This window comes from Fundidesulfovibrio magnetotacticus (genome assembly GCF_013019105.1).
Lineage (GTDB): Bacteria > Desulfobacterota > Desulfovibrionia > Desulfovibrionales > Desulfovibrionaceae > Fundidesulfovibrio > Fundidesulfovibrio magnetotacticus.
Genome location: NZ_BLTE01000002.1, coordinates 225,960 through 310,495 on the forward strand (window position 1 = coordinate 225,960; position 84,536 = coordinate 310,495).

The window sequence follows — 84,536 nt, forward strand, 5'->3', positions numbered from 1 at the left end:
CTGGTCCGCCAGGGCGCGGACGCCCTCGCGCGCGGCCTGAGTCTGGAGATACGGTTCGTGGGGGCGCAGGGCGTACTCGGCGGCGGCGCACTCAAGATGGCGGGCCAGGATGGCCGGGTTGTCGGGGTTGACCACGGCGTCCTCGGGGGGCCGGTCGAAGAAATCCTCGGGGTGGCGCATGAAGTACTGGTCCAGGGCGTCCTCGCCCGCCACCAGGATCACGGCGGACTCGCCCCCGCCGCGCCCCACGCGCCCGCCGCGCTGCCAGGTGGACATTACCGTGCCCGGGTAGCCCGCCAGGATGCACAGGTCCAGGCCGCCGATGTCGATGCCCAGCTCCAGGGCCGAGGTGGAGATGACGGCCAGCAGGTCGCCCGAGGCCATGCGGGCCTCGATGTCCCGGCGCTCCTCGGGCAGGAAGCCGGAGCGGTAGGCGCTGATACGCGGGGCCATGGCCCCGGCCTTCTCGGCAGCCCACAGGGCCACCAGCTCGGTCATCTTGCGCGACTGGCAATAGACGATGGTGCGCAAGCCCCTCGCCAGGGCGGCCTTGAGGAGCATTATGGCCGTGCGCGCCGCGCCCTCCAGGGGGTTGACGAAGAGCACGTGCCGCCTGCCCGTTGGCGCGCCCGAGCGCGAGACCACCTCCACGGGCAGTCCCGAGAGGGCCTGGGCCAGCTCGCCGGGGTTGCCGATGGTGGCCGAGGAGAACAGGTGCGCGGGGCGCGCGCCGAAGCGCTCGCAGACGCGGCCCAGGCGGCGCAGCACGTGGGCCATGTGGGAGCCCATGACGCCCCGGTAGGCGTGCATTTCGTCCACCACCACGAAGTTGAGCCCGGCCAGGAAGGTGGTCCAGGTCTCGTGGTGGGGCAGGATGGCCAGATGGAGCATCTCGGGGTTGGTGATGAGCACGTGGGGCGGGTCCAGGCGGAGCTTGCGCCGGGCGTATGCGGTGGTGTCGCCGTCGTAGACCGCCGCGCGGGGCCTGGCCGAGGCGGGCAGGCTTCCGGTGAGGCGCTCGAAGGCCTTGAGCTGGTCCTGGGCCAGGGCCTTGAGGGGGAAGACGAAGAGCGCGCGGGAGGAGGGATCGGCCAGGAAGCGTTCCAGCACGGGCAGGGAGTACGTGAGGGTCTTGCCCGAAGCCGTGGGCGTGGCCGAGGCCACGTTGCGCCCGCCCAGGGCCAGGGAACAGGCCAGGGCCTGATGGCTGTAGAGGCGCGCGATGCCCCGCGCGGCCAGGATCTCGCGCAGGGCCGGGGAGAAGGGGCGCACGGGCTCGCCGTATTCGGCCGGGGCGGGCTCCAGCGTGCGGTGGCAGCAGATGCGGTCCTTGAGACGCTCGGAGGCCTTGAGGGCCGCCACGTACTCGGCCACGCCGCCGGGAATCACGGGGTCGCCGGGAAGGCCGTGACCCAGAACGCGCGGCTGCCGTCGCCCTGGCTCCCGGAGCGTTCGGTGTAGAGCCGGGCCTTGCCCGCCAGGGCGACGCGCAGGAAGAAGCGGGAGGCGCTGGCCTCGCGCACGCGCCGGTCGAGCACGCTGAAGGTTTCATAGCCCTCGGGGCGCTCCAGGGCCTCGCCCGTGCGGCGCAGCAGGGGCTCCCAGGCCTGTCCGTCCAGGGAGAAGTCCACGCCCAGTGCCGATTCCGCGCCGCGCTCCAGGCGCGCGGGCAGGCGGACCTCCACGCGGCCCACGGGGCCCTGCGCGGCGCACTCCAGCACCAGTTCCCCCTGGCGGGCCTGCACGGCCCCCAGCCAGTCGATGGCCACCGAGCCCTCGGCCATGCTCTCCAGGCCCCGGGAGGAGACCGCCCACACATGGAGCGCCGCGCCGGGCTCCGCCTTCACTGCCCCGCCCGGGGCCACGGCCAGCCGCGCGCCCTGGGGCCGGGCCATGGCGTCCATGGGGTCGCCCGGGGCCACGGCCAGCAGGGGCGCGCCCTCGGGGGTGGCCGCCAGGCGCAGCCTGTCGGCCACGGCCAGGGCCACGAGCTGGTTGCCCTCGGGGGAGCAGTGGCCGTCGCGCGGGGTCAGGTAGGGGTGCACGCCCCGCACGAAGAGCGAGCGCCGGAAGGGTTCGAGCATGTCCACGGCGGGCAGGCCCATGGCGTTCACGGCCGGGGCCAGCTCCTGGCGGGCGGCGTAGAGGCGGCCCTCCACCTCCATCAGGTCCGGCACGGCCAGGAAGACGAGCCTGGCCCCGAAGTGCTCCGTGAAGCGGCGCATGCCCTCCAGGGCCGCGCGGTAGGCGCTCCAGACGCGGGCCAGCTCCTGCCCGGAGGCGGGGCCGAGGATGTCCCGGGCGTTTTCGCTGCGGGCCTTCTCGTAGTCCGTGGCCTTGAAGCGGAAGGGGTCGAGCCCGGGGTTGGTCTTGTGCTCGCCGCTGGTCATCTGGGGGGGGCTGCTCACGGCCCTGGCCCCGGTGCGGAAGAGGAAGCCGATGTTGGCCGCCGCCTGGTAGACCCGCGACCAGGAGAACCAGCGCGAGAGGAGCCCCCGGGCGGTGTAGACCGGATCGTTGGCCAGGCCCTCGCGGAAAAGCACGTCGCGGGTGTGGTCGTGGATGTCGTTGGGGAAGAACTGGAGCACCACCACGTCGGGCATGAGGGCCGCGCCTTTCGTGAGGTAGTAGTCCATGGCGTCGAGGATGCCGAAGATGGGGATGCCGGCGTTGACCACCTCGAACTTCTGGCCCGGGTAGCGGCGTTCCAGCTCGCGGCGCAGCAGTTCGGGGTAGGTGTGCTCGTCGTCCACGCCGTAGCCGTAGGTGAAGGAGTCGCCCAGGCAGAGCACGCGCAGCACGCCCTCGGGCTTGGACGAGGAGTAGTCCGCCAGGCCCCGGGAGCCCTGGTTGTTGGCCGTTACGCGGTAGGGCAGCGCGGGGACGGTGCGGTCCACCACGCGCAGGTGGGGCTCCAGGTCGCCGTGCACGCCCGCGAAGTAGCGGGGCACGGCCGCGCCGGAGGGCACGCGGCCGGTGAGGCGCAGAACGCCCTCCGCGCCCGCGAAGCAGAGCGCCGTGAACGCCAGAAGGTAGAAGCCGTACCAGACGGGACGCATGGTCGGACTAGTGCCCCGCGATGTTGTACTTCTTGAGCTTGTACTGCAGCAGGCTCTTGGAGACGCCCAGCATCTCGGCGGCCTTCACCTGCACGAAGTCGACCCGGGCCAGGGCGCGGCGCACCAGGGCGGCCTCGATGCGCTCCAGGGTCTCGCCCAGGTTGATCTGCACGGGCAGGAGGTCCACGGCGGACTTGTACTGCGTCTCCTCGTCGCGCACCTCGGCAGGCAGCTCCTCCACGCCGATGAGTTCTCCCGAGGCCAGCACCACGCAGCGCTCCACCACGTTCTGGAGCTGGCGCACGTTGCCGGGCCACTCGTAGCCCGTGAGGGCGTCCACGGCCTCGGTGGCGAAACCCTGGACGTTCTTGGCGTTCTCCTCGGCGTATTTGCGCAGGAAGTGGACGGCCAGCAGGGGCACGTCCTCGCGGCGTTCGCGCAGGGCGGGCATTTGTATGGAGACCACGTTGAGGCGGTAGAAGAGGTCTTCCCGGAAGGTTCCGGCCTTCACGGCCTCGGTGAGGTTTTTGTTGGTGGCGGCCACCACGCGGATGTCCGCCTCCACGGTCTGCGTCCCGCCCACGCGCTCGAAGGAGCGCTCCTGGAGCACGCGCAGGAGCTTCACCTGGATGTCGGCGGAGAGTTCGCCGATCTCGTCGAGGAAGAGCGTGCCTCCCTGGGCGGCCTCGAAGCGGCCCCTGCGCTTGGCCACGGCCCCGGTGAAGGAGCCCTTCTCGTGGCCGAAGAGTTCGCTCTCCAGGATGCCCGGGTTCAGGGCCATGCAGTTCACGGAGACGAAGGGCTGGTCCTTGCGGGGCGAGGCGAAGTGGATGGCCTTGGCGATGAGCTCCTTGCCCGTGCCCGACTCGCCCGTGATGAGCACCGTGGAGCGAGAGGGCGCGGCGCGCTCCACCAGCTCCAGCACCTGGCCCATGGCCTTGGAGCGCCCGATGATCTGGTGCACGGCGAAGCGTTCTTCCAGGGTCTGGCGCAGGAGGATGTTCTCGCGCTGGGCGCGGGCGAACTGGGCGGCCTTGCCCACGGTGAGCAGCAGCTCGTCGTTGGAGAAGGGCTTGGTGACGTAGTCGAAGGCCCCCACGCGCATGGCCTCCACCGCGCCCTCGATGGAGCCGAAGGCGGTCATGATGATCACGGGCACGTGGGGGTAGGAGCGCTTCACGCGCTCCAGCACTTCCTGGCCGGTCACCTTGGGCATCTTCATGTCCGTGATGACCACGTCCACCTCGGATTCCTCAAGGTAGGCCAGGCCCATCTCCGGGTCGTCCAGGGCGGTGACGGCGTAGCCGGCGTCGGCCAGGAGGGCTTCGAGGATGAGCAGGTAGTTGCGCTCGTCGTCGAGGATGAGGACTTGGGTTGCCATGGCCCGGAGATACTAGGGCCTGGGGAAGAGGATGTCCACCCTGGCCCCGCCCTCGGGGTTGTCGCCCAGGCGCAGCTCGGCCCCGTGGCTGCGCAGGATGCTGGCGGTGATGGCCAGGCCCAGGCCCGTTCCCTGGGGCTTGGTGGTGAAGAAGGGGTCCAGGAGCTTGTCGCGGATGGCGGGGGGGATGCCCGGCCCCGTGTCCGTGACGCGCAGGCGGATGCGCCCGCCCTCCTCGCCGGACTCCACCACGATCTGGCCGCGCAGGGTTTCGGGGCCGTCGCCTTCCGGGTTCTGGGCGCAGGCCTGTCCGGGCTCCTGGGCCATGGCCTCCAGGGCGTTGGCCAGGATGTTGTAGAGGGCGCGGTAGAGCAGGTCCTTGTCGCCGGGCACCATGACGCCGGGCTCGCAGGCGCGCACCACCTCCACGCCCTGGGCGCGGCACTTCTGCTCCAGAAAGGCCAGGCACTGGTCGAGCACGGCGCAGAGGTCCACGGGTTCGAGCTTGAGGGCCTTGGGCCGGGCGTAGTCCAGGAAGTCGCCCACGGTCTTGGAGAGGCGCACGGCCTCCTCGTGGATGGCGGCCAGGATCTTGGCGGTGAGGGGGTCCTTGTCCTTGGCGCGCGCCAGCAGCAGCTCGGAACTGGAGCGGATGATGCCCAGGGGGTTGCGGATCTCGTGGGCGATGCCCGCCACCATGCGGCCCATGCTCACGAGCTTCTCGTTCTGCAGGGCCTCGCGTTCGTACTCCTCCTTTTCGCGCATGCGCTGGGCGCCCAGGCGGTCGGCGCGGTGGATGAGCATGCGCAGCACGAAGAAGAGCACCAGGGAGGAGCCCAGGGCCGAGAGGGTGATCAGGCGCTGGAAGGTGACGAGCTTGCGGTAGTCGGCGGTGATGTCCAGGGTGAACTCCAGCCCGCCGATGACGCCCTCCACCTCCACGAGGCTGCCGCCGGGGGCCTCCCCTGGCGAGGGGGGCTCGCCCTGCTCCTGGGCCTGCTCCTGGCCCTGGGCGGGCGGCTGGTCGGCCACGGGCACGAAGCCCTTGATGCGCAGCGGCCCGCGCGTGCGCATCACCACGGAGTTGGGCGCGATCTCCGCCGAGAAGAAGGCCCCCAGCGCGCCGGTCTGGTAGATGAACTCGTAGGCGTACTTCTCCTGGTCCATGGCCTGGGCCAGGGCCTCTCCGCCCAGGCCCTCGCGGCCCAGGAGGGCGCGGTCCTGGGCGTAGACCACCACGCCCGAGAGGTCGTAGAGGCGCACGTCGCGGGCCGGGGACTCGTCCATGGCCCCTTTGATCACCTCGTCCAGGCGCTTGTACTGCTCAGGGTTGGAGAGGTCCGGGCGGCCGAACACCCAGAAGTTGGGAATGTAGAAGCGTTTGGACACCGCCGCGTTGAGCGTGGCGGCCAGGAGCTGCGCGAAGTCGTGCTGCTTTTCCAGGAGCACGTCGCGGGCCTGGTTGGCCAGGAAGAGCGAGAGGAAGAGGCTCGAAAGCAGCGTGAGCGCGAGCGTGCCCCAGGAGACGAACTTGAGCAGCCCGAAGGAAGCGCCCGGGCGGCCGCCCTGGGCTGCGTCAGCGGGCGTCACGGGGCCTCGCGGAGGGGATGGCGCGGTCCCGGGGCGTGGCCCGGCGTCGCCGCGAAAGCCCCCGGCGGGCCGCATGGCCCGCCGGGGACGGCGCATCGTGCTGGGTCGGAAAGGCCACGCTCCCTAGAACCCCGTGGTCCGGCGCTGGGCCGAGAGGAACTGGGCCAGATCGGCCTTTTCCTTGGCCAGGCCGTCGGCCCCGAGGCGGGCCTTGGCCAGGCGCTTGCCCAGCTCCACGGCGGGCTGGTCCAGGGGGTCGATGGAGAGCAGCCACCCGGTGAAGAGGGTGGAGAGCTCCAGGAGGGCCATGAGGCGGCCGCACTCGTGCTCGGTGCAGCTAGCGAGGCTGGCCTCCACCAGGGGGATGCCGCGCTGGGTCATGGCCATGCGCGAGCCAAGGGCCTCGGCCGGGAGCAGCTCGCCAAGCATCTTGCCGCGCAGGAAGCCGAACTCGGCGGGGAGGTCGTCGGGGAAGGCCGTGCCGGGGTCTTCCTCGCGGCTGGTGATGAACAGGCAGCCCTTGTCGCGAGGGCCGTCCAGGAACATCTGCTGCAGGGAGTGCTGGTCGGTGACGCCCACGGCGGGCAGGGGCATGGAGCCCTTGCCTTCCTTGCCCAGGCTTTCGGCCCAGAGCTGGCCGAACCAGGCCCCCAGGGTGGCCAGGCGCGGCACGTAGCAGAAGAAGATGAGCTGGGTGAAGCCCGAATCGATGATGGACCAGTTCCAGCAGGCCAGCTCCCAGGCGGGGTGCGCGGCGAGGATCTTGGGCGAGAGGATGGTCTCGGTGAGGGGCTTGGTGACGGAGAGCGCGCCCTCCACCAGGGCCTCGCAGTCGATGCCCAGGAAGGCGGCAGGGATGAGCCCCACGGCCGAAAGCACCGAGTAGCGCCCGCCCATGTAGGTGGGCACGGGCAGGGTGGTGAAGCCGTGGCGCGCCGACTCCTTGCGGAAGAAGCCGTCCTCGCCGGTGACCATGATCAGGTGGTCCTTCCAGGAGTCGCCCAGGGCTTCCCTGAGCCAGCGGCAGGCCAGGAAGTACTGGCTGGCGGTCTCGATGGTGCCGCCGGACTTGCTCACGGCCACCACCACGGTCTCGGCGGGGTCGAGCTTGGTGAAGTAGGCCATGAGCGAGCCCGAGTCCACGTTGTCGGCGATCCAGAGCCAGGGTCCCTGGTGTCCGGGCAGGTCCTGGCCCGGGGCGAAGGCCTTCTGGAGGGCGCGCGCGCCCAGGGCGGAGCCGCCGATGCCCAGGAGCAGCATGTGCTTGAAGCCCTTCAGGCGCGGGGCCAGGGCGGCCAGGTCGCGCTTGAGGGCGGGCCAGTGGGGCAGGTTGATGAAGGGCAGCCTGCCGCCTTCCGGCCCGGAGAGGTCGGCGGCGAGGCGTTCCACGAAGGCCCCCAGCCGGGCCTGTCCGGCGCTGGGGGAGACCTTTTCGGGGTAGGCGCTGGTCCAGTCGAGCACGTTGTCGGACATGCGGGGGCTCCTTGTCGGTTCGTGTGGGTCCGCCTTGGCGGGCGGACGCTTCGGGCGTCGTACCACCCTTGGGCGAAGATGTCTCGCCCGGCGCGTTACCCTTTGAGCACTTTGCCCACGGCCTCCAGGGCCTTGAGCAGCGTCTCGTCGGAGACGGCGTAGGAGAAGCGCAGGCAGCGGTCGTCGCCGAAGGCGGAGCCGGGCACCAGGGCCACCAGGGCCTCTTCCAGGATGCGCTTGCAGAGGCTGGCCGAGTCCGGGGTCTGGGCGTTGAAGCGCGCGCTCACGTCGGGGAAGAGGTAGAACGCGCCGCCGGGGTTGGGGCACTTCACGCCCTCCCAGGAGGAGACGATCTCCATGGCCAGGTTGCGGCGGCGCTCGAAGCCCTGGCGCATCTGCTCCACGCAGTCGAAGCTGCCGGTGAGCGCGGCCACGGCCCCCTTCTGGGCGAAGGAGCACACGTTGGACGTGGACTGCCCCTGGATCTTGGACTGGGCCTTGATCAGATCCGGGTGGGCCACGCAGTAGCCGATGCGCCAGCCCGTCATGGCGAAGCTCTTGGCCAGGCCGTTGACCACGGCCACCTTTTCGGGGTGGCGCTCCCACCAGTGCACCACGGAGAGGCGCTCGGCGGGCGGGTAGACCAGCTGGTCGTAGATTTCGTCGGAGATCACGAAGATGCCGCGCCCCACGGCCCATTCCATGATGGCGTCCAGCTGGGCCTTGGAGTAGCAGCAGCCGGTGGGGTTGGAGGGCGAGTTGAGCACCAGCGCGCGGGTGAGCGGCGTGCGGGCCTTCTCCAGGGCCTCCACGGAGACGAGGAAGTCGTCCTCGGGCTCGGTGGGCACGGCCACGGGCTCGCCGCCCGCCAGGAGCACCATGTCGGGGTAGCTCACCCAGTAGGGGGCGGGGATGAGCACCTGCTCGCCGGGGTTGAGCAGCGCCGTGAAAAGATTGTAGAGCACCTGCTTGCCGCCGTTGGAGACGATGACGGCCTCGCGCGGCGGGGTGACGCCGTAAAAACGCCCGAAGTAGCCGCCCACGGCGTCGCGCAGCTCGGGGATGCCGGGCACGGGGGTGTAGCGGGTGAAGTTGTCGTCCAGGGCCTGCCGGGCGGCCTGTTTGACGTGCTCGGGCGTGGGGGAGTCGGGCTCGCCCACGGCCAGGCTGATCACTGGCTTGCCCTGGGCCTTGAGTTCCTGGGCCTTGGCGTTGATGGCCAACGTCGCCGACGGCTGGATGCGGGAGAGCTTCAGGGAAATGCGCATGAGGGTCTCGCTGCTGGTTGGATGTGACGGGCGCGGGATGCCTTCGGGACAGTAGAGAAAAAAATGGAAACAGTAAATTCTTCGGCGCATCCCGGCCCCGTTCTCCTGCCGCTTTCCGGTCCGGCGCGGGTGGCCCGGCTCGTGGGGCGCAGGGCGCGCTTCCTCATGGACCTTGAAGACGGCGCGGGGGAACGCTTCACCGCCCACACCAACAACACCGGGACCATGCTGGGGCTTCTGCGCCCCGGCGCGCAGGTGCTCGCCACGCGGCGCGACACGCCCGGGCGCAAGCTGCCCTGGAGCGTGGAGGCCGTGCGGCCGGGCGCTTTCTGGGTGGGCGTGGACACCTCCGTGCCCACCCGGGCGCTGCGGGCCGCCTGGGCGGCCGGGCTTCTGCCCGAGACGGCCGGATACGAGACCTTCAAGGCGGAGCCGCGCTTCGAGGGCGGCCGCCTGGACGCCCTGCTGGAAGGACCGGCCGGGCCGCTCTGGGTGGAAACCAAGAACGTGACCCTGGTGGAGGACTGCCAGGCCCAGTTCCCGGACGCGCCCTCCGAGCGCGCCCGCAAGCACCTGACGGAGCTTTCGCGCCTGGCCCGCAAGGGGGAGCGCGCGGCGCTCTTCTTCTGCGTGCAGCGCCCGGACGCGCGGTGCTTCGGCCCGGCCTGGGCCGTGGACGAGGCCTACGGCCGGGAGTTCCACCAGGCCCTGGAGGCCGGCGTGGAGGCCTGGGCGTACGTTCTGGACGTGGGGGAGGACGGGTATCGCCTGGGCGGAAGGCTGGCGGTGGGGGGCGCGCCCTAGCCCTCGGCCTCGTGGTGCTCGCCGGGCTCGCCCTTCCTGAGCTTCTCCCCGTACTTCACCCGGGCCTCCCAGACCTTGTGGCCCACGCGCCGCCCCAGGTCGGCCTGGCGCGCCTTGAGGAGGGCCTCGGCGGCCTCGCGGTTGCCCTGGGACTTGAGCAACGTGGCGCTCTCCAGGTCTCGCAGGTATTTGGCGCACTCGTGCACCAGCCCCGTCAGGTCCAGTTCGTCGAGTTCCGCCGGGACGCGGACGCTTCGCACGCGGCGTTGCATGGCTTGCTCCTCCGTTGGATGAATCGTATTACGATACGTCACGCGAAAGGGCAAGGATTCCAGGACGCGCGCACCCCGCCGGGCCTTGCCCACCCCGCGCCATCAATGATACCGCCTGCAGAGGAGACGCGATGGCCCTGACACGCAACGACAAGCTGCTCATTCTGGGCGCGGTGATCCTGGCCGCCGTGGTGGTTGGCGGACTCGCCTGGTGGCGCGCCTCCTCCCAGGAGGCCCCCGCGCCCGTGCAGGAGGCGGCCCCGGCGCAACCTGCCCCGGCCCCCCAGCCCCAGGAGCCCCCCGCGCCCGAGCGCAAGGTGGCCTTGCCGCCCCAGGCCCCGGCCCCCGTGGTGGCCCCCCTGACCCCGCCCGCCGCGCCGGACAGATCCCTGGACACCATCTTCGCGGAGAAGCCCCAGCCCGAGCCGGAGCCTCTCCCGGCGCTTCTTCCGCCGCCGCCCCCGCCGCCTCCGGCCGAGCCCCCCAAGGCCCAGCCGGAACCGGCTCCCAAGCCCGAAATGCCCGCCGAGCGCCGCGCGAGGCAGGCCCTGGAGCGCAAGGCTCAGGCCGACGCCAAACAGGCCGAGGCCTCGGCCCGCAAGTCCCGCGAGGAAACCCTGCGCCGCGCCCAGGAAGAGTTGCGCAAGGCCGAGACCGACCTCAAGCGCGCCCAGGAGCGCCTGAAAAAGGAACAGGACAAGGCCCGCCCCGCCCAGCAGGGCCAGGCCCAGGAACCCCAGGCCCAGCAGACCCCGCCCCAGCCCGCTCCGGCGGCCCCCCAGGCCCCGGCCGCGCCCCAGGCCCAGCAGCAGGCCCCGGCCAAGGCCCCCGAGGCCAAGCCCAAACCCGAGCCCGAACGCCGCGTGGTGGACAAGCTTTCCGTGTTCGAGTCGCCCGAGGAGATCGTCTTCACCCTGCACGGCGCGCACACCCAGGCCAAGGCCGAGGCCATGCTCCTGGGAACGCCCTCCCGGCTGGTGATCGACCTGCCGGGACAATGGACCTACCAGCGCCCCGAAAAGCCCGCGGGCGGCCAGGTGCAGGCCATCCGCCTGGGCAGGCACCCGGACAAGCTGCGCATCGTCCTCGACCTGGCCCACCCGCCCAAGGGCGGCAAACGCCCTGCCGTGGAGAAAACCGCCGACGGCCTGACCATCAGGCTGGGCAAAGGACCCAACGGAGGAACGCCTTGAACAAGACGGCCCCCCTGCTCATTCTCGCGCTGGCCCTGACCCTCTGGGCCGCGGACGCCCCGGCCCTCCAGGAGCGCACGCTCACCGACGAGCCCACCGTGGAGAAGCCCCAGGCCCCGGCGCTCAAGGACCCCGCGCCCGCGCCCAAATCCGCGCCCGCGCCTGCCCCGGCCCCCGAGGCCAAGCCCGCGGCGGACGGCAAATCCCCCTTCAACTCCCAGGCCCCGGCCGTGGAGAAATACCCGCCCCCGCCCGCCTCCTACGGCAAGGGCTCCGGCGGCGCTCCCGGCGGCACCTGGACCCCCGGCGGCCAGCCTCCGGCCGCCGAGACCCCGGCCGAGCCCCCCGCTTCGGGCCAGGGCTCCGGGAGCCGCATCTTCGACATGCCCGAGGCCCGGCAGGTGACCACCTACTCCCGCAAGGAGGTGGACGAGCAGGTCATGGGCTTCTTCGAGGGCGGGGCCAGGGGCCTGGCCGACCTGATCTCCCGGGCCTTCGAGAAATACGGCGAGCCCACGGGCTTCATCAAAGGCAGCGAGGGCGCCGGCGCGCTGGTGGTGGGCTTCCGCTACGGCGAGGGCTGGCTCTACCTCAAGAACGGCCAGAAGGCCTACGTCTACTGGCAGAGCCCCTCCGTGGGGCTGGACCTGGGCGTCAACGCCTCCAAGGTGTTCTGCATGGTCTACGGCATGACCAGCGTCGACCAGATCTACCAACGATTCCCCAGCGTGGACGGCAGCGCCTACGTGGTGGGCGGCTTCGGCATGAACTACCAGCGCTCCTCCCCGGTGGTGCTGGCCCCCATCCGCTTCGGCGTGGGGCTGCGCCTGGGGGCCAACCTGGGCTACATGCACTTCACCAAGGAACGCACCATCAACCCGTTCTGATCCCCCGGCGGCGCGGCCCCTGTCGCGCCGCCGCCCCCCTGCCCGCCCCGAGCGGGCGCTCAGGACAGCAGGAACTCAAGCGTCATGATCGGCAAGGTAATCAAGGTGCTGGTCGTCACCGGCTTGCCGGACAGGGCCAGGGAACTGGCCGATGTGCTGCGGCGCGCGGGGGCCCCACTCCCGGCAACGGCCGCTAACCTCCAAGAGGCCCTGGACCGCGTGCTGCGCGACCCGCCCGGCGTGGCGCTCCTCGACCTCGACGATCCCTCCCTCGACGCCGCCCAGGCCTGCCGCGCCCTCAAGAACGGCCCGGGGATTGCCGTGGTGTGCGCCACGGCCCGCACCGACGCCCAGGCCCTGCGCGCCCTGGCCCAGGCCGATCCCGACGGGACGCTCCTCCTGCCCCAGGACCCCCGGCACACCCGCGCCGTGCTGGAGCTGGCCATCCTGCGCCACGCCGCCCCGCCCGGCCCCCCGTGCGACCCCGCCCCCCTGGAGGACGCCCTGCGCCGCCTCTCCCGCGAGATGAAGGAGCGCCGACGCGCCGAGGAGGCCCTGCGCCAGGCCGAGGAGCGCTACCGCACCATCGCCGACTTCACCCACGACTGGGAGTACTGGCAGTTCCCCGACGGCTCCCTGGCCTACGTCTCCCCCTCCTGCGAGCACATCACCGGCCGCTCGCCGGGGGCCTTCATGGCCAACCCGTCGCTGCTGGAAGCCATCATCCTGGAGGAAGATCTCCCCTCCTGGTACGCCCACCGCGACCACGTGCGCGCCGACCAGTCCTGCGGCAGGGCGCGCTTCCGCATCCGCCACGCGGACGGCTCCGTGCGCTGGATCGGACACGTCTGCCAGCCCGTCACCGGCAAGGACGGCCGCTTCGCGGGCACCAGGGCGAGCAACCGCGACATCACCCCCGAGGTGCGCGCCCTGGAGGAACTGCGCCGCCTGGAGGCCTGGCACAGGCTGCTCCTGGAAGCGCTGCCCGCCCCCATCTCGGTCACCACGCGCGAGGAGGGGAACGTCCTCTACATGAACCGCGCCTGCCGAGACCTCCTGGCTGTCCCCGCGCCGGACGCGAACCTCCGCATGTCGGTGAACTTCTACAAGAACCCCGAGGACCGCGCGGAACTCATCGCCACCCTGGAGCGCCACGGCAGCGTACGCCGCGAGGTGGAGATGGTCTCGGGCGACGGGCGCGTCTTCTGGGCGCTCATCTCGGCCGTGTTTTTGGATTACGGGGCCACGCGCGCCGTGTTCGCCGTCCTGCTCGACGACACCGAGCGCCGTCTGGCCCAAGAGGGCCTGCGCGAATCGCGCGACATCTTCTCCACGTTCATGGACCAGATCCCCGCCGTGGTCTTCCTCCAGGACCAGGACACCCGCGCGCAATTCATCAACCGCCACTTCCGCGACATGCTGGGCCCCGAGACGGACTGGAACGGCAAGACGCCCCAGGAGCTCTTCCCCGGCGAACTCGGCGAGGCCATGGCCCGCGACACCCGCGAAGCCCTGGCCGGCCGGGTGGTCGTTCGCGACGAACGCATCGGCGGCCGCGCCGGCGCCTCCCTGTGGCGCACCACCAAGTTCCCCATACTGCGCGAGGGCAAGGCCCCCCTTGCGGGCGGACTGGCCTGGGACGTGAGCGAACCCGCCGCCCTGAGCACCCTCGGCCGCGCCGTCAACCAGGCCGTCACCCTGGATGAGACCGCTCGGACAGCTGTGGAATCCGTGGCCGAACTGCTCAGCATGGACCTCGCCGTGCTCTACCTCCTGGACGGAGACCTGCTCCAGGCCCAGGCCCTCCAGACCAGCCTGCCCGGCTACTCCGATCCGGCCGCCTTGACCCACGCCCTCGGCGACTGCCTCTGCGGCCAGGCCGCCCAGGAACGCCACTCCCTCTTCTCGCGCGACATCCACGGCGACCGGCGCTTCACCCGCAAAGCCTGCACGCGCGGAGGGATCACCTCCTTCGCGGCCCTGCCCCTCTGGGTGGGCAGCGAACTCATAGGCGTGCTGGGCCTGGGCAGCGTGCGCCCACGCGACATGGAGGCCCGGGCCGAGCACCTGGAGTCCATGGCCTACGTGGTCTCTCTGGGCGTGCACAAGGCCCGGCTCTACGAAGAAGTGGCCCGCCAGGCCCGCGACCTGGACCTCAAGGTGGCCGAACGCACCGAGGAACTGCGCGTCACCAACCGCCAGCTGGAGCTTTACTCGGCGCGCGCCCAGGAGCTGGCCGCGCGCTCCGCCGCGGCAAGCCGCGCCAAAAGCGAATTCCTGGCCAAAATGAGCCACGAAATCCGCACCCCCATGAACGCAGTGGTGAACATGACCCGCCTCGTGCTCGATTCACCGCTCTCCCCCGAACAGCGCGAACGCCTGGACATGGTGGACCGCGCCTCCCATCACCTGCTGGGCATCATCGACGACATCCTCGACTTCTCCCGCATCGAGGCCGGGCACCTGATTCTGGCCAGCGAGCCCTTCGAGACCGCCCCGCTGCTGCACGCCTGCCTGGAGCCCTTCGAGCGCCAGGCCGCCCAGAAGGGCGTGTCCCTGGACGTCCGGCTGCACCCGGAGCTCCCCCGCGCGGCCAAGGGCGACCCGGGCCGCCTGCGCCAGATCCTCACCAACCTGGTGGGCAACGCCGTGAAATTCACCGCCTCGGGCAGCGTGACCCTCTCGGCCGAGGCCTGCCCCCTGCCCGGCGGCGACGATTTCGAGCTGCGCGCGCGGGTGACCGACACGGGCATCGGCATCTCCCCGGAGCTGCAGGAGCGCATCTTCGACCTCTTCCGCCAGGCCGACGACTCCACCAGCCGCAAACACGGCGGCACGGGCCTCGGACTCTCCATCGCGCGCCAGCTTGCGGAGATGATGGGCGGGAGCGTGTCCGTGCGCAGCGAGGAGGGCCGGGGCAGCGAGTTCACCGTGCGCCTGCCGCTGGGCGTCTGCGGCCCGGGCGAGAGGACCGTCCCCGCCACTGCGTCGCGGAAGGCCCTGCGCCCCCTGCCGCGACTGCGCGTCCTGGTGGTGGAGGACAACGAAGAGAACAAGAAGGTGGCCAAGGCCCTGCTGGAGAAACTGGGCCAGCGCACGGACATCGCCGGAGGCGGCGTCGAGGCCCTGGAGCGCCTGCGCCGCGAACCCTTCGACGTGGTGTTCATGGACGTTGAAATGCCCGGCATGGACGGACTGGAGGCCACACGGCGCATCCGCGCCGGGGAGGCCGGAGAGCCCGCGGCGGGCGTGCGCATCCTGGCCATGACGGCCCACGCCGTCTCGGGCTACCGGGAGATGTGTCTCGAAGCGGGCATGGACGGCTACCTCACCAAGCCCCTGGACCTCTCCCGGCTGGAGCAGGCCCTTGCCCAGGCGGCCGCCGCGCAGGGGCGGCGGACGTCCGGCCCGGCTCCGGAGCAGCCCGCGCAACCGATCCCGGAACCTGTCTCGCACGCGCCCCTGCCGGAAGCCGCCTTCGCACGGCTCCCAACCCTTGACCGCCAGGAGGCCCTGAGCCGCCTGGAGGACGAAGACCTCTTCCGGGAGGTGGCCCAGGTGCTGGTGGACGGCTTCGCGGAGCGGCTGGCCGCTCTGCGCGACCACCTCTCCTGCGGCCGCTCGACGGAGCTGGCCCTGGCGGCCCACGCCCTGAAGGGCGCGCTGGCCACCGTGGGCGCGGCGCGCTCGGCGGACCTTGCGCGGAGACTGGAGGAGGCCGCGCGGGGCAACACGCTGGAACAGGCCCCCTTTCTGGTCGAGGAGCTGGCCCAAGACTTCAAGGCTCTGTGCAGGCAGCTCGCGCCGGACGGCGTGAAAGCGCCCTGAAGTGCACTTTTCGCGTCGGCCTCTGAAAAAGTAGTTGCCAAGAGTCCGTGAAGAGGCTAATTGCTCACTTCCTCGTGCCGAGGTAGCTCAGTTGGTAGAGCAGGGGACTGAAAATCCCCGTGTCGGGGGTTCAACTCCCTCCCTCGGCACCACGAACATCAGGGGCTTGCGGGTTACACCGCGAGCCCCTTTCTCTTTGGGAGGCAATTTCCTCCCCGCCCTCTTTGCGCTTCGCGGCCCGCAAGACCCCCGGCAGGGTCAGGCAGGGACGCCTTGCAGGCCTACCGCTCCTTGCTGACGAAGCGCTCGTACATCTCCTTGCCTTTGTAGCCGTCGAAGTCCACGCGCACGAAATGATTGGTCTTGCCGCGCGACTGGCCGCGCAGGAGGCGGACCCCGGCGATGAGAACGATCAGGGCCAGGGCCACGAGCAGGAATGTCAGGATGTCGGGCATGGACTGATCGTATCAGGCCCGGGCCGGAAACGAAAGAAACTCCTCGCCGCGCCCCTGCCGCCGACGCACCCTGCCGCGTCCACGGCGGCAATTGCCGACGCACACATCGAAACCAAACGTCCGACACGGCAAGGTCGCCAGGATGCCGTGAGCCGACCGCTTCCGCCCGCACCCTCCCTTCAGGCCCGAGTGACAGTTTCCGTCCCTGTCGCCGCCGCGACGCGCTCCCACCAGCCAATTTTAACATAATTGTAAACCTTTCGTTTGACAGACGGCCAGGGGCGGGCGTAATCGGATATCAACAGCCCGAAACGCGCAGCGGCGGAGCCATTCCATGCGGATTGAAACAACAACAGACCGGAATTGCAGCACATCGTCATTTTTGACGATTGTGTGAAAGACAGCTCCGCCACCCGTCACAGAGTCCCACCCGTCAACGGCTCCAACCTCAAGGAAGGCTCCAATGCTCGCAACCGTCCGCTCCCTGGCGCTCTTGATGTTCCTGGTCCTCGCCCTCGCCCCGGCCGCCAAGTCCGCCGAACTGCTGGTCTACACCGCCCTGGAGGACGACCAGATCCCCGTCTACATCAAGAGCTTCAAGGAGAAATATCCCGACATCCAGCTGAAGTTCGTCCGCGACTCCACGGGCGTGGTCATCGCCAAGCTCCTGGCCGAAAAGGACAACCCCCAGGCCGACCTCGTGTGGGGCACCGCCGCCACCGGGCTCATCCTCCTGGAAGAGGCGGGGCTCCTGGAACCCTACGCCCCCAAGGGCCTGGAGCGCATCACGCCCCGCTTCAGGGACTCCAAGCCCGTGCCCTCCTGGGTGGCCAACGACATCTTCGAGACCGGCTTCTGCGTCAACGAGATGGAGCTTCAGGCCAAGAAGCTGCCCACGCCCAAGAGCTACCAGGACCTGATCAAGCCCGAATACAAGGGCCAGATCGTCATGCCCAACCCCGCCTCGTCGGGCACCGGCTACCTCACCGTCGCGGGCCTCATCTTCCTGCTCGGCGAGGAAAAAGGCTGGGCCTACCTGGACAAGCTCCACGACAACATCGCCATGTACACCCACTCGGGCTCCAAGCCCTGCAAGATGGCCGGCACCGGCGAGATCCCCATCGGCATCACCTTCGGCTACCGGGGCATCATGCAGAAGCGCAAGGGCGAGCCCGTGACCACCGTGTTCCCGGCCGAAGGCTCGGGCTGGGACTGCGAAGCCAACGCCCTCATCAAGAAGGCCGCCATGAAGCCCGAGGCCAAGCTGTTCCTGGACTGGGCCATCTCCGACCCGGCCATGCAGGAATACGCCAAGAGCTACCCCATCCTGGCCGCCAAGGACGTGCCGGGCCTCAAGCTGCCCGAAGGCTACCCCGCCGACCCGCTCAAGCAGCTCATCAACCTGGAAATGTCCTGGGCCGCCAAGAACCGCGCCAGGATCCTGGCGGAGTGGGAAAAGCGCTACGCCACCAAGTCCGAAGCCAAATAGCATCCCTTCAGCCGACCCGGGGCGCCCCGCGCCCCGGGAAAGGGCCACCCATGCGCACCCAAGAGAACCCTGCCTCCCCCGGCGTCCACCTGGAAGTGTGGGGCGTCAGCAAAAGCTACGGCCCGTTCACGGCCCTCAAGGAGATCAGCTTCAGCGTGGCCAGGGGCGAGATGGTCTGCCTGCTCGGGCCCTCGGGCTGCGGGAAAACCACGGCCCTGCGCATCATCGCCGGCCTTGAGGAGCTGGACTCCGGGCGCGTGTTCCTGGGCGGAGCGGACGTGACCGAGCTGCCCGTTTCGCAGCGCAACGTCGGCATCGTGTTCCAGTCCTACGCGCTCTTCCCCAACCTCTCGGTGGGCGACAACGTGGCCTACGGCCTGGTGAACAAGAGGCTGGCCAGGCGCGAAATCCGCCTGCGCGTGACGGAGCTGCTGGACCTGGTGGGCCTGCCCGGGCTGGAGTCCAAGTATCCGGCCCAGCTCTCGGGCGGCCAGCAGCAGCGCGTGGCCCTGGCGCGGGCCATGGCCCTCTCCCCGGACGTGCTCCTGCTGGACGAGCCCCTCTCGGCCCTGGACGCCAAGGTGCGCGCCCACCTGCGCGCCGAGATCAAGCGCCTGCAGCGTGAGTTCGGCGTCACCTCCATCCTCGTCACCCACGACCAGGAAGAGGCCATGACCATGGCCGACCGCATCCTGCTCATGGACCACGGGCGCATCGTGCAGAACGCCACGCCCGGGGAGCTCTACGACAGCCCGGCCACCCCCTTCGCCGCCGGGTTCCTGGGGACCATGAACTTCCTGCCCGTGGAGCGCGGCCCCCGGGAGGACACCGCCCGGCTGGGGAAGTGGGTCATGTCCCTGCCGGAGCGCGCCTGGCCCGACGCCCCGGCCGCCCTGGCCGCCATCCGGCCCGAGGACGTGGCCCTGGAGGAGACCGCCGGGGCCTTCGCGCCGGAGCCCAACGTGCTGGACGCACGGGTGGACTTCATGGAATTTCGCGGCGCCCTCTACCGCCTGAGCCTGCGCCTCGACGGCGTGGCGGGGGAGGGCGTGCTGCTCCATGCCGACGTCACGGCGCGCCAGGCCCGCCGCATGGGCCTTTCCGAGGGGATGGCCGTGCGGGCCTGCCTGCCCCTGGCGCGCCTGCGCGTCTTCCCGGCCGACCATGCCCCCGAGGCGAAGGACGCCGCATGAGCGGACCTTCCATCGCCCCGCTCCAGGCCCGGCACGTCCCGTCCCCGGCCGGATCGGCCCTGGCCGCGGCGCTGGCCGGGCGCGGCGTCAAGACCCTGTGCATCGTCGCGGTCCTGCTCTGGCTCACCGTCACGGTGGCGCTGCCCCTGGCGGGCCTGCTGGGCAAGAGCCTCTACGACCAGAAAGGGAACTTCACCGGGCTGGCCAACTTCCTGCGCTTCTTTTCCGAGCCGGCGCTGTTCTCCTCGCTCACCCACAGCCTGTGGGTCTCGACGATCACCACCCTGGCGGCCGTCCCCCTGGGCTTTCTCTACGCCTGGAGCCTGAACCGGACCACCATGCGCGGCAAGAAGTTCTTCCGCGCGCTGGCCATGGCCCCCCTGCTGGCCCCCACGCTGATGCACGGCATCGTGCTCATCTATTTGTTCGGCCGCAAGGGCCTGGTCACCACGGGGTTCTTCGGGGCCATCCCCGGCTGGGACATCGGGCTCTACGGCTCCACGGGCATCGTCATCGCCGAGGCCCTCTACGCCTTCCCGCCCTGCTTCCTCATCCTCTCCACGGCGCTTTCCCTCACGGACGCCAGGCTCTACGAGGCCGCCCGGGCCCTGGGGGCCTCCAGGTGGCGCATCTTCACCACCGTCACCCTCCCCGGCGTGAAATACGGCCTCATCAGCGCCGTGTTCGTGAGCTTCGTCTCCAGCTTCACGGACTTCGGAGCCCCCAAGGTGGTGGGGGGTTCCTACAACGTGCTGGCCACCGACATCTACAAGCACGTCATCGGCCAGCAGAACTTCGTCATGGGGGCCACCGTCAGCGTCATCCTGCTCATCCCCACCGCCCTCGCCTTCCTGGCCGACCACATCGTGCAGCGCCGCCAGTCCACGGCCATGGCCTCCAAGGCCGTGCCCTACCAGCCCAAGCCCAACGCGGGCCGCGACGGGCTGGCCATGACCGTGTGCTGCCTGCTGGGCTCTGTGTTCATCATCTACCTGCTCACGGGGCTCTATGCCTCCCTGGTGAAGGTCTGGCCCTACAAGCTCTCGCTCACCCTTGCCCACTTCGATTTCGAGGCCACGGCGGGAGGCGGCTACCGCGCCTTCCACAACAGCCTGAAGATGTCCGCCTGGTCGGCGCTGCTGGGCACGGCAACGGCCTTCTTCACCGGCTACGTCCTGGAAAAGTTCAAGGAATGCCCGCGATTGCGCCAGGTCTGCTCCGTGCTCTCGCTGCTTCCCATGGCGCTGCCGGGCCTCGTGATCGGCCTGGCGTACATCTTCTTCTTCAACGCCCCGGGCTGGGATTTCCACGGCCTGCGCATCCCCAATCCGTTCACCTTCCTCTACGGCACCATGGGCCTGCTGGTGCTCTCCAACCTGATCTATTTCCATACGGTGTCCTTCCTCACGGCGCGCACGGCCCTCAAGCAGCTCGACAGCGAGTACGAGGCCGTCTCGGAGTCGCTCAGCGTCCCCTTCACCCGGCTCCTGCGCACCGTGACCTTCCCCGTGTGCCTCCCGGCCGTGCTCGAGATCGGCTACTATTTCTTCGTGCGCTCCATGACGACGCTCTCGGCCGTCATCTTCCTCTACAGCGCGGACCTGCCGCTGGCGGCCGTGGCCGTGGCCAACATGGACGACGCGGGCGACACCGCGGCGGCCCTGGCCATGTGCGTGGTGATCGTGGCCACAAACCTCGCCGTGCGCATCCTCTACGGGGCGTGCACGGCGGGCCTGCAACGCCGGGCCAGGGCCTGGCAAACCCGTTGAGCAAAAGGATTTCCCATGGCGATCAATCCCCTGAAGTACGTCAAGGCCGTCGTGCTGGACTGGGCCGGAACCGTGGTGGACCACGGCTGCATCGGCCCGGTGGCCGTGTTCGTGGAAGTGTTCAAGCGCCACGGCGTGGACGTCACCGTGGCCCACGCCCGCAAGCCCATGGGCCTGATGAAGAAGGACCACGTGCGCTCCATGACCCGGGACCCTGAAGTGGCCGCACTCTGGCGCGCCGCCCACGGCCGCGACCCCGACGAGGCCGACGTGGACGCCATGTACCTGCTCACCGAGCCCCTCATGGTGGAATGCATCGCCCGCCATGCCGACATCATCCCGGGCGCGCTGGACGCCGTGGCCGCCTTCCGCGCCATGGGGCTCAAGGTGGGCTCCACCACGGGCTACACCCGCCCCATGATGGACGTGATGACCGTGGAGGCCGCGAAAAAGGGCTACGTTCCAGACACCATGGTCTGCTCCTCGGACACGCCCGCCGGACGCCCCACCCCCTTCATGTGCTACCAGGCCGCCCTGAACCTCGGGGTCTTCCCCTTCTGGGAGATGGTCAAGATCGGCGACACCGAGTCCGACGTGGCCGAGGGCAAGAACGCCGGCATGTGGACCATCGGGCTCTCCACCAGCGGCAACGAGATGGGCCTGACCGAGGCCGAGCTGGCCGCCCTGGACCCGGCCGAAAAGGCCGCGCGCCAGGAGGCCGTGACCAAGCGGCTCCTGGCGGTCGGCGCGCATTACGTGGTCCCCTCCCTGGCCGATTGCCCGCCCCTGCTGGCCGAGATCGACGCCCGCCTCGCCCGAGGCGAACGCCCCAGCTGCAAGGCTTGACCCATGGAACCACCCCTTCCGGCCGCCCCCCCGCCGGGCGAGGGCGACGTGAACACCTCGGAAAGGCGCGCCGCCTGGCGGGCGGGCCTTTCCGAGGCCGCCCGGGCGCTCCTGGACCGCGATGAGCGCGTGTTCCTCAGGCAGTCGCTCTCCACCCCGTGCCTGGACGCCCTCTCCGGCTGCGAAGGCTCCACGCTGACCACCCTGGACGGCCGGACCCTGCTGGACTTCCACGGCAACTCCCTGCACCAGGCCGGGCACGCCCATCCCGCCGTGCTGGAGGCCATCCGCCGCCAGCTGGACGACATGGCCTTCTGCCCGCGCCGCTTCACCAACGAACCAGCCGTGCGCCTGGCCGAGGCCCTGGTGGAGCGGGCCCCGGGGAAACTCGGCAAGCTCCTCTTCGCGCCGGGGGGCACGCTGGCCGTGGGCATGGCCCTGAAAATCGCGCGGGTGGCCACCGGGCGGTTCAAGACCGTCTCCATGTGGGACTCCTTCCACGGCGCGTCCCTGGACGCCTGCTCCGTGGGCGGCGAGGCCCTCTTCCGCTCCGGCATCGGCCCGCTCTTGCCCGGCACGGCCCACGTGCCCCCGCCCGACCCCTACCGCTGCGTGCTGGCCCCCGGGGACGGCGGCTGCGAAAGCTGCGGCCTGGCCTGCGCCCGCTACCTGGACTACGTGCTGGAAAAGGAAGGCGACGTGGCCGCCGTGATCGCGGAACCGCTGCGCTGCACCACGGTGAACGTGCCGCCCCCGGGCTACTGGCCCGCCGTGCGCGCGGCCTGCGACCGCCACGGGGCGCTGCTCATCCTGGACGAGACCGCCACCTGCCTGGGCCGCACCGGGCGGCTTTTCGCCTGCGAACACTTCGGGGCCGACCCCGACATCCTGGTGCTGGGCAAGGGCCTGGGGGGCGGTGTGATGCCCCTGGCCGCCGTGCTGGCCGATCCGGCCCTGGACAGGGCGGGGCATCTGGCCCTGGGGCACTACACCCACGAGAAGAACCCCACGGCCTGCGCCGCCGGACTGGCCATGCTGGAGGTCATCGAGTCAGAGGGCCTGGTCGCACGCTCCCGCCGCCTGGGGGAGATGGCCCTGGCCCGCCTCGAGGGCATGGCCCGGCGCTTCCCCCTGGTGGGGCAGGTCCGGGGCCTGGGGCTCTCCCTCGCCGTGGAGCTCGTCACGGACCGCGCCACCCGCGCCAAGGCCTCGGACCAGGCGGACGCCGCGCTCTACCGCTGTCTGGAACGCGGGCTGAGCTTCAAGACCAGCCACGGCAACGTGCTCACCCTCACGCCGCCGCTCACCATCGCCGAAACCGACCTGGACCGCGCCCTCGACATCGTGGAGGACGCCCTGGCCCGCGTCAGCTGACCCCAAGGAGCACACCATGGACCTCTCCTGCTATCCCGACAATCCCTACATCCTCCTCACGCCCGGGCCGCTTTCCACCTCCAAGGCCGTCAAGGCGGCCATGCTGCGCGACTGGTGCACCTGGGACCTGGACTACAACTCCATCGTCCAGGACCTGCGCGCCCGCCTCTGCGCCCTGGCCTGCCCGGGACAGGCCTTCACCGCCGTGCTCATGCAGGGCAGCGGCACCTTCTGCGTGGAGTCCTGCGTGGGCACGCTGGTCCCGCGCGACGGCGCGCTCATGGTGCTGGCCAACGGGGCCTACGGACAGCGCATCGGCAAGATCGCCAACGTCCTGGGCATCCCCCTGGTGCTCGAGGACTTCGGCGAGACCGCCCCGGTGGACCCCGCCCGCGTGGAGGCACTGCTGGCCCGGCACCCGGAAGTGACCCACGTGGCCGTGGTCCACTGCGAGACCACCACGGGCATGCTCAACCCCATCGAGGCCATCGGCAAGGCGGTCAAGGACGCGGGGCGCACCTACATCGTGGACGCCATGAGCAGCTTCGGGGGCATCCCCATCGACGTGGACGCCATCGGGGCCGACGCGCTCATCTCCAGCGCCAACAAGTGCATCCAGGGCGTGCCGGGCTTCGGCTTCGTGCTGGTGCGCCGCGAGGTGATCGAGGCCTGCGCGGGCCGGGCGCGCTCCTTGAGCCTGGACCTGTACGACCAGTGGAAGGGCATGGAGCAGGGCGGCGGCAAGTGGCGCTTCACCTCGCCCACCCACGTGGTGCGCGCCTTCGTGGCCGCCATGGACGAACTCGACGCCGAGGGGGGCGTGGCCAAGCGCTTCGAGCGCTATTCCACCAACCAGCGCGTCCTCGTGGACGGCATGGAGAAGCTGGGCTTCAAGACGCTCCTGCCGCGCAAGTGGCAGTCGCCCATCATCACCTCCTTCATAAGCCCCGACCACCCGGACTACGCCTTCAAGACGTTCTACGACAAGCTCAAGACGAAAGGCTTCGTGGTCTATCCCGGCAAGGTGACCGACGCGGTGGACACCTTCCGCATCGGCAACATCGGCGAGGTCTATCCTGCCGACATCGAGCGCCTGCTCGACGCGGTGAAAGAGTCCATGTACTGGCAGGGCTAGGAGGCCCGGGTATGCGCGGGATCACTTTGGGAGGCCGCCGCCACGCCTTCGCGGACCTGCGCGAGGTGATGGCCAAGGCCACGCCGCACCGCTCGGGCGACGTCCTGGCGGGCGTCGCGGCCGCCAGCGACGAGGAGCGCGCCGCCGCGCGCTTCGTGCTGTCCGACACGCCCCTGACGGACTTCCTGGAAGAGCCCCTGGTGCCCTACGAGGCCGACGAGGTGACCCGGCTCATCCTGGACAGCCACGACAAGGCGGCCTTCGAGCCCGTGAAGAACCTGAGCGTGGGCCAGCTGCGCGAGCTGCTGCTCTCCGACGCGGCCGATCAGGGCTTCCTGAAGGCCCTCGCGCCCGGCCTCACCCCGGAGATGGCGGCCGCCGCCTCCAAGATCATGCGCAACCAGGACCTCATCCTGGCCAGCTCCCGCATGGCCAACACGGCGGCCTTCCGCTCCACCGTGGGGCTGCCCGGCACGCTCTGCGCCCGCCTCCAGCCCAACCACCCCGCCGACGACCCCCGGGGGGTGATGGCCTCGGTGATCGACGGCCTGGCGCTGGGCAGCGGCGACGCCTGCATCGGCATCAACCCGGCCACGGACAACCTGCCCACCGTGCGCCTGCTCCTGGAATGCCTGGACGAGGTGCGAGCCCGCTACGCCATCCCCACCCAGACCTGCGTGCTTACCCACATCACCAACACCCTCCGGGCCATGGAGGCCGGAGCCCCGGTGGATCTGGTGTTCCAGTCCGTGGGGGGGACCCAGGGCGTCAACGAGAGCTTCGGCGTGAGCCTGGCCCTGCTGGAGGAGGGCCGCCAGGCCGCGCTCTCCCTGAACCGGGGCGAGATCGGGCGCAACGTGATGTATTTCGAGACCGGACAGGGCAGCGCCCTCTCCGCCGGGGCGCACCACGGCGTGGACCAGCAGACCCTGGAGGCCAGGGCCTACGCCGTGGCGCGCGCCTTCGACCCGCTGCTGGTGAACACCGTGGTGGGCTTCATCGGCCCGGAATACCTCCACGACGGCGGCCAGATCATCCGCGCCGGGCTGGAGGACCTCTTCTGCGGCAAGCTCCTGGGCCTGCCCATGGGCGTGGACGTCTGCTACACCAACCACGCCGAGGCCGACCAGGACGACATGGACGTGCTGCTCACCCTGCTGGGCGCGGCAGGATGCGCCTACATCATGGGCGTCCCCGGTGCCGACGACGTGATGCTGGGCTACCAGTCCACCTCCTTCCACGACGCGCTGTACGTGCGCAGGCTCCTGAACCTCAGGCCCGCCCCGGAGTTCGAGCGCTGGCTCGTGTCCATGGGCCTGTTCGACGCCTCCCTGCGACCCAGGAGCCTCTCCGTGAACGATCTTCCCCTGGAGCTGCCGCGATGACCGCCGAAACGCCGCCCCCGCCCGCAAGGTCCGGCGGCGACCCCGCCGCGCCCACCTCGCCCCTTCTCGGATTGCGCGCCTTCACCATGGCCCGCGTGGCCCTGGGGCGCGCCGGTGTGAGCCTGACCACCGCAGACCATCTGCGCTTCACCCTGGACCACGCCCGGGCCCGCGACGCCGTGCACGCGCCCCTGGACCTCCCGGCCCTGCGCTGCTCCCTGGAGCGCCTGGGCCTGGACCAGCTGGCCCTGGCCAGCCGCGCGCGCGACCGCCGCGAGTTCCTCCTGCGCCCGGACCTGGGCAGGCTGCTGGACGAAGAGTCCCTGGCGCTGCTGGCAAGCCTGCCTCCCGGCCCGAAACGGCCCGATCTCGTGCTGGCCCTCTCCGAAGGGCTTTCGGCGGTGGCGCTGGAGCGCCAGGCCCTGCCCTTCCTGGAGCGCTTCCTGCCCCTGGCGCGCTCGCGGGGGTGGGCCGTGGCCCCGCTGTGCCACGTGGCGCAGGGACGCGTGGCCGTGGGCGACGACGTGGGCGAAGCCCTGGGAGCGCGGGCCGTGGCCGTGCTCATCGGCGAACGCCCCGGGCTCTCCTCGCCGGACTCCATGGGGGTCTACCTGACCTACGCGCCCCGTCGCGGACTCACCGACGCCGCCCGCAACTGCATTTCCAACATACGCCCCGACGGCCTCCCTCATGCCCGCGCCGCCATGACCCTGGACCACCTGCTGGCCAAGGCCTTGGCCCTGGGGTTCTCCGGCGTGGACCTCAAGGACGACCTGGCCCTGGACGGCCCTGCCCCGCGCAATGCCCTTCCCGGAGCCGGAAGGGCGCTTCCCCCGGACGCCCCTGGAGACGCCACCGGGTGACCGGTTCCGTCGCCGGGCTGGTGCTCCTTTCGGCGGTGCTCCATGTGCTGTGGAACACCCTGGTGAAGACCTCCGGGGACAAGCTCTCCTTCGCCTGGCTGACCAACGTGCTGGGCATGCTCTTCCTGGGCGTGCCCTTCGCGTGGCTGCGCATGGCGGATCCGGGCTTTCTGGGGCCGGAGGTTCTGGGCTGGGCGGCCGTGTCCGGCGTGATGCAGGCCTTCTACGTGGTCCTGCTTTTCGCGGCCTACGACCACGCGGACCTTTCGGTGGTCTATCCCGTGTGCCGGGGCCTGGCCCCCTTGCTGGTGATGCTCCTGGCCGGACGGCTCACGGGAGACGCCACGGGGCCGCTCCAGGCCGTCGGCGTGGCCCTGGTGGCGGCGGGCACCGCTGCCGTGGGCGCGGCCAGCCGCGACAAGGCCACGGGGCGGCTCACCTGGCTCGGCCTGGCGCTTTCGGTGCTCACGGCCTTCGGCACGGCGGGCTATTCCCTGGCGGACCGCCGGGGCATGAGCCTGTCGCCCGGCCCCGGCGCGGTGGAGTTCCTGTTCGTGTCCTACGTGGTGCTGTGCGTGCTGCTCACGGCGTATTGCGCGTGGAGGCGGCCCGGCCTTGCCGGAATGTTCTCCCAGTGGAAGGAGAACAGGCGGGGCGTGCTGCTGGTGTCCGCGCTGATGACGCTCTCCTACGTGTGCATCGTGGCGGCCCTGGGTACGGGCAACGTGGTGTTGGTAACGGCCGGACGCAACGTGGGCATCCTGCTCGCCACGCTGGCCGGTGGCCTGCTCCTGCACGAGCGCGTCTCGCGCGGGCGCGCAGCCGGGTCCGTCGTCATCTTCGCGGGGCTCGCCCTGCTGGTCCTGGGGTAGGCCGCCTCCGGCCCAGCCGGGCCGCCACTCCGCATTTTTTCGGTAGTCGCCCGCGTTGTGGCGCACGGAGCCCTTCGGGTATCCCGAAGATGCGGCCCCATGCCGCATGAACGCGAGGAGGCGCAACCGTATGCTCGGCGGGAAAGACGGTGGGACGGCCCGGCTGATCGGCATCGAACACGACGGGGAATGGATCGGGGCCTACGTGGAAAGCGAAAAGGGCTACGCGCTCATCCGGGTGGACGCGGGCGGCGGGCGCAGGTTCCAGCACATCTGGAACGCGCAGTGCTTCAGCGAGCGCGACGCCTTCGCCTCCATGATCGCCAAGTTCGCTCCCAACGCCCGCCTGCTGGAAACCGCCCTGCCCCTGCAAAGCCTGGACGGCCACTACCTCTGGGAACTCCTGCGCGCCTGGGCCGACGACCTCACGCCCCCTCTCTGAACGCCCACCACCCCGGCGAAAGCACCCGCACCGGCTCCACCAGCTCGAAGCTCCGGGGCGTTCATTGGGCCTCCGCTCGGCCCGGCAGGGAACGCCCCCCGGAGACGGGGGCCATCACCAGCACGGACGTGCGCCCCGGGAGCGAGCAGTCCAGGAACACGTCGCCGCCCATGGCCCGGGCCATGGTCCGGGCGGCGTAGGCCCCCAGGCCCGCGCCGAACCGCTTGCCGTGACTTGTGAATTTCTCGAAGAAGTTCTCGCGCGCCTCCCGGGGGACCTCGCCCAGGTTGGCGATGCCCACGCTCAGGTGCTGTCCGCGCGAGAGGGACACCTCCACCACGCCGCCGTGAGGCGAGGCCTCGCAGGCGTTCTTGAGCAGGTTGCGCAGGATGCAGCCCAGCAGCAGCCGGTCGCAAACGGCCGTTGCGTCCCAGGTGTCCCCGGCGAAGGAGATGTCGAACGCCAGGGCCTTGGCCCGCGCCAGATCCCCCTGCTCGGCGATGGCCTTGTTCAGGGCGGCCGGGATGTCCACGGCGACCGGTTCGGACACGTAGTCGCCGTCCTCGATGCGCCGCAGGGCGGACGCGGCGTCGAGCAGGGTGAGGGCCTTGATCCCGGCCTGGTGGATGGGTTCGAGCAGGCCGGAGAGCTCCGGCGAGAGGTTCTCGTCGCCCAGCAGCATCCCCGAAAGGGCCGAAACGCCCACCAGAGGGCCGCGCAGATCGTGCCGCAGAAGCGACTCGGCCCTGCGCTCCAGGCGCACGGCCACGCGGCGCGCGTACTCCTCCAGGCCGTCGAGCAGGGCCTGCACCATCATCTCGCCGGGGCAGGGCTTTTCCAGGAAGCGGAACACCAGCCCGTTGTTGATGGATTTCAGCGCCGAATCCAGGTCCGCGCAGCCGGTGAGCATCATGCGCACCGAATCGGGGCAAAGGACGCCCGCGGCCGTCAGGAAGGCCATGCCGTCGGTGACGGGCATGCGCAGGTCGGAGACGATCACGGCGAAGGGCGCCGAGGCGCGCAGGATCTCCAGACCCGCCTCGGGACCGAGGGCGGTGACGATCTCGAAGGGCCTGCGGTATTTGACCTTGAAGGCGTCCAGAGCCTCCTGCTCGTCGTCCACGTAGAGGATGCGCCTGTTCACGGCGCGCACCCCTGTTCCAGGTGCGCCCGGCACGCTTCACGCCACCTGGCGATCCGCTCGCGCTCGAATCCCGGATGGGCCTGGGCGTCGTCCAGGGGCTTGCGTGCATAGTCCTGATGCAGCACCACCAGTTCGTGGTCCAGCGCGTTGGCCGCGTAGACGGCCAGGGCGGGGCTCATGGCGCCCTGGTCGAGCCCGGCCGCGTCGTGGTGGCGCAGGACGGCCTTGATCTGCCCGCGGTCGAAGCCCCACAGGCCCATGAGGTAGGCCCCCGCCTCGGCATGCGTGGCCCCGAACACCGCGCGCTCGGCCTCGTGGACCGCGAGCCCCTCGGAGCGCACCAGGTCAAGGGCGCGGGCGTATTCGCCGGGCAGGCCGCAGGCCATGGGGAGCTTGCCCATGTCGTGCACCACACCCGCGATGAAGGCTTCGTCGCCCAGTTCGTTGCCCGCCCCCTCGCAGGCCGCGAGCGCCTTGGCGAAGCAGGCCGTCCGGAGGCTGTGCTCCCAGAGGCCGTGCACGGAGAAATCCGGCATGCGCTGCGCATCCATGGACTCGAAGAGGTTGACTCCCAGAACGAGCGCCCGGATGGTCTGGCCGCCCAGCAGGTTCACGGCGTGGTGGATGCTGGAGACGCGGGTGGGCAGGCCAAAGAAGGCCGAATTCACCAGGCGCAGTATGGAGGCGCACATGGCCACGTCCTGGCTGACGATGTCGCCCACCTCCTTGAGGGTGGTGTTCTCGTCCTGGAGGATTTCCACCAGGCGTCCGTAGAGGCTTGGCACGGCGGGCAGGCTGGTGAGGCTGGCCACCACGGACTTGAGGGCCCCGGGCTCCAGCACCCCGCTCAGGCCCAGGGCGCGGTCCACGGCCTGGATCAGGTCCACGGGGCGGCAGGGCTTGCTCAGGTATTGGTGGGCCAGCTTGACGGTCTTGAGCACGCTCTGTTCGTCGGAATAGCCCGAGAGGATGATGCGCACCACGTCGGGATGGCGGCGCTGCACCTCCGCCAGGAGCTGCGCGCCGTCGAGCCCGGGCATGCGCATGTCGCTCACCACCACGTCGTGGCGCTCGCGCTCCAGCACGGCCAGGGCCTCGCGGCCGCCCAGGGCGAAGGTCATGTCCCATTTGGCGCGCAGGGGCCGCAGGCTCAGGCGCAGGCTGTCCAGGATGTTGGGCTCGTCGTCCACGAAGAGGATCTTTGGTTTCATGGCTGTGTGTCGGCGTCTTTCCAGGTTCACCCGCCGAGGGGGAGCGCGATGAAGAACGTGGTTCCCTTGCCGGGTTCGGATTCGAAGCGGATGGTCCCGCCGTGCTTGTTCACCACGATGTCGTGGGCGATGGCAAGCCCCTGCCCCGTACCCTTGCCCACTTCCTTGGTGGTGAAGAAAAGGTTGAACACCCGTTCCCCCACGGACTCGGGGATGCCCGGACCGGTGTCCTGGACGCTGACGACGGCCTTGTCCCCTACGCGGCGCGTGCGCACGGTGATGAGACCCTTTTCCCCCGTGTTCCCGACGCTCTCCCCGATGGCGTGGGCGGCGTTGACGATGACGTTGAGCAGCACCTGGCTGATGTCTCCCGCCAGGCAGGGCGTCTCGCCCAGGTCCGGGTCGAAATCGGTGATCACGTCGGCAACGTATTTCCATTCGTTGCGCGAAATCACAAGGGTGTTCTCGATGGCCTGGGCAAGATCGACGGGTTTTTTCAGGTCGCCGCCCGAATAGGAGAAGCGCTTCATGGCCGAGACGATGGAGCTGATGCGCCCCAGGCCGTCGAAAATCCTGGCGAAGGTGCGCGGGGTCTCCTCGGCCAGAAAATCGTCGTCCATGTCCTCCAGCTGGCGGGCGGCCAGCGCCGGGCCCCGGGCGGCGGCCAGGCCGGGTTCGTCGCGCAGGCGGCGGGCCAGGGCCGAGAGTCGCTGGTAGTCCGCGAAGGCGTCCTGGAGGAAGCTCACGGAATCGCCCACATACTGGGCAGGCGTGTTGATCTCGTGGGCGATTCCCGCCGCCAGCTGGCCGATGGCCTCCAGCTTGGCGGCCTGGGCCAGCTGGGCCTCCAGGAACTGGATGTCGGTCACGTCCTCGGCCAGAAGCAGGTAGCCTGCCGCGTCCGCGCCGTCGGCGGCCAGGGGGCTCACGGTGACCACCAGGAAGCCGTCGCCGCCCTCGGCGCGCTCATACCAGACGCTGCTGGCCTTGGCCGTGCGCCCCGTGCGCCTGCACTCCTCCACGGGCTTGAAGGCGGCGGCCCAGTCCCAGGGCAGGGGCAGCGCCGTGAAGGGACGGCCCAGGGCCTCCGCGGCAGGCAGCTGGAACGCGTTGGCCGCCGCCGTGTTCCAGCGCAAGACGCGCCCTTGGGCGTCCACGCCCGCCAGCACCGCCGAAACGGCCTCCAGGATGAGGCTGATCTCCCTGTGGGCCTTCTCGCGCTCGCGCATTTCGTCCTGGAGCTTGGCGTTGGCCACGGCCAGCTCCCCGGTGCGCAGGCGCACGCGCTCCTCCACCAGCTCCTTGGCTTCGCGAAGCTCGCTCTCGATGCGCTTGCGCTCGGTGATGTCGAATCCCAGGCCGATGAGCCCGCCCAGCGCCCCGTCGGAGTGGCGCAGCGCCAGTTTGCGCGTGGAGACGCTCACCATGCGGCCGTTGTCGGGAATGGTCTCCTCGGTCTCCAGGAAGTCACGCCGCCCGGAGAGGAGCAGCCGGTCGTCGCGCATGTAGCCCTGGGCGATCTCGGGCGGGAAGATTTCGTCGTCGCGCCTTCCTGCCAGCTCCTCCAGGGGGATGCCCACGGCCCGGCAGAAGGCTGCGTTGGCCCCCACGTAGCGCCCTCCGGCGTCCTTGGTGAAGGCGTAGCCGGGCAGGCCGTCGAAGAGGGCGTCGAACTCCTCCATGCGCCGCACGATCTCGCGCTCGGCCAGGGCCTTTTCTTCCAGCCGGGCCTCCACGGCGGCGCGCTCCAGGCGCACCTTCACCAGCAGGCCCGAACCCGTGAGCAGCAAAAGGCTCGCCAGCCCGGCGAACAGCGTGAGCGGCCACGCGGACTGCACCTGCAGGGACGCCTGGGACACCGTGGAGAAAAACGTGAGCGGCGTGCCCTCCACCTCGGCCGCCACGCCGAGCCGCCCCGCCGCGCCTTTGGCCTGGATGGCCGTCACCTGGGACTCGCCCGACTTGAGGGCCTCCGGGTACGCCACGTCCTGGCCTCCGGCGCAGACCACCTCGCGCTGCTCGAAGGCCAGGCAGTAGCGGGGCGGGTCGCTGGCCCGGGGGGCCAGGAACTCGCCCAGCACCACGTCCAGGGAGAGCCGCGCGGCCAGCGTGCCGGCGTCGCGCCCGGCCACGGCCACGGTCCGCCTCAGCAGGATCTCCCGGGCCGCGCCCTGCGGCCCGGGCGCGAGGCTCCAGGACATGCCGCCGCGCTCCACGGCGTCCTCCGCGCCGAAGCGAGGCCCATCCCCCGCGCCCGGCGGATCCCGACCCCTGTCCGCGGCGGCCACCACGCGACCCTTGTCGTCCAGCAGGGCGATGCAGGTGAAGACCGGGCGGCCCCCCAGACGCTTGTCGGCCAGCGTCTTGGCGAACTGGGATTCCACCTGCCGCGCGCTCTCCAGGAGGCCGTAGCTTGCGGACATGCCCATGGCCACGTTGCCGAAGTAGGCGAGCACGGCGGGGCTCTCGGCCAGGAGGTCCATGTCGTTGCGGCGTTCGGTGAAGAAGTATTCCAGGCTGGAGGCCCGGTTGAGGGCGTCCTGCCGGAACAGCTCCACGGCAAGGGCCTGGCGTTTGAGGTTGCTGCGGTGGGCGGTCCAGAGCAGGGCGCACAGGATCGCCAGGAGCAGCGCCGCCAGCAGGGCGGGCAGCGCCATCAGGCGCAGCCCTCCCGGCGACCCGGCGAAGGCCGCTGGGTCGCCGGACGCCGCCCCCTTAGCCGGGGAAGAACCTGGGGAAGTAGCGCGGCGCAAGGGGGTAGTAGCGTTCCACCAGGGCCATGTAGCGCCCCGTGCGGACGTATTGCTCGAAAAAGCGCGCGAACTCAGCGCGCAGGGCGGGCTGGTCCTTGCGGAAGCCCACGGCCATCTGCTGCTCTTCGGACATGGGACCGATCACCTTGATCCGGCCCGGGAACTTCTGGAGCGCCACCATCACGTCGGGCACGTCCAGCAGGGTGGTGTCGGCCTCGCCCACGATCACCGCCGGGGCCAGGTCGTTGAGGGAACCGGTGAACTCCTTGGCCTGCACGCCCAGGGGGGCCAGGTCGAAGAGCCTGGGGTCCAGGCAGGTGCCGCTCTTGGTGAGGGTGGTGCGGCTCATGAGCTTCTCGCGGGTGCGCCGGATGTCCTCGCGGACCTCGCCCGTGGGGGCGATGGGCGCAAGCGCCGAGTCCGCGCGCACCACCAGCCAGACCTGGGTGGGGAACACCGGGGCGGAGAAGTCCAGGAGCTTTTCGCGCCAGGGCAGCACGGTGAGCCCCGAGGCCAGCACGTCGCCCCTGGTTTCGGCGGGCCCTTCGAGGGTCACGTCGGCTCCGTCGGTGGTGAAGCGCCGTCCCACGAGGTCCTGGATGGCCGTGGGCCAGTCGGTGGCCACGTATTCGTAACCCACGCCCAGGTGTGCCGCAAAATCGCGCATGAGCTCCACGTCGAAGCCGTCGCCGTTGCCCGTGACGAAGGCCGCGTAGGGCACTCCCAGGTGGCGCAGCACGCCTTGCGCGCGGATCTCGTCCAGGTCCCTGGCGGAGGCCCGGGTCTCGGTCAGGCACGACAGCGCAAGCAGCGCGAGAAACGTCAGCGTACGAATGCAGGTCGCCATGGGACTCCCTCCTTGTCGCTTGGCGGCTCCCCTGATGAAGCCCTGGTACTCCTGTCGCCGTCGATGTTCAACCGGAACGGGCGCAACGCGTGCCGGACTTCATGCAGTCGGCCTGTTGTTCCACGTCTGCTCGGACGACATTCGGGCGCGCTGGGCCACGACCCGGCAACGGGAGCGGGCGCAGGTCCGGCCATCCGGGTCCGGAATTGAAGTTGCCGGGCGCTTCGCGGCATCGGCGCGGGGGGAGGCCGCCGCATGTCCCTACAGATAACCTCTCGCGCAGTGGACACAACGGCCAGGAGTGGGCTAGGAATACGGAAAAATCACGGTGGACGCTGTGCCGTGCGGGCGGTCGCCGACCACTACCATGAACGACCTCGTGCTCATCGTCGACGACGAGCCCCATGTGCTCGACGCCCTTAAGACCGCCCTGCGCGGACGCTTCAGCGTGCACACGGCCCTGGGGCCGCAGGAGGGGCTGGACAGGGTGCGCTCGGGCGAGCCCTACGCCGTGGTGATCTCGGACCTCAAAATGCCCGGAATGGACGGCATCGCTTTCCTGGCCAGCGTCCGCGAGCTGTCGCCCGGCGCCACGCGCATCATGCTCACCGGCCACGGCGACATGGACGCGGCCATGAAGGCCGTGAACAGTGGCGGGGTGTTCCGCTTCTTCACCAAGCCCTGCCCGACGCCCGTGTTGGTCGAGGCCATCCGCGAGGGCATCGTCCGCCACCAGGAGCACGCCGCCATCCAGGCCCTGCGCCAGGAGCGCGACGCAGGCCAGGCCCCGGGCGGCAACGGCCAGGACGAACAGGCCTTCGAGGCGAGGCTCCTGGAAGCGGCGGGCGCGCAAAGCCTGGGCGCGAAAGAGCTGAAGATCGCGGCCATGATCCGCGACGGCCTCTCCACCAAGGAGATCGCCCTGCGCCTCCACCTGTCGTCGCGCACCGTGGAGACCTACCGCAACATGCTGCGCCGCAAGCTGGACCTGCTCAACAGGCCCGTGAACATGCAGCAATACCTCATCCGTCTCTCCCGCTGAGCGGCCTTGCGCCGCGCGGCAGACAGCACGACACCGCTTCCGACAATTCGGAACCGCCTGGAGGCCGTGATCTGCTCATCTCTGCAACACGCTATCACTGGACAACAAGTTTCAGAAGCTCCACAGTGTGCATCGGCCTCCCATACAAAAAGCCTTGCAATCGATGAAATCCAAGATTTGCCAGCAATTCAGCCTGACACTGGGTCTCAACACCTTCAGCGGTGATTGTAAGACCCAGCTCATCCGCCAAGCGCACGATGGCCTTCAGGACGCCTTGCGAACGCTTGTCTCCAGACACTGATTGTGTGAACGTTTTATCAATTTTAAGCTCATCCAAATGTATGTTTTTTATGTACGAAAGAGAGGAAAAACCCGATCCGAAATCATCGAGAACGACTCTTACCATGAGCTTTTTCACATCGCTAAGCAGTGAATTTACGAACTCCATGTCGTCTATCATGATGGATTCCGTAATTTCAAGCTTAAGCCTTTGCGGGTCAAGATTCGCACGCGACAATGCTCCGGAAATGTGGCTTTTGAAATCATCATTGAGCAATTGCACGGTCGAAATATTCACGGAAACGGTCCACTGCTCGGGCCACTGACTGGCATCCTTGCAGGCCTGGTCCAGTATCCACCTTCCCACGGTGGCGATGTGCTGCGTTTCTTCCGCCAACGGAATAAACTCACCCGGGGATACGCTCCCAAGATTCCTGCTGTTCCAGCGCAAGAGCGCCTCGGCCCCTTTGATCGCCCCGGTCAACACATCGACTTGCGGCTGATAAACAAGAGAAAACTCATTGTTAGCGAGGGCTCCGTCGAGCGCCGCGATGATTTCAACCCGCCGTTTCTCTGCCCTGGCAACTGACTCATCGTAGACGACAACTTCAGCGCAACGCGTTCGAACAGCGTATAGCAGCGCCAATTCCGCACACTGCATGATCTGCTCTGCATTGCCAGTTCGACCATCATCAACAACTGCACCGGCATGCACGCCGACCTTCACATTGACATCTTTGATAACGACATTCGCTTGCAACACTCCCAGTATGTCTGAAGACATTTTGTGCATCGCAACTGCATCCGCAAACAACATGGCGAACGTATCGTGCCTGAACAACGACAAAAGACACACGTCCTGCCCTAGAAGCGGTTCGATCCTCTTGCTGAGGGCCTGGAGAACAGCCACCGCAAAGCGCGACCCGAGCACCAGGGAGATGTGGCGCATGTTCTCAACCTTGACCAGCAAAACGCCGCATGGGCCAGTTTCAAGCGCTTGGCCGGACACATATCCGGCCAAGCGGTTACGCAGATTGCGTTCGTTGGCGAGCCCAGTCGCTTCGTCGTGAGTGGCCAGGAAAGCGGCACGCTCCTCGGCCGCCTGGGCCTCGGCACATTTTCTCTCCAGGCTCAACCTGCCGTCCAGTATCGCATCCTTCTGGGTGCCGACCACCTTCTTGTATTTGCCAATAATCGCCGTAACAAGAACCGTCGAGGCACATATCACAACGCCCGGAAGTACATTTTGGTCGCCTAGCATGAAGTACCGAGTAATCAGAAAGACAAACAGACAAGCGTTTGCCGCAAAGGAGACGACAAACCCCCAGAAAGAGCACAAAAGTGTGATCAACACAGATATGACGACCTGAAATTGAGCAACTACCCCCGTATAAGGACTTGCGGACGACAACCCCCCCTGCATGGCAACCGAGGCAACAAACAATGCCAAATATGCAGCAAGCCTCATCTTGCCGGACACTGCTGCCACTTTAATCACAAAACAATCCTTGTTGAAGCTGATTCACCGATCATGGAGCCATCGAAGCCCAACCAACGAATTAGTATCCGGCCGCCTCTGCATACGAGCAGACTAATCAGACTCTTAGTATATTGACTACCCCAAGCATGGCGATTTTGCAAATGTTACGTACACCACGCCACGTACCCCAACCAACACAAGCCGACTCAAGCAACTGGAACCGCTGCTGCGTGACGCCCCATCCGGGCCTCGGTTTCGGGCCTTGCTCGGGATGCACTCGCCCCCTCCAATCCTTCGTCTTCAAAACTGGCGACGGCCGCCCGACCCCCTGCAGGATCGGACGGCCGCCGCACCGGACACGAGGCAGGCAGGAACGCTTTAGAGCAGCAGGTCCTCGCAGGGCTGGCCGTTCTCCAGGGCGTCGAGGATCTCGTCCACCTTCTCCTCCGAGTCCACGTGGCCGTACCACCAGGCCTCGGGGTAGACGATCATCACCGGGCCGTCCTCGCACTGCTTCAGGCAGCCCGAGCCGGTGATCAGGACGTCCAGACCGCGATCCAGAATCTCCGTCTCCATGTACTGGAGCAGGCTGCCCCCCTGCTTGAAGCACACGCCCTTGGGCTCGCCCTTGGCGCGGAAGCTGTTGCAGACCAGTATGTGATGCTTCGGCTTGTTCACCATCGCTGAAACTCCTTCGTGGTTCATGTTGGGGCTCCGCCCCAAACCCCGGCAGGGCTCCGCCCTGCACCCGCCGGGGGGAATGATTCCCCCCGGACCCCCTCGGTTGCTTCGCGTCGTGCTGCGTCACGGTTGATGGTGATGCCCGCGAAGCTCCTTAAAAGTTTTTGAAGGAGAGTCCAGAGAGGACGATCCTTCAGGATCGAAGGATCGGACGCCGCCTTGGCGGCGCCCGAAGGGCGAGGGCCAGGATGGCCCTCGTCCAACTTTTTTCAAAAAGTTTCCTCTCTGGCCGCCGGAGGCTCTTCTCTCCTCTTCTTCTTTTCTGCTCCTAATACACCAACTCGAACTCGGCTTCGCTGGCGTCGCGGTCGCGCTTGGTCAGGATGGCGTCGAGCATCTTTTCCATGAGGCGCAGCGCCCCCTTGTAGCCCACGGAGGGGAACAGGGTGTGGCCCATGCGGTCCGTGATGGGGAACCCGTGGCGGATCAGCGGGATGTCCTCGTCGCGGGCGATGTACTTCAGGTAGGTGTTGCCGATGAGCAGGTCCACGGACTCCTGCTTGATCCACTGGTGCAGGATGAACATGTCGCCGGGGCACTTCACCTTGGTGATGTTTTCGGCGGGCGTTCCCTTGACGATCTCGCGGATGGCGCGCTCGAACTTGTTGCCGGGCGTTCCGGAGACCAGGTAGGCCGGGATCATGTCCAGTTCCACCAGGAGCTTGGTGAGGCCGATGAGCTGGTCGGGGTCGCCGGCCAGGGCCACGCGCTTGCCGTGGAAGTACTGGTGGTAGTCGCTGATGACGTCCACGACCTGGCCGCGCTCGAAGTCGATGGAGGCGGGCACGGGCTTGCCGCTCATCTTGGCCAGGGCCATGACGTAGGCGTCGGTGTCTTCCAGGCCGAAGGGCAGGCCGATGATCTCGCAGGGGACCTTGTGTTCGGCGTCCAGGTACTTGGCGGGCTGGGCGGTGGCCCAGCGGCCCAGGCCGATGGTGCCCACGGCGTCGCCGGAGGACTTGATGTCGGCCACGCTGGCCCCGCCGGCGGGGTACATTTCGTACTTGCCGGTGAGGGGTGCGTTGAGCACGCCGGAGGTGTCGGGGAAGACGTTGGCGTCCACGCCCATCATCTCGGCGATGCGTTTGATCTCGGCCATGTCCGAGGGCTCGCAGAAGCCGGGGATGATGTTGAGCTTGCCGTTCTTGGTCCCGGTGGACTCGGCCAGGTTCTTCACCATGCCGAAGACCATGTTGGAGTAGCCCGTGACGTGCGAACCCACGTAGGAGGGGGTGTTGCAGTAGATCACGTGCTTTCCGGAGGGCACCTTGCCTTCGGAGCGGGCCTTCTCGACGATCTGGGTCATGTCGTCGCCGATGGTCTCGGAGAGGCAGGTGGTGTGCACGGCGATGACGTCGGGCTCGTAGACCGAGAACATGTTCTGGATGGCCGTGAGCAGGTTGGCCTGGCCGCCGAACACGGAGGAGCCCTCAGTGAAGGAGCTGGTGCCCGCGGCGATGGGCTCCTTGGTGTGGCGCGTCAGGGCGGAGCGGTGGTAGGCGCAGCAACCCTGGGAGCCGTGGGAGTGCGGCAGGCAGCCGTGGATGCCCAGGGCGGCGTACATGGCCCCGACGGGCTGGCAGGTCTTGGCCGGGTTGATGGTCAGGGCCTGCCTGTCGACGGTAATGTCAGCGGTGGTGTGCCGTAAGAGTGCCATTGTCCTATCCTCCTAGCCGGCCACGAAGCAGGCGGTGAGTTCGGGTTCGGAGGCGCGCCAGGGGGCCTTCACCTTCGACCAGACCTTGGAATTCACCATCCTGTCGATATCTTTGTAGTAGTTGATCGCGCCTTTGAACCCGGCGTAGGGGCCGCCGTAGTCGTAGGAGTGCAGCTGCTTGAGGGGCACGCCCATCTTCTGCACGGAGTACTTTTCCTTGATGCCGGCGCAGAAGATGTCGGGCTTGTACATCTCGATGAGCTTGTCGGCCTCGTACTGGTTGAGGTCGTCGATGATCATGGCCTTCTTGGGCATGTCGGGGATGAGGCCTTCGTATTCCTTGAACTTCCAGCCGTCCTTTTCGCGGGCCTTCATTTCGGCCTCGGACATGCGGGGGTTGTAGTTCTCGGGATCGGCTTCCACCTCGAGTTCCTCGATGTTGCGCGAGTCGGCGTCCACCTTGATGGTGGGGATCACGTGGCGGCCTTCGTAGTCGTCGCGGTGGGCGAACTCGTAGCCGGCGGCCAGGGTGGTCATGCCCATTTCGCGGAAGAGCTCCTGGTAGTGGTGGGCGCGCGAGCCGCCCACGAAGAGCATGGCGGTCTTGCCGGTGGTGCGGGGCTTGATCTCGGCCAGGGCGGCCTCCACCTCGGGCATTTCCTCGGCGATCACTTCCTCGACGCGCTTGATGAGCTCCGGGTCGCCGAAGTGGGCGGCGATGCGGCGCAGGCTCTTGGCCGAGGCGTTGGCGCCGATGAAGTTCACCTTGATCCAGGGGATGCCGTACTTGGTCTCCATCATGTCCGCCACGTAGTTGATGGAGCGGTGGCACATGACGCAGTTCAGGTCCGAGAGCTGGCAGGAGGCGAAGTCGTTGTAGGTGGAGTTGCCGGAGAAGGTGGCGTTGAGGGTGATGCCGCACTTCTCCAGGATGCGTTCGATCTCGAAGGCGTCGCCGCCGATGTTGTATTCGCCGAGCATGTTGATCATGAACTTGCCCTTGCGAACGGGGGTGTCGGAGGTGCCGACCACTTCGGTGAAGATCTTGTTGTTGGCGATGTGGTGGCCCGCCGACTGGGACACGCCCTTGTAGCCTTCGCAGGAGAAGCCGAAGATGTTGATGCCCAGCAGGGCCTTCATCTCGCGGGCCACGGCGTGCACGTCGTCTCCGATCAGGCCCACGGGGCAGGTGGAGAAGATGGCGATGGCCTTGGGCTTGAAGAGGTCGTAGGCTTCCTGGATGGCCTTCTTGAGCTTCTTCTCGCCGCCGAAGATGATGTCCTCATCCTGCATGTCGGTGGAGAAGGCGTAGGGGATGTAGTTCTCCGCGCCGGGAGCGGAGGCGTCGGTCTGGTTGCGGCGGGTGAGCCAGGAGTAGAATCCGCAGCCGATGGGCCCGTGCGTGATGTTGATGATGTCGCGCGTGGGGCCCAGGATGACGCCCTTGCAGCCGGCGTAGGTGCAGCCGCGCATGGTGATGATGCCGGGAACCGTGCGCACGTTGGCCATGATCTCGCGATCCTCGGCGCCGTCGGTTTCCTTGATGTAGATCTGCTGGGAGCGCTTGCGGCCGACCTTCGGGGGGTACTTGGCGAGAAGCTCCTTCCTGGCCTCTTCCGGATCGATGTCCGGGATGGTCAAGGGGTCCTTCAGTGGGGCGTCCATAACGTATCCTCTTGGGCGCGAGGCCGGTTATTCGATGGCGCAGGCGCCGGTTTCGCCGGTGCGCACGCGAATGGAGTCGGAGAGGGGCAGCACGAAGATCTTGCCGTCCCCGGGCTTGCCGGTCTTGTTGGCGGCCGCGATGGCGTCCACCACGGCGGAGACCTTCTCGTCGGGCACCACCACCGTGACCATTCTCTTGGCGAAGAGCTTGCCCTTGGAGCCCAGGATCTCGGCGGCCTCCTGGTTTCCGGCGGCCGCGGCCGCGGCCACCTCCGCATTCACCAGGCCCTTGCCCCGGCCCCAGGCCTCGTGGGCGAAGAAGGCCGCGATGCCCGCATCGGTGAGCGCCTTCTTGGTCTGGTTCATCTTGTTCATGCGAACCACCGCGATGACTTCTTTCATGACCTGGCCTCCCCGATGCTCGAGACGTCGGTCTCCTTGACGCCGGAGGAGATGGTGACCATCTCGTCCACGGGGGAGACGAAGATCTTGCCGTCGCCGAAGTTGCCCTTGCCGCCGGTGCGTGCGGCGTCCACGATGGTCTTGACCACGTATTCCTTGTCCTTCTCGGAGACCACGGTCATGATCTGGACCTTGGGGATCTCGTCGTAGGTGACTTCGCCGATCTTGATGCCGCGCTGCTTGCCGCGGCCGGCCACGGCGAGCTTGGTGGCGGCCGGGAAGCCGGACTCCATGAGGGCGGCCATGACGTCGTCGGCCTTCTCGGGGCGGACGATGGAACGGATCATGATGAGGGACATGCTGGATTCTCCTGCCTTGATGGGTGTTTTCGTCCGGGCCTAGTTGGCGATGCCGTATTCCACGAGCAGGGCTTCCAGCTCTTCGATGGGCAGCGGCTTGGGGATGACGAACATCTGGTTGTCCTCGATCTTCTTGGCGAGCTTCAGGTACTCGTCGGCCTGGGGGTGCTCGGGGGAGTAGTCGATGACGGTCTTGCGGTTGAGCTCGGCGCGCTGCACCTGGTTTTCGCGGGGCAGGAAGTGGATCATCTGGGTGCCGAGGCGGTCGGCCAGGGCGGTGATGAGGTCTTCCTCGCGGTCCACCTTGCGGGAGTTGCAGATCAGGCCGCCCAGGCGCACGCCGCCGGCCTCGGCGAACTTCACGATGCCCTTGCAGATGTTGTTGGCGGCGTACATGGCCATCATTTCGCCGGAGACGACGATGTAGATCTCCTGGGCCTTGCCTTCGCGGATGGGCATGGCGAAGCCGCCGCAGACAACGTCGCCCAGGACGTCGTAGAAGACGTAGTCGAGGTTCTTGTCTTCCTTGTAGGCGCCCAGCTGTTCAAGCAGGTTGATGGAGGTGATGATGCCGCGGCCGGCGCAGCCGACGCCGGGCTCGGGACCGCCGGACTCGGTGCACATGGTGCCCTTGAAGCCGGGCTTCAGGATGTCTTCGAGTTCGACGTCCTCGCCTTCCTCGCGCAGGGTGTCGAGCACGGTCTTCTGCTGCAGTCCGCCCAGGAGCAGGCGGGTGGAGTCGGCCTTGGGGTCGCAACCCACGACCATGACTTTCTTGCCCAGGGTGGCCAGGCCCGCCACGGTGTTCTGCGTGGTGGTGGACTTTCCGATGCCGCCCTTGCCGTAGATGGCGATCTTTCTCATGACATGCCTCCAAAAGGGGATGGGTTTTGCGCGTTGGCATGAGGGCTAGGGCAAGCCCCGTGCCAACATGGGCAAAATTTGGCAAAATTGGCAAATCATGAGCATTGGCGCGGGCTGGCGGACACGCTTGATCAGCGCGTGAATTTCATGGATTACAGGCCATGTCGTAACTTGCGACAAAATTGTCTTCATTTTTGTCGCATTTGTTCGAACGCTTTTCCAGGGCGTGTCGACAACCGGGGCAAAAGGCGCTACGTCGCGGCCTTCGGCCCGCCCGAGGCAGGGCGGAGTTCCGGCGCGCATCGACGCGCCTTTGAGAAGGAGTCGCTTTCATGGAGATCGTCTACTACCTGCTCTACGCTGCGGCCGGCGCGGCCGCCGGCATCCTGGCCGGCCTTCTTGGCGTGGGCGGCGGCATCGTCATCGTGCCCATCCTCTCGGTGCTCTTCGCCTGGCAGGGCATCGCCCCCGAATACCTCATGCAGATGGCCCTGGGCACGTCGCTGGCCTCCATCATGTTCACCTCGGTCTCCAGCATGCGCGCGCACCACGCCCACGGCGCGGTGCGCTGGAACATCGTGAAGCTCATCACCCCGGGCATCGTGCTGGGCACGCTGGCCGGGTCCAAGCTGGCGGCCTGGCTCTCCTCGGGCTTCCTCAAGGGCTTTTTCGTGTTCTTCCTTTACTATGTCTCCCTGCAGATGTTTTTGAACTTCAAGCCCAAGCCCAGCCGCGAGATCCCGGGCATCGGCCCCATGACCGGCGTGGGCGGCTTCATCGGCGTGATCTCCGCCCTTGTGGGCATCGGCGGCGGCACGCTCACCGTGCCCTTCATGACCTTCTGCAACGTGCCCATGCACCAGGCCGTAGGCACCGGCGCGGCCATCGGCTTCCCCATCGCCGTGGCCGGGGCCGTGGGTTACATTTTCGGCGGCATGGGCAAGGTCGGCCTCCCCGAGGCCTCCCTGGGCTTCGTCTACCTCCCCGCCATGATCGGCCTGGTGGTGTGCAGCATGCTCACGGCCCCCACGGGCGCGCGCATCGCCCACAAGCTCCCCGTGGCCATGCTCAAGAAGGTCTTCGCGGGCTTCCTGGTGATCATGGCCACGCGCATGCTCTTCCAGATCCTCTAAAAAACGCGGACCCTGCGGACGCGGGATGGGCTTACGCATGGACACATCCTCCCCCGCACTCTCGCGCGACGAAACGCGCCGCCTGCTCGAGGCCCTGATGGACAACTCCCTCGAAGGAGTGACCGTCACGGGCCCCGACGGGCGCATCGAATGGGTGAACAAGGCCTTCACCGCCATCACCGGCTTCGCCCCGGAGGAGGTGCTGGGCCAGACGCCGCGCGTGCTCAAGAGCGACCGCCACGACGAGGCCTTCTACCGCGACATGTGGCAAAGCCTCGCCGAGAACGGCCGCTGGGAAGGCGAGATATGGAACCGCCGCAAATCCGGCGAGGCCTACCCCGAGTGGCTGCGCATCACCGCCCTGCCCGACGACTCGGGCAGGCTCGTGCGCTACCTGGCCGTGTTCCACGACCTCACCGACCTCAAGCGCCAGCGCGACATGCTCCTGCACGAGGCCTACCACGACGCCCTCACCGGCCTGCCCAACCGCCACCTCTTCCTGGACCGCCTGGGCCAGGCCCTGCGCCAGAGCCAGGGTCAGGGCCGCCACGTGGGCGTGGTCTGCCTGGACCTGGACCGCTTCAAGACCGTCAACGACAGCCTGGGCCACGTCACGGGGGACATCATCCTCTCCGAGGTGGCCCAGCGCCTGGCCCCGCTCATGCGCCAGGCCGACACCCTCTCGCGCTTCGGCGGCGACTCCTTCTACCTGCTCCTGGACGCCCTGCGCGACCCCGAGGACGCCGCCCACGTGGCCGGGCGCGCCCTGGCCTGCCTGAGCGACCCCATGACCGTGCGCGGCGAGGAAATCTACATCTCGGCCAGCGTGGGCATCACCATCTCCCCCGCCGACGGGCACGACCCATCCCAGCTGGTGCGCAACGCCGAACTGGCCATGTACCGCGCCAAGGATGCCGGAAGGAACAACTTCGCCTTCTTCACCGAGGACCTGGGCGAACGCGTCATGGGCGCGCTGCGCCTGGAGAACGACCTGCGCAAGGCCCTGGCCCGCAAGGACTTCGTGCTCCACTACCAGCCCCGCGTGGACATGCTCACGGGCCAGATCACGGGCATGGAGGCCCTGGTGCGCTGGAGCCAGCCCGACGGCGGGCTCGTTTCCCCGGCCGACTTCATCCCCCTGGCCGAGGAGACCGGGCTCATCCTCTCCCTGGGCGAGTGGGTGCTCGAAGAGGCCTGCCGCCAGACCGCCCTCTGGAGCGCGGAGGGCCTGGGCGCGCTCAAGGTGTCGGTGAACCTCTCCCCCAGGCAACTGGAGCAGCCGGGGCTCACCGGGCGCACGCTGGCCCTGCTGGAACGCACCGGCCTGCCCCCGGAGCAGCTGGAAGTGGAAGTGACCGAGAGCGTCTTCCTCAAAGATTTCGGCATGGTGAGCCAAGCTCTCTCCGCCCTCGCCGAGGCCGGGGTGGGCGTGGCCCTGGACGACTTCGGCACGGGCTACTCCTCCCTGGCCTACCTCAAGAAGCTGCCCATCAAGACCCTGAAGATCGACAAGTCCTTCGTGGACGGCCTGCCCCTGGACCGCGACGACGCGGCCATCGTCACCTCCATCGTGTCCATCGCCGCCAACCTGAACATGGACGTGGTGGCCGAGGGCGTGGAGAGCTCCGCGCAGCTGGAATTTCTGCGCCGCCTCAACTGTTGCAGCAGCTTCCAGGGCTACCTCTTCGCCAGGCCCCTGGCCGCCTCGGAGTTCGCCCTGCTCATGGCCCGGGGCGGCTACTACGACTTCAAGGACCATCTGAAATGAGACTCGTCGACTCCACCCTGCGCGAGGGCGAACAGAGCTTCGGGGTCTATTTCCCGGCGCGGGCCCGCCGGGACGTCCTCACGCGCCTTGCGCGCCTGGGCGTGGACGAGGTGGAGCTGCCAAGCCCCCTGCGCGACCCCTCCGTGCCCCCCCTGGCCGCCCATGCCCTGGCCCTGGAGGACGGCCCCGCCGTGAGCGTCTGGTGCGCCTGCCGCGCCGACGCCCTTGCCGCCGGGGCCGCCCTGGGCGCGCACTGGGTGCACCTGGGCATGCCCGCCTCCCGCTTCCACCTGGCCGGACGCCTGGACATGACCCTGGAGCAGGGCGAGGCCCACCTGGCCCGCCACGTGGAACTGGCCCTGCAGGCCGGGGCCAGGGCCGTTTCCGTGGGCCTGGAGGACGCCTCACGCGCCGCGCCCGAAGACCTGGAGCGCCTGGGCCGCGCGGCCCTGCGAGCCGGGGCCGGGCGCGTGCGCCTCTCCGACACCGTGGGCCTGTGGCAGCCCCTGGGCGTGGCACGGCTGGTGGAGCGGCTCAAGGCCGCGCTGGACGCGCCCCTGGGCGTGCACTGCCACAACGACTTCGGCATGGCCACGGCCAACGCCCTCTCGGGCCTGCTGGCCGGGGCCGACTTCGCCGACGCCTCGGTGCTGGGCCTGGGCGAGCGCGCGGGCCTGGCCCGGCTGGAGGAGCTGGCCGCCTACACGGCTCTGAACCTGGGCGCCCCCTACCGCGTGGAGGAGCTGGCTGGGCTGTGCCAAGCCGTGTCCGAGGCCTCGGGCGTGCCCATCGAGGCGCGCAAGCCCGTGGCCGGGGCCGGGCAGTTCGCCTGCGAGACCGGCCTGCACGTGCACGGCCTGGCGCGCGACCCCGCTCTCTTCGAGCCCTACGACCCCGCCCGTCTGGGCCTTTCCCGGCGGGTCGCCCTGGGCGGGAAAAGCGGACGCGCCGCCGTGGCCGCCAGGCTGCGCGAGCTGGGGCAGGACCCGGCCTCGCGCGACCTCGACGCCCTCACCGAGGCCGTGCGCGAGGCCTCGCGCCGCCTGGGCAGGCCCCTCACGGATGAGGAGGCCCGGGCCATCCTGGCGCCGTAGCCTCGTCCGATTTCCCGGACTGTCCGAAAAAACGCCCCTCCCATTGACCGGCCCCCCGGCGCTTGCTAGGCATTCACTGGGGTTCCTGCCAGAACCCGGCCTGCCTTGCCTGCTCCTCCCTCATCGGCTTCGCGGGGCGCGTTCGCCCGCGCGGAGGACGTGTCTGGAAAACCGTGTCGCGCTCCGGGACGGGATCGCATGCAACACTATGAAATCGTTGATTTTCCCAAAAACGTTCAATCTGGCGCGATTCTTGATGGCGTCCGGGGTCCGGCGCGGCGCGCCCCGCGCGCGTCCGGCCGAGAACCCCATCCACGGAACGCCATGATCCGAGAACCCCGGCCGCGCGGCCCCTGGCCCCGCGGCCCTGCCCCACTTGCCACGACCTCCCCGGACCGGAGCGCCCCCTGCTTCGGTCCGTTCGGTGACGTTTCTCGCGGCCTCCCTCGGGCCGCCTCCCAGGCTCCCTCGCCCAGACGGCGGCACCCTTCACTACCCGTCGCACCCCTCCTACACCCCCACACCCGAGGAGACTCGCATGGCTAAGAACCTCTACATCATCGCCACCGAAGCCCGCAGCGGCAAATCGGCCATCTGCCTGGGCGTGATGCAGCTCCTGCTCAAGGATTTCCAGCGCGTCGCCTTCTTCCGCCCCATCATCTCCGGCTCCGCCCAGGGCAAGAAGGACCACGACATCAACCTGATCCTCTCGCAGTTCTACCTGAACATGCGCTACGAGGAGACCTACGCCTACACCCTCGACCAGGCCCGCGACATGATCAACCAGGGCAAGCACACCGTGCTCCTGGAGAACATCGTGGCCAAGTTTAAGGAGCTGGAGGCGCGCTTCGACTTCGTGCTCTGCGAAGGCACCGACTTCCTGGGCTCCGACTCCGCCTTCGAATACGACATCAACGCGGAAATCGCGGCCAACCTGGGCATCCCCGTCATCCTGGTTGCCAACGGCCACGACAAGCCCGTCGACACCCTGGTGCCCTCCACGCAGATCGCCATCGACACCTTCGCGGAAAAAGGCCTGGACATCTTCGCCACCATCGTCAACCGCGTGGACCCGGGCATCGAGCAGAAGGTGGTGGAAGGCATCACCTGCAAATACATCGGCGGCCAGGACTGCCTGACCTACGCCATCCCCGAGGACGCCACCCTGGGCAAGCCCACCGTGGGCGACGTGGCCAAGTGGCTGAACGCCCAGGTGCTCTACGGCGACAACCAGCTCGACACGCCCATCGACGACTACATCGTGGCCGCCATGCAGGTGGGCAACTTCCTGGACTACGTGAAGAAGGGGGCGCTGGTCATCACCCCCGGCGACCGCGCCGACGTGGTGCTGGGCTGCTACGCCTCGCGCCTTTCCACCAGCTATCCCGACGTGGCCGGCATCGTGCTCACCGGCGGGCTGGACCCCCACCTGAACATCAAGAAGCTCATCGACGGCTGGACCGGCGTCCCCCTGCCCGTGCTCATGGCCGAGGGCCACACCTACAAGGTGGCGCGCATCCTCATGGACCTCTACGGCCGCATCGAATCCGACGACCAGAAGAAGATCGCCACCGCCCTGGGCACCTTCGAGGCCCACGTGAAAAGCGACGACTTCCGCGCACGCCTGGAGGCCAAGCGCTCCTCCAAGATGACGCCCAAGATGTTCGAGTACAGCCTCATCGACAAGGCCAAGAGCGACAAGCAGCGCATCGTCCTGCCTGAGGGAACCTCGGCCCGCATCCTGCGCGCCGCCGACATCCTCCTGCGCCGCGGCGTGGCCGACCTGACCATCCTGGGCAAGCCCGCCGAGGTGGAGCCGCTCATCTCCCAGCTGGGCCTGGACCTCTCCGGCGCGCAGCTCATTGATCCCGCCAAGAGCGAATTCTACGAGGACTACTGGACTTCCTACTACGAGATGCGCAAGTCCAAGGGCGTCACCGAGGAGATGGCCCGCGACCAGATGCTCTCCCCCACCTACTTCGGCACCATGATGGTCCAGAAAGGCCAGGCCCACGGCATGGTCTCTGGCTCCATCACCACCACCCAGGAGACCATCCGCCCGGCCCTGCAGATCATCAAGACCAAGCCGGGCATGTCCATCGTGAGTTCGGTGTTCCTCATGTGCCTCTCCGACCGCGTGCTCGTCTTCGGCGACTGCGCCGTGAACCCCACCCCAAACGCCCAGCAGCTGGCGGAAATCGCCATCCAGTCGGCCCACACGGCCCTGGCGTTCGGCGTGGAGCCGCGCATCGCCATGCTCTCCTACTCCACGGGCGCATCGGGCTCCGGCGCGGAGGTGGACAAGGTGCGCGAGGCCGTGAAGATCGCCAAGGAGCTGGCCCCCGAGTTCAAGCTCGAAGGCCCCCTCCAGTACGACGCCGCCATCGACCCCGAGGTGGCCGCCCTCAAGATGCCCGGCTCCGAGGTTGCGGGTAAGGCCTCCGTGTTCATCTTCCCCGACCTCAACACCGGCAACAACACCTACAAGGCCGTGCAGCGCGCCGCCCAGGCCGTGGCCATCGGCCCCGTCCTCCAGGGCCTGAACAAGCCCGTCAACGACCTCTCCCGCGGCTGCACCGTGGAAGACATCGTGAACACCGTGGCCATCACCGCCATTCAGGCGCAACACTAAGACCCAAGCCCCATTCAAGGAGCCTTCGACCCATGAACGTTCTCGTGCTCAACTGCGGCAGCTCGTCGCTCAAATACCAGCTCATCGACATGGACACCCACGCCGTGCTCTGCTCCGGCATTACCGAGCGCATCGGCGAAGCCATGGGCAAGATCACCCACAAGGCCTTCCCCGGCACGCCCGGGCAGAAGGTGCTCAACGTGGAGGAGCCCTTCGCCGACCACACCGCCGCCCTGGGCCGCTGCGCCGGCCTGATCACCGGCGGCGAGGCCCCCGTGGCCAAGGCCTCCGAGATCGGGGCCATCGGACACCGCGTGGTGCACGGCGGCGAGGCCTTCAAGCAGCCCACCGTCATCGACCCCGCGGTGGTGGAGACCATCAAAAAGTTCTGCAAGCTGGCCCCCCTGCACAACCCCGCCGGGCTCATGGGCATCGAGGCCGCCACCAAGCTCTTCCCCGGCGTCACCCAGGTTGCCGTGTTCGACACCGCCTTCCACGGCAGCATCCCCGACTACGCCTATCTCTTCCCCATCCCCTTCGAACTCTACGAGGAGCTGGGCATCCGCCGCTACGGCTTCCACGGCACCTCGCACGGCTACGTGGCCAAGAAGCTCTCCCAGGTGCTCGGCAAGCCCTTCGAGCAGACCAGCTGCGTCACCGTGCACCTGGGCAACGGCTGCTCCATGGCCGCCGTGAAGAACGGCCAGTGCGTGGACACCTCCATGGGCCTCACCCCCCTCATGGGCCTGATGATGGGCACCCGCTCCGGCGACGTGGACCCCTCGCTCCACCCCTTCCTGGCTGAAAACAAGGGCCTGACCATCCAGCAGGTGGACTCGCTGCTCAACAAGCAGAGCGGCCTCAAGGGCATCTGCGGCCTGAACGACATGCGCGACATCCACGCCGCCCGCGAAAACGGCGACAAGAAGGCCGAACTGGCCCTGAAGATGTTCTGCTACCGCGTCACCCACTACATCGGCGCCTACCTGGCCGCCCTGGACGGCTGCGACGCCGTGGTGTTCACCGCCGGCATCGGCGAGAACGACCCCGACGTGCGCCAGCACGCCTGCGAGACCCTGGGCGGCATCGGCGTGAAGATCGACAAGGAGCGCAACTACGGCTTCAAGCGCGGCCAGATCACCAAGATCAGCACCGACGACTCGCCCGTGGCCGTCTACATCATCCCCACCAACGAGGAGCTGGAGATCGCCACCCAGACCTACTCCCTGGTGAATGGCAAGTAGGCTTTACAAGATCGAAAGTTCGTGTTTCTACCAAGGAGCGGTCTTAGACCGCTCTTTCTTCTTTCTAACCGGCTGGGTCGCCCCGGGCGGCCCCGCCTCCTGCTCCGGATGTGCCGCATGGCCTTGCTTCCCTTGATCACCAGCGCGGCCCTGGCCGCCTCGGGGATAGACGCCCAGGACGCTCCCGTCTGGGACGAACAACTGCGACTCGCATACTTGAGGAGGATGAACATGTCGGAGTCCGAACAGCTGCGTACCCACCTGGCCAACGCCTTCAACCAGCTCCCGCCCGAGGACGTGGAGGATCTCGCCTCCAAGATCGAGACCGTGCGCGAGAACTACAAGTTCCGCTACGGCAAGCTCATGGACTACGCCCAGTTCTTCGCGGGCGTCTCCATCAACGTGGAGCTGGAGAACCACAGCTCCTTCCCCCGCGCCGTGGAGCTGGAAGACCTGGCCAGCGGCAAGAGCCTCGGGCGCGTCTTCTTCAACCCCTGGCAGCGCAAGACCGTGCCCCTCACCACCCTCTGCGGCGGCTTCGCGCGCCTGCGCTACAAGACCCCCAAGATGACCCAGTTCGTGGATTCTCCCTTCCTCCAGGAAGGCGAGGTCTACCGCTTCACCCACGCCCGCGCCTCCATCGCCGGGCCTGCCGCCTAGAACGCGAAACGGCCGCCCGGGTTTCCTCCCGCCCGGGCGGCCGCCTGCGTCTCGCACGCGGGAACCTTTCCCGCTGCCGGGCTCGGGACCGGACGCCACGGCTTGCGCAAGCACGCGCCCGGCCCTCACTCGGAATCGGAGCGGGCCGCTAGGCCGCGGCGCGCAGCACCTCCCTGGCCCAGGCCATGGCGTCCGCCTGGTCCGGCTCGCCGTCCAGCTTGAGCCCCGGGGCCACCACGGTCGCGCCCAGCTGGGCCGCGCGCTCCTCGATGGCGTCCACGGCCCCGCAGAACCATTTGTAGCTCGAATCGCCGCACCCGAACACCGCCACCTTGCGCCCGGACAACCCGGCCTCTTCCAGGCGCTCGTAGAGCTCCTGGAAGTCCTCCTGGAGTTCCAGGTCCTCGTCGCCCCAGGTGGAGCAGCCAAGCAGCACCAGGTCGAACCCCTCGGCCAGCCCTTCGGGGTTCACGGAGGCCGCGTCGCGCAGCTCCACGCTCGCCCCTTCGTCCCGCAGGGTCCTGGCCACGTGGTCCGCCACGGACTCGGTGTTGCCCGTGGTGGAACCGTAGACGATCAGTGCCTTCGCCATGCGCGTCTCCTTGCGTGTCGTTTTGGGGCCGCCGGAGCGGCCCGGATGGAGAGGGAATAATTGAGAGTGATTTTCATTGTCAAAACATCCCGGGTCGCCGCCCACAAGACCAGCAGTCGCCTGCGTGGCCGGGCTTGGCCGGCTTGGCCGGGCTTGACGGGGCGTGACCTACTTGAACGGCCGCATGCTCCGGGTTTCCACGGCTGTCAACAAGCCCGGGCGCTCCCTGAGCAGGAGGGAACGCCGTGGGTCCGGCCAATCCCAGGCGGCTCACCAGCGGGCGCACCCTGAGCACCAGGGAACGCTCCCCCCCGCGAGCGGACGCTTCCCACGCCGCGCCACTTGCCGCGCCCCTCGCTCCACGGTATGGATGGCATCAACCAAGGAGCCCCCATGCCCGACCCCAAGCCTGCCTATGCCATCGCGGACAAGCTCGTCGTCGCCCAGGGCAAGGATGTGCGCGCCACGCTCATGACTTTCGAGTTCGGCCAGGAGATACCCTGGCACAGCCACACGCACGTCACGGACTCGTCCTTCTGCCTGGAGGGCGCGGTGGAGATCGCCTTTCGCGGGCCGGACGAAACCCGCGTGCTCGGGTGCGGCGAGTGGCTCCAGGCCACCGTGGGCCGCGCCCACCGCGTGCGCTGCCTGGGCCCGGGCCCCTGCCGCGTGCTCCTGGTGCAGGGCGTGGGAGAATACGACTTCGTTCCCCAGCCCCAGACGCCTTGACACCCGCGCGTCCATGACAATGATTTCATGAGATTGTCAGCCCCGAGGCGTTGCTTTCGGGAGCGCGCGCGAATACAATTACAGATTGGAAAGCTTTTCCACCGCGAGGAGACCCCATGTTCTGGAACAGCGGCAAGAAAGACCCCCAAACCTATCCCGGCTATCCCCAGCTGCCCCCGCCCCTGCGCGTGGGGGCCATCGTCTCCCTGGAACAGGGCGAGATCCTGCGTTACGACGGCTTGGGCCTCACCCTGCCCCTGCCCCAGGGCGACATGGTGGTGGAGGCCGTCTCGGGCATGGAGCTTTTCGGGCTCCGGGTGAGCCGCGCCTACGTCAAGACCGGCGGTCGCCAGGCCCTCTTCCAGTTCCAGCAGGACAAGGCGGGAACGCTCCTGGACGTGAACTGTTTCCAGGTGTTCGAGGAGATCTTCCCCGGCTCCGAGGCCGACTGGGGCCTCTGGCTGGGCGAGGGCGGGCTGATCGGCGGGGCAGACCTCAACGCCCCCAACGGGCGCTCCTACTCCCGCGACTGGGGCCAGGGCGCCTACGCGGCCCCCGTGGAGGCCGTTGAGCGCATCTTCACCGACCCGGCCCAGGCGCCCATCGAAGTCCCCCACAAGATGATGCTCTACAGCCGCGAGCTTTCGCCCGACGCCCAGGAGTACATGCTCCTCTCCGTGGACGAGGAGCCCGGACAGGTGCTCGTGCGTTGTCTGTCCGGGGTGGTCATGTCGCCCCAGGCCCTGAAGATTTTCTAAAGGCGCTCCGCGCGCCCCCCCCTTGTTCCCGTAGGGGATCAAGACACTTCAAGAAACGTTGCAAGAGGTGCTCCCCATGCGACCGCACGCGATCCTGGCCCTCGTGGTGGCTTTGACCCTCGTCTTCGGCCCCGTCGGCGCGGCCCTGGCCAAGAAAAGCGGCTCCTTCTCCAGCGGCGGCAGCCGCTCCGGCTCTTCGGGGTGGTCCAGCTCCAGCAGGCCCTCCACGCCGCCGCCCTCGTCGCCGTCCCCGGCCCCCTCGGGGTCTTCCGGCTGGAGCAGCACCAGCAAGCCCGCGCCCGCGCAGCAGTCCGCCACCCCGGCCCCCTCGGCCGCACCGCCCGCCGCCGCTGCCCCGGCGCCGTCCCAGACTCCCGGCGGCTGGTCCAACACCGCCGGGACCCAGGCCTCCGGGGCGGGCAAGCAGGCCGGAGGCTCGGCCTTCTCCAACGCCGGGTCCGACGCCGTGAAGCGCCAGGCCGCCGCCACCTCCTACCAGGGCTACCAGGGCCTCTACACCAAGCCCGGCAACCCCGTGTCCCCGGGTCAGGTTACCACCAACAAGCCCATCCTGAGCCAGAACCGCTCGTTCGGCTCCTACCAGGACTACAACCGCTACCGCGACAACTACTATTCCGGGCGCGGCTGGTCCGCCCCCGGGTACGCCTTCAACAGCTTCTCCGGCTTCGGCATGTGGGACGCCATGTTCATGTGGTTCATGCTCTCCAACCTCACTTCCGGGGCGGGCTTCTTCCACAACCACCAGGCCGACCCCGGCGTGCAGGCCTTCAAGCAGGAGGCCGCCAAGCTCGCGGAATCCAATGCGGATTTGAAGAAACAGCTGGACGAGATGAACGCCAAGCTCGACCAGATGAAAAAGGACGGCACGCCCGTGGACCCCACGGCCATGCCCAAGGACGTGGACCCCAACGTGGCCCTGGCCCAGCCCAAGATCGAGGAACCCAAGAACGCGGCGGGCTCGCTCTTCTGGCCCATCGTCACGCTGGTGCTGGCGGGCGGCGCGGCCTGGATGCTCTTCGGAAGGCGTCGCGCCGCCACGTGAGGCCCGCGGCGCCGCCCCGACACGGCTGCACCCGTATCATGACGCACATGCTCATGCTGTTCAAACGAGCGATTCGAGGAGAACGCACATGCTCAATTTCCTGAAGCACTTTTTCGTCAACAAGGCCCAGGACGCCCAGTCCGGCTTCGTGAAGATGCTCGTGGAGTTCGACCCCGAGACGGCCTCCGAGGCCGAGATCGGCGAGCTCGACGACGCCCTCACCAAACTCACCCGCCAGATGGTGGACGCCAAGAAGGCCTGGGAACGCGAGGACCAGGAGGCCCGGGAGATCCAGAAGAACTACGACCTGCGCCTGGCCGCCGCCGAACGTCTCCAGGCCCGCGCCGAGGCCGCGCCCGAGGGCGAAAAGGCACAGGTGGAGGCCAGCCTCGCCGGTCTCCTGGCCGAGCTGGAGAAGATGGTCCCCGAGATCGACCGGGAACAGCGCGAGGCCCAGGAGGCCAAGGCCTTCTACGACGAACTGGCCGAGGCCGTGAAATCCGCTTCCGAGCGCCTGAAGACCGCCCGCGAGCGCCTCAACGACGCCAAGCGTCGCATGGAGGCCGCCAAGGTGCGCATGGACCGCGCCCAGGAGCAGGAGGAGCGCGCCAAGGTGGTGGCCGGCATCAAGCAGCAGGCCGGGAACCTGGGCACCGCCTTCGACGCCATGACCCAGAAGGCCCAGGAGATGGAGGCCCGCACCGAGGTGCACGCCCAGAAGGCCCAGCTCCTGGCCCCCCCCAAATCCGAAGACCCCTACCTGGCCCAGGCCCTCAAGGAGGCCCAGGGCGTATCGACCCAGCCCCAGCAGAGCCTCTCCGACAGGCTGGCGGCCCTGAAGAAGAAATAACGCCGGGACTCAAGCATCCCCCGCCTCCCCCGCCGCGCCTCCGGGCGCGCGGGGCGAGACGGCGTATGCCGACCTCCGACTCGCTAGTCCGTCCGCGCCACGCACGCGCGGGTCGCGGCCGGGAACCATGCCCGGCTCCCCACCCGGCCGGACGAAACCGGGCTCTCCCGCCCCCAGGCCTTACCGGCGGCCCGGGACAGACCGTGGCGACCCTCAACCGAGCCGGAGGCGGCCCGGCCCCCTCAAGCCGCGCGCCCAGGAGCCGACATGCCCCACGAAGCGTTCACCATATCCCTGGGCCTGCCGCGCCTCGCTCGAACCGCCCTCGCGCTCGCCTGCCTCCTGCTGCTCGCGGGCCTCCTCTCTCCAGGGGCCGTCCGCGCCCAGCAGGACTCCCCCGGACGCTTCGCCACGCCCGAGGAGGTTCGGGGCTACTGGACCCTGGTCCCCTGGACCGACGCCCTCAAGGCCACCAACGCCCAGGACCCCTGGAAGCTCCCCTACCAGACCTTCGCCTTCCTCCCCGGCGGGGTCTTTGTCTCCCACATGGCCTCCGAGGACGCCCGCGACACCCCGCGCACCCTGGACGAACTGGCGCGCATCCTGCCCAAAACCACCCGCTGGGGCTTCGACAAGGGCTTCCTCGTCATCAGCCGCGCGGACGACCCGAAACATCCCGAGATCTGGGGCGTGAACCTGATCACCCGCGAATTCGAGCGCGGCGGCGTGCGCTTCCTCCCGGGCGACCTGCTCATGAGCCTGGACGACGGCAAGGGCAACGTGATCTACCGCAGGCATTTGCGACGCATCTCCGACGGCTGAACCCGTTCGACCGGAGCATCTCCTTGGAAGTCCTCCTCGTCTGTCTGACGGCCCTGCTGGCCTCGGGCCTCACGCTCTTTTCCGGCTTCGGCCTGGGCACTCTCCTCTTCCCGGCCTTCGCCCTGTTCTTCCCCGTGGACGTGGCCGTCGCCCAGACCGCCCTGGTGCACCTGGCCAACAACCTCTTCAAGCTCTCGCTCTTCTGGCGCGCCGCCGACCCGCGCACCGCCCTGGCCTTCGGCCTCCCGGCCATGCTGGCCGCCCTGGCCGGGGCCTGGCTCCTGGGCGCGCTGGAGGGCCAGCCCGCCCTGTTCACCTACCAGGCCCTGGGGGCCGTGCGCGCGGTCACGCCGCTCAAGCTCCTCATGGCCGGTCTCATGGCCTTTTTCGCCCTGGCGGAACTGCGAGGTTCCATCAAGCAGGGTCCGGCGCGGGGCGGCCTGTTGGCGGGCGGGCTCCTTTCGGGCTTCTTCGGCGGCCTCTCGGGGCACCAGGGGGCGTTCCGCAGCGCCTATCTGCTCAAGGCCGGGCTCTCCAAGGAGGCCTTCATCGCCACGGGCGTGGTGCTGGCCTGCGTCGTGGACTTGAGCCGCCTGGCGGTCTACGCCGGACACTTGGGCCGCCCCGAGGTGGCGGACCACGCGGGCCTGGTGACCCTGGCCTGCCTGGCCGCCTTCGCGGGGGCCTTCCTGGGCAAGCGCCTCGTGCGCAAGGCCACCATCGACGGCGTGCGCCGGGCCGTGGCCGGGATGATGCTCGCCGTGGCCCTGGGCCTGGCCTGCGGGCTCTTCTAGTGTCGTGTCCCGCGCACGGACCGGGCCGGAACGCCCGGGAACGGACGTGGGACGCCTCGCCGGAGTCGGTCGCCGTCACCTCGGCAGAACGCGCGGCCGCGTCCTGGCGCGTACCGGGCGCGACAGAGGCAGGCGCGGGCGCTTGTCATCGCGCTCCCATCGCTGCTAGCCTGAACGTGACCGCCTGCGTCCACGGCGGCCCTGGAGGCAGCATGACGGTTCGCCCTTCCCTTGCACTCCCCCGGCTTCTCCTGGCCGCGCTCCTTATCTTCTGCGCCGGGCAGGCCCTGGCGGCCAAACTCCCGGGCCAGTCCGGCCAGGGCAAGGCCGCTGCCCTGCCGGACGCCTCGGCGCTTTCGCCCGGCGGCGTGGATGCCTTCGTGGCAGGGCTTAGCGACGAGCAGGCCCGGAAGGTGCTCCGCGAACGCCTGGCCGCCGAAGCGGCCGCCCGCGTCCGGGACCAGGACGAAGAGCGCGGGCAGGCCGTGCGAGGCCCCTTTGAGCGCGCCGAGAAGGCCCTGCGCGGCCTGGGCGGGCAGGGCGGGGCGCTCGCGGCCCAGGCCGCCCGGGAGTGGACGGACCGCGCGGCCCTGCTCGATGCCGCGGGCGGCGCGAGCGTTCTGCGCTCCGCCCTGGCCCTGGCCGGCCTTGTGCTGCTGGGTGGGCTGGCGGCCTTCCTGGCCGCGCGGGCCGGGTCGAGACGCCTGGAAGGGCCGCTCCTAGGACGTCTGGAGACCATGGCGCTTGGCAGGCTCTGGGCCATGGCGGCCCGTGCCGCGCTCCACGCGGCCTCCGTGCTGGTCTTCGCGGCCGTGTCCCTGGGGCTTCTGGTGTCCGTCACCCAGCCCCGGGGGCTTGAGTACGTGACGACCTTCACCGCCATGGCGACCTGCACCGTGCTTCTCCTGTGGCGCGCGGCGTCGCTCACGCTCCTCGCGCCTGACAGCGCACTGCTGCGCCCCATCCCCTTGGACGACGCCCAGGCCCGCACCATCCACGCCTGGTTCATGGCCGTGGCCACGTCCTGCTTCTCCCTGGCCCTGGGGAGCTTCGTGCTGCGAAACGGCCTGAACGCCCAGGCCCTGGCCTCCCTGGTCTACGCCTCGGCGGGCGCGGTCACGGGGCTCGTGCTCTCGGCCATGGTCCTGTGCAACCGGCGCGAGGTGTCCCTGGCCCTGGCCTCGGGCAGGGCGGAACCAGACGAGGGCCCCCTGCGCGAGCTGGCCGCGCGCTGGTGGCACGTGCCCGCCTCGGCCTACGCCCTGCTGATGGGCCTGGCCTGGAGCCTGGCGGCCCTGGCCGACGACGCCACCATCGTGAGCCTGCTGGCCAGCCTCTTCCTGATCCCCGCCTGCATCGGCGCGGACCTCTGGGTGCGCCGCCTGCTGGCCGTGGCCTCGGGGGAGGACCGCGAGGTGATCCGCCTGGACGCCCCCGCGACCGCCGGAGAGGCCTCCCACGGCAAGGACCTCGCGGGCGGGGGACGCGCCTTCCGGGACTACGTGCCGCTCATCCGCAGGTGCGTGCGCGTGGCCCTGGTGGTTTTCCCGGTGTTCGCCATGCTGCGGCTGTGGGGCGTGGACGTGCCCCTGGGCTGGCTGCTGGCGCGCAACGTGCTCTCGGTGCTCCTGGTGCTGGTGGGGGGGCTGGTATTCTGGGAGATCGTGCGCATCCGCATCGACCGCCGCCTGAGCGAAGAGGCCGTGCTGCCCGGCGAGGAGATGGAGGAGGGCGGCGGCGCGGGTGGCTCGCGCAGCGCCACGCTGCTCTTGTTGCTGCGCAAGTTCCTCTTGTGCGTCATCGTGGTGCTGGGAGCGCTGGTGGCGCTCTCCTCGCTGGGGGTGGACATCGGGCCGCTCATCGCGGGCGCTGGGGTGGTGGGCCTGGCCATCGGCTTCGGCGCGCAGACCCTGGTGAAGGACATCATCTCCGGGGTGTTCTTCCTGGTGGACGACGCCTTCCGCGTGGGCGACTACGTGGAGGCGGGCACGGCCAAGGGCACCGTGGAGCAGATCTCGCTTCGCTCCATGAAGCTGCGCCACCCGCGCGGCATGGTGTTCACCATCCCGTACGGGGGGCTCAAGATCCTCCAGAACTACAGCCGGGACTACATCATCTCCAAGCTGGACTTCCGCGTGCGCTACGACGCCGACATCGAGAAGATCCGCAAGGTGATCAAGCGCATCAACAAGGCGCTCATGGCCGACGAGGACATCCGCAAGGGCATGCTTTCGGACATCAAGTCCATGGGCGTGCGCAAGATGGAGGACTCGGCCATGATCCTGCGCATCAAGTTCAAGACCGTGCCGGGCCACCAGTTCCTGGTGGAGAAGGAACTCTACCGCAGGGTGCAGGAAGGCTTCCGGGAGAACGGCATCGAGTTCGCCCACCGCAACGTGACGGTGTACCTGCCGCCCGAGGCGCGCGCGGGCGAGCCCCTGGCTGTCGCCGCAGGGGCGGCGGCTGCGGCCGAACTGGCCCGCGAGGAGGACGAAAAGCGGCTCCAGGCCGCCAAGGCCAAGCCCAAAGGGGAATGACCCTCCCGCCGGACGCGGACTCGGGCTCCTAGCGGCGCGGGCGCAGGCCCCCGGCAGCCCGGACGCAGGCCCTCTCGCCGGAGGCGGGCGCGGGCCCTTCCGGCGAAGGCACGCGAAACCCGGCCCGCCGAACGACGGGCCGGGCGTGGGTCAGATCGGTTATTCGTCGCGCAGGGAGCGGGCCATGAGGTCGCGCACGGCCTGCCCGGGGTCCTTGTCCTCGAAGAGCACGGCGTGCACCTGCGCGGTGATGGGCAGGTCCACCTTGAGGCGCGCCGCCAGGGTATGCACGGCCTGGGTGGTCTTCACGCCCTCGGCCACGGTGCGCATCTCCGTGAGGATGTCCATGAGCTTCTGGCCCTTGGCCAGCCTGCGCCCCACCTGGCGGTTGCGCGAGAGGTCGCCGGTGCAGGTGAGCACCAGGTCGCCCAGGCCCGAGAGGCCGGTGAAGGTCTTGGGGTCGGCCCCGAGCTTCGCGCCCAGGCGGGCCATCTCGGCCAAGCCGCGCGTGATGAGCGCCGCGCGTCCGTTGGCCCCGAAGCCCAGCTCGTCGGAGACGCCCGCCGCGATGGCGATGATGTTCTTCACCGCGCCGCCCAGCTCCACGCCGCGCACGTCCTTGTTGGTGTAGACCCGGAAGGAGTCGGTGGCGAACGCCTGCTGGATCTCGCGGGCCAGGTCCTTGTCCTTGCAGCCCAGGCTGATGGCCGTGGGCATGCGCCGGATGGTCTCGTAGGCGAAGCTGGGGCCGGAGAGCACGGCGAAGCGGTGCTTGCGTCCGCCCATCACGTCCTCGCAGACCTCGGACATGGTCTTGCCGGTGTCGAGCTCCATGCCCTTGCTGGCGCAGACGATGGCCGGGTTCTTGGGCAGGAAGTCGCGCATATCGCCCAGCTTGCCGCGCGTGAACTGGCTGGGCACGGCCATGACGAAGAGGTCCTTGCCCGCGCAGGCCTGTTCCAGGTCCAGCGAGACCTGGAGGTTGGGCGAGAGCTTCACCCCCGGCATGTACCATCCGTTCTCGCCCGTGGACTTGATCTGGGCCAGAAGTTCCATCTCGCGCACCCAGAGGGTGACGTTCTCTCCCTTGCCTGCCAGCAGGTCGGCCAGGGTGGTTCCCCAGCTGCCGCCGCCTATCACCGCTACGTTCATGGCTGTCTCCTCGATGGCGCGGGCCAACGCCCCCGCGTCTGGGCAATTGCATCTACCATACGAACCCGGTAGAGAGAAAGGGCATCCCACGCCCCGTCCCAGGAGGTTTCATGTCCCAGGCCAAAGAGTTCAGCGAGGTGGAACGGCGCATTCTGTCCATCGTGCAGGGCGACCTGCCCGATGGCCCCGAGCCCTTCGCCGAGGTGGCGCGCATGGCCGGCGCATCCCTGGAGCAGGTGCTGGACCTGATCCGGGGCATGAAGGAGCGCGGCGAGATTCGCCGCTTCGGGGCCACCCTGCGCCACCAGAAGGCGGGCTACGGCTCCAACGCCATGGTGGCCTGGTTCGTGGACCCGGAAGACATGGAGCGCATGGGGGCCTTCTTCGCGGCCCGCCCCGAAATCTCCCACTGCTACCACCGCGTGAACTGCATGGACTGGCCCTACAACCTCTACACCATGGTGCACGCCAAGAGCCGTCAGGCCTGCGACGAAACCGTGGCCGAACTGGCCAGGCTCTCGGGCCTTGACGAATACGACGTGCTGGAAAGCCGCAGGGAGTTCAAGAAGACGAGCATGCGCTACTTCTAGCGCCACACGCCCTCCGAACAAAACAAAGCCCCCTTCCGGGGGCTTTTTCCTTTTCCGGGCGTTGCGCCGCGCCTCAGGCCACGCGGTTGGACACCAGGCCCTTGAACACTTCCAGGATGAGCAGGTTGATCTTGGTGGGCGCGTTGATGAAGGCGTCCACCTCGGCGACGCGTTGCGCCGCCTTGTCAATGGCGTATTCCCGGATGAGCTGGTTGACCAGCAGGGAATCGGGAATCTGGGCTGGGCTGGTCGGTGATGCGGACATGCGCGCCTCGCTGACGTTGTCGGCGCTCCGGGGCGGAGCGTCCTGGTAGGATCATCGGCCGCCGGGGGGCCATTCTTTAGCCCCCGGCGGGAACTTCGCGCTCACGGGCCGCGATCCGCCGGACCCGGCGGCCGTAAGGCCCCCGCCGCGCGGCGCGCCCGGGAGCAACCACGCCACGCCTGGAGGGCCGGGACCTCCCGGCGCGAGGCGCACGTGCCCGTGCGTCGCCCGCGCCTGGGCGCGTGCCGGACGGTTCGCCGCCGTGCGGCTCAGGCCGCGTCCTGGGAGTCTCCCCCGGCAGCGGCACCGATGTGCGTCAGCTCCGCCTCGGTGAACACCTTGTCGATGTCCAGGATGATGATGAACTCCTCCTGGTGCTTGCCGATGCCCTGGATGAAATCGGCCTTGATGGACGTGCCCATGCGGGGCGCGGGCTCGATGTCCTTGGGCTCGATGTCCATCACTTCCTTCACCGAGTCGGCCAGCGCGCCGAGGACCGTCTCCTCGCCGCCCAGGGAGACCTCCACGATGATGATGCAGGTGTTCACGGTGCGCGTGGTCTCGGCCATGCCGAACTTCAGGCGCACGTCCACCACGGGCACGGCGCGCCCGCGCAGGTTGATCACGCCCCGGATGTACTCCGGGGTGCGGGGCACCTTGGTGATGGTGGTGTACTCCAGGACCTCGCGCACGCTGGCGATGTCCAGGGCGAAGACTTCCTCGCCCAGGGTGAACGTCAGGTACTGGTTGGTGCTTTCGCTCACGGTCCGCTCCCCTGGCTAGAATTTCTCGAAGTCGTCGTCGTGGTCGCCCGCGCCCAGATCGAGGGTGACGCCCTTGCCGGGCTTGCGGACGGCGGGCTTGGACGCGGCCTTGCGCGGCGCTGGGACGGCATGTCCGCTGGGCAGGGCGCGGGGGGCCTGGCGGCGCAGGGAGGAACCGCCCCGGAGCTTGAAGAAGCTCACGGTGGAGAGCAGCTGTTCGGCCTGGCTGGAGAGCTCCTCCGAGGTGGAGGCCATCTCCTCGGAGGCCGAGGCGTTCTGCTGGATCACCTGGTCGAGCTGCTGCACGGCCTTGTTGATCTGGTCGGCCCCGGCGTTCTGCTCGCGCGAGGCGGCCGCGATCTCCTGCACCAGCTCGGCGGTCTTCTTGATGTCGGGCACGATGGCCGAGAGCATGCTGCCGGCCTTTTCGGCCACGGCCACGGACTCGCTGGAAAGCGCGGAGATCTCCGAGGCGGCATGGCCGGAGCGTTCGGCCAGCTTGCGCACCTCGGCGGCCACCACCGCAAAGCCCTTGCCGTGCTCCCCGGCGCGGGCGGCCTCGATGGCGGCGTTGAGGGCCAGCAGGTTGGTCTGGCGGGCGATCTCCTCGATGATGGAGATCTTCTCGGCGATGGACTTCATGGCCCCCACGGTCTGGGAAACGGCCTGGCCGCCCTCTTCGGCGTCCTTGGCGGCCTTGAGGGCCATGGCCTCGGTCTGCACGGCGTTGTCGGCGTTCTGCTGGATGTTGGAAGCCATCTGCTCCATGGAGGAGGAGACCTCCTCCACGCTGGCGGCCTGCTCCGAAGCGCCCTGGGAGAGCGACTCGGAGGTGGCCGAGAGCTCCTGCGAGCCCGAGGCCACGTTGTTGGCCCCTTCCACCACCTCGGCCATCACGTCGTTGAGCCTGCGGGTCATCTCGCGCAGGGCGTCGGCCAGCTGGCCGATCTCGTCCTTCTGGTTCACGTCGAGGTCCAGGGTCATGTCGCCCTCGGACATCTTCTGGGCGAAGGCCACGCCCTTGATCACCGGGCCGGTGATGCCCCTGGTGATGAGCAAGGCCGTGATCACGCCCAGGATGAGGGCCGCCACCAGGCCCACGGCCATGACGGTGGTGGCGCTGGCGAGGCTCTGGGAGGCCTCCCTGGTGGATTCCTCGATGGCCTTCACGCCGTAGAGGGAGGTGGTCTCGGCGGCCTTGGTGACGATACCGGCGGCCTCGTTGCGCTTCTTGCCCAGGTCGTCCATGACCTGCCACAGCTTCAGGTAGTTCTGGATGCCCTCCTTGTAGGCATCCGCGGCGCGGCGCATCTCCGCCAGCTGGCGCAGGTTCACTTCCTGCCGGGTGATGGCGCGGATGGCCTGCTCCTTGGAGGCGATGGCGTCGAAAAGCTTCATGGAATTCTGGATGGACTTCACGTCGCGAAAGAACATGCCGCGCAGGGTGGTCATGCGCAGGTCGAAGATGACCTCGATGATGTCCCCGGCCATGTCGATTTTGTCGGCGCGGTCCTTGACTTTGGCGGAGTCCGCGTTCGGTTGGGAGAGCAGCTCGGCCAAGACTTTTTGCTGGCTTTCACGGTAGTCCGAGGCGTTTTTGAGGAAGGTCGCAGCGGCCTGGGTCATGGTCGCCAGGGTGGCGTCCATGCCCTTGTCGGTATCGCGGGACTGCTGCCCGAGCTTCTTGTAGTCGGCCAGCGCGGCAGTGGCGCCTTCCGCATTTTCCTTGAGCCTCGCGAGCCCGGGATACTTCTGAGCCAAATCCTTGGCCTGGACCAGGGATTTCTCCGTATCCGCGATGGCCTTCACCGCCTCATCCCAATAGGAGTCAATGCCCGAAAGCGCGTAGCTGCGCATGGCAAGCATGGTCTGCAGGGCGTTGCGCTCCACGTTGTTGGCCACGGCCACTTCGGGCGCGATCTCCTGGGCCAGCCGGTCCGCCTGCTTGCCCACGCTCATCATGTTGACCATGGCCATGCCGCCCAGCAGGGCCGCGATGAGGATGAGTACGCCGAACCCCAGGCCGATCTTCATTCCGAGCTTCAAGTTGCGCATGCTGGCTCCCTCTGGGAAGAGTTCTTACGAATGATTCTTAATTATTGTCATTGATTGCGGACCTTACTGATATCCAAAAGCCCCGTACAGGTCCAGCGAAAGCGCAAAAGCGTCGCTTCGTCACGAAAATATGTCTGCTGGGGTACAATCCGGACTTCCCGGTGGACAACCTGCTGAAAACAATCGCCGCACGAGCGGCCGACGACGGGCTCAAACAGCGAAAGGGAAATACAGGCCCCTGCAACCCGCAGGGAAACCATTGGTCGTGGGATGTTGTCATGGCCTTTCGCCAGGGCTGACCGCAGGATGCAGCACCGCGCCGGGAGAGCGCGCGCCACGGCGACCGTGCGCCCGCCCCGGGAGCCCCCTCAGGCCCCGGCCAGGGAGCGCCAGAGGCCCTCCCACCAGGGGCCGAAGCGTTCGCCCCCGAGGAGGCAGGGGCCAAGCACCACGTCGGGGTCGAAGGTCCACAGCTCGCGGCCGGGCACCTCGCCCATGCGCAGGGCGGCTTCGGGGGTGGCCAGCACGTGGGGGCAGCGCATGCGCGCGGCCTCGGCGGCCACCTGGGCAAGATCCTGTTTCGTGAAGCGGTGGGAGGCGGGAAAGGTGACGCTCATGCGCGGGGGCAGGCCCAGGAAGGCCTGCGCCGCCTTGGCGGCCACCTCCTGGTTGGACTGCGCGGCCACCAGCACGTAGGGTTCGCCGCCCAGGTTCTCGGCGTGGAGCCCGTCGGAGCGGCGCAGACGCCAGATGCCCGGATGCACGGTGAACACCGGACGTCCCAGGTGTCCGAGCCGACGCTCGGCCAGGGGCCTGCGCAGGGCGAATTCGTCGGGCCAGGCGTGCAGGATGAAGCAGGAGGCCCTGCCCAGGGCGTGCGCGCCCTCGGCCCAGTCTCCGGCGGGAAACACGCGGTTCCAGCCCTTGTCCAGGTCGCGCGGGCCGAGAAGCACGATGTCGGCGTCGCGGCGCAGCTCCGGGCGCGAGAACATGCCGTGGAGCAGGAAGAGGTCCGGCTTTACGGCGTTCCAGGCGGACTTGCCCGCGCGGGCGGGCTTGTCGTCCACCAGGATCACGGCCTCCGGGCGGTAGCGGGCCAGCAGGGCGGCCTCGGCCCCACACTCGGCCGGGGGCGTGTCGGGCTTCACGGAAAGCGGCATGTGCTGGGGCGAGCCCTCGCCCGGCCCGGCCAGGAGCACGGGCGTGAGCCCCCGGGCGGCGGCCCATCCCAGGAGCCAGGCGCTCACGAGCACCTTGCCCCTGGCCTCGGGGTCGATGCCGCAGACGCCCACGGCGGGGGCCGGGGGCTTCCAGGAGGGGAGCGGCCCCTTCTCGTGCAGGGCGCGTCGCAGGCGCGCGGCCAGGGACGCCGCCGCCCCGGCGGGGGTGAAGAGAGGGCGCAGGCGCTGCTGCCAGGCGTGGAGTTCTTGCATGGGGAAAGGGGCCGGGGAGGCTCTCGCCGCCCCGGCCGGGACGGTTCTAGTCGCGGTTGCCGCCGAAGAGGCGCAGCATGATCAGGAACAGGTTGATGAAGTCCAGGTAGAGGGTCAGCGCGCCCAGGATGGAGCCCCGGCGCAGGGCGGCCTGGTCGCCCATGGGGGCGGCCTCGCCCATGTCCTTGAGGCGCTGGGTGTCGTAGGCGGTGAGGCCGGTGAAGATGAGCACGCCCACGCAGTCGATGATGAAGCTCATCATGGAGCTCTTCAGGAAGATGTTCACCACCATGGCCAGCAGCATGCCGATGAGGCCCATGAAGAGGAAGCTGCCCAGGGAGGTGAGGTCGCGCTTGGTGACCATGCCGTAGAGGCTCATGGCCAGGAACATGCCCGCGCTCACGGCGAAGGCCGAGGCGATGGTGGTGGCCGTGTAGGCGATGAAGACGCCCGAGAGCGTGAGCCCGTTGAGCCCGCTGTAGGCCAGGAACATGCCCGTGGCCGTGCCCGGGGCCAGGGTGGCGATGCGCGCCGAGAGGAACATCACCAGGCCCAGCTCGGCCAGCACCAGGACGATCAGGGCCACGGGATTGAACACCAGCTGGAGCATGGCGGGGCTCGACGCCACGGCCACCGCCACCACGGCGGTAAGCCCCAGGCCAGCGGCCATCCAACCGTAGACGCCGCGCATGAAGGCGCTGAGCGCCTGGGCGCGGGACATGGTCTGCTGGGCGTTGTAGGCGTTGTACATCGTCGTTCTCCTTCTAAATTGATCCAATGGATAGGAGCATATATAGCACAAGGTCCGCCGCTGGCAAGTGCCGGGTCATCCCGGCCGGGCCGAACGCGACTCCTCCAGGCAGTGTCGCAGCGCGGCGCGCAGGCGTTCGACCTCCTGACGGGCCTGGGCAAGCTCCGTCACGTCGAAGTGCTGCACCACCACGGAATTCACGCTGCCGTCGGGCCCGAACACGGGATGGAGCACCGTCTCCAGGGTGTAGGTGACGTCGGGGGCGTCCATGTGCAGGTGGGAGGCGTTGAACTCGTAGGCCGCCATGCGCACGGTCTCGCCCTTGAGGGCGCTGTCGAAGCACTCGGGCACGCCCAGCATGATCAGGCCCGGCTCGGTGTAGATGCAGAAGTCCGGCGAGGGAGACTCCTTCCCGGCCACGGCCTGGGCGACCTTGTTGGCGCGCAGCACCTTGCCCTGGTGGTCCAGCCAGATTTGCATCACGGGGGAGTTGTCGAAGATGCCCTGGAAGGCGTCGCGCTCGGCCTCCACCAGGGCGCGCACCCGGCGGCTGGCCAGGGCCGCCGCTTCCAGGGCCGCAACCTTGCGGCGCAGCTGAAGGGCTTCTTCCTGCCAGTCCCCGGAGCCGGGAGCGTCGTGGGTCGTCATGGTGCCATCATGCCGCCGTTGGCGACCCGAGGTCAAGGGGCGGCGACCATGCGCGCGGCCAGATGGTCCATGTAGTCCAGTTCGTCGGACAGCATGGGGGCGTCCGCCTTGCGCAGCCACTCCGAGAGCCAGCCCAGGCGCGAGGCCAGCACGGCCGCGTCCAGCCAGGGCGCAAGGGAGAGCTCCAGGAGATCGCTCCCGCGCAGTTCCCGGGCGAAAGCCTCGACGAAAGGCGCGCTGCGGTCTCCCCGGGCCTCCAGGAGCACGCAGCCCAGACAGTTGGCCGCGTCGTCCAGCGCGGGGCGCGCCCCGGCGAACTCCCAGTCGATGACCCCCAGGGGGCCGTCCGCCCCCCAGACCACGTTGAGGGGGTGAAGGTCGCCGTGGGCCAGGGCGCGAGGCAGCCCGGGCCAGGCCTCCAGATAGGGCGACAAGGCCTTGAGCACGGGGCCCAGGCGCGCGTGGACGCCCGGGCGGTGCTGCGCCAGGCGCGCGGAGAGCGCGCGGGCGTATTCGGGCAGGTCCAGGGCGAAGAGTCCGCCGGGCAGGGCCAGCCCAAGGGAGGCGCGACGCAGCCGCGCCAGCCAGCGGGCCAGTTCCCGGGCGGGGCCTGGGCGCTCCAGATAGCCGGGGCGCTCCGGTTCCCGCCCCGTGACGAAGGGCGAGAGCTGCCACAGCCCGGCCCAGTCGCGCAGCACGTGGCCGCCCCCCGGGACCCTGCGGTAGGGGGCCAGACGGTCCAGGCCCCGCGCCTCCAGGGCCTCCAGGAGGCGTCCCAGGGCCTCGCGCCGGGCGGCCTGGGCCGGACCGATGCGCTCCAGGAGCCAGAGCGCGCCCGAGGCGTCCTCCACCACCTGGCGGCGCAGGCAGCGCTCCGGGCTGCCGGGCACGGGGAGGTCCTGCCGGGCGCGGGCGAAGTCCACGCCGAAGGAGGAGAGGAGATCGTGGTAGGGCGTCATGGCGTGTTTCCGGGCCGACGCGGCTCAGGAGAAGGTCCTCTTGAAGGCTTTCACCGCCCTGGCGGCGTAGGCGTAGTCGTAGCTGGCCAGGGCGAGTTCGATGGAAAGGGCGATCTGGGCGTCCGTGGCCACGCCCGAGAGCACGGCGTCCTTGATCCAGCCCAGGGCCTGCGTCGCGACGCCCGCGGCCCTGGTGCAGGCGATCACGGCGTCCAGCGCCTCGGGCGTCTTCAGGGTGGCGTAGGCCATGGCGGCGTATTCCAGGGCGCTGTCGGGGTAGCGCTCCTCGTAGGGCTTCTGGAAGCCCAGGTCGCAGACGTCCTTGCGTTTGAAAAGCGCCGCATAGCCCAGCATGCACACGTGGTAGCGCACGTCCCGACCGGCGGCCAGGGCGGCCAGATGGCGGGCGCACACGCCCTTGTCCAGCCGCGCCGCCTCCAGGCGGGAGGCCAGGGAGGCCAGACGACGCGCGTCGCCTGCTCCCCGCGCCAAGTGCAGCAGGAGGGTGAGCGTGGCGTCAAGGCCGGTCTCGGAGGGTTCTCCGGCGGCCTCCTCCAGGCAGGCGAGCCCGGCCTCCTCGCGCCCGGTGCGCAGCAGGATCAGACCCAGGGCGTGCAGCGCCCGGGGGCGCACACCCCCCGGGGCGGCCGCTGCGTCGTGCAGCAGCTGAAGGGCCTCGTCGATGCGGCCTCCATGGCGCACGGCCTGGGCGTATCGGCCCCGGCCCTCGCCCAGGAGCCTCTCCGGCAGGGAGACCATGGGGGCCGCGCGGCCCTCGGCCAGGTGGTCGAGGACGGTGCGCGCCCGACAGGCGCTCGTGTGGCGCAGCCTGCATTCTTCCTGGCCGTTCCGGGCGATGTGGGCGTGGCCCTCCGCGTCCTGGGCGACGCGCTCGACCAGCCCCGCGACGTCGGCCGGGGAATAGCCCAGGTAGTGCGTTCCCTCCTGGAAGTGCTGGCGCACCCCGTAGCCCTGGCGCTCCGAGAGCAGGAGCGAGCCCGAGGCCAGGGCATGGAGGAAACGCAGGTTCAGGCCGGGGAAGAAGTTCTCGTTGAGCACCATGCGCGAGGCCGCGAAGAGGTCCAGCATGGCGGCCTGGGGGATGTCGCTGACCACGTTGAGGGGAAAGCGCGCCTGCAGGTGCGCGATGAGGTTGGCGCGCTTCTCGCGGTGTTCGGTCAGACGCCCCACGAAGGTGATGAGGTGTTCCTTGGCCGCCGGGGGGCGGAAGTCCCCTTCCGAGACGCACAGGGGGAGCCAGCGGGCCTGCACGCCCTCGCTCCGGAAACGGGAGACGGAAAAGAGCTGGTCCACGTAGACCAGCGCGAACAGCTTGCAGAGCGGTGCGAGCCAGAAGGCGCCAAGGGGCGCGTCGATGCACCAGGCCGCCAGCCTGTGGCGGCTCTCGCCGAGACCTTTGGGGATTTCGGTCCGGCCGTAGAATTCGAGAAACACCACGTCGGGCTTGACGCCGGCTTCCTCCACGATCTCGTCGAGCGTGCGCCCGGAGTCCAGCCTGATGGGCGCGACCTCGCAGCCCAGCCGCTCGAAGCCTTCGCGGAGGAACCAGCCGGAGTAGGCTATGCGCATGATCCCGCCCGACGGAGGACTCCCCCCTACTCCTCTTCCAGACTCGACAGGTCCCCCGGGGCGGCCCCGGTCTCTTCCGCTTTCAGCAGCCTGCGAAGGATCTTGCCGCTCTTGGTGTGGGGCAGCTGCTCGCGGAAGGCGATGGCCCGGATGGAGACGAAGGGGCCGAGTTCGCGCTTCACGTGGGCCTTGAGGGCCATGATCAGCTCGTCCTCGGAGTCGTAGTCCTTGTTCCAGCCCTCGGCGCGCACCACGAAGCACTTGGCCGCCTCGCCCTTGATGGAGTCCGGCACGCCGATCACCGCCGCCTCCACCACCGACTTGTGCGCCGTGAGCGCCGCCTCCACCTCGGCCGGGCCGATGCGGTGCCCCCCGATGTTGAGCACGTCGTCCGCGCGGCCCTGGAACCAGAAGTAGCCGTCCTCGTCCTTGCGGGCCACGTCTCCCGCGAAATACACGCCCGGGATCTTCTCCCAATAGGCCTGGCGGTACCCCTGGTCGTCGTTCCAGAGGGTGCGGGCCATGGCGGGCCAGGGCTTGCGTATCACCACGAAGCCGCCCTTGTCGTGTCCGGCGGGGTTGCCGTGGCGGTCCACCACGTCCACCTCCACGCCCGGCAGGGGCCGACCGGCCGACCCGGGCTTCAGAAGCGAGATGGGCAGGGGCGACACCATGAACATGCCCGTCTCGGTCTGCCACCACGTGTCCAGCAGCGGGCACTCGCTGCGCCCGATGTACTTGTGGAACCACACCCACGGCTCGGGGCCGATGGGCTCGCCCACGCTGCCCAGCAGGCGCAGGGTGGAGAGGTCGTGCTTGCGGGGGTACTGCGAGCCGTAGCGCATGAGCATGCGGATGAGCGTGGGCGTGGTGTAGAGGATGGTCACGCCGTAGCGGGCCACGATGGCCCAGAGCCGGTCGGCCTGGGGGTAGAGGGGGTGGCCCTCGTAGAGCACCACGGTGGTGCCCGCCATGAGCGGCCCGAAGACCACGTAGCTGTGCCCGGTGATCCAGCCCGGATCGGCGGTGCAGAGGTAGAGGTCGGTGGGTTTGACGTCCATCACCCAGCGGTAGGTGGCGTGCACGCCCACCATGTAGCCGCCGTGGGTGTGCAAAAGGCCCTTGGGCTTGCCGGTGGCCCCGGAGGTGTAGAGCAAAAAGAGCGGATCCTCGGCGTCCATCACCTCGGTGGGGGCCTGGGGGCTCTCCTGGCGGATCAGGTCTTCGTAGCGCAGGTCGCGGGGCTCCACCATGTCGGTTTCCACCCCGGCGCGGTGCACCACGATCACGGACTCGGCGCAGTCGGCGTCCTCCCCGAAGAGGGCCTCGTCCACCACGGACTTCAGGTTGATCACGCGGCCGTTGCGGTAGAAGCCGTCGGCCGTGACGATGATCTTGGGGCGGCAGCTCTCGATGCGCTCGCGCAGGGAGCGGGCCGAGTAGCCCGCGAACACCAGGGTCTGCACCGCGCCGATCTTGGCGGCGGCCAGCATGGTGATCACGGTTTCGGGCAGGGGCGGCAGATAGATGAGGATGCGGTCGCCCTTCTGGACGCCCAGGCCGCGCAGGGCGTTGGCCAGGCGGCAGACCTCGCGGTAGAGTTCGTAGTAGGTGTATTTGCGGCACTCGCCGGACTCGCCCTCCCAGATGACGGCGAGCTTGTTCTTGTTCACGGTGAGGATGTGCCGGTCCAGGGCGTTGTGCACCAGGTTGCACTTGCCGCCGGAGAACCACTTGTAGAAGGGGGGGTTGGAGTCGTCGAGCACCTGGTCCCACTTGGCGAACCAGTCCATCTCGGCGGCGCGTTCCTCCCAGAAGAGGCGGTAGTCCTGCCGGGCCAGGGTCTGGGCGGCCTTGAGCTCGGCCTGGCCCATGTTGGCCTCGCGCACCACCTGGGGCTGGGGCCGGAAGACCCGTTCCTCCCGGAGCAGGCTATCGACGAGGCCGGTTTCCATGGGGGTCTCCTGGGGCGGCGTTGGCGGCGGACGCGGGGAAGGCGGGGGGACGAAGGGTCATAGGCCGAGCACCTGCTTGAGTTCTCCGATCCTGCGGCGGCTGATGGGCAGCTCGATGCGCGTTTTGCCCTGGGTGCGCAGCATGAACTGCCCGCCCGGGAGGCTGGCGATCTCCGTGACGGCCTCCAGGTTCACCAGGAATTTGCGGTGCACGCGGAAGAAGCCGTGGGGTCCCAGGCGCTCCTCCAGGTTCTTGAGCCGGTAGGAGGTGAGGTATTTCTGCTGCACGGTGTGCACGAAGGAGTAGTCCTCGTAGGCCTCCACGAAGAGGATCTGGGGATAGGGCAGCAGGAGCGTGCGGCCGTCCAGGGTGATGGGCAGCTTCTCGATGTCCACGGGGCGCTTCTTCTGGGTGAGGTCCCATGCCTGCTTGAGGGCGGAGATGAACTGTCCTTCCTCCTCCTCCTCGATGGGCAGCGAGAGGGTTTGCTGGTCGTCCTGGGCGCGGGCGCTGCGCTCCTCCACCCAGGCCCCGGCGGGCTGCACCTGCTTGAAGCCCGGGGAGAGCGCGCCCAGGCGGGCCAGGGTCATGTCCAGGCGCTGGGGGAGCGCCGGCCAGACGAGATAGTCGGCCGCGCCCAGCTCGAAGGCCTTGCAGGCCTGGGATTCGTCGGCGGCCACGAAGACCAGGGCCGGGCGTTCGCGCCTTCCGGCGAGCATCTGGGCCAGCTCCATGCCGGAGGTGGGTCCGGGCAGGTCGGGGCTTACGAAGAACACCCCGTAGGGGATGGCTTCGAGCATCTCCAGGGCCTCGAAGGCGGTGGCGGCCTCGCCCAGCACGCGCAGCGCCTGGGCCCCGGCCAGCAACTGGCGCAGGCCCGCGCGCACGGCGGGGTCCGAATGGACGATGAGGGTTTTCACCTGGGGCATGGTCCGGGGCTCCGATCTTCCGGGTTAGGTAGCGGGAAACGGACCAGTGGGCAAGGGGCGCTTGCGGCAAGAACGAATCAGGGTCATAGGAGGCGCGAAACGCCCATCCCGCACCCCAACTCCTGGAGGCCCCATGCGCGCCGCCCTCGCCGTCCTGATCGTGGTCCTTCTCGCCTGCACCGCCGCCGTGGCCCGCGAGAACCGCAAGACCCTTCGCTTCGAGCGCGGGGCCGACTCCGCCACCGTGCAAGGCGCGGTGATTCGCGGCGACCGCGACGTGTACGACCTCGGCGCGCGCGCGGGCCAGACCATGGAGGTCTCCGTCACCGCCTTCGAGGACAACGCCGTGTTCCAGGTTTTCGCCCCGGGCGGCAAGCCCCTGCCCGGCGCGGACGAAGGCGACGACGCCAAGGCCTGGAAGGGCGCGCTCCCCGCCTCGGGGACCTACCGCATCGTGGTGGGCGGCACGCGCGGCAACGCCGAGTACGCCCTCACGGTGAGCATCCGTTAGCAGCCTGTTACAAATCGCCGCCGGACGAGGAACGATGCGCCTTTACGGGCAGCTGTCGCCCCCGCCCTTGGGCGAGGCCGCCCGGCAGACCAGGCGCGCCACCAGTGGGCCGGCCAGCACCACGGCGAAGAGCCGCAGGGTCTGCACGGCCAGCACGAAGGGCACGTCGGCGCGGCTGCCCACGGCGATCACGGCCACGGAGTCCAGGCCGCCGGGGCTGGTGGCCAGGTAGGCCGTGAGGGGGTCCACGCCCAGCGCGGCGTTCAAAAACCACGACGAGAGGGCGCACAGCCCGATGAGCGCGGCCGTGGCCCCAAGGAGCGCCGGAATGGCCCGCAGGGCGTGGCGCACGGAATCCGGCGTGAAGCGCAGCCCGATGGACCAGCCCAGGCCCGCGTAGGCCACGGCCAAAAGCCACGGCGGCAGGGAGAGGTGCGCGGCCCCCGTGACGTGGAGCGCCGCGGCGGCCGTCATGGGCAGGAGCATGGCCCCGGCCGGGACGCGCAGCCGCCTGCCCAGCCAGCAGCCCCCGCCGATCACCCCCAGCGCGGCCAGCAGCGCGCCGTCCGGGGCCGCGAAGCCGAAATCCAGGAGCGGCGCGGGCTGGAAGGACGACGGCGCGGCCCCGAGCAGCAGCCGCGACACCCCCGAGGCCGTGAGCACCACCACGAAGAGGCGCAGGTACTGGGTGAAGGCCACCAGGCGCACGTCGGCCCCGTATTCGGAGGCCAGGGCGGTCATGGCGGCCGCGCCGCCGGGGGAGAAGCCCCAGGCGGCGGTGTTGGAGGGCAGAAGCCGCCAGCGCTCCAGGGCTGCGGCCACCAGCGCCCCGAAGGCCACCGTGGCGCCAACCACCAGGAGCATGGCCCACCAGGCCTCAAGCGCCGTGGCCAGGATGGAGGCCGTAACCGCCGTGCCCACCTGGCAGCCCACCACGGCCTGGGCCGCCTGGAATCCCCAGCCCGGCACGCGCACGCCCGCGCCGCGCAGCCCGAAGGCCACGGCCGCCAGCATGGGGCCGAGCAGCATGGCCGCCGGAAAGGCGGCCCACTTGAGGGCCAGGGCCAGGGGCAGCGAGACCCCCGCCAGGGCGGTCCATTGCCAGATTGAAGAGCGTGAGGACATGCGGACGGTTCCTGCGGCGCGCCATCGTGCAGGCGCGGCCGGGGACCCCGTTACACCCGGCCCGGCCGGGGGGCAAGGCGCGGCCGCCGGAGCGCGGCCCGGCCCGGGACGAGACCTTCCCCCATTGGGCCGACGGCGCGTGCGCAACGCCTTCCTCCCGCAGCTCTACCTGCTCCTCCCCCTGCCTCTCTTTGCACGGTCTGAACCATTGACAGAACCAGTTATCAATTACAACGGATACCCAATCTTGACATACAGACACCGTGCACTCCAGCCGGATACCTCGAATGTTCAACAAGTTACTGGATGGTGTTGAAAGAGAATTCAAGAAAGACAAAGCACTCTTTCTATTCGAAGCCTTTCAAATCTGCCTGCTCGTCATCTGGATTCTATGGAACCTCATTTTCCTGCCCTCCAGGTGCATGCGCGCCAATCCTGACAACCCGACTGAATCAGGCGCGGAACAGACCGGACGAGCAATTGCCCAAGATCAATCGCCCCTTGCCAACGGCATGATAGACGCCGTGCAACCTTCCTCCAAAGGTCTGGGGCGGTGCCCAATCCCTCGGTGAAGGCCCCGCACCTCCGAACCTGTCCCTTCCGGTTCCGTCTCTTGGGTGCAAACGGCAGCAACCATCCTTCCCTGGCCTGATCCCCCGGCCAACGGCCGCCTTTCCCCGGTGAACGGCCTGCCCGCCCGCCGCTTACCGTTCGCCCCCCGAACCGTTCACCGGCCACGCGCCGACACCCAACCGTTGGCCGAAACACCCCTTTTTTTTCCCCCCGACCCGTATACACCGAAATCGCGGACGCTTTCGAGCGCGCGCCGAGGGCCCATCCGCCAAACCCCAACCGGGAGGTTCACCCCATGCAACCCCACTCCATCGACCAAAACGAGTTCAAAGACCTCGTGCGCAAGAAGTGGTCCGTCTCGCTCTCCATGACCGCCCTGATGCTGGTCATCTACTTCGGCTTCATCCTGCTCCTGGCCTTCAACAAGCACGTCCTGGCCCAGAAGATCGGCGAACACATGACCCTGGGCATCCCCATCGGCCTGGCCGTGATCCTCTCCGCCTGCGTCATGACCGGCCTCTACGTGCGCTGGGCCAACACCAGCTACGACCGCTCCGTGAAATCCATCCTCGACCACATGAAGGGGTAGGCCATGAACCTGTTCACTTCCACCATCGGGCAGCCCAACGCCGTCTCCATCGCCTTCTTTTTCGTGTTCGTGGCCGCCACCCTGGTCATCACCTGGTTCGCGGCCAAGAAGTCCAAGACCGCCTCGGACTTCTACGCCGCCGGGCGCTCCGTCACCGGCTTCCAGAACGGCCTGGCCCTGGCGGGCGACTACATGTCCGCCGCGTCCTTTCTGGGCATCGCGGGCCTGGTGGCCCTCAAGGGCTACGACGGCCTGATCTACTCCATCGGCTTCCTGGTGGGCTGGCCGCTCATCATGTTCCTCATCGCAGAACCCCTGCGCAACCTGGGCAAGTACACCTTCGCCGACGTGGTGGCCTACCGCCTGCGCCAGAAGCCCATCCGCATCGCGGCGGCCTCGGGCTCGCTCATGACCATCTGCTTCTACCTCATCGCCCAGATGGTGGGCTCCGGATCGCTGGTGAACCTCATGTTCGGCCTGCCCTACGAGCTGGCCGTGGCCATCGTGGGCGTGGTGATGATCCTGTACGTGCTCTTCGGCGGCATGCTGGCCACCACCTGGGTGCAGATCATCAAGGCCGTGCTCCTGCTGGGCGGCGCTTCCGTGATGGTGGGCATGGTGCTCGCGAAATTCGGCTTCGACCCCTCCGCCCTCTTCTCCGCCGCCGCCGAGAAGTACGGCCAGAAGATGCTCGAACCCGGCGGCCTGGTCTCCAACCCCTGGGACGCCCTGAGCCTGGGCATCGCGCTCATGTTCGGCACGGCCGGCCTGCCCCACATCCTCATGCGCTTCTACACCGTGCCCGACGCCGAGCAGGCCCGCAAAAGCGTGTTCTACGCCACGGGCTTCATCTCCTACTTCTACATCCTCACCTTCATCATCGGCTTCGGCGCCATGGTGCTGGTGGGCCAGGACGTGATCACCAAGTTCGACAAGGGCGGCAACATGTCGGCCCTGCTCCTGGCCGAAGTGACCGGCGGCACCATGTTCCTGGGCTTCATCGCCGCCGTGGCCTTCGCCACCATCCTGGCCGTGGTGGCCGGGCTCACCCTGGCCGGGGCCGCCAGCTTCTCCCACGACCTCTACGTGAACGTGTTCAAGAACGGCCGCGCCACCGAGGAAGAGGAAGTGAAGATGGCCAAGCGCTCCACCCTGGTGCTGGGCCTGGTGGCCATGGGCCTGGGCATCGCCTTCAAGGGCCAGAACGTGGCCTTCATGGTGGGCCTGGCCTTCGCCATCGCCGCCAGCGGCAACTTCCCGGCCCTGTTGCTCTCCATCCTCTGGCGCGGCATGTCCACCTTCGGGGCCACCGCGGCCATCGTCACGGGTTCGGTGCTTGCGGTGGGGCTCATCATCATCTCCCCCACCGTGTGGGTGAGCGTGCTGGGCTTCAAGCAGGCCATCTTCCCCTGGTCCAACCCGGCGCTCATCTCCATGCCCGCCGCGTTCTTCGCCGGATGGCTGGGCTCCGTGCTCGTGCCCGAGCCCGAGGCCAAGGCCCGCTACGAGGAACAGAAGATCCGCAACTACCTGGGCGTGGGCGTGGAATGAGCAGCGAAGACGGCTTTCTCGGACTCACGGCAGGCAGCCTCCCCGCCCGCCCGCCGGTGTTCGTGGACCCGCAGGCCTCCGTGGTCCAGGCGGCGCGCGCCATGCGCGCCGCCCAGGCCACGGCCTGCCTTGTGGGAACACCCGAGGCCGTGCAGGGCATCCTCACCGAGCGCGACGTGGTGCGCGCCGTGGCCGAGGACGCAGCCCCAGACGCCCCGGCACGGGACTTCATGAGCCGCGAAGTGGTGACCATCTCCGGCCGAGAGCTGGTCAGCGAGGCCTTCCTGGCCATGTTGCGCCACAAGATCCGCCGCCTGGGGCTGACCGGCCCCGACGGCCGCATCACCGGCATCCTGGAGGAGCGCGACCTCCTGGCCGCGCGCTTCGAGAGCCCCGTGGCCCTGGCCGCCGACATCGCCCGGGCCGCCGACGCCTGGGACCTGGCCCGCGCCCACGCCACCCTCACCCGCATGACGCCCCGCTGGCTGGGACAGGGCGCGGGCGTGGACCGCGTGGGGGCCATGGCCGCCGCCGTGCGCGACCAGCTCTTCGCGCGCGCCGCCGTGCTGGCGCTCGAAACCGCCGACCCCGGCCCCATGGCCCTGCTGGCCCTGGGCAGCGAGGGACGCCGCGAGCAGTTCCTGGCCACCGACCAGGACAACGCCCTGGTGCTGGGCGACGGCGCGGACCTGAGCAAGGCCCATGACTACGCCCTGCGCCTCATGGAACTGCTCGACCAGGCCGGGCTGCCTCCCTGCCCCCACGGCGTCACCGCCGACCGCGACGACTGGCGCATGACCCTCCCCCACTGGGAGACCCGCCTGGAGGAGCTGGCCCGCAACCCCGGCCCAGAAGCCGTGCTGGCCCTCTCCATGCTGGCAGACGCCCGTCAGGTGCACGGCAGCCGCGAACTGGCCGCCGGGCTCTCCCGGGCGCTCGCCCAGGCCGTCTCCGGCCACCCCATCGCCCTTCGCGCCATGGCTCGGGAGGCCGTGCGCTTCACCCCGCCCCTCACCATCTTCGGGTCGCTCTCGGTGCAGGACGGCGCGCTGGACATCAAGCGCGGCGGCATCTTCCCCCTCACCCAGGGGGCCAGGGTCCTGGGCCTGGAGTGCGGCGCGCGCGTCACCGGCACGGCCGGACGGCTGGAGGCCGCCGTGCGCGCGGGCTTCCTGGCCGAGGGCACGGCCACCAACCTCTCCCAGGCCCTCGATTTCATGCAGGAGCTGCGCCTGCGCTTCCAGGCCCGGGACCTGGACCGGGGCCGCGAGCCCGGCAACCGGGTTCTCCCGGGCGAACTCACCCCCCTGGAGCGCTCCCGGCTCCAGGAGTGTTTCAAGGCCGTGGCCTCCTTCCAGGAGATGCTGGAAAACCGCTACAAGCTGAAGCTGTTCACATGATCCTCGAAGACGCCGTTGATTTCCTGCGCCAGGCCCCGCCCCTGGCCTTCCTGGAGCCCGAGGCCCTGCGCTCCCTGGCGCGCAAGGCCTCCCTGGAGTTCTACCCGGCCGGCACGGCGGTGCTCGGCCCCGGCGGCGCGGGCGAGGGCTTCGTGCTGGCCGTGCGCAAGGGCCTGCTGGCGGCCGGGAGCGACACCGGTTGCGCCTGCGCCCCGGACCAGGAGCCCACCTGGGGCGAGGGCGAGGTGGCCGGATGGAGCGTTGAGCGCGCCGTGGCCCGCGAGGACGCCGTCTGCATCCTCCTGGAGCCCGCCGCCGTGGCCGACGCCCTGCGGCCCGTGGAGGGCCTTACCGATTTTCTGGAAGACCGCCTTACCGAGCCCGTGCTGGAACTGGGCCTGGAAGGCGTGGCCCGCGAGATACCCCCCTGGGCCGCCTCGCGCAGGCCCCTGGCCGCCCTGCGCGCCGGGGAGGCCGTGCGCCCGGGCGAGCCCGTTGCCTGCGGGGCCACCCTCCGGGAGGCCGCCCGGCTCATGAGCGCCACGGCCCGCGACGCCCTGGTGGTCCTGGGGCCGGAGGGCCGAACCGCCGGGGTGATCACCGACCGCGACTTCCGCGCCCGCGCCGTAGAGCAGGGCCTGCCCCCGGACACCCCCGTGGAGCGGGTCATGTCCAGCCCCGTTATCTCCCTGGACGCCCAGGCCTCCTGTTTCGACGCCCTCATGGCCATGACGCGCCACCACCTGCGCCACGTGGTGGTCATGGCCGGGAGCAAGCCCGCCGGGGTGCTCTCCGCCCAGGACCTGCTCCTGCGCCAGGCGGGCTCGCCCCCGGCCCTGGCCGCGCGCGCGGTCCGGGCCGCCTCCGTGGAGGAGCTTTCGGCCATCGCCCCGCTCCTGGACAAGCTGGCCATGGGGCTCCTGCGCGAGGGCGCGCGGGCCTCGGTGCTGGGTCGCATCGTGGGCGGCCTGCGCGAGACCCTGGCCGCCCGGGCCTGCCAACTGGCCGAAGAGGCCCTGGGGCCGCCCCCCGCGCCCTACGCGCTCATGCTCCTGGGCCGCGCCGCGCGGCGCGAGGGTCCGGCCCTGTGCCCCCTGTGGAACGCCGTGGTGCACCAGGAGGCCCCCGGGGCCTCGGGCTGGTTCGAGCGCCTTGGCAGCTTCCTGGCCGAGGCCCTGGAGCTTATGAACATAGCCCCGGCCCCGGGCGCTCCATCCGCCGCCTCCCGGGAATGGCGCGGCACGCCCCAGGAATGGGACGCCCGCCTGGACCGCTGGGCCCAGAGCCCACCGGAGGACCCGGCCTGCCTCGACCTGCGCCCCGTGCACGGCCAACTCCACCTGGCCGAGGCCCTGCGCGTGCGCCTGGCCGGGCGCATGGTTCTCTCGGGGTCGCCCCCGGCCTCGCGTCCCGGGGCGGGCCTGGCCGAGCGGGTGGCCGACGGCGTGCGCCGCATGGCCTGGCGCACGGGCGTCCCGCGCATCGCCACGGCGGAGCGCGCCCTGGGGCTCCATCGCCTGGACGCCGCGGGCGAGGATCTGGTCTGGGCCGCCGAATACCTTGCGGCCTGGGGCTGGGTGGGCGAGCCCTTGCGGCCCGGCCCCCTGGCCCGGGCCATGGAGCGCATGTGCCGAGCGGCCTGGAAGCGGGCCGGGGAGGTTTCGCGATGATGAAATGGTGGCCCTGGTCCAGCCGCGAGCCGGACACCCCGGCCGGTCGCGCCGGGTTCGTGGTCTTCGACCTGGAGACCGGCGGGCTCGACCCCTCCCGCGACGACATCCTCTCCATCGGGGCCGTGCGCATGACAGGCGGGCGCATCGACGTGGGCGGGGCCTTCCAGGCCCTGGCCCGCCCCACGGCGACGTCCCTGGACGCGGCCGGGGTGCGCGTGCACCAGCTCACCCCGGGCGAACTGGCGGGCGAGCCGCCCCTGGAGGAGGTGCTGCCGCGCTTTCTGCGCTACGCCGGGGACGCGGTGCTCACGGGCTGGCACGTGGAGCTGGACCTGGCCTTCCTGCGCGCGGCCTGCAAGCGCCTGAAGCTGCCCCAGCCCAGGAACCGGGGCCTGGACGTGCTGGGGCTCTACCTGGCCATCCGGGGTTCGCGGGCCTCGCCCGTGCTGGACGAGCTGCCCCTGAAGGACGCCACCCTCTACAGCGTGGCCCGCGCCCTGGGCGTGCCCCCGCGCGGCGCGCACGACGCCCTGGGCGACGCCTACCTCACCGCCCAGGTGCTCCAGCGCTTCCTCTCCATCCTGCGCTCCTCGCGCCAGGGGGAGGAGCTAAGCCTGGACACCGTGCTGCGCCTGGCCGCGCCCAGCTCCAGAAGCCGGGCCTCGCCCCAGCCCGCCTTCTGAGCGCCGCTCACCGCCCCGGTGCGGCCGCTTGCCAATTTGCGCTGGGAATCCGGAGGATTCGTGCTAAGGAACAACCATCCCCTTATTCCAAGGAGCTTTTCATGACCGAGAACATCGAATCCCTGCTCCACGAAAACCGCCTCTTCCAGCCGCCTGCCGGGCCGCGTCAGGCCAAGGCCCATATCAAGAGCCTGGACGAATACCGCGCCGTCTACAAACGCTCCCTGGAAGATCCCGAGGGCTACTGGGGCGACCGCGCCCGCGAACTGATCACCTGGATGAAGCCCTTCGGGAAGGTGCAGGACTGCGACTTCAACGCCGCCACCTTCAAGTGGTTCGCCGACGGACAGCTCAACGCCGCCGCCAACTGCCTGGACCGCCACCTGGACGGCCCCCGCCGCAACAAGGCCGCCATCATCTGGCAGGGCGACCGCGAAGGCGACGTGCAGGTGCTCACCTACCAGATGCTCCACGACGAGGTCTGCAAGTTCGCCAACGTGCTCAAAAGCCTGGGCGTGAAGAAGGGCGACCGCGTGGCCCTCTACGTGGGCATGGTCCCCGAGCTGGCCGTGGCCATGCTGGCCTGCGCACGCCTGGGCGCGCCGCACTCCATCGTCTTCGCGGGCTTCTCCGCCCACTCCCTGCGCGACCGCATCAACGACTGCCAGGCCAAGGTGGTGGTCTGCGGCGACGCCGTGCGCCGCGCGGGCAAGGCCATCCCCCTGAAGGGCAACGTGGACGACGCCCTCAAGGAATGCCCCTGCGTGGAAAAGGTGGTGGTGCACGCCAGCGCCGGAACCCAGATCAACATGGTGGAAGGCCGCGACCTCTGGTGGCACGAGCTCATGGCCAGGCCCGAGATGAAGGCCCCCTGCCCGCCCGAGCCCATGGACTCCGAGGACGTGCTCTTCATCCTCTACACCTCCGGCTCCACCGGCAAGCCCAAGGGCGTCTACCACACCACCGGCGGCTACCTCACCTACGCCGCCCACACCACCCAGCTCGTCTTCGACATCCAGGAGGACGACGTGCACTGGTGCACCGCCGACATCGGCTGGGTCACCGGGCACAGCTACATCGTCTACGGGCCCCTGGCCCTGGGCGCCACGTCGGTGATGTTCGAGGGCGTGCCCACCTGGCCCGGGCCGGACCGCTTCTGGGCCACCGTGGAGAAGTTCAAGGTGAACATCTTCTACACCGCGCCCACCGCCATCCGCGCCCTCATGCGCGAGGGCGTGAAGTGGACCAAAAACCATGATCTCTCGTCGCTGCGCATCCTGGGCTCCGTGGGCGAGCCCATCAACCCCGAGGCCTGGATGTGGTACCACGAACACATCGGCGGCGGAAAACTGCCCATCGTGGACACCTGGTGGCAGACCGAGACCGGCGGGCTCATGATCTCCCCCCTGCCCTACGCCACGCCGCTCAAGCCCGGCTCCGCCAGCCTGCCCCTGCCCGGCATCCTGCCCAAGGTGGTGGACAAGGACGGCAAGGAAGTGGCCCCCGGCGAGGGCGGCTTCCTCATCCAGTCCCGCCCGTGGCCCGGCATGCTGCGCGGCGTCTGGGGCGACCCCGTCCGCTTCAAGAACCAGTACTTCTCCGCCTTCCCCGGGGTCTACGAGACCGGCGACGGCGCGCGCATGGACGCCGACGGCTACGTCTGGATCATGGGCCGCGTGGACGACGTGGTGAACGTCTCCGGCCACCGCATGGGCACCGCCGAGATCGAGTCCGCCCTGGTGGCCCACCCCGACGTTGCCGAGGCCGCCGTGGTGGGCATGCCCCACGACATCAAGGGCCAGGCCATCTACGCCTACGTCACCGTCAAGGAGGGCGTGGAGCCCACCGACGAACTGCTCGCCGCGCTCAAAAAGCACGTGCGCGCGGAAATCGGCCCCATCGCCACGCCCGAGGTGATCCAGTTCGCCCAGGGCCTCCCCAAGACGCGCTCCGGCAAGATCATGCGCCGCATCCTGCGCAAGATCGCCGAGGGTGAGACCTCCACCCTGGGCGACACCTCCACCCTGGCCGATCCCAGCGTGGTCACCGACCTCATAGAGGGCAAGGAGAAGCTCTTCGGATAGTACGACGGACGACTCAAAGCATAGGGCCGCCCACGGGCGGCCCTTTACTTTTCATTCCTTCTCCCTCATACAACGCACTAAGACAGGCGAAAACTGCACCTGCACTCCGCGCATCTGCAGCGGAACAACATCCAATCCTGCGAGCGCATCATGGCCCCGAGCATCCTCCAGCGCCTTGCCGACACCCGGCTAACCATCAAGTTTCTCGCCGTCTCCCTGCTCAGCCTCGCGCTCTTCGCGGCCGCGCTCTTCGGGGTCATCCTGCCAAGGACGGAACGCGAACTCCTGGACGTGCACAAGCACGCGCTCCACTCCCTCGTGGGCTCCGTGGACTCCCTGCTCGCCGAGTACGAACGCCAGGTCAAACAGGGCGAACTCACCCTCGCCGAGGCCCAGAAACGCGCCCTCCAGCGCATCAAGACCCTGCGCTACGGACAGGGCGACTACTTCTGGATACACGACCTCACCGGCCCCGTGCCCAGGATGGTCATGCACCCCACCGTCCCCGCCCTGGACGGTAAAATCCTCGACGACCCCAAGTTCACCTGCGCCACCACCGCCCAGAAAGGACACCCCGGCACGCTGGAACCACTCCCGGCCAAGGCCAACCTCTTCGCCGCCCTCAACCAGGCCGCGCGCGAATCCGGCCAGGGCTTCGTGGTCTACGAATGGCCCAAGCCCATCCAGGGCGGCGGCGTCACCAGCCAACTCTTCCCCAAACTCTCCTACGGCAAGGTCTTCGCGCCCTGGGGCTGGGTGATCGGCTCCGGCGTCTACATCGACGACATCGACTCCACCCTGCGCGCCCTGCGCCTGCTGGGCCTGGCCGTTCTGGCCGCTGTCTTCGTCGTGGCCCTGGCCGCCACCGTCTGGCTCACCCGCGCCTTCGTGGGACGCCAGGTGGACGCCCTCGTCGCCTACGCCGGACGCATCGCCCAGGGCGACCTCCAGGCCGCCCTGCCCCCGGCCGACTTCAAGGCCGAACTGGGCGTGCTCAAAAACGCCCTCACGGCCATGGTAGACCAGTTGCGCCAATCCCTCGCCCTCGCCGAAGACAAGGGGCGCGAGGCCGAAACACAGGCCCGCCTCGCACAAGAACAGACCCGCCTCGCACAGCACGCCCAGGCCCAGGCCGAACAGGCCAAGCGCGAAGGCGAACTCGCCGCGGCGGCAGCCATGACCCAGGCCGCGCAGGGCATCCAGCACGTGGCCGCCGAACTCTCCGCCCTGCTCGACCAGGCCGTCGATGCAACCAACCAGCAACGCCAGGGCGCACTGCGGAACGCCCGCGACGTGGAAACCGTCACCCAGGCCCTCGCCAACGTCACGCAGCTCGCCGAACAGGTCGCGAACCTCGCCAACGACGCCAGCGGCAAGGCCCACTCCGGCTCCGACGTGGTGAAACACTCCTCGCAAGCCATACAGGCCGTCAACCAGCAGGCGCAGGCCCTCTCCCAATCCATGAACCAGCTCGGCGGACAAGCCCAGGCCATCGGCGCGATCCTCACCACCATCGCGGACATCGCCGACCAGACCAACCTCCTGGCCCTCAACGCCGCGATCGAGGCCGCCCGCGCGGGCGACGCCGGACGAGGCTTCGCCGTGGTCGCGGACGAGGTGCGCAAGCTCGCCGAAAAAACCATGACCGCCACCCAGGAAGTCTCCCGCGCCGTCTCCGCCATCCAGGCCGGCGCGCGCGACAACGTCCAACGCATGGACCAGGCCGCCAAAGCCATCGACGACGCCAACACCCTCTCTATCCAGTCCGGCCAGGTCTTCAACGACATCGTGGACATCGTGGGACGCTCCGCCCGGCAGACCTCCACCATCGCCGCCGAATCCGGCGCGCAATCCCAAGCCATGCGCCAACTCGCGGGCGCCATGGACGAAATCTCAAGCCTCGCGGACCACGTGGCCCGCAACGCCTCGGACTCCCTCGACGCCCTCCACCGGCTCGAAAACGAACAGCACACCCTCAACAACGTCATCCGGCGCTTCGACCAGGATTCGGCGGGCAAAGCCCTGCCCCGCTGACGCCGACGCAAGCCGCCCGGCGCGATCAACGCCACGCAAGCATCCCACCGCCGCCCCGACATTGCGAGTGGCGGCAAGCGATGAGGCGGACCCGTCGCGAAAGACGCCTCCGGCGGCCAGGTCGCTGCCTCGCCGGGGGGAGAGCCCCCCCGACCCCGGCGATCGCTTCGCGTCGGCGGGAGGGGCGGCAGGGCCGGGCGGCGAGGCGGTCGGAGAATATGCCTCCGGCGGGCAAGGGCTACGCCCTCTGCACTCCCACTCCGCTTCGCGGGCTTCACCAGCGACGACAGTCTTGTCGGCAAGACCCTTGCGGCTGCGCCGCCTTTCGCGCGGGAATTCGCGCAAAGCCGCGAATCCCCGCGCGGGGGGCCGTGGCGCTTCGCGCCAAATATTCGAGCACGATCCGATTCTTGGATTTTAAAGAATAATTCCTTGTTCATCGTCGCTTGCGACGATGGCAGTCCGCCGGGATAAGCGCTGCTTTGAGCGCGTTCCCGGCGGGTGTCTGCTGCCGTGCGGGCGT

The 84,536-nt window shown here is 69.0% G+C and carries 70 protein-coding genes and 1 tRNA gene (1 of these 71 only partly in view); 39 read left to right on the forward strand and 32 right to left on the reverse strand.

The genetic code is table 11. The annotated features are described in order from the left end of the window. From NNJEOMEG_RS04020 to NNJEOMEG_RS04045, 6 genes are all read right to left on the reverse strand, one after another. Positions 1 to 1,389, reverse strand: partial view of a DEAD/DEAH box helicase gene (locus NNJEOMEG_RS04020; RefSeq protein ID WP_235956824.1) — the start only. 1,746 nt of this gene lie to the left of the window's left edge; the window shows 1,389 of its 3,135 coding nt (coding positions 1–1,389); the start codon lies at positions 1,387 to 1,389; its stop codon lies beyond the left edge, outside the window. Continuing rightward, the gene (locus NNJEOMEG_RS04025; protein ID WP_173081543.1) at positions 1,386 to 3,059 is read right to left on the reverse strand and encodes an SGNH/GDSL hydrolase family protein; all 1,674 of its coding nucleotides are present in this window, start codon (positions 3,057 to 3,059) and stop codon (positions 1,386 to 1,388) included. Before NNJEOMEG_RS04025 ends, NNJEOMEG_RS04020 begins: the two co-directional genes overlap by 4 nt. A gap of 7 nt (positions 3,060 to 3,066) precedes the next feature. Next, positions 3,067 to 4,440, reverse strand: a complete 1,374-nt coding sequence (locus tag NNJEOMEG_RS04030) for a sigma-54-dependent transcriptional regulator (protein WP_173081545.1) — start codon at positions 4,438 to 4,440, stop codon at positions 3,067 to 3,069. A gap of 12 nt (positions 4,441 to 4,452) precedes the next feature. After that, positions 4,453 to 6,030 carry a sensor histidine kinase gene (locus NNJEOMEG_RS20890; protein WP_268885674.1) on the reverse strand — a complete coding sequence of 526 codons (1,578 nt, stop codon included), beginning with the start codon at positions 6,028 to 6,030 and terminating at the stop codon, positions 4,453 to 4,455. 123 nt (positions 6,031 to 6,153) lie between these two features. Next, positions 6,154 to 7,503, reverse strand: a complete 1,350-nt coding sequence (locus tag NNJEOMEG_RS04040; protein ID WP_173081549.1) for a phosphoglucose isomerase-related protein — start codon at positions 7,501 to 7,503, stop codon at positions 6,154 to 6,156. A 95-nt stretch (positions 7,504 to 7,598) separates the two neighbouring features. Next, entirely contained in the window at positions 7,599 to 8,771 is a 1,173-nt protein-coding gene (locus NNJEOMEG_RS04045; protein ID WP_173081551.1) for a pyridoxal phosphate-dependent aminotransferase, read from the reverse strand. 63 nt (positions 8,772 to 8,834) lie between these two features. On the opposite strand from NNJEOMEG_RS04045, the gene sfsA reads away from it, so the two are divergent. After that, positions 8,835 to 9,575, forward strand: a complete 741-nt coding sequence (sfsA, locus tag NNJEOMEG_RS04050; protein WP_173081553.1) for a DNA/RNA nuclease SfsA — start codon at positions 8,835 to 8,837, stop codon at positions 9,573 to 9,575. Here sfsA and NNJEOMEG_RS04055 read toward each other — a convergent pair. Further along, positions 9,572 to 9,847, reverse strand: coding sequence for a hypothetical protein (locus tag NNJEOMEG_RS04055; protein WP_173081555.1), 276 nt, complete (start codon positions 9,845 to 9,847; stop codon positions 9,572 to 9,574). The genes sfsA and NNJEOMEG_RS04055 overlap by 4 nt on opposite strands. Before the next feature lie 131 nt (positions 9,848 to 9,978). Between NNJEOMEG_RS04055 and NNJEOMEG_RS04060 the strand changes: the two genes are divergently transcribed. The 4 genes from NNJEOMEG_RS04060 to NNJEOMEG_RS04075 all read left to right on the forward strand — a co-directional run bounded on the left by NNJEOMEG_RS04060 (position 9,979) and on the right by NNJEOMEG_RS04075 (position 15,907). Further along, positions 9,979 to 11,040 carry an AMIN domain-containing protein gene (locus NNJEOMEG_RS04060; RefSeq protein ID WP_173081557.1) on the forward strand — a complete coding sequence of 354 codons (1,062 nt, stop codon included), beginning with the start codon at positions 9,979 to 9,981 and terminating at the stop codon, positions 11,038 to 11,040. Next, positions 11,037 to 11,927: a DUF1134 domain-containing protein gene (locus NNJEOMEG_RS04065; protein ID WP_235956825.1), complete on the forward strand. Its 891-nt coding sequence runs from the start codon at positions 11,037 to 11,039 to the stop codon at positions 11,925 to 11,927. The genes NNJEOMEG_RS04060 and NNJEOMEG_RS04065 overlap by 4 nt, the downstream gene beginning before the upstream one ends. Before the next feature lie 84 nt (positions 11,928 to 12,011). Continuing rightward, complete coding sequence (locus NNJEOMEG_RS04070; RefSeq protein WP_173081559.1) at positions 12,012 to 15,755, forward strand: response regulator; 3,744 nt, start codon at positions 12,012 to 12,014, stop codon at positions 15,753 to 15,755. Positions 15,756 to 15,831: 76 nt separating this feature from the next. Next, positions 15,832 to 15,907, forward strand: a tRNA-Phe gene (locus tag NNJEOMEG_RS04075). A gap of 129 nt (positions 15,908 to 16,036) precedes the next feature. Here NNJEOMEG_RS04075 and NNJEOMEG_RS04080 read toward each other — a convergent pair. Beyond that, positions 16,037 to 16,210, reverse strand: coding sequence for a hypothetical protein (locus NNJEOMEG_RS04080; protein WP_173081561.1), 174 nt, complete (start codon positions 16,208 to 16,210; stop codon positions 16,037 to 16,039). Between the two features lie 463 nt (positions 16,211 to 16,673). On the opposite strand from NNJEOMEG_RS04080, the gene NNJEOMEG_RS04085 reads away from it, so the two are divergent. The 10 genes from NNJEOMEG_RS04085 to NNJEOMEG_RS04130 all read left to right on the forward strand — a co-directional run bounded on the left by NNJEOMEG_RS04085 (position 16,674) and on the right by NNJEOMEG_RS04130 (position 27,578). Continuing rightward, positions 16,674 to 17,699 carry a putative 2-aminoethylphosphonate ABC transporter substrate-binding protein gene (locus NNJEOMEG_RS04085; protein WP_173081563.1) on the forward strand — a complete coding sequence of 342 codons (1,026 nt, stop codon included), beginning with the start codon at positions 16,674 to 16,676 and terminating at the stop codon, positions 17,697 to 17,699. Between the two features lie 50 nt (positions 17,700 to 17,749). Beyond that, the gene (locus tag NNJEOMEG_RS04090; RefSeq protein WP_173081565.1) at positions 17,750 to 18,892 is read left to right on the forward strand and encodes a putative 2-aminoethylphosphonate ABC transporter ATP-binding protein; all 1,143 of its coding nucleotides are present in this window, start codon (positions 17,750 to 17,752) and stop codon (positions 18,890 to 18,892) included. After that, positions 18,889 to 20,661: a putative 2-aminoethylphosphonate ABC transporter permease subunit gene (locus NNJEOMEG_RS04095; protein ID WP_173081567.1), complete on the forward strand. Its 1,773-nt coding sequence runs from the start codon at positions 18,889 to 18,891 to the stop codon at positions 20,659 to 20,661. The genes NNJEOMEG_RS04090 and NNJEOMEG_RS04095 overlap by 4 nt, the downstream gene beginning before the upstream one ends. Before the next feature lie 15 nt (positions 20,662 to 20,676). Then, a complete protein-coding gene (gene phnX, locus NNJEOMEG_RS04100; protein ID WP_173081569.1) occupies positions 20,677 to 21,507 on the forward strand; it encodes a phosphonoacetaldehyde hydrolase in 831 nt (276 codons plus the stop codon). Between the two features lie 3 nt (positions 21,508 to 21,510). Next, the gene (gene pbfA / locus NNJEOMEG_RS04105) at positions 21,511 to 22,881 is read left to right on the forward strand and encodes a (R)-1-hydroxy-2-aminoethylphosphonate ammonia-lyase (RefSeq protein WP_173081571.1); all 1,371 of its coding nucleotides are present in this window, start codon (positions 21,511 to 21,513) and stop codon (positions 22,879 to 22,881) included. 16 nt (positions 22,882 to 22,897) lie between these two features. Continuing rightward, positions 22,898 to 24,016, forward strand: coding sequence for a 2-aminoethylphosphonate--pyruvate transaminase (locus NNJEOMEG_RS04110; protein ID WP_173081574.1), 1,119 nt, complete (start codon positions 22,898 to 22,900; stop codon positions 24,014 to 24,016). 11 nt (positions 24,017 to 24,027) lie between these two features. Further along, a complete protein-coding gene (locus NNJEOMEG_RS04115) occupies positions 24,028 to 25,401 on the forward strand; it encodes an ethanolamine ammonia-lyase subunit EutB (RefSeq protein WP_173081576.1) in 1,374 nt (457 codons plus the stop codon). Then, positions 25,398 to 26,264: an ethanolamine ammonia-lyase subunit EutC gene (gene eutC, locus NNJEOMEG_RS04120; protein ID WP_173081577.1), complete on the forward strand. Its 867-nt coding sequence runs from the start codon at positions 25,398 to 25,400 to the stop codon at positions 26,262 to 26,264. The genes NNJEOMEG_RS04115 and eutC overlap by 4 nt, the downstream gene beginning before the upstream one ends. Next, positions 26,261 to 27,136 (forward strand): EamA family transporter, encoded by an 876-nt coding sequence (locus NNJEOMEG_RS04125; RefSeq protein WP_173081579.1) that lies wholly within the window; start codon positions 26,261 to 26,263, stop codon positions 27,134 to 27,136. Before eutC ends, NNJEOMEG_RS04125 begins: the two co-directional genes overlap by 4 nt. 130 nt (positions 27,137 to 27,266) lie before the next feature. Then, on the forward strand, positions 27,267 to 27,578 hold the full coding sequence (locus NNJEOMEG_RS04130) for a hypothetical protein (RefSeq protein ID WP_173081581.1): 312 nt from the start codon (positions 27,267 to 27,269) through the stop codon (positions 27,576 to 27,578). Between the two features lie 61 nt (positions 27,579 to 27,639). Here NNJEOMEG_RS04130 and NNJEOMEG_RS04135 read toward each other — a convergent pair whose 3' ends face one another. The 4 genes from NNJEOMEG_RS04135 to NNJEOMEG_RS04150 are packed head-to-tail and all read right to left on the reverse strand — an operon-like array spanning position 27,640 to position 33,533. Continuing rightward, positions 27,640 to 28,722, reverse strand: coding sequence for a hybrid sensor histidine kinase/response regulator (locus NNJEOMEG_RS04135; protein WP_173081583.1), 1,083 nt, complete (start codon positions 28,720 to 28,722; stop codon positions 27,640 to 27,642). Continuing rightward, positions 28,719 to 29,933, reverse strand: a complete 1,215-nt coding sequence (locus tag NNJEOMEG_RS04140; protein ID WP_173081585.1) for a response regulator — start codon at positions 29,931 to 29,933, stop codon at positions 28,719 to 28,721. Before NNJEOMEG_RS04140 ends, NNJEOMEG_RS04135 begins: the two co-directional genes overlap by 4 nt. A 26-nt stretch (positions 29,934 to 29,959) precedes the next feature. After that, positions 29,960 to 32,590: a PAS domain-containing protein gene (locus tag NNJEOMEG_RS20895; protein ID WP_173081587.1), complete on the reverse strand. Its 2,631-nt coding sequence runs from the start codon at positions 32,588 to 32,590 to the stop codon at positions 29,960 to 29,962. 58 nt (positions 32,591 to 32,648) lie between these two features. Then, positions 32,649 to 33,533 (reverse strand): transporter substrate-binding domain-containing protein, encoded by an 885-nt coding sequence (locus tag NNJEOMEG_RS04150; RefSeq protein WP_173081589.1) that lies wholly within the window; start codon positions 33,531 to 33,533, stop codon positions 32,649 to 32,651. A gap of 367 nt (positions 33,534 to 33,900) precedes the next feature. On the opposite strand from NNJEOMEG_RS04150, the gene NNJEOMEG_RS04155 reads away from it, so the two are divergent. Further along, entirely contained in the window at positions 33,901 to 34,575 is a 675-nt protein-coding gene (locus NNJEOMEG_RS04155) for a response regulator (protein WP_173081591.1), read from the forward strand. A gap of 94 nt (positions 34,576 to 34,669) precedes the next feature. Here the strand turns inward: NNJEOMEG_RS04155 and NNJEOMEG_RS04160 are convergent, their stop codons facing one another. From NNJEOMEG_RS04160 to nifH, 7 genes are all read right to left on the reverse strand, one after another. Next, positions 34,670 to 36,352 carry a putative bifunctional diguanylate cyclase/phosphodiesterase gene (locus tag NNJEOMEG_RS04160; RefSeq protein ID WP_173081593.1) on the reverse strand — a complete coding sequence of 561 codons (1,683 nt, stop codon included), beginning with the start codon at positions 36,350 to 36,352 and terminating at the stop codon, positions 34,670 to 34,672. A 360-nt stretch (positions 36,353 to 36,712) separates the two neighbouring features. Then, the gene (locus NNJEOMEG_RS04165) at positions 36,713 to 37,015 is read right to left on the reverse strand and encodes a (2Fe-2S) ferredoxin domain-containing protein (RefSeq protein ID WP_217270478.1); all 303 of its coding nucleotides are present in this window, start codon (positions 37,013 to 37,015) and stop codon (positions 36,713 to 36,715) included. A 328-nt stretch (positions 37,016 to 37,343) separates the two neighbouring features. Beyond that, entirely contained in the window at positions 37,344 to 38,732 is a 1,389-nt protein-coding gene (gene nifK / locus NNJEOMEG_RS04170; RefSeq protein WP_173081595.1) for a nitrogenase molybdenum-iron protein subunit beta, read from the reverse strand. Between the two features lie 12 nt (positions 38,733 to 38,744). Further along, complete coding sequence (nifD, locus tag NNJEOMEG_RS04175; RefSeq protein ID WP_173081597.1) at positions 38,745 to 40,397, reverse strand: nitrogenase molybdenum-iron protein alpha chain; 1,653 nt, start codon at positions 40,395 to 40,397, stop codon at positions 38,745 to 38,747. 27 nt (positions 40,398 to 40,424) lie between these two features. Then, positions 40,425 to 40,799: a P-II family nitrogen regulator gene (locus tag NNJEOMEG_RS04180; protein ID WP_173081599.1), complete on the reverse strand. Its 375-nt coding sequence runs from the start codon at positions 40,797 to 40,799 to the stop codon at positions 40,425 to 40,427. Further along, complete coding sequence (locus tag NNJEOMEG_RS04185; RefSeq protein WP_173081601.1) at positions 40,796 to 41,158, reverse strand: P-II family nitrogen regulator; 363 nt, start codon at positions 41,156 to 41,158, stop codon at positions 40,796 to 40,798. Before NNJEOMEG_RS04185 ends, NNJEOMEG_RS04180 begins: the two co-directional genes overlap by 4 nt. 39 nt (positions 41,159 to 41,197) lie before the next feature. Beyond that, positions 41,198 to 42,022, reverse strand: coding sequence for a nitrogenase iron protein (gene nifH, locus NNJEOMEG_RS04190; RefSeq protein ID WP_173081603.1), 825 nt, complete (start codon positions 42,020 to 42,022; stop codon positions 41,198 to 41,200). A gap of 332 nt (positions 42,023 to 42,354) precedes the next feature. Here nifH and NNJEOMEG_RS04195 point away from each other — a divergent pair, with 332 nt between their 5' ends. The 6 genes from NNJEOMEG_RS04195 to NNJEOMEG_RS04220 all read left to right on the forward strand — a co-directional run bounded on the left by NNJEOMEG_RS04195 (position 42,355) and on the right by NNJEOMEG_RS04220 (position 50,553). Then, positions 42,355 to 43,155, forward strand: coding sequence for a sulfite exporter TauE/SafE family protein (locus tag NNJEOMEG_RS04195; protein ID WP_173081605.1), 801 nt, complete (start codon positions 42,355 to 42,357; stop codon positions 43,153 to 43,155). Between the two features lie 37 nt (positions 43,156 to 43,192). Next, positions 43,193 to 44,923: a putative bifunctional diguanylate cyclase/phosphodiesterase gene (locus tag NNJEOMEG_RS04200; RefSeq protein ID WP_173081607.1), complete on the forward strand. Its 1,731-nt coding sequence runs from the start codon at positions 43,193 to 43,195 to the stop codon at positions 44,921 to 44,923. Further along, positions 44,920 to 46,017, forward strand: coding sequence for a LeuA family protein (locus NNJEOMEG_RS04205; protein ID WP_173081609.1), 1,098 nt, complete (start codon positions 44,920 to 44,922; stop codon positions 46,015 to 46,017). The genes NNJEOMEG_RS04200 and NNJEOMEG_RS04205 overlap by 4 nt, the downstream gene beginning before the upstream one ends. Before the next feature lie 538 nt (positions 46,018 to 46,555). Continuing rightward, complete coding sequence (gene pta, locus NNJEOMEG_RS04210; RefSeq protein WP_173081611.1) at positions 46,556 to 48,649, forward strand: phosphate acetyltransferase; 2,094 nt, start codon at positions 46,556 to 46,558, stop codon at positions 48,647 to 48,649. Between the two features lie 32 nt (positions 48,650 to 48,681). Continuing rightward, complete coding sequence (locus NNJEOMEG_RS04215; protein ID WP_173081613.1) at positions 48,682 to 49,893, forward strand: acetate kinase; 1,212 nt, start codon at positions 48,682 to 48,684, stop codon at positions 49,891 to 49,893. Positions 49,894 to 50,010: 117 nt separating this feature from the next. Further along, positions 50,011 to 50,553 carry a hypothetical protein gene (locus tag NNJEOMEG_RS04220; RefSeq protein ID WP_173081615.1) on the forward strand — a complete coding sequence of 181 codons (543 nt, stop codon included), beginning with the start codon at positions 50,011 to 50,013 and terminating at the stop codon, positions 50,551 to 50,553. A gap of 148 nt (positions 50,554 to 50,701) precedes the next feature. On the opposite strand, the gene NNJEOMEG_RS04225 is transcribed toward NNJEOMEG_RS04220, so the two are convergent. Beyond that, positions 50,702 to 51,145, reverse strand: a complete 444-nt coding sequence (locus NNJEOMEG_RS04225) for a flavodoxin (protein WP_173081617.1) — start codon at positions 51,143 to 51,145, stop codon at positions 50,702 to 50,704. 393 nt (positions 51,146 to 51,538) lie between these two features. Here NNJEOMEG_RS04225 and NNJEOMEG_RS04230 point away from each other — a divergent pair, with 393 nt between their 5' ends. The 7 genes from NNJEOMEG_RS04230 (at position 51,539) to NNJEOMEG_RS04260 (ending at position 58,698) form a co-directional block, all read left to right on the forward strand. After that, positions 51,539 to 51,874: a cupin domain-containing protein gene (locus NNJEOMEG_RS04230; protein WP_173081619.1), complete on the forward strand. Its 336-nt coding sequence runs from the start codon at positions 51,539 to 51,541 to the stop codon at positions 51,872 to 51,874. A gap of 116 nt (positions 51,875 to 51,990) precedes the next feature. Continuing rightward, a complete protein-coding gene (locus tag NNJEOMEG_RS04235; RefSeq protein ID WP_173081621.1) occupies positions 51,991 to 52,632 on the forward strand; it encodes a DUF2491 family protein in 642 nt (213 codons plus the stop codon). Positions 52,633 to 52,708: 76 nt separating this feature from the next. Next, positions 52,709 to 53,695 carry a hypothetical protein gene (locus NNJEOMEG_RS04240; protein WP_173081623.1) on the forward strand — a complete coding sequence of 329 codons (987 nt, stop codon included), beginning with the start codon at positions 52,709 to 52,711 and terminating at the stop codon, positions 53,693 to 53,695. Positions 53,696 to 53,783: 88 nt separating this feature from the next. Then, complete coding sequence (locus NNJEOMEG_RS04245; protein WP_173081625.1) at positions 53,784 to 54,545, forward strand: hypothetical protein; 762 nt, start codon at positions 53,784 to 53,786, stop codon at positions 54,543 to 54,545. Between the two features lie 267 nt (positions 54,546 to 54,812). Further along, entirely contained in the window at positions 54,813 to 55,367 is a 555-nt protein-coding gene (locus NNJEOMEG_RS04250; protein WP_173081627.1) for a hypothetical protein, read from the forward strand. Positions 55,368 to 55,390: 23 nt separating this feature from the next. Beyond that, positions 55,391 to 56,161, forward strand: a complete 771-nt coding sequence (locus NNJEOMEG_RS04255; RefSeq protein ID WP_173081629.1) for a TSUP family transporter — start codon at positions 55,391 to 55,393, stop codon at positions 56,159 to 56,161. A 212-nt stretch (positions 56,162 to 56,373) separates the two neighbouring features. Continuing rightward, positions 56,374 to 58,698: a mechanosensitive ion channel family protein gene (locus tag NNJEOMEG_RS04260; RefSeq protein ID WP_173081631.1), complete on the forward strand. Its 2,325-nt coding sequence runs from the start codon at positions 56,374 to 56,376 to the stop codon at positions 58,696 to 58,698. 159 nt (positions 58,699 to 58,857) lie between these two features. On the opposite strand, the gene NNJEOMEG_RS04265 is transcribed toward NNJEOMEG_RS04260, so the two are convergent. After that, on the reverse strand, positions 58,858 to 59,850 hold the full coding sequence (locus NNJEOMEG_RS04265; protein ID WP_173081633.1) for an NAD(P)H-dependent glycerol-3-phosphate dehydrogenase: 993 nt from the start codon (positions 59,848 to 59,850) through the stop codon (positions 58,858 to 58,860). Positions 59,851 to 59,960: 110 nt separating this feature from the next. Between NNJEOMEG_RS04265 and ahbB the strand changes: the two genes are divergently transcribed. Next, complete coding sequence (gene ahbB, locus NNJEOMEG_RS04270; protein WP_173081635.1) at positions 59,961 to 60,440, forward strand: siroheme decarboxylase subunit beta; 480 nt, start codon at positions 59,961 to 59,963, stop codon at positions 60,438 to 60,440. Between the two features lie 73 nt (positions 60,441 to 60,513). Here the strand turns inward: ahbB and NNJEOMEG_RS04275 are convergent, their stop codons facing one another. The 10 genes from NNJEOMEG_RS04275 to NNJEOMEG_RS04320 form a co-directional block, all read right to left on the reverse strand. Then, positions 60,514 to 60,705, reverse strand: coding sequence for a hypothetical protein (locus NNJEOMEG_RS04275; RefSeq protein WP_173081636.1), 192 nt, complete (start codon positions 60,703 to 60,705; stop codon positions 60,514 to 60,516). A gap of 269 nt (positions 60,706 to 60,974) precedes the next feature. Continuing rightward, positions 60,975 to 61,469 (reverse strand): chemotaxis protein CheW, encoded by a 495-nt coding sequence (locus NNJEOMEG_RS04280; protein ID WP_173081637.1) that lies wholly within the window; start codon positions 61,467 to 61,469, stop codon positions 60,975 to 60,977. 15 nt (positions 61,470 to 61,484) lie between these two features. Next, positions 61,485 to 63,524: a HAMP domain-containing methyl-accepting chemotaxis protein gene (locus NNJEOMEG_RS04285; RefSeq protein WP_173081638.1), complete on the reverse strand. Its 2,040-nt coding sequence runs from the start codon at positions 63,522 to 63,524 to the stop codon at positions 61,485 to 61,487. A gap of 368 nt (positions 63,525 to 63,892) precedes the next feature. After that, entirely contained in the window at positions 63,893 to 64,957 is a 1,065-nt protein-coding gene (locus NNJEOMEG_RS04290; RefSeq protein ID WP_173081639.1) for a tetraacyldisaccharide 4'-kinase, read from the reverse strand. A 46-nt stretch (positions 64,958 to 65,003) separates the two neighbouring features. Then, on the reverse strand, positions 65,004 to 65,708 hold the full coding sequence (locus NNJEOMEG_RS04295) for a Bax inhibitor-1/YccA family protein (RefSeq protein ID WP_173081640.1): 705 nt from the start codon (positions 65,706 to 65,708) through the stop codon (positions 65,004 to 65,006). A 75-nt stretch (positions 65,709 to 65,783) separates the two neighbouring features. Further along, positions 65,784 to 66,356: a PAS domain-containing protein gene (locus NNJEOMEG_RS04300; RefSeq protein WP_173081641.1), complete on the reverse strand. Its 573-nt coding sequence runs from the start codon at positions 66,354 to 66,356 to the stop codon at positions 65,784 to 65,786. Positions 66,357 to 66,388: 32 nt separating this feature from the next. Next, the gene (locus NNJEOMEG_RS04305; protein WP_173081643.1) at positions 66,389 to 67,315 is read right to left on the reverse strand and encodes a phosphotransferase enzyme family protein; all 927 of its coding nucleotides are present in this window, start codon (positions 67,313 to 67,315) and stop codon (positions 66,389 to 66,391) included. Positions 67,316 to 67,339: 24 nt separating this feature from the next. Next, positions 67,340 to 68,905: a glycosyltransferase family protein gene (locus NNJEOMEG_RS04310; RefSeq protein ID WP_173081645.1), complete on the reverse strand. Its 1,566-nt coding sequence runs from the start codon at positions 68,903 to 68,905 to the stop codon at positions 67,340 to 67,342. A gap of 26 nt (positions 68,906 to 68,931) precedes the next feature. Further along, the gene (gene acs, locus NNJEOMEG_RS04315) at positions 68,932 to 70,860 is read right to left on the reverse strand and encodes an acetate--CoA ligase (RefSeq protein ID WP_173081647.1); all 1,929 of its coding nucleotides are present in this window, start codon (positions 70,858 to 70,860) and stop codon (positions 68,932 to 68,934) included. Positions 70,861 to 70,917: 57 nt separating this feature from the next. Beyond that, a complete protein-coding gene (locus tag NNJEOMEG_RS04320) occupies positions 70,918 to 71,790 on the reverse strand; it encodes a LytR/AlgR family response regulator transcription factor (RefSeq protein ID WP_173081649.1) in 873 nt (290 codons plus the stop codon). Positions 71,791 to 71,923: 133 nt separating this feature from the next. On the opposite strand from NNJEOMEG_RS04320, the gene NNJEOMEG_RS04325 reads away from it, so the two are divergent. Next, on the forward strand, positions 71,924 to 72,301 hold the full coding sequence (locus tag NNJEOMEG_RS04325; protein ID WP_173081651.1) for a hypothetical protein: 378 nt from the start codon (positions 71,924 to 71,926) through the stop codon (positions 72,299 to 72,301). Between the two features lie 42 nt (positions 72,302 to 72,343). On the opposite strand, the gene NNJEOMEG_RS04330 is transcribed toward NNJEOMEG_RS04325, so the two are convergent. Then, positions 72,344 to 73,426 carry an AbrB family transcriptional regulator gene (locus NNJEOMEG_RS04330; protein ID WP_173081653.1) on the reverse strand — a complete coding sequence of 361 codons (1,083 nt, stop codon included), beginning with the start codon at positions 73,424 to 73,426 and terminating at the stop codon, positions 72,344 to 72,346. 287 nt (positions 73,427 to 73,713) lie between these two features. On the opposite strand from NNJEOMEG_RS04330, the gene NNJEOMEG_RS04335 reads away from it, so the two are divergent. From NNJEOMEG_RS04335 to NNJEOMEG_RS04370, 8 genes are all read left to right on the forward strand, one after another. After that, positions 73,714 to 73,998 (forward strand): hypothetical protein, encoded by a 285-nt coding sequence (locus tag NNJEOMEG_RS04335; protein WP_173081655.1) that lies wholly within the window; start codon positions 73,714 to 73,716, stop codon positions 73,996 to 73,998. Between the two features lie 296 nt (positions 73,999 to 74,294). After that, positions 74,295 to 74,588 (forward strand): DUF485 domain-containing protein, encoded by a 294-nt coding sequence (locus NNJEOMEG_RS04340; RefSeq protein ID WP_173081657.1) that lies wholly within the window; start codon positions 74,295 to 74,297, stop codon positions 74,586 to 74,588. A 3-nt stretch (positions 74,589 to 74,591) separates the two neighbouring features. Beyond that, positions 74,592 to 76,139, forward strand: a complete 1,548-nt coding sequence (locus tag NNJEOMEG_RS04345; protein ID WP_173081659.1) for a sodium:solute symporter family transporter — start codon at positions 74,592 to 74,594, stop codon at positions 76,137 to 76,139. Next, on the forward strand, positions 76,136 to 77,539 hold the full coding sequence (locus tag NNJEOMEG_RS04350) for a putative nucleotidyltransferase substrate binding domain-containing protein (protein WP_173081661.1): 1,404 nt from the start codon (positions 76,136 to 76,138) through the stop codon (positions 77,537 to 77,539). Before NNJEOMEG_RS04345 ends, NNJEOMEG_RS04350 begins: the two co-directional genes overlap by 4 nt. Further along, positions 77,536 to 79,209: a DUF294 nucleotidyltransferase-like domain-containing protein gene (locus NNJEOMEG_RS04355; RefSeq protein ID WP_173081663.1), complete on the forward strand. Its 1,674-nt coding sequence runs from the start codon at positions 77,536 to 77,538 to the stop codon at positions 79,207 to 79,209. Before NNJEOMEG_RS04350 ends, NNJEOMEG_RS04355 begins: the two co-directional genes overlap by 4 nt. After that, on the forward strand, positions 79,206 to 79,895 hold the full coding sequence (locus tag NNJEOMEG_RS04360; protein WP_173081665.1) for a 3'-5' exonuclease: 690 nt from the start codon (positions 79,206 to 79,208) through the stop codon (positions 79,893 to 79,895). Before NNJEOMEG_RS04355 ends, NNJEOMEG_RS04360 begins: the two co-directional genes overlap by 4 nt. A 101-nt stretch (positions 79,896 to 79,996) precedes the next feature. Next, positions 79,997 to 81,979 (forward strand): acetate--CoA ligase, encoded by a 1,983-nt coding sequence (gene acs, locus NNJEOMEG_RS04365; protein WP_173081667.1) that lies wholly within the window; start codon positions 79,997 to 79,999, stop codon positions 81,977 to 81,979. A 150-nt stretch (positions 81,980 to 82,129) separates the two neighbouring features. Beyond that, a complete protein-coding gene (locus NNJEOMEG_RS04370; protein WP_173081669.1) occupies positions 82,130 to 84,013 on the forward strand; it encodes a methyl-accepting chemotaxis protein in 1,884 nt (627 codons plus the stop codon). Positions 84,014 to 84,536 lie beyond the last annotated feature (523 nt).

Excerpts from the sequence above, each read along its gene's own strand:
- NNJEOMEG_RS04025 (WP_173081543.1), bottom strand. The coding sequence starts at position 3,059 with ATGCGTCCCGTCTGGTACGGCTTCTACCTTCTGGCGTTCACGGCGCTC.
- NNJEOMEG_RS04030 (WP_173081545.1), bottom strand. The coding sequence starts at position 4,440 with ATGGCAACCCAAGTCCTCATCCTCGACGACGAGCGCAACTACCTGCTC.
- NNJEOMEG_RS04040 (WP_173081549.1), bottom strand. The coding sequence starts at position 7,503 with ATGTCCGACAACGTGCTCGACTGGACCAGCGCCTACCCCGAAAAGGTC.
- NNJEOMEG_RS04045 (WP_173081551.1), bottom strand. The coding sequence starts at position 8,771 with ATGCGCATTTCCCTGAAGCTCTCCCGCATCCAGCCGTCGGCGACGTTG.
- sfsA (WP_173081553.1), top strand. The coding sequence starts at position 8,835 with ATGGAAACAGTAAATTCTTCGGCGCATCCCGGCCCCGTTCTCCTGCCG.
- NNJEOMEG_RS04055 (WP_173081555.1), bottom strand. The coding sequence starts at position 9,847 with ATGCAACGCCGCGTGCGAAGCGTCCGCGTCCCGGCGGAACTCGACGAA.
- NNJEOMEG_RS04060 (WP_173081557.1), top strand. The coding sequence starts at position 9,979 with ATGGCCCTGACACGCAACGACAAGCTGCTCATTCTGGGCGCGGTGATC.
- NNJEOMEG_RS04070 (WP_173081559.1), top strand. The coding sequence starts at position 12,012 with ATGATCGGCAAGGTAATCAAGGTGCTGGTCGTCACCGGCTTGCCGGAC.
- NNJEOMEG_RS04080 (WP_173081561.1), bottom strand. The coding sequence starts at position 16,210 with ATGCCCGACATCCTGACATTCCTGCTCGTGGCCCTGGCCCTGATCGTT.
- NNJEOMEG_RS04085 (WP_173081563.1), top strand. The coding sequence starts at position 16,674 with ATGCTCGCAACCGTCCGCTCCCTGGCGCTCTTGATGTTCCTGGTCCTC.
- NNJEOMEG_RS04090 (WP_173081565.1), top strand. The coding sequence starts at position 17,750 with ATGCGCACCCAAGAGAACCCTGCCTCCCCCGGCGTCCACCTGGAAGTG.
- NNJEOMEG_RS04095 (WP_173081567.1), top strand. The coding sequence starts at position 18,889 with ATGAGCGGACCTTCCATCGCCCCGCTCCAGGCCCGGCACGTCCCGTCC.
- phnX (WP_173081569.1), top strand. The coding sequence starts at position 20,677 with ATGGCGATCAATCCCCTGAAGTACGTCAAGGCCGTCGTGCTGGACTGG.
- pbfA (WP_173081571.1), top strand. The coding sequence starts at position 21,511 with ATGGAACCACCCCTTCCGGCCGCCCCCCCGCCGGGCGAGGGCGACGTG.
- NNJEOMEG_RS04110 (WP_173081574.1), top strand. The coding sequence starts at position 22,898 with ATGGACCTCTCCTGCTATCCCGACAATCCCTACATCCTCCTCACGCCC.
- NNJEOMEG_RS04115 (WP_173081576.1), top strand. The coding sequence starts at position 24,028 with ATGCGCGGGATCACTTTGGGAGGCCGCCGCCACGCCTTCGCGGACCTG.
- eutC (WP_173081577.1), top strand. The coding sequence starts at position 25,398 with ATGACCGCCGAAACGCCGCCCCCGCCCGCAAGGTCCGGCGGCGACCCC.
- NNJEOMEG_RS04130 (WP_173081581.1), top strand. The coding sequence starts at position 27,267 with ATGCTCGGCGGGAAAGACGGTGGGACGGCCCGGCTGATCGGCATCGAA.
- NNJEOMEG_RS04140 (WP_173081585.1), bottom strand. The coding sequence starts at position 29,933 with ATGAAACCAAAGATCCTCTTCGTGGACGACGAGCCCAACATCCTGGAC.
- NNJEOMEG_RS20895 (WP_173081587.1), bottom strand. The coding sequence starts at position 32,590 with ATGGCGCTGCCCGCCCTGCTGGCGGCGCTGCTCCTGGCGATCCTGTGC.
- NNJEOMEG_RS04150 (WP_173081589.1), bottom strand. The coding sequence starts at position 33,533 with ATGGCGACCTGCATTCGTACGCTGACGTTTCTCGCGCTGCTTGCGCTG.
- NNJEOMEG_RS04155 (WP_173081591.1), top strand. The coding sequence starts at position 33,901 with ATGAACGACCTCGTGCTCATCGTCGACGACGAGCCCCATGTGCTCGAC.
- NNJEOMEG_RS04165 (WP_217270478.1), bottom strand. The coding sequence starts at position 37,015 with ATGGTGAACAAGCCGAAGCATCACATACTGGTCTGCAACAGCTTCCGC.
- nifK (WP_173081595.1), bottom strand. The coding sequence starts at position 38,732 with ATGGCACTCTTACGGCACACCACCGCTGACATTACCGTCGACAGGCAG.
- nifD (WP_173081597.1), bottom strand. The coding sequence starts at position 40,397 with ATGGACGCCCCACTGAAGGACCCCTTGACCATCCCGGACATCGATCCG.
- NNJEOMEG_RS04180 (WP_173081599.1), bottom strand. The coding sequence starts at position 40,799 with ATGAAAGAAGTCATCGCGGTGGTTCGCATGAACAAGATGAACCAGACC.
- NNJEOMEG_RS04185 (WP_173081601.1), bottom strand. The coding sequence starts at position 41,158 with ATGTCCCTCATCATGATCCGTTCCATCGTCCGCCCCGAGAAGGCCGAC.
- nifH (WP_173081603.1), bottom strand. The coding sequence starts at position 42,022 with ATGAGAAAGATCGCCATCTACGGCAAGGGCGGCATCGGAAAGTCCACC.
- NNJEOMEG_RS04195 (WP_173081605.1), top strand. The coding sequence starts at position 42,355 with ATGGAGATCGTCTACTACCTGCTCTACGCTGCGGCCGGCGCGGCCGCC.
- NNJEOMEG_RS04200 (WP_173081607.1), top strand. The coding sequence starts at position 43,193 with ATGGACACATCCTCCCCCGCACTCTCGCGCGACGAAACGCGCCGCCTG.
- NNJEOMEG_RS04205 (WP_173081609.1), top strand. The coding sequence starts at position 44,920 with ATGAGACTCGTCGACTCCACCCTGCGCGAGGGCGAACAGAGCTTCGGG.
- pta (WP_173081611.1), top strand. The coding sequence starts at position 46,556 with ATGGCTAAGAACCTCTACATCATCGCCACCGAAGCCCGCAGCGGCAAA.
- NNJEOMEG_RS04215 (WP_173081613.1), top strand. The coding sequence starts at position 48,682 with ATGAACGTTCTCGTGCTCAACTGCGGCAGCTCGTCGCTCAAATACCAG.
- NNJEOMEG_RS04220 (WP_173081615.1), top strand. The coding sequence starts at position 50,011 with ATGGCCTTGCTTCCCTTGATCACCAGCGCGGCCCTGGCCGCCTCGGGG.
- NNJEOMEG_RS04225 (WP_173081617.1), bottom strand. The coding sequence starts at position 51,145 with ATGGCGAAGGCACTGATCGTCTACGGTTCCACCACGGGCAACACCGAG.
- NNJEOMEG_RS04230 (WP_173081619.1), top strand. The coding sequence starts at position 51,539 with ATGCCCGACCCCAAGCCTGCCTATGCCATCGCGGACAAGCTCGTCGTC.
- NNJEOMEG_RS04235 (WP_173081621.1), top strand. The coding sequence starts at position 51,991 with ATGTTCTGGAACAGCGGCAAGAAAGACCCCCAAACCTATCCCGGCTAT.
- NNJEOMEG_RS04240 (WP_173081623.1), top strand. The coding sequence starts at position 52,709 with ATGCGACCGCACGCGATCCTGGCCCTCGTGGTGGCTTTGACCCTCGTC.
- NNJEOMEG_RS04245 (WP_173081625.1), top strand. The coding sequence starts at position 53,784 with ATGCTCAATTTCCTGAAGCACTTTTTCGTCAACAAGGCCCAGGACGCC.
- NNJEOMEG_RS04250 (WP_173081627.1), top strand. The coding sequence starts at position 54,813 with ATGCCCCACGAAGCGTTCACCATATCCCTGGGCCTGCCGCGCCTCGCT.
- NNJEOMEG_RS04260 (WP_173081631.1), top strand. The coding sequence starts at position 56,374 with ATGACGGTTCGCCCTTCCCTTGCACTCCCCCGGCTTCTCCTGGCCGCG.
- NNJEOMEG_RS04265 (WP_173081633.1), bottom strand. The coding sequence starts at position 59,850 with ATGAACGTAGCGGTGATAGGCGGCGGCAGCTGGGGAACCACCCTGGCC.
- ahbB (WP_173081635.1), top strand. The coding sequence starts at position 59,961 with ATGTCCCAGGCCAAAGAGTTCAGCGAGGTGGAACGGCGCATTCTGTCC.
- NNJEOMEG_RS04275 (WP_173081636.1), bottom strand. The coding sequence starts at position 60,705 with ATGTCCGCATCACCGACCAGCCCAGCCCAGATTCCCGATTCCCTGCTG.
- NNJEOMEG_RS04285 (WP_173081638.1), bottom strand. The coding sequence starts at position 63,524 with ATGCGCAACTTGAAGCTCGGAATGAAGATCGGCCTGGGGTTCGGCGTA.
- NNJEOMEG_RS04290 (WP_173081639.1), bottom strand. The coding sequence starts at position 64,957 with ATGCAAGAACTCCACGCCTGGCAGCAGCGCCTGCGCCCTCTCTTCACC.
- NNJEOMEG_RS04295 (WP_173081640.1), bottom strand. The coding sequence starts at position 65,708 with ATGTACAACGCCTACAACGCCCAGCAGACCATGTCCCGCGCCCAGGCG.
- NNJEOMEG_RS04300 (WP_173081641.1), bottom strand. The coding sequence starts at position 66,356 with ATGACGACCCACGACGCTCCCGGCTCCGGGGACTGGCAGGAAGAAGCC.
- NNJEOMEG_RS04305 (WP_173081643.1), bottom strand. The coding sequence starts at position 67,315 with ATGACGCCCTACCACGATCTCCTCTCCTCCTTCGGCGTGGACTTCGCC.
- NNJEOMEG_RS04310 (WP_173081645.1), bottom strand. The coding sequence starts at position 68,905 with ATGCGCATAGCCTACTCCGGCTGGTTCCTCCGCGAAGGCTTCGAGCGG.
- acs (WP_173081647.1), bottom strand. The coding sequence starts at position 70,860 with ATGGAAACCGGCCTCGTCGATAGCCTGCTCCGGGAGGAACGGGTCTTC.
- NNJEOMEG_RS04320 (WP_173081649.1), bottom strand. The coding sequence starts at position 71,790 with ATGCCCCAGGTGAAAACCCTCATCGTCCATTCGGACCCCGCCGTGCGC.
- NNJEOMEG_RS04325 (WP_173081651.1), top strand. The coding sequence starts at position 71,924 with ATGCGCGCCGCCCTCGCCGTCCTGATCGTGGTCCTTCTCGCCTGCACC.
- NNJEOMEG_RS04330 (WP_173081653.1), bottom strand. The coding sequence starts at position 73,426 with ATGTCCTCACGCTCTTCAATCTGGCAATGGACCGCCCTGGCGGGGGTC.
- NNJEOMEG_RS04335 (WP_173081655.1), top strand. The coding sequence starts at position 73,714 with ATGTTCAACAAGTTACTGGATGGTGTTGAAAGAGAATTCAAGAAAGAC.
- NNJEOMEG_RS04340 (WP_173081657.1), top strand. The coding sequence starts at position 74,295 with ATGCAACCCCACTCCATCGACCAAAACGAGTTCAAAGACCTCGTGCGC.
- NNJEOMEG_RS04345 (WP_173081659.1), top strand. The coding sequence starts at position 74,592 with ATGAACCTGTTCACTTCCACCATCGGGCAGCCCAACGCCGTCTCCATC.
- NNJEOMEG_RS04350 (WP_173081661.1), top strand. The coding sequence starts at position 76,136 with ATGAGCAGCGAAGACGGCTTTCTCGGACTCACGGCAGGCAGCCTCCCC.
- NNJEOMEG_RS04355 (WP_173081663.1), top strand. The coding sequence starts at position 77,536 with ATGATCCTCGAAGACGCCGTTGATTTCCTGCGCCAGGCCCCGCCCCTG.
- NNJEOMEG_RS04360 (WP_173081665.1), top strand. The coding sequence starts at position 79,206 with ATGATGAAATGGTGGCCCTGGTCCAGCCGCGAGCCGGACACCCCGGCC.
- acs (WP_173081667.1), top strand. The coding sequence starts at position 79,997 with ATGACCGAGAACATCGAATCCCTGCTCCACGAAAACCGCCTCTTCCAG.
- NNJEOMEG_RS04370 (WP_173081669.1), top strand. The coding sequence starts at position 82,130 with ATGGCCCCGAGCATCCTCCAGCGCCTTGCCGACACCCGGCTAACCATC.